We start from the raw sequence: 110762 nt of genomic DNA, 5'->3' as shown, positions 1-110762 counted from the left end.
CACCAGAAGTCCGGCGGCCCACAGTCCGATCTGCGCATATCCGGGCAGGAGGCCGATGGCGAACGTGCTCGCTGCCATCAGCATCAGCGTGGCGGCGAGGACCTTCTGGCGGCCCATCTTGTCGCCCAGCCAGCCGAAAATCACTCCGCCCAGGGGGCGGGCGATGAAGGTGGCCGCGAAGGTACCCAGGAGGAAGAGGGTCTGGGTGGTGGGGTCCGATTCCGGCAGGAAGACAGGACCCATGGTGGTGATGAGGTAGCCGAACACTCCCACGTCGTACCACTCCATGGTGTTGCCCACGATGGTTCCGCCGAGGGCCTTCTTCAGCATGGGCTGGTCAACCACGTTGACGTCCGACTCTTTGAGCCGGCGCCGGGCGAGGATTTTTGGTTTCCGCGGGTTCGTGGAAGCCACCGGCGACGGCGTTCCGGGCGGTGCAGTTGGGTTGGTTCCGGAGGCGGGATTAAGGCCTGCGGAAGAGTCGGTCATGCTTCGGTCTGTGGGCATTTGGGTAACTCCTGTGGAGGTCATTTGCTTGCGACTTGTAGCTGCCCCGCTCTGGGCAGGCCTTCAATTTTACGCGAATGCCGTGGCGGAGCGCCGCCTGATGCCGTAGGATCAACCCTTTTTGGGGCCTCATGGACAACTTCCGCGGCGTTTCCCTGCCCCCGCGGATCCCTTGCCAGCACTGGGAAGAACGGCCGGTGGCGCCGTTACTGCCGGACTATTTAAGTGGTATACGCCACACTGCCGCTATTTCCGCCGCCACGGAGCCCCAAAGTGACGCGTGCCACGGCCTTTCCCGCTGTTCCGCGGCACGGGCTGCGCGCCGCCGTCGGCCCTTTCCGGCCCCGGCAAGAAGGGGGGTTCACAGGCGCGCTGCGCCTCCCTAAGGTTGTGCCATGGGAACACTCTTTTTCACTTAGGCGGACGCCTGCGGCCCGCGCCGGGCCCGCCCTCCTTCAGTCGCAAAAGGCCCAAAGCGGCCGCCCCTGGCACCACTTCATTTCACCGCGGAAAGGAAGAACAAAATGGCTGACGAAAACATGGAAAAGCAGATCAACCCGGAGGTGGCGAGCCACCTTGCCGAGGCGATGAACACCCCCGACATGCCCGGCGCGGAAGCACCGCTTGCCCCGATGGCGGGAACCGGGCAGCGCACCTGGCCGGACGGATACGGAAAGCGGCGGCACCCGAAGGAGCGGGATGCGGGCCACGGCCGTATGGGGCAGGGAGCCGCAGTGACGGCCATCCACCGCACCAGCCGGCCGCAAATGCCCCACTCATCCTGAGGGCACGCAGCGGACGCGCTAAGACTCTGACGACTTACAAGTAACGTGGCGGCACCGGGCTAACGGTGTCGCCACGTTCCTGCTTCATCGCAACCGACTTTGCGCGTCGCATAGGGACTGGAACATCCCAGAAGAACTTGCGCGCCGCAAAGCGGCTCAGCCTTCGCGCACTACCTCCGACGGTTCCTTGTCCAGCCGCCAGCCCCGCCACGCGGGATGCCGGAGCCGCCCTGTCCCGGTCCACTCGCTGTACGTCACTTCGCCCACCAGCTCAGGGGTGATCCAGTGTGCATCTGCGGCGTCCTCCCGGGGGACGTCCTGGAACGGTGATGTTTTCCTGGCCAGGCGTTCAACGGTCTGGCGAAGCTCAGTCAGCTCCCTGTAACTGAACCCGCTGCCCACCCGCCCCGCGTACTGCAGTTTCCTTCCGTCCGGGATGCCCACCAGGAGCGAGCCCACTGTGTCCTGCCGGCCGCCCTTCCCCGGACGCCAGCCGCCCACCACCACCTCCTGCGTCTGCTCCACCTTCAGCTTGGTCCAGGTGCGGGTCCGCTGCCCGCTCACGTACCGGCTGTCCGTGCGTTTGGCCATCACCCCTTCCAGGCCCAGTTCCCGTGCGCTCTCCAGGATGTGTTCCACGCGCTCCTCCAATACCGGGGAGAGCCCGGCCGGGCAGTCTGGCGCGGTGAAGAATTCCTCCAGCCGCTGCCGGCGCTTGGCGAGCGGCAGCTTCCGGAGGTCCGTTCCGCCGTCGTTCAGCAGGTCGAAGAGCATCAGCTGGACCGGGATGGCAGTCCGGGCCCGTGCCACGTCCGCCGGGCGGGTGAGCTTCATCCGTCCCTGGAGCAGGCCGAAGTCGGGCCTGCCGGACGGCCCGACGGCGATGATCTCACCGTCCGCGACGAACGGCTGTTCCGGCCAGCTCTGCCTTTCGGCCAGCTCCGGGTAGGTCCGGGTGACGTCGTTCCCGTTGCGGCTGAAAATCCGAACCGCCTTTTCATCGGCCACCAGGATGGCGCGCACCCCGTCCCACTTGAGTTCGAACTGCCAATTGCTGCCCTGCAAGTCCGCCACGTCGCCGGAAGTGGCCATCATGGGCCTGTAATCCTCGGGTCCAGGCGCGGAGGTGCCGGCTGCCGCTTTGGCGGAGGTCCCGCCGTCGTCCTGTGCCTGCCCGGCGCCCGCAGGCCCGGCAGTCTTATCCGCGGCGCCTTCCTCCGGCGCCTCCGCCTGCTCCCCGGGCCCGGACGCGTGCCTTCGCCGGCCGCCGTGGCGCTCCGGGTCCATCAGGTGGATGAGCCACTGGCCCTCGGAATCCTTTCCCTGGCCGCGGCCGGTGTGGATGAGCGCGAACTTCCTGGTCCCGCCCAAGCCGCCTCCTTCCGCGCCGGTGAGGGTGACGATGACTTCCCTGCCGTTGATCCACTTGTGCAGCTCGTAGGTTCCGTGGTCCCAGATGGTGACCTCCCCCGCACCGTACTCGCCCTTGGGGATAGTCCCTTCGAAGTCGGCGTAATCCAGGGGGTGGTCCTCGGTCTGGACCGCCAGGTGGTTCTTGCCGCTTGACTCCGGGACACCCTTGGGCAGCGCCCAGGACACCAGCACGCCCTCATGCTCCAGCCGGAAGTCATAGTGCAGGCGGCTGGCGTGGTGTTCCTGGATCACAAAGGTGTCCCCGCTGCCGGGCGCACCCGTGAACGGCTCGGGGGTTTTGGCGGGATCGCGCATGGAGCGGTACTTGCCCAGGCGGGGGTCGCCGTCGGCGTGGACGACGGCGGCGAACGGGTCCGTGCCGTCCTGCACCCGCCGCATGACCTCCTTGTAGTCGAGGTGCTTGAGGCCCGGGGAACCAATCTCCTCCCAGGTCCGGGGTGCGGCCACCCTGGGTGTGGCGCGGCCGCGGAGGGAATAGGGCACGATGGTTGTTTTGGCCGCGTTGTTCTGGCTCCAGTCCACCAGGACCTTGCCCTTGCGCAGGGTCTTTTTCATGTCGCTGACGGCAAGGTCGGGGTGGTCCGCTTCGAGGGCCCGTGCGAGCTCACGGGCGAAGGCGGAGATCTGCTCCGAGGTCTGGGACCTGTCCAGGGCGGCGTACAGGTGGATGCCCTTGCTGCCGCTCGTGACGGGGACCGGGTCCATGCCCACGTCCTGCAGGATGGTGCGGGCCAGGAGGGCCACTTCCACGCAGGCCTCCAGGCCTGCGCCTTCCCCGGGATCCAGGTCCAGGACCAGCCTGTCAGGGTTCAGCTGGCTGCCGTGGGAATCCACCTGCCACTGCGGCACATGGATTTCCAGGGAGTTGATCTGGCCGAACCAGGTAAGCGTGGCGGGGTCGTTGACCATCGGATAGTGGATGGTGCGGTCCTTGTGGGTGATTGCGGCCCGGGGGAGCCATCCCGGGGCCGAGTCCTCCAGGTTTTTCTGGAAGAACACCTCGCCGGGCTTCTCTGCGGTCCCCACGCCGTTCACCCAACGCTTTCGGGTGGCCGGCCTGTTGTACGCCGCGGGGATCAGGACGTGGGCCACGGCGGCGTAGTAGGCCAGCACGTCCGCCTTGGTGGTGCCGGTCGACGGATAGATGACCTTGTCCAGGTTGGTGAGGGTCAGTTCCCGCCCGGCGACCCGGACACGTTCCTTAGCTGCGGGCATGGGGCTTCACCTGCGGCGTTGCGTGATGTTCACTTGATGAATGAGAGCCATTTGGAAGGGTGCCATCGCGTTCGGCCTGGTCAACGTGCCTGTGAAGGTCTACAGCGCCACTGAGGATCATGACATCAGTCTGCACCAGGTCCACAACGCCGACGGCGGCAGGATCCGCTACCAGCGCCGCTGCGAGGTCTGCAGCCAGGTCATCGACTACTCGGACATCGAGAAGGCCTTCGAGGAGGACGGCCGGACGGTGGTCCTGTCCAAAGACGAGCTCAAGGCGATTCCGGCCGAGAACAGCCACGAGATTGAAGTGGTGCAGTTCGTTCCGTCGGAGCAGCTGGAGCCCATGATGTTCGAGAAGAGCTACTACCTGGAGCCGGACTCCAAGTCGCCCAAGGCCTACGTGCTGCTGCGCAGGGCGCTGGAGGACACGGACAGGGTTGCCATCGTCCAGTTCGCGCTGCGGGAGAAAACGCGGCTCGGCGCTTTGCGGATCAAGGACGACGTCCTGGTGCTCCAGTCCCTGCTCTGGCCGGACGAGGTGCGCGAGGCGAACTTCCCGTCCTTGGAGGCGGACGTCCGGATCAGCGCGCAGGAACGCGACATGTCCGCCGCCCTGGTGGAGTCCATGGCGGCGGATTTCGATCCCGCCTCGTTCACTGACGAGTACCAGGTGCAGCTCCGCCAGCTCATCGAGGCCAAGCTGGAGCAGGGTGAATCCCTGGACACGGAGGAAACCTTCGGGGTGGAGGCCGGGGAGGGCGGCAAGGGCGAAGTCATCGACCTGATGGAGGCCCTGAAGCGCAGCCTCGACCGGAAACGCGGCGGCGGGGCCGGCGCCGCGGCAGGAGCCTCGGAAGAGGACGCCGGCGGGGACTCCGGCAGCGCTGCCGGGGATGGCGGGAATGAAGCGAAGCCGGCGCGCAAGCGGTCCGCGTCCGCAAAACCCGCGGCGGCCGAGTCCGATGGGAAGCCTGCTGCCCGCAGAACCAGTTCTGCCAAATCTGATGATGACAAGGCAGGCACCGCGAAGTCCTCCGGAGCAAAGGGCACGGCAGGCAAGTCCACGGGATCCAGGACCACAGCGACAAAGTCCACGGCCGCAAAATCCGGTACGGCCAGGTCCACCGCCAAGTCCGCCGAAAAACCTGCCGCGAAAACCGCCGCGGGCAAGGCAACAGGAACGCGGGCACGCAAACCGGCGTGATGGTCCGCGGACTCCGGAGCCTGCTCCCTTGCTCAATGCCATGCCTAAGAAACTACTAAGGCTGCTTGCGTTCCGGTAGCGGCGGCCTCTTTACTGCGGGTCCTTTACAGCGGCGTCCGGTGCGTCCACAATGAGTCGCATCACAGCCTCCGCTGTGGCCCACAGCGTGCTGTCACTCACTCTGACCTGCCACCTGAGAGGGGCGCGGAAATGAACGATCAGACGGACGCAGCCACGGCGGACCGGGAGCTCAAACAGAAGCACCGGGCCATGTGGGCCTCCGGCGACTACCCGGCCCTCGCAGACGAGATGCTCCTGGAACTGGGCGCCATCCTGGTGGAAGCCTGCGGCATCACCTCCCGCAACAACGTGCTGGATGTCGCCGCCGGATCAGGCAACGCGGCCATTCCCGCGGCGATGATGGGCGCAAAGGTGGTGGCCAGCGATCTCACCCCTGAGCTCTTCGAAGCCGGCCGTCGTGAGGCAGCCAACCGCGGAGTCAGCCTGGACTGGAAGGAGGCCGACGCGGAAGCCCTGCCCTTCGCTGACGCCGAGTTCGACGTCGTGATGTCCTGCCTCGGCGTCATGTTCGCTCCCCACCACCAGCAGGCGGCTGACGAACTCCTGAGGGTGTGCAAGCCGGGCGGCACCATCGGACTCCTCCACTGGACTCCGGACGGGTTCATCGGCAAGATGTTCGCCACCATGAAGCCGTTCGCACCGCCGCCTCCGCCCGGCGCCCAGCCGGCGCCGCTGTGGGGCACCGAGGACCACATCCGGGAACTGCTGGGGGACGGGATCACGGACACCGCGGCACGCAAGCAGACACTGGCGGTGCGGAGCTTCCACCAGCCCGGCGATTTTGTCCGCTATTTCAAATCCCACTACGGCCCCACTATCTCCGTCTACAAATACATTGGGGAGGACGCGGACAAGGTCAAAGCCCTGGACCAGGCACTGACTGAACTGGCTGACTCGTTCGGTGATGCCCACGGCGACTCTCCCTTCCAGATGGAGTGGGAGTACCTGTTGTTCACGGCGAAGAAGGCCAAGGGGCATGCCGGGTGACCATGTAGCCACGTCCTCCATCACCGTGGACGCCCCCTCGGGCAGGGTATGGGACGTCATCACGGACCCCGCCGCCGCCAGGGAATTCATGTTTGGTGCCGAGCTCGCCACGGACTGGAGCGTGGGTGGACCCATCAGCTGGCGGGGCACTTGGGAGGGCAAGGAATTCGAGGACAAGGGCGTGGTCCTGGACGTGGAGCCCGGCCGAAGGCTGGTGTACACGCACTTCAGCGCTCTCGGGGGCCAGGAGGACAAGCCGGAAAACTATCACACGCTGACGTGGACACTGGAGGACCGCGGCGGGCGGACCCTGCTGGTGTTATCGCAGGATAACAACCCGAGCGCGGAGGCGGCCGCGCACTCGAAGGGCATGTGGGACCGGTTGGTGGCGGACGTGAAAAAGATCGCTGAACGCGGCTGACCCACCAACCAGGTAGCAGTAAGTGTCGTTATGGACGTCCATAACGACACTTGCTGCTACCTACTTGGGCGAGGAGGGGCTTAAAAGCCAGCGGCCGCCGTCGGGCGTTTCCTCGGAAGGGAAGGCCCGACGGCGGCCGCTGAAGCGGGTGCGCTACTCGGCGTCGTGATCCGTTTCCAGGATCTGGACCAGGTGGTTCAGCGCATCGTCCGCGCCGTTGCCCTCTGCGCGGAGGACCACAACGTCGCCGTGCGAGGCGCCCAGGCTCATGAGGGAAAGGATGCTGGCAGCATCCATGGCCTCGTCGGCCGGCTCGCCTTCACGTGCGATGGTGATGTCCAGGTCGTACTCTCCTGCGGCCTCGGCAAAGATGGCGGCGGGGCGGGCGTGCAGGCCTACTCGGCTGGCGACGGTTGCGGTGCGTTCTGGCATTGTTGCTCCTTTTGTCTTGCGGCTTGCTGTAGGTCCAGTGCCGGATAGCTGGTGGTGGTTAGGGTCAGACCGTTGCGGGAACGGGTTCCACGGTATCAGCGGTCTTGGGGGCTGCCCAGCGCTTCAGTGCCACCACGGCCAGGGCTGTGACGATGGTACCGGCAATGATCGAGAGTACGAACATCAGCACGTTGCCGATGGCGAAGAACACGAAGATACCGCCGTGGGGTGCCTGCGATGTGACGCCGAAGGCCATGGTCAGCGCGCCGGTCAGGGCGCCGCCCAGCATGCTGGCAGGGATAACGCGCAGCGGATCGGCGGCAGCGAACGGGATGGCACCCTCGGAGATGAAGGATGCACCCAGCAGCCAGGCAGCCTTGCCGTTTTCGCGCTCAGCCAGGCTGAAGAGCTTCTTGTCCAGGACGGTGGCCAGGGCCATCGCCAGCGGCGGAACCATGCCCGCTGCCATGACGGTTGCCATGATCTGCCACGGTGCCTGGTTGTCGGCGGTGCCGGCGCTCAGGCCAGCGACGGCAAAGGCGTAGGCCACCTTGTTGACGGGACCGCCGAGGTCGAAGCACATCATGAGGCCCAGGATGATCCCCAGGACCACTGCGGAGGCGCCGGTCATGCCGGACAGCCAGCTGTTCAGTGCTGCGGTGAGGCCGGCGATGGGTCCACCGAGGACCAGGAACATCAGGCCGGAGGCGAAAATCGATGCGAGCAGCGGAATGATGACAACCGGCATCAGGCCGCGCAGCCATCGGGGGACGGACCAGGTTCCAATCAGGTGGGCCATGTAGCCGGCCAGCAGGCCGCCCACGATGCCGCCCAGGAAGCCGGCACCCATGAAGCCGGAGACTGCACCGGCTACGAAACCGGGGGCGATGCCCGGACGGTCGGCGATGGCGTACGCGATGTAGCCGGCCAGCGCCGGGACCAGGAAGCCCATGGACAGGGCGCCGATCTTGAACAGCACGGCACCGAGGTAGATGGCGAGGCCGCCCTCGGGCAGGTTGCCGAAGTTGTTCTCCACCACCACGGTGTCCGCTACGTCGGTGATGTCGTAGCCACCGAGCAGGAAGCCCAGGGCGATCAGGAGGCCGCCGCCGGCGACGAACGGGATCATGTAGCTCACGCCGGTGAGCAGGGCCCTCTTGAGCTTCTGGCCGATGTGCTCGCCCTTTTCCTCGGCGTCGTGCTCGGCCTGTTCCTCGGCACCGAAGTGCGGGACGCGCCGGGCGTTCGGGTTGTCCGCGGCGGCCAGCGCTTCCTGGACCATCTTGGCGGGTTCGTCGATGCCGCGCTTGACGGGTGCGTTGATGACGGGTTTGCCCGCAAAGCGCTCCTTGCCGCGCACGTCCACGTCCACCGCGAAGATGACGGCGTCGGCAGCCGCGATCACGGCGGGGTCCAGCGGCTTGGCGCCGGAGGAGCCCTGGGTTTCCACCTGGAGGTCCACGCCCATTTCCTGGGCAGCGGCGACGAGCGAGTCGGCGGCCATGTAGGTGTGGGCGATGCCGGTGGGGCAGGCAGTCACGGCCACGAGGCGCTTGGGTCCGGCTGCGGGGGCGGCCCCGGCGGCAGAAGAACCGGCGGCGGCAGGTGAAGCAGTTGCCGTCGCAGCATCTGCGGGCGCTGCGGCTGCGTGGGCGGCCGGCTTGTCAGCCAGTGCGCCGTCCACCAGTTCCACGATCTCTTCGCGGGAGGAGGCGTTGCGCAGGGCTGCGGTGAAGTCCTTCTTGATCAGGGACCGGGCGAGCTTGGACAGCAGCTTGAGGTGCTCCTGGTCCGCGCCGTCCGGGGCTGCGATGAAGAAGATCAGGTCCGCCGGGCCGTCCTTGGCGCCGAAGTCCACCTTGGGGTTCAGGCGGGCCATGGCCAGGGTGGGTTCGGTGACGGCGGCCGAGCGGCAGTGCGGGATGGCGATGCCGCCGGGGATGCCGGTGGCGGTCTTCTGCTCGCGGGCGAAGGCGTCGGCGAAGAGGCCTTCGACTTCTGATGCGCGTCCGGTGGCAGCAACCTTGCTTGCCAGGTGTCGGATCACCGCTTCGGGGGAGTTGCCCAGGTTCTGGTCGAGCTCGACCAGTTCCGTGGTGATGAGCTGGGTCACTGTCAATCCTTTCGAAGGGCCGTGATGGTTACGGCATCCGGGGTGGTTTGGTGTACTGCCGGAACAGTGGAACCGGGCAGGGAGGCGGCTGCGGCACCGTGGGCCACAGCCTGTCGAAGGCAGTCGGCCGGGGCGGCGCCCTGGCCGTGGGCGAGCAGGTAGCCGGCAAGCGCGGAGTCGCCCGCGCCTACCGTGCTGACCGCGGCGACCGGCGGATGCGTGGCCAGCCACGCGCCGTCGGCCGTTACCAGGACAGCTCCCTTGGAACCGAGAGTTGCCAGCACAGCACCCACACCGGAACGCACGACGGCGGCAGCGGCTGCCGCGGCAGCCACCGGATCCGCTTCCAGTTCGTCAGCGGTGGCCGTAGCAAAGCCGGCTGCAGCAGCCAGTTCCGCCAGTTCTTCGGCGTTGGGTTTGAGGAGGTCCGGTTTCCCGGACCCAGTGGCGGTCCCGTCAGCGCCGGCACCGTCTCCGGACATCGCCGCGGCGAGCGGCGCTCCGGAGGAGTCCACGGCGATGCGCGGGGCGCTGCCGTTTACGGCCGCGCGGATCCGCCGCGCCGCCGTGGCATAGAAGTCTGCCGGGAACCCCGGCGGAAGGGAACCGGCCAGGACCACCCAGCTGGCGCCGCGCGAGCTTTCCAGCAGCAGCTTGATGAGGGCTTCCTGCTGGTCCTCGTCCAGTTTGGGGCCGGGTTCGTTGATCTTGGTGGTCACGCCGCCGGGCTCGGTGAGGGCCACGTTGGTACGCAGCGGCTCATCGATGGGAAGCGATACGAAGGGCACCCCGATTTCCCGCAGGCCCGCGAGGACGGGGTCGCTGTCGGCGCCGGGAAGCACCGCCACGGATTCCAGGCCGGAGGCGACGAGCGCGCGCGAAACGTTGACGCCCTTGCCCCCCGATTCCTGGCTGACGGAGACGGCACGCTGCACTTCGCCCCGTTCCAGGGGACCGGGAAGTGCAACGGTGCGGTCCAGGCTTGGGTTGGCGGTGAACGTGACGATCATGCGATCACCACGTCAACGCCGGCTTCTTCCAGGGCGGCCGCGAGTTCCGGGCCTGGTTGGCTGTCTGTAATCAAGGTGTCCAGATCTTTCAGGGAGGCGAACTGGACCAGGGTTTCCGTGTCCAGCTTGGAGGAATCGGCCAGCACCACAATGCGGCGGGCCGAACGGACGAAGGCTGCCTTGACGGCGGCTTCTTCAGGATCGGGTGTGCTCAGGCCAAAACTTGCGTGGATCCCGTTGGTGCCGATGAAGGCAATGTCGGGACGGAGCCTGGCCGCCGCTTCCACGGTTGCCTGCCCTACGGCCACCTGGGTGATGCCGCGTACCCGGCCGCCCAGGACGTCAAGGGCAATCCCGGGAACGCTGGACAGTTTGCCGGCGATGGGAACGGCGTGGGTGATGGCAACCAGTTCCGCCCGCGGTTCCGTTGCGTCGGTAGGTTCGACGGCGGCGCGGCGGGAGAGCATGTCGGCCAGGACTTCGGTGGTGGTTCCGCCGTCGATCAGGACGCTCCCCGCGGAGTTCCGCGGAATGAGGGCCAGGGCAGCCTCGGCGATGCGGATCTTCTGGTCGGGCCGCTGGATGGCCCGCTCATTGACGCTTTCCTCGGTGGTGCTGAAACGGTCAGCGGCCACGGCACCGCCGTGGACGCGGCGCACGGTGCCTGCGCTTTCGAGGGTGGCAAGGTCACGGCGGACGGTTTCCGTGGTGATGCGGAAGCGCTCGGCCAGGAGGGTCACGCTGACCCGGCCGCTGCCGGCAACAAGCTCGGCAATCTTTTGCTGGCGCTCCTCGGCGAACACATACCCTCCGTTGCGTAAGTTCAGTTGGTGCGGTGGTCCTGCGGTGCCCACATGCTGCGGTGCCCAAGCCTGGAATCAGCGGCTGCGTGACTGGCATCACATGATGTTGAGTTACTTGACTTTATCTTTGCTTGTGTTGGTTTGTCAATGGAAACCCACACGAAACAAAGTAGTGCGAAGTGTTCCCCTCATCCGCTTTGAGTTTTTGGGCAGATAAGGGGACTTCCCGGCCCCGGAACCCTGCATATCTGCCCAAAAACTCAAAGTGGGAAGCGAAAAGCCGGGCCGGACCGTACTGGTCCGGCCCGGCTCGTCGGGTTCATTCCTTGTCCAGCCAGGCAGTCAGGCCGGGACTTTCCGGGTGACTACAGTCCGCCGTCGCGGCTTTCGTTCCGGGTGATGCGTTCGCCCGTGTTGGGGTCCACCACGGAGCGGGTCTCGCTGACGCGGCGGCTGCGGCCGGGGGAGGCGAGGATGAGGGAGGCGATGAGCCCGATGACGCCCACTGCGATGAGGATGTAGCCGATGAGGACCTGGTCCACGAAGGGGATAAGGCCCGGAGCGACTGCCCACGCGAGGATGGCGCCGAGGGCGATGAGGAAGATGGAGGATCCGATTCTCATGACGTGCTCCTTGTTTGGGGGACGGGCGTAGTCATCACCCGCTGACGGTTGCTAAGCATGCTGACCGATAAGCGTCACGCTACAGCGCGGGGTTGCCGTGTTCAATGCTTCCGGACGGTGCGTAACCCATTCGTTGCGCTGTGGCCACTGTGAATGGTGTGGCGTCCGCTCGGCCCCGCTGCCGCCGTCGGACAACCGCCCGCGGCCCGGCACGGCGTCAGGCTCCGCCCCAACCTGGCTCGATAGGCTGATCCGATGGAAACAGTTGTTTGGTCCAGGCCGGAAGACCAGCGGGCGGGTACGCCGCTGCTTGTCATGATGCATGGCTACGGTACGGACGAATCCCGCATGGTCCGCCTCTTCGAATACCTGCCGGCGGAATTCACGTGTGCGGCGCTCCGTGCACCGATGCCCATCGGTGACCACTATGGCTGGTTCCTGCTGGACTACTTCCTGGCCAACGACTTCGCGGACGTCATTAAAGCCTCAAATGCAGTCCAGGTCTGGATCAACAGCGTCAAGGGCCAGCACAGCAGCGTAAGCCTGCTCGGGTATTCCCAGGGCATGGCGATGGCCAGCACCCTGCTGCGCCTCCACCCCAAGGACTATGAAGCGGTGGTGGGGCTGTCCGGCTTTGTGCTGCAGAACGAACTGCTGTCCCTTACTGAATCCTTTGATACCCGGCCGCCCTTTTTCTGGGGGCGGGACAAAGCTGACCTGGTCATCAATGAGGACGCCATCGCGTACACGGAGGAATGGCTGCAGGAGAAGACCCTCCTCACCGCCAGGACGTACCCGGGGATGGGCCACGCCATGTCCAAGACGGAGATGGTGGACGTGAGTTCGTTCCTGCGGCACTACGTGCTGCGGCCGGAGGGGTCCACAAACAACCAGCGGTGATGCTGTAGGGCCTGGGAAGTGCGTAACGTCGGTTTGTAAAGAAAAAACAGTTGCAGGCTAAATTTGTAAGCGCTTACACTCATCTTCGGCCGCCATAGCGGCACTGGACTGGGTGAACAGGAGATCGGCGCGGTGCGGAGGATGTACTGCAGCGGGCTACGGCCCGATGACCCGTGCCGGACCTGCACCCTGCCGGCTTGTCTCCGGGCGCCGGCATGCCCATGATGGTAGAAGTGCATGGGCCGGCAGGGTCAGGGCCGCCACGTTCCCGCCGTGGGCGAAGACCTGCCGCACTTCCTGAGCATCCTGGCATCGTCGCCGCCACACTTCAGAGCATCCTTCCGTACAAGGCTGCCCGCCGTCCTGAAAGGACACCCACCACCCATGAGCGATAACACGGCAACAGGCCATCCAGCCGGCGGTCTCTCCGCCTGGGCCGGCGCGTCCGCAATCCTCTTTGACCTGGACGGCGTGCTGACCCCCACAGCCACAGTCCACGAGCGGGCCTGGCAGGAACTGTTCGAGGGCTTTCTGGCGTCGCAGCCACAGGTGGCCGGTTACAGCGAAAGCGACTACTTCGACCACATCGACGGCAAGCCACGCTTCGACGGCGTGCGGGACTTCCTGGCTTCACGCGGGATTGTCCTTCCTGAGGGTCCCACTGACGATGACCCCGCCAACAGCACCGTGCAGGGCCTGGGCAACCGGAAGAACCGGATCTTCAATGACATCGTGAGCACAGGCGTCGAGCCCTTTGAAGGTTCCGTACGCTTCCTCGAAGCCGTACTGCAGCGCGGACTGAAGGTCGCCGTCGTCTCGTCCTCCCGCAACGCACCCGCGGTCCTGGAAGCGGCCGGGCTCAGCGACCGCTTCCCCGTAGTGGTGGACGGCGTGGTGGCTGCAAGCGAAGGCCTGCCCGGCAAACCGAGCCCGGCCACCTACGAGTACGCAGCCCGCCTGCTGGACCTGCCGAGCGAGGAATGCGTGGTGGTGGAGGACGCAGTCTCCGGTGTCCAGGCCGGGGAGGCCGGATCCTTCCACTCCGTCATCGGCGTGGACCGTGGAGCGGGGCGTCAGACCCTTCTCGACGCCGGCGCAACCCTGGTGGTCAATGACCTCAAGGAACTGCTTCCCTAAAGAACGTCCGCCGTCCCCCCCGGGTGGCGCCCGCTGCTTTCCCCGCAGCTCCCGTCAGTACCCTTCCCCAAATATCCCCCGGGCCGGCAGCAAACCAGCTGCCCGGCCACACGTCAAAGGACCCAACACCATGGCCCTGATCTCCGCGGACCGCGAAAGATTCCCCAACACCCCCTGGCAGCTCGTGGAAACACGCCACGAACAGGGCAACGAGGGGACGCTGGAAACCCTCTTTTCCCTCGGAAACGGGCACCTGGGCATCCGCGGCGCCCACTGGGCCGCAGCCGATTCCGACCTTCCAGGCAGCTTCATCAACGGGCTGCACGAAATCTGGGACATCAAACATGCGGAAAACGCCTTTGGCTTCGCCCGCACCGGCCAGCGCATCCTCTACATCCCGGATGCCAACAACTTCACGGTCGTCCTTGACGGGGAGTCCCTGAGCCTGGCTGAGTCAGAGGTGCTGGATTACCGGCGCTCCGTCGACTTCTCCACGGGCATCTACGAATGCCGCATCACCTGGCAGTGCCGCTCCGGCGCCGTGGTCACCACCACCGAGCGGCGCGCCGTGGGTTTCGCGTCCCGGGGAAGCCTTGGCATCTCCCTTGAGGTGGCCACGGACCGCGAGGTGTCCGTGGACGTCACCTCCTCATTGATCAACCGGCAGGACCAGCCGGTGGAGGACCACTCCGTCCACGATCCCCGCCGTGCAGGCCGGCACGCAGGCCGCGTCCTGCTGCCCCTTCGCCTTGACGGCGGCGACGGGTCGCTCCGGCTGGCCTGGGAGGCCGCGGAATCCAAGCAGCGCGTGGGCGTCGCCGTGGACCACTGGACCTCCGCCGGCCATCAGCCGTTCGAGACCCTCGTGGACCAGGACGACAGCAGCGTCCGCTATGTCCTGGCGGTTGGCCCCGGCGAGCCGTTCCGCCTCGAAAAGAGCGTCAGCTACGCCGCCGGGCGGGCCATCCAGGACCCGTCAGTGGACCCGGCCGCTGCCGCCGAGGAAGGCCTGCGGCCGGTAGCGGACATCTTTGCCGAGAGCGAGGCGCACTACCGGAACTACTGGGCCACCTCGGACATCGTGGTGACCAGCCAGTCCGAGCTGCAGCAGGCCATCCGGTGGAACCTGTTCCAGCTTGCCCAGGCGACGGCGCGCGCGGACGTTGCCGGCATTCCCGCGAAGGGCGTGACAGGTTCCGGCTACGAGGGCCACTATTTCTGGGACCAGGAGGTCTACCTCCTGCCCTACCTGACCTACACCAACCCCGACGGCGCGCGGCGGGTCCTTGAGTTCCGCCACGGCATGCTTCCCGAGGCCAAGGTCCGGGCCAAGGAGCTGAGCGTGGACGGTGCACTGTTCCCGTGGCGCACCATCAACGGGCTCGAGGCGAGTGCGTACTACGCCGCCGGCACGGCACAGTTCCACATTGCGGCCGCCATCGCCTTTGCCACCAACCGGTACGTGTGGGCCACGAAGGACGCCGAGTTCCGGGACGGGATGGGCGCCGAACTGCTGATTGAAACGGCGCGCATGTGGATCTCGCTGGGCTTCTTCGGCAAGGATGGGCTTTTCCATATCCATGGCGTCACGGGCCCTGACGAGTACACCGCCGTGGTTAACGACAACCTCTACACCAACGTGATGGCCCGCTTTAACCTCCGGGCTGCCGCTGCCCTGGAGCATGCGGGCGTCACCGACGAGGAGCGGCAGCTGTGGGAGGCGGCTGCGAACCGCATGCAGCTGCCCTTTGATGAGCGGATGCAGGTGCATTCCCAGGACAACGACTTCATGCACCTCGAACCCTGGGACTGGAACACGCCCCGGTCCAAGTACCCCTTGCTGCTGCACTTCCACCCGCTGGTGATCTACCGCCACCAGGTCCTCAAGCAGGCGGACACAGTCCTGGCGATGTTCCTGCAGTGGCAGGATTTCACGGCGGAGGAGAAGCACCGGGCCTTCGACTTCTACGATCCCCTGACAACGGGCGATTCGACGCTGTCCGCCTGTGTCCAGGGCATTATGGCAGCCGAGGTGGGGTACTCCCGCGAGGCGCTGGAGCACTTCACCAACGCCGTGTTCATCGACCTTGACGACACCCACGGCAACACCATCGACGGCGTGCACATTGCCTCCACCGGCGGGGTCTGGAGCTCCCTGGTGTGCGGTTTCGCCGGGCTAAGGGACCAGGGCCCGGTTCCTTACTTCGACCCCCGCCTCCCCGCGGAGTGGGAAGGACTGGACTTCCATCTCAAGATCCAGGGCCGCCTGCTGCGGGTGGAACTCGGGAGCGGCTTCATCACGCTGACAATCTCCGAGGGGGAGCCCCTGGCGGTTGATGTCCGCGGCCGGGAGCTCACCATCGGCGCCGAACCCGTGAAGGTGGCACTGGATCCCGTGCCGCAGCCGGAGCCCACGGTGTTCCCCAGCGGACATCCGACGGCGAGCATCCCGGTGGTACGTGCCAACAGCTGAGTGCGGGGCGGCGGCGGGAGCCTAGTCTCCCGCCGTCGTCGTGCGTTGCAGCCTGGGTTCCTGGTCCAGGGGGTGGGCCAGTTCATCGGCGGGCATCCGCGCAGCAGCCAAGGCGATGACCGCCATCACCGGGCAGACGCCGCCGGCCACCAGGAAGATCAGCCAGATGGGCAGCACCTCCGCGGCAGGCCCGGCCAGGGCCATGGACACCGGCATCAGGGCCAGCGAGACGAAGAAATCCAGGCTGGAGACCCGGCCCAGGAGGTGCGGCGGAACCCGCCGCTGGAGCAGGGTGCCCCAGATGACCACACCCACGCTGCCGGTGGCGCCGAAGATGAACAGTGCCCCGGCGATTGCCCAGAAGCTGTCCATGACGCCGACGGCCGCCAGCGGCAGGCTGCCCGCACCCCAGGACACCATCATCACCGTAAGGTAGCGGCGCGGCAGCCGGAAGGACGCCGTCAACAGCGAGCCAAGCGCGGCGCCGACCCCCATCACGGCCAGCAGGAAGCCGAACATGCGGGAATCGCCGTCCAGCTGGTCCCGGACCACGAACGGCAGCAGCACCTCGATGGGACCGATCAGGAACAACACCGAGATGCACGCCCACAACAGGGTCCACAGCAGCCATGGGGTGCCAAGGGTGTAGATAACCCCTTCGCGAAGGTCGTGGAAGAAGGATCGCCTGGGCAACTCAACGCCGTCCGGGCCGCTGGCGGGGGCCGCCAGTGCGTGCTGGCCCAGGAAGTTCAGGACGATGAACGCCAGGAAGTGGCACACCGCCACCGCCGTGACCGCGTGCGACGGCGAGAGGGCAGCCACCACCATTCCAGCCACCGCCGGACCGGCCGCCTGCTGGAGGACGGGACGCATGGACCCTTCCATTCCGTTTGCTGCTAGCAGGTCCTGGGCGGGAAGGATGCGCGGCAGGATTGCGGAGTAGGCAGGAAAGAAGAACGCCGCGCCGACGCCAAGGACAAAGGACCCCGCGGCGATGTGCCACAACTGCAGCAGGCCCGTCATGGCCAGCCCGCTGACGGCCGCTATCACCGCGAGGTTGGCCCCTTCCACGGCGATAATCAGCCGGCGCTGGGGGATCCTGTCCGCAGCGATGCCGCCGGCCAGGACGAACGCCACCAGGCCCACGCTGCCGGCGGCGGCCACCAGGGACAGTTCCAGCGGACCGCCGCCCAAATGGATCACCTGGTAGACCATGGCCACGGCCCACATGCCGGAACCGAAAATTGAGATGGCAAGCGCTGCGATCAGGACCCTGTACTCGCGGTGGGCAAAGGGCCGCAGGGCCTTGGGGGTGGGCATAGGCTAAGTCTAGGCTTTGGGCGCACTCCGGAGGAGCCCGCGCACCCGCCCCGGATGGACGCGGCGGGTGCGCGGCTCCTTCCGCGGTGGCCTAATGTTAAGCAACCTTAGTATTAGGAATTCCGGTACAGGCGTACCGCCGAGACAAGCAGAGGTGACCATGGCCAGGCGCAGCAATCCCGCAGTACGGATAGCACAGGAAACCGCCCACAACGCGGTGTTCGACGCAGACGGGAAGCCCAAACCCGGGGTCCACAACATGCTCCTGAAGGCGGTGGAGATCCAGCGCCCGCTGGTGGTGGCCTACATCCGCCGGCTGCAGAGGAAACACCCCCGGGCCACGGCCGCCCAGCTGGCCGACATCCTGGAACGCGACTACCTCCGCGCGGTCACCGGCGGCGGTGCGCTGGTAGGTGCTACCGCCGTCGTGCCCGGCGTGGGCACCGTGGCATCCCTTGGGCTGTCTGCCGCCGCGACGGTCGGGTTCCTGGAAGCAACAGCCCTTTACTCCACCTCGCTGGCGGAGCTGCACGGGATCCGGCTCACCAACCCGGAGAAGGCCAGCACCATGGTCATGGCCATCATGCTGGGCGAGGAAGGGACAGCCCTCATCGGGACGCTCAGCGGCCAGGCTGCCGGCAGGGAAATGAACGCCAACAACGCCTGGGGCAACGTCCTGTCCAAGTCGATGGTGCCGGGCTTCGGCAGCATCCGGAGCAGGATCCAGAAAGCCTTCCTCAAGAACCTCCTCAAGCGGCAGGGATCCGCGCTGTTCGGCCGGGCACTGCCGTTCGGGATCGGGGCGGTGGTGGGCGGAGCCGGTAACCTCGTGATGGGCCGTGCGGTGGTGGCCAACGCCAAGGAGGCGTTTGGACCCATGCCGGATACCATCCCCGGAGAGCTCACGGCTGCCGCGGCGGCCCAGGATACCCCGAAGCTGGAAGGCAACACTCTTGGATCTCAACGCTGACCTTGGCGAATCATTCGGCTCCTGGCGCATGGGGGACGATCCCGCCATGTTCCAGCTGGTCACCAGCGCCAATGTGGCATGCGGCTTCCACGCCGGGGACCCCGTCACCATGCTGGACAGCTGCCGCGCCGCCTATGAGCTCGATGTGACCGTCGGCGCCCATGTGGGGTACCGGGACCTGGCCGGCTTCGGCCGCCGCTCGCTGGACATGAGCTTCGACGAGCTCTTCGGCGACGTGCTGTACCAGCTGGGAGCGCTCGACGGCGTTGCCCACGCCGTGGGTGCCTCCGTGGACTACGTGAAGCCGCACGGCGCCCTGTACAACCGGCTGGTCCACGATGCCGAACAGGCTGCGGCCGTGGTGGCCGCAGTGAACGCCTACGATCCCGGGCTGCCCATCCTGGGGCTGCCGGACTCCGAGCTCCTGAAGCAGGCCAGGGATGCCGGGCACCCGGTGTTCATCGAGGCCTTCGTGGACCGCGCCTACCGGGCGGACGGCACGCTGCTTCCGCGCTCGGAGGAGGGTGCCGTGCTGCACGACGTCGACGCGATTGTTGAGCGGGCCGTGCGGCTGGCTGCCAAGGGCGAAGTGGTTGCCGTGGACGGAACGGTGGTGCAGGTCAGGCCGGATTCCCTGTGCATCCACGGCGATACTCCGGGTGCGGTGGAGATGGCTGCAGCCGTCCGGGCAGGGCTGGAAGCCGCCGGCATTGAGCTGGAGTCCTTCGCGTAGCAGTTTCCTGCCGGCCGGGGGTCAGCCGAAAATCAGGTGCGCCACCGTAAAGATCGCAAGCCCGGCCAGCGCACCCACCACGGTGCCGTTGATCCGGATGAACTGCAGGTCCTTGCCTACCTGGAGCTCGATCTTCTGCGACGTTTCCTCGGCATCCCAGCGGGCCACGGTGTCCGTGATGACCCCGGCAATGTCCGACCGGTAGGTCCGTACCAGGTAGCCGGCTGCGTCGCCGATCCACGCGTTGACCTTGCCGGCCAGCTCGGGATCGCCGACCAGCCGGGAGCCGAAGTCCCGCACGGCCGCCTTGAACTTCACGGTCAGTTCGCTGTCGGGATCGTCCACGGCGCCCAGCAGCGCGTTCTTGACGGTGCCCCAGGTGCGGGAGGCCAGTTCACGCACCTCGGGGTCTCCGAGGACCTGGGCCTTGATGTCCTCGGCGCGGGCGATCATCACAGGATCATGCTGCAGGTCCTGGGCAAGGTCGTTCAAGTACTTGTCGATGGACTGCCGGACCTGGTGGTTGGGGTCTGCCTGCACCGCCCGGACGAACTTGAGGATCTCCACATAGACCTTGTCACCCACCAGTCCGTCCACGAACTGCGGCACCCACGTGGGGGAGCGGTCGGACACCAGGTGGGTGACCGTTTCGTGGTTGTCGTCCACCCAGTCGGCGGCACGGTCCACCAGCAGGTCCACCAGGTTGTGGTGGTGCCCGTCGCGGAAAATCCGCTCGGCCATCTTGCCCACCGGGGGTCCCCACGGCGGAGTCAGGAGGTGCTTACGCACCATTCCCTCGATGACCGCCTGGACGTCGTCGTCGTTCAGTACTTTGAACAGGCCGCGGATGACGGCGGCGCCTTCCTTGGCCACCCGCTCGGAACCGGCGGGCGTGGCAAGCCACTCGCCCGCCCGGCGGGCGATATTCACGCTGGCGAGCTTGTCCTGGACCACCTGCTCCGAGAGGAAGTTGGTCTCAACGAACTCGCCCAGCGAGGCGCCGATCTGGTCCTTCCGGCGCGGAATGATGGCGGTATGCGGGATCTTGATGCCCATGGGGTACTTGAACAGTGCCGTGACAGCGAACCAGTCAGCCAGCGCGCCCACCATGCCGCCCTCGGCAGCCGCGCGGACGTACTGGAGCCACGGGTATTCCTTCTGCAGCGCGAACGCGAAGACGAAGATCACCGCCATCACCAGCAGCAGCCCCAGCGCCACCATCTTCATTTTCCGCAGCGCTGCCGCCTTTTCGGCGTCGCCCGCGCTCAGTTGGTGGCCGACGGCGGCCCGCGCCTCCGCCTGGCCCCTTGCGGGCAGCGGTGCGGACGGGGTGGGCCCGCCGGGTGCTTCGCGGGTAGTTGGCTCAGAGTTCACCTGCATGTGCCAAGCCTAGTCCCGCAGCACGGGGCCGGTCGGCTACCGTGTCTGCATGACTACTGACGAGTCAGCGCCGCAACGGCCGTTGGTCTTTGCCCACCGCGGCTCCAGCGCCGCGTTCGCCGAACACACCCGGGCCGCCTACCTGCAGGCCCTGGCCGACGGCGCCGACGGCGTGGAGTGCGACGTCCACCTCACGCGGGACCAGCACGTTGTCCTCCTGCATGACGCCAACCTGGACCGGACCTCGGACGGAACAGGGCCCGTAGCCGAGCGCACGCTGCGGGAGCTGCGGCACCTGGACGTGTCATCGTGGAAGGGCGTCCGCATCCCGGAGGCATACGGTGCCCGGTCAGAGCAGCTGCTGACCCTGCCGGAACTCCTGGAGATCCTCCGCGGTGCCGGCCGGCCGGTGAAACTGGCCATCGAGCTCAAGCACCCCAGCCCGTACCAGCTCAAGCTGGAGGACCGGGTCCTTGAGGTGCTGCGGAGCGAGGGGTGGGACCCTAAAAGTTCTGCCGTGGACAACGTGGCGGTGACCTTCATGAGTTTCAGCCCGGACTCCGTCCGGCACCTGCTCGAATCAGTTCCGCCTGAATACATCTGCCAGTTGGTGGACGACGTGGACATCCGGGCGATCCGAGGCGGACTGGGGTTCGGGATGATCACCGGCGGCGCAATTGCCAACCTGATGAGGGCAACCCAGGCCGAAGCCGAGCGGATCCTGGACAACGGCCAGGTGGGCCTCGCCGGGCCAGGCATCGACTATGTGCGCCGGCATCCCGCTGCCGTCCAGCGCTGGCTCGCCGGTGGCCGGCGCTTCCGCGTGTGGACCGTGGATTCCGAGCAGGACGTTGCACTGTGTGCGGGATTGGGGATCCAGGAGATCACCACCAATGTCCCGGCCCGGGTCCTGGGCCAGCTGCAGGTCGCCTCGCCGCAGGGAAGGTAGGGGCGCATGGGCGGGATCCCGGACGGCGTGCCCGCGCTGTTCAGCTGCCTTGAGCCGCTTTTCCGCCGGCAGGACGCCTCCGGCGGGCTCCGGCCTGCGCCCTGGTCCGGCCCTCGCCGCTGGTGGACCGGGCCCCTGGACGTTGAAGGCCTCAGCCTGGGTGCGGTGGGTGCTGCCGCGGCGGCCCTGAACCTCCTGGCGGGTGCGCCGGACAGGTTCGCCACCACATCAGCCCTGACAGCCGCAGCCTTCGACTCTTCCGGGCATCTGCGCATCTCCGGGCATCCCATCCAGGGGTTCGCCCCGCTGTCCGGCTTCCGGCGCACCCTTGACGGGTGGATCCGGCTCCACGCCAATTATCCGCATCACGCAGAGCGGCTGATGGAGGCGCTGGGTGCCACCACCGCCGGCGGCGTGGCCGCCGCGCTCCGCAGCATGGAGTCCCTGGAGGCCGAAGCAGCCATCCAGTCCCGCGGCGGGGTGGCGGCGGCCGTCAGGACCCGGGAGGCATGGCTTGGCTCCGCGATGGGCCGCTCGGCGGGCAGGGGTCCGTGGATTGACCTGACGCTTCCCGGCGGCAAGGCCAAAGGAACACGGCAGCCCGTGCTCCAGCCCCTTGACGATCCGCGCAGGCCGCTCCTGGGCGTCCGCGTGCTGGACCTGACCCGTGTCATTGCGGGCCCGGTGTCCACCCGCCTGCTGGGCGTGCTGGGGGCGGACGTGCTGCGGATCGACCCGCCGCAGCTTCCGGAAATCACCGGCCAGTTCGTGGACACCGGGTTCTGCAAGAGGAGCGCCGTGGCGGACCTCGCCCTTCCGGGGAAGCTGCACCGCCTGCACCACCTGCTGCACACGGCCGACGTTGTGGTGGCAGGCTACCGCGCCGGCTCCCTCACCCGCTTCGGGCTGGAGCCGGAGGCCCTCCTGGACGCCAGGCCGGAACTTGTGGTGGCCACCCTTGACAGCTGGGGCAGGGAAGGGCCGTGGAGCGGCATGCGCGGGTTCGACAGCATTGTCCAGGTGGCCACCGGGATCGCGGACCGGTACGGGGTGGAGGATGGCGACGGCGGCTGGCGGCCGGGTGCGCTTCCCGTCCAGGCGCTGGACCACGCCACCGGGTACGGCCTGGCTGCCGGTGCCATCGCGCTGCTCGCGCACCGCCAGCAAACCGGCCTGGGCGGATGGGCCCGGATGTCCCTGGCCCGGACCGCCGAGGAGCTCCTGGGCCTGCCCGCCCCGCCCGGCCAAGCTGGCAGCCCGGCAAGCCAGCCTCCCACGCCTGACCTGCGGACACAGGCCAGCACGTACGGCGAGCTTCAGTACGCCAGGCCGCCGCTGCTGCTCGACGGACAACCCCTCGACTATGGCCGCCCTCCCGTACCCTATGGAAGCTCGGAGCTGGCGTGGGCCTGACGGTTACAGGAGCCCGCTGCGCCTGTGGTTGAGTGGAGCCATGCCTTTTCCCCGCTCCGGCCGGGCCGCCCAGACCCTCTCCGCTGCAGCCATGAGCGCCCTGCTCCTGGCCAGCGCCATGAAGCACTTCCGCGACCCCGCCTTCTACCGCCAGGTGGTCCCGGGCTACCTCTGCCGTGACGACGACGCCCCCCAAGGTGCCGCGCCTTCACGTCCGCTTGCCCTCCTCTCCCGGGAGGAATGGATAGCCCTGAGCGGGCTGGTGGAGCTGGCAGCCGCCGTCGGAATCCTTGTCCCGGCAACGCGGAAGGTGGCCGCCACCGGCACCGCCGTGATGTTCACCGCGTTCCTGGCCGGACACGTCGACGCGCTCCAGCGGGCGTACGGGCCCAAGGGGACCCGCGCCCAGCGGAAGGTGCATACCGTCCGCCTTCCGCTCCAGGCACCGCTGATTGCGTGGGCGTGGAGCCTGCGCCGGCCGGCCGGGGGAGCGCGTCCGTGAGCCTGCTGGCATCCCCGGCGATACGGATGGGAATCTCCATCAGCATCGCCACCGGTTTGTACGGTGTGTCCTTCGGGGCACTCTCAGTGACGTCCGGGCTCAACTTCTGGCAGACGATGGCACTGAGCCTGCTCCTGTTCAGCGGCGGCTCGCAGTTCGCGTTCATTGGCGTGGTGGGCGGCGGCGGGTCCGGCATCGCGGCCATGAGCGCCGCCACCCTGCTGGGCATGCGCAACGGGATCTACGGCATGCAGCTCAACGCGCTCCTGCACCCCACCGGCTGGCGCAGGTACGTCGCAGCCCAGCTCACCATTGACGAGTCCACAGCAACCAGCTCCGGCCAGACCGATCCCGCTGAACAGCGCCGGGGGTTCTGGGCGGCGGGCATCGGCATCTACGTGCTCTGGAACCTCTTCACCGCCATCGGAGCGCTCGCCGGAAGCGGCTTGGGCGATCCCAAGCAATGGGGGCTTGACGGTGCAGCCGTCGCTGCGTTCCTGGGGCTGCTCTGGCCGCGGCTCAAGGGGCGCGAGCCGGTTGCCATTGCTGCCGTGTGCGCTGTGGCCACCGTCATCGCCGTGCCGTTCGTCCCCGCCGGCGTGCCGATCCTGGTGGCGGCCGTGGTGGCCGCGGTCATCGGATGGTTCAGCCATGGCCGGAGTGACGAAGGCCTCGAGCCGGACGTGGACCCCTTCCGGGAGCGCCACCACCACGGCGGACATGCCAGCCAGAGGATCACCGAATGAGTCTCTGGATCTGGCTGCTGATTGCCTGCGCCCTGGCCTACGCCTGGAAGCTGGTTGGCTACTTCGTTCCGGCCCGGTTGCTGGAAGATCCGCGCATGTCACGGGTGGCGGGCACCATGACCATCGGACTGCTCGCCTCCCTGACGGTTGTGAACACCGTTGCCACAGGCCAGTCGCTCGCCGCTGATGCCAGGCTGGGGGCGCTGGTGGCTGCCGCGGCAGCCCTGGCCCTGCGCGCGCCGTTCCTGGTGGTGGTCCTCGCCGGCGCCGGGACGGCGGCGCTGCTGAGGGCCCTGGGCTGGAACTGACCGGCTGGAACTGACTGGCTGGAACTGACTGGCTGGAACTGACGGCGGCACCTGGAATGGGAACACGCACCCTCTTTTTGTGATGCCTGTCACATGAAGAGCCCTTTTCCGGTTGTACTATAAAAGCGGCTATGCAGTTGGCCTTGGAAATTCTCACGAATGGCACCCATGGAAAATCAGCTGCATCCAGCCGGGGAAAGACCCGGACGTCTGCACCACAAACACACCAGGCGCCGCGCGGGACTGCCGGCCAAGCGCTTCTTCACCCGGTTTGCCGGCATGGCTGACGTCCCGGCCGAGGACCTGGAGTTCCTCTCGCAAAGTCTGGACGCAGCGTTCGACGTGGACACGGCGTCCAGCATTCCGGCCCTGCGGGCCTTGGTGCGCCGTGAGCTTCGCAGCAGGGGAGAACCGGGCGGCCACTAGCAAACCGCATCCCGGAACGGATATGTGGTGGACTGGCACCAGGGCCGCAAACCCACTGCGGCGGCCACAAGGGAGGAACCGCGATGAACGATCGGTCACGTCCGGAGCAGCCGGGGAAGCCCCGGCAAGGGTACCTTGACCCCGGTGGTTCGGAATCCACCCGGGAACTGCGGGATACAGCCCGGCGCCGCCGCGATGCGGAGGAAAAGCTGCAGCAGCACCTCAACGAGGCCAAAGACCACGTCCCCAATGAGCGCCACGACCAATCGGAGCAGCATCAGCAGGAGCACCACGAGTCCGACGGCGACGCCGGACAGGGCTCGTCCCGCTGGTAGTGGTGGGCGGCGGGCGCTGGGGGAAAGGTGGGGCCGCGGGCGGGTGCAGGGGTCCGGCGATCCGGAACCTGGGGAGCCGAAACCTGGGGATTCAGGGTCTGCGGGCCAGAGTGTTGCAGCCTGCCGGCTAGGCCACGCCGTGCGCTGCGCCATCCGGCGAACTGGCCCGCCTGCAGCTCTCTTCAACAGCCATCTCGTACCACGCTTCCGCCCCGAACTCGGGTTCAGGCGTGTCCAGGTTCTGGTACAGGGCGTCCAGCAGGTTTGCGAGTTCTTCCGCCGTCAGGGAGGGAAGGACTTCCTCGGGCCCGCGGGGATCGTTAAGGTACTTGTTCAGCTTTGAACTGTTCATCGTGCCACTGCCAGGATGCGCCGGAACTGAGGGGATTGCTTCATGGGTCACTCCATCCCTAAGTTGGGAGGCTGGCTGCGTAACCCCTCCTGAAGTGTATTGCACGTGCAGGACGCCCACAATGGTGCCATCCGCGCGCCAAACACAAACGCCGGGGCCAGTGGTCCGAAGCCTCCGGCCGCGCTTCGTGCGCGCAGCTTTACGGCAGTCTCAGCCCAGGTGCGGGCCCGTTCCAGGTGTGGACGGGACCGGCACATGGGCAGGCAGGGGGCGGGTGGGCCGCACCGTGCGGATGGCGTCCTCAACGAGGGCCAGCGGACGGCGCCAGGCGTCAGAGCCGGGCTCCATGGTGTCCACCACGCCGATAAGCATCGCAAGCAGCCGGAACATGTCCGTCATGGAGATGTCTGCCCGCAGGCTTCCCTGGCCCTGCCCGCGCACCAGCAGCACGCTGATGGAGTCCATGAGTGAGCCGGTGATGCCCGTCAGGAGTTCCCGCCGCCCCGCCACGGCGCCCAGCAGGTTGGCGTCAGCGCTGGCCGCGTCCATGAGTGCCTCCAGGACACGCAACAACCCGGCGGCCGCGTCGATGTCCGCCAGGGCACCGTCCACCACCGGATCCACAGTGAGGCGCAACTGCCGGTTTAGGGCGGCCAGGACCAGTTCTTCCTTGTCCGCGAAATTGCGGAAGAGGGTGGCAGGGCCAACCCCTGCTGTTGCCGCGATGGTCTGCAGCGGCACTTCCGGTCCAAATTCGCGGAAGCATTGCCGGGCCGCCGTGATGATTTTGTCCACGTTCCGTGCTGCGTCGGCACGGAGGGGCTTACGGGCGACTGCGAGGCTCATGCGAAAAGGTTAGCAACGGAGCTTTCGGCGATCACCGTTACTGCAGGGTAGGCGGTTATGTGACGCCCAGGGGCACCTTCCCGCCCTGCCGGCGCGGGCCCGCCGTGGCACACTGGCTTCATGTTGCTAGCGTTTTCTGTCGCCCCCTCGGGCGCCCCCAGCGAAGGTTCAAGGCCCACAGACGCGTCAGTGCACGACGCCGTTGCCGCCGCCGTCAAAATCGTCCGCGAGTCCGGTCTGCCCAACACGACGGACTCGATGTTCACCACCATCGAAGGCGAATGGGACGAGGTCTTTGACGTGGTCAAGCGGGCCACGGAAGCGGTGGGACGGTACGGCAGCCGCGTCTCCCTGGTGATCAAGGCTGACATCCGGCCGGGGTACACAGGGGAACTGACCGCGAAAGTGGACCGCCTGGAAGAAGCGCTCGCAGACGGTTCCTGACCCGCGCAGCCCTGGCCCGCCGTCGGCCGTTACCGGACCCAACTCCGGGAACCGCAGCTCTATGGACCCCAAGGCTGCCCCGTGCCAAACTGTGGCAATGTTCGAGCACCAGCCCCGGCCGGAGTGGATTGCGGCTGAAGAGTTCCTGTCCCGCGTCGTGGTCCATCCCGATCCTGCGCTGCAGCAGGCCATAAATTCCGCCGCGGAGGCGGGGATGCCTGCCATCGAAGTGGCGCCGAATGCGGGCAAGCTCCTCAAGCTCCTGGTGCAGCTGACAGGAGCCCGGCGCGTGCTCGAAATTGGCACGCTCGCCGGCTTCAGCACCATCTGGATGGGCCGGGGCCTTCCCCCTGACGGCACCCTTGTCACCTGCGAATTCCTGCCCAAGCACGCGGAAGTTGCGTGGGCCAACATCGATGCCGCCGGCCTCGGGGAGAAAGTGGAGATCCGGCTGGGGCCCGCGCTGGAGACCCTGGCGGCACTTGAGGAGGAGGGCCGGGCGCCCTTCGACTTCATCTTCATTGACGCAGACAAGGAGAACAACAGCCGCTACCTGGACTGGGCCGTCCGGCTGGGGAGGCCCGGGGCTACGGTGGTGCTGGACAATGCCGTCTGGGAAGGAGCCATCGTTGACCCCGCGATGGACCCCGTCAACGCGCCGGGAATCATCGGTGCACTCGAGCTCCTGGGGAAGCATCCACGGCTGGACGCTACCGTCATCCAGACCGTCGGCTCAAAAGGCTGGGACGGTTTCGCGCTTGGACGTATCCGCTAGCGCCGGTGCCGGGAATCTTTCCTGCCCCACAAACTGCTAAGTATGCTTAGAACCAGAATCCGGCTGGCAGCCAGCCGGACCAACAGTTAGCAGTGGAGGAAAACGATGAAAGCCTCACCCACCCTTGCCGGCAACCTACAGACGGTGCTTACGGACCTCATCGAGCTGCACCTGCAGGGAAAACAGGCGCACTGGAACCTCGTGGGCACCAATTTCCGTGACCTGCACCTGCAGCTCGACGAGATCATTGCCGCCGCACGGCTCTTCGCTGACCAGGCCGCCGAGAGGATGCGCGCGCTGCATGCCCTTCCGGACGGCCGCAGCACCACCGTCTCAGCCGGCACCCGGCTGGACGGGTTTCCCGAAGGCCTAACCTCCACAAAACAGACAGTAAAACTCATAACGGCCCGGCTTGAGCGGACAGTCCAGACCATGCGGGATGTCCACGATGAAGTGGATGAGGAAGACCCCACCAGCGCGGACCTGCTCCACGCCGCCATCGAGCGCCTGGAACAGCTGGCCTGGATGGTCAATGCCGAAACCATGGCACCCACCGCCTCCGTCACCGAGCCGGCCGGCGCATAGGCGCCGCCGTCACGATGCCGGAACTTTCCGAGGAACACAGCCAAAAATCCGCCGGGAACGCGGTGTTCGGCCCCAGCGCAGCGGTCCGGCTGTCCGCCGGCAGGGAAGGCCCAGACAGCCTGGATCCCCTGTTCCAGGCCGTCTCCGCCAGCGCCGGTGATGTACCGGCTTTACTTGAGCTGGCCCAGGAGGCCGGAAAACAGTGGCCGAAGCCCGGTGAAGGCAGTACCGGGCTTCTCTGGGAGCTCCTGGCCACGGTGGCCGCCCTTGACGTTGCAGCTGCACGCGTCTTTGAGCCGCACCTGGACGCGTTGGCGATCCTGGCCCAGGCAGGGCATGATCCCGCCCGTGCCAGCGGGGCCTGGGGTGTTTTTGCGGCCGAAGGTCCAGGGATGCGGCTCTCGGCGGAACGGAACGGATCCGGGGTGGTTCTGACCGGCTCCAAGCCGTGGTGTTCCCTCGCCCCGCTGCTTGACCACGCGGTGGTCACGGCCCATACGGACGACGGCGGCCGCGCGGCTTTTGCAGTGGACCTGCGCCAGGCGGGCGTCACGTGTGAGGAGCCGGACTGGGTGGCCAGGGGGCTGCAGGAGATCCCAAGCGGGACTGTCCGGTTCAGCAGTGTCCCCGCCGAGCCGCTGCAGGGAACCAACTGGTACTTCAGCCGGCCTGGCTTTGCCTGGGGCGGCATGGGGGTGGCCGCCTGCTGGCTCGGGGGAGCCGTGGGCATCGCCCGCGACTACCGGGAATCCCTCAGTGCGGGACGTCTTTCCGGGCGGGAGCCGGACCAGGTTGCACTTGCGGCACTGGGCGAGCTGGACCGCACCCTGACCTCCGCGCTGGCCTGCCTCGCTGGAACAGCGGAAGGCATAGACCGGCCAGGACAGAGGCCGGCTGAACAGGTGTCCCCTCAACAGGGGACCGCCGGGCAGGTCTCGCCGTGGAGCAATGCGCTGCGGGTACGCGGAACCTGTGCCGCCGCCGTCGAACGCGTTTTGTCCGTAGTGGGCAGCAACCGGGGGCCGGGACCGCTGGCCTTCGACCGGAAGTACGCAAAGCGGATGGCTGACCTGGCGCTGTACGTCCGCCAGCACCACGGCATGCGTGACGACGCCCAGCTGGGCACCTTGACCTTGAAAGGTGACGCGCCGTGGTGACCTTCCTGCACACCGACGAGGGGACTGACGAGACCGCCTGGTCCGCCCGGGGCCTTCCGGTCATTCCCGAGCTCCCGCTCGCTCCGGAGGAGCTTGCCGCCATGCGGTTCCTGGTCCTCGCCGCCCACCCGGACGACGAAACACTCGGAGCGGGCGGCCTGCTGGCACGGCTGCACGGCCTCGGCGCAGAGGTGGAGGTGCTGCTGTGCACGGCAGGCGAGGCCTCGCACCCCGGATCGGAAACCGTCTCCCGGGAAGAACTGACGGCCCGGCGCCTCGCTGAATTCGCGGCTGCCCTTGAAACCATGGGGCTCACGGACCGCTGGCGGTACCTTGGCCTGCCGGACAGCGGCCTGGCGGAGCGCACGGCGGACATCGCCCGTGTGGTCAGGGAAGCCGCCGCAGGGCTGGCCGGCCCTGCAGGCCGGCTCGCCATTGTTGCGCCGTACCGCGCCGACGGGCACGCCGACCATGATGCCCTGGGATCAGTGGCCGCTGCTGTTGCCGCCGGGAACGGCTACGCCCTGCTGGAGTACCCCATCTGGTACTGGCACTGGGCCACGCCCGGCAACCCCGAGTGGCAGTCCTGGGTGAGGCTGCCGCTGGAGCCGGAGGAACAGTCCATCAAGGAACGGGCCATGCAGGAGCATGCCAGCCAGACCACGCCGCTTTCTCCGCATCCCGGTGATGAAGTCCTCCTGAGCGAGTCCTTCCTGCGGCACTTCTCCCGCCCCTTTGAAACCTTCGCCTGGACACCTCCGCAGGAGTTCATGCCCGGTAAAACAGATGGCCCCGGAACCGTGCCGCACACCAGCAAGGAAGCCCAGGAAATTTTTGACGGCATACACAACCTGGAACCCGATCCCTGGAAGTACGCCACCAGCTGGTACGAGCGCCGGAAACGGGCGCTGACGGTCGCAGCCTTGCCCTCCGAACAGTATTCCTCGGCGCTGGAGATCGGCTGCTCCATCGGCACGCTGACGGCCGAACTTGCCCCGCGGTGCGCGAACCTGCTGGCCGTGGACGCCAGCGGTGCGGCGCTGGCGCAGGCAGCAGAACGCCTTGCTCCTTTCCCGGGCGTATCAGCCAGGCAACTGACCATGCCCGCGGAGTGGCCTGGCGGGAGCTATGACCTGGTGGTGGTGTCCGAGGTTGGGTACTACCTCACCGCCAGTGAGCTCGAAGCCCTGATCGAAAGGATCAGGCATTCGATGCTCCCGGGCGGCACCCTGCTGCTGTGCCACTGGCGCCACCCCATTTCGGGCTGGGAACTGGACGGCGAAACAGTCCACACCCGGGTGCGGGACGGGCTGAAGTGGCCCACTGCCGGCCTCTACCGGGAGCGCGACTTCCTGCTCGAAACCCTCACAGTGCCCCTGGCGGCGGTGCCTGCGCCTTGACTGCCGTTGACCGGGTGGCCGTGGTGATTCCGGTGCACAACGAGGAGGACCACCTGGGCCGCGCCCTCGGCGGCGTGGCGGCCGCTGCATCCGCGCTCCGGGAGGTCCATCCCCACATTGACCTCCGGGTTCTGGTGGTCCTTGATTCCTGCACGGACGGGTCTGCGGCCATAGCCTCCACGTACGCCGCCCGGAACAGCTGCTTCTCTGTCCTGGCGGTTGCCTTTCGCAGCGTGGGCAGGAGCAGGCGGGCGGGAATCTGGCAGATGCTCGGTGCGGCCGCAGATACAAGCCCTGGCGCCGCGGCCAGGTTATGGCTGGCCAATACCGACGCCGACTCGGTGGTTCCTGAGAACTGGCTTGTGGGACAAATCAGGTTGGCCGCAGCGGGAGCCGACGCCGTGTTGGGGTCCGTGGACGTGGATCCTGCCGGGATGGCGCCGGAACTGCTCGGCCGCTGGCAGTCTATGCACTCCTTTGGTGAAGACCACCCGCACGTGTTCGGGGCGAACCTGGGCGTCCGCGGTTCGGCATATCTTGCGGCGGGCGGGTTCCCGCGGCACCTCTCGCATGAGGACCGGGTGCTCGCAGGGCGGCTGCGGGAGCACGGGTTTGATGTGAGGGCCACCGACACCATCCGGGTGCGGACGTCCGGCCGGACGCAGGCCCGTGCCCCAAAGGGCTTCGGCGCCTATCTGCGGACGCTGGGCAGGGACATTGCGCTGGCACCGGAGGCTTAATGCCAGCCCCGGACACCGAGGATAAGCGGGAGCGTGGCTTAACGGAAAAGGGGGTTGCTGCGGTACCGCAGCAACCCCCTTTCAGCAGGACTACTCCTTACGGAAGGCGTCCTTGACCTTCTCGCCGGCCTGCTTCAAGTCAGCCTTGGCCTGGTCCATTTGGCCTTCGGTCCGCAGGCTTTCGTCATCAGTTGCCTTGCCGGTTGCTTCCTTGGCCTTGCCGGCCATTTTCTCGGCGGCATTGTCGATCTTGTCGTCCAAACCCATGGCATTTCTCCCTTCGGCTTGTGGCCTGCGGCAATACGCGGGCCATGCTCCCATGCTAGCCAGCAAGGGGTTGCTTCAACAGATGGCTGGCTGCGGCAGGGAGCGTTTCCAGGAGGGGAAAGCCGGTGGGACAGCGTCAGACCAGGTCGGGGGCGCTTGCGACGATGTAGTCGGCTGCTGCCGGGCCGGTCATGGACAGGTTGTTGCTGTCCGGGTCGATGCCGTGTGTATCCAGCGCCGCCCACAGGGCTTCCGGCGCTTGCAGCGGGGCCTTATGGAGGAGGCACCAGCTGGTGTAAAGGCCATATAGCTCATCGCGTCCGAGGCCCAGCCCCGGCTCCCTGTCCGCGACGACTGCTTCGGCGAGAAAATCTTCAAAATGTGTAGCAGGCATGTTCGCTCATTCGGGCTCGACCTTGATGCCGCCGTATCTGCTTCAGCGGCCCTGCCGGCCCCGGAGGGCGCAACAGAGTAATCATGAAGGTATGGCAGGTCGGCTCGCTTTGTCCAGTTAGGCTGGCCAGCCTGGCCAGGTAATCCAGCCAGGCAGGGAAACCGGCCTGGGTGGGGACTTCGGCGGCGGGTGAATCGCGCCACGGGATCCAGCTGTTTTCAGCTGGACCGAGGGGGCCGACGGCGACTGGGGGGACTGGCCTCGGTCTCAGAAGAGGCCATCTCACCGCCGGCCCCGCCTGCTCCCGGGCACCTTGTTAAACCCGGGAAACCTCAACAGGACCTTCAAGACAATTTTCTCCCATCTTGAAGGTCCTGCCTAGTCCCCGTGGAAACGCTAGCGGAGGTCGTTTCCGCCGCGGGCGTCGTCTCCGCCTACGGCGCGGTCGCGTACCTTGTCACGGACCCGGTCCCGGTGCGGCTCCGTGTGCTGTTCGGAGTCACGTGCCCCGTCCTGGTTGTGGCCCCCGTCCGAGGAATCATCGCGGCCGTTCTCGGCGCTGTACTTCTCACGGAGCTCCCGCCCGTGCCGGATGTCCTCTTCCTCCTGCTTCTGCAGCTTTTCGCTCTTCTTGGTGTCCCTCGGGGGCAGCTGGATGGTTTCCTCTGCCTTGATTCCCGCCTGGAGCTGCCGGCCGCGTTCCATCTCGGCGTCGAACTCGGCACCGAAGAGCAGCGACATGTTGAGGATCCAGAGCCACAGCAGCATCACGATCACGCCACCCAGGGCCCCGTAGGTCTTGTTGTAGTTGCCGAAGTTGCCTACGTAGAAGCCGAAGCCCAGTGACGCAAGCAGGAAAACGAACAGCGCGATACCGGACCCCAGGCTCATCCACTTGAACTTGGGCTGCTTGACGTTGGGGGTGGCGTAGTAGAGGACGGCGATGATCACGATGATCAGTCCCACCATCACAGGCCATTTGGCGATGTCCCAGATGGTCAGGAATACGCCGCTGAGGCCGATCAGCCCGCCAACCGCTTCTGCCACCGGCCCGCTCAGGACCAGCATGCCGGCCAGGATGGCCACGATGACAACGGCAAGGAGGGTAACCACCAGCATGGTGCCCCGGAGCTTCACAAACGGCCGGCCCTCGTCCACCTCATAGATCCGGTTCATGGCACGGCCGAACGCCCCGACGTAACCGGACGCCGACCACAGGGCGGTGGCAAGGCCAAGAACCAGGGTGAATCCTGCCGCTGGGGCATTTGCCAGGTCCGCCACCACTCCGCCTACCGTGTCAACAGTCTCGGCCGGGACAAATCCGCTGACAATTTGCAGGAGCGCGTCTGTGGTTTTCTGTGGATCACCAAACAGCCCGACCAGGGACACGAGAGCCAGGATGGCCGGGAACAGGGACAACACCGCGTAGTAGGTCAGTGCGGCAGCCAGGTCCTGGCATTGGTCCTTGTTGAACTCCCGGAGGGTTTTGGTGGCGATGTACTTCCAGTTCGGCTTCACCAGGTCCTTGGGACTGTCCGGCTTCCTGGAATCATCGGGGGCCGGGGCCTGGCCTGCTTTGGCCGTGCTGCTCTCGGATGCATCATGAGTGGCCATGGGGTGTCCTCTCGGTAAGGGGCGAAAAACGGACAGGCCGGCTCCGCGGTTGGCGGGCCGGCCTGTCGGGTGGTGCTGGTGCCTTGCTTGTGCCGCGGTGTGCTGGATGCCGCTTAGGTGTTCTTGACGTGGCCTGCGGCGTCGGTGGCGTGGTCTTTGACGTCGGTGGCTGCGTGTTGGCCTTCGGTTTTGACATTTTGGGCGGCGTCGGTGGCGGTGGCCTTGACGTTTTCCATGGCTTCCTGGGCTGGTTCCTTGAGGTCCTGGACCATGTCCTTGGCGGCGTCGGTGACCTGGGTGGCCAGGGGCTGGGCTGCGGTTTTGAGCTGGTCCGCGGCTTCGCGTTCTTTTTGGCTGGCCGGGATCAGGGAGGAGATCAGCATGCCGGCGCCGAACGCGATCAGGCCTGCGGCCAGGGGGTTGCCCTGGGTTTTGGCTTTGACCTGGTCCGGTGCGTTGGAGATCGCTGTTCCGGCGTCACCGAGTTTCGCTGCGGCGGTGTCCTTGGCCCCGTGCAGGGTGTCACCGGTGGAGTGCAGGGCGTTGCCGGTGTGCCCGGCGCCGGTGTGCATGGTGTCCTGGACACGGGTGGTGGTGTGGTCTGCTGCGCCCATGATTTTCTCCTTGACCCCGCTGACCGCGTCTTTCACTTTGTCGGTCTGGCGGTGGACGATGTTTGAGGGGGTGACTTTGTCCGCCACGGCGTCGACGTTGGTGCCCAGGCGTGCGCGGGTGGCTTCTATGTCTGAACGGATTGCGTCCGGGTTATCGCTCATCGGTTTACCTCACCTGGTTTTAGGGTTGGGGGTATTTCGGACAGGGTTTCGCCGGTCTGGGGCAGGCCCTTGATCTGTTTGAGTTCCTTGCGGCCGATCGAGGCCAGGACCGCGGCGATGATGCCCCAGATCACGGCGACGATCAGCGCGGCCCAGCCCAGCGGCATCAGGGCGCCCAGGGCGAACATCAGGCCCAGGGACAGGAAGAGAAGGACGAAGTGTCCTGCCACGCCTGCCCCGGCGAGCATGCCCGAGCCCTTGCCGGCCTTCGTGGCCGACTGCTTCAGTTCGGCCTTGGCCAGCTCGACTTCCTGGCGCATGAGCGTGGACAGGTCACGGGTCACATCCCCGAGCAGCTCACCCAACGAGGCATTCTCAGCCTTCTCGTGCGCCACACTCGGAGCCGGTTCCGGAATCGAACTACTCATCACAGCCCGCCAGACTGGCCATCCCTGGAACGGTCCCGGGTGAGGGGATCGCCTGCCATGGGATCGTCGGCCAGGTCGCGGTCGCCCAGCGGATCACTGGCGATCCGGTTTCCGGACCACGGTTCTTCAACCAGCTGCGGGCTGTCCAGGGGACTGGCGGGACGCGTGGGGTCGGCGTAGCTGCTGCCTGGCGCGCCGCCGTCGTATCCTGCCGTTGTGGTGGCCGGCCCGGGAAGCTGCACCGGAGGCGGAGGAACCGTGCCGCCCGCCGGCACATAGGACTCTGTGTACCGGTCGCCGTATGGCGTTCCGGAGTATAGGCCCGCGGTGCTTGTGGTGCCGCTGGTGGATGAAGATTCCGGTGCCCCGGCGGTGAGGCCGCGGGTGAGCCTGCCTGCCAGGACGCCTGCACCCGCTGCAAGCAGGAGGAAGGTGCCGGGGTTGTTGCGGGCAAACCTCTGGACCTCGCCGAGAAGGTCGCCCGGCTGCCTGTTCTCAAGCCAGGACGCCATTGACGACGTGCGCTCGGCAACCTGCCGGACAAGGTCGCTGGCGACGCCCTGCTGGTCCGGGGCGGTGGCCATGCTGTGCAGCTGGCTGGAGATATTGCGCATGCCCTCTGCGGCCTTCTGCTGCTGCGTCCCGGCCTGGCTGGTCAGTCCCGACTTCGCCTGGTGCAGCAGTTCCTGGGCACTGTACTTCGCCTCGGACGCCACATGCGCGGCTTCTTCCTTGGCGGTCTGTGCAACGTTCTGGGCAGAGCCCTTCGCCGTGCGGGCAACGTCAGCTGCTTCTTCCTTTGCCGCATCCTTGCGTGACGTCCCGGAGCTGTCGCCGGGCTGGACCGCGCCGTATTGGGGAGTGGCGGCTGATGGGAATGTGGCGGCGGACCGCTCACCCGGAATTCCTGTAGAGGCCGGCGGAGCCGTCGTGGCGGGATCCTCGGGCCATTGGTTCTCTGTCATCTTCGCTCTCTCTTTCCAAGAAGGCCGGTTGTTGATCAAGAACCAGCAGTACTGGCCGTAAAATAATAAGCATGATTACTAATAAAAGGTAAGTACCCTTGCTAAGCGAGTTATAAACGGTTCCAGCAGAGTCAGCCGGAAGGGCGCAGGCCGGTCCGGTCACATCAAGTGGAAAGTAGTGGGTGTTATGGAAACAGCTCCATGGGTTTGGGTGGTAGTCGGCGTCATTGTGGTGGTGCTGGTTGTGCTGCTATTGCTGGCAGGCGGACGTCGCAGGAAGGCTGTCCAGCAGAAGCGCGATGACGAACAGCGCGCTAAGGCAGCGGAAATCCGCCGCGAGGCCGAGATGAAGGATCTTGACGCCCGGGAGCGCGAGGCGAAAGCTACGCGTGCCAGGGCTGATGCGGAGCAGGCCCAGGTGGATGCGGCCAGGTTGCGCCAGCAGGCAGACCAGCAGGCCATGGAGGCCAAGGCGCTCCGCGACGATGTGAATGAACGGGCGCGGAAGGCGGACGAGCTCGATCCTGACGTCGACGGCGACCGTCGCGGCGATGTCCATCCGGACCGCCGCGACCGCAGCAACCGCGAGCGAGCCAGCCACGAAGGTATGGGCGGCGGCCCCGCTGAGGCACGCCGCGGCACTGTTGGCCGTGATGATGCCCGTGACGATGGAGGTGTCGCCCAACCTGGAGACCGCGGCATTGCCGGCCACGACGGCGTCCGGGACGATGCTGCGCACGATGGCGTCCGGGACGATGCTGCGCACGATGGCGTCCGCGACGATGCGGCCCACGGCGGCGTCCGGGACGATGCTGCGCGGCGGGACCGCCCGGCACGTGGGGACCTCGCCGATGAGGGAATCAATCCTGCCGAGGGCAGCCGCCGTGACCGGAAGGATCCGCACTCGGGCATCTAGTCCACGGGCGGTGCCGGTTTCCTTGGCTTGAGCACGGGGGAGGGAGTTACTCCTTCCCCCGTTCCCATGCCCTGGAGCACGGCCCTGACGGCGTCAGTAGACGGTATCGCCGGCTCCCAGCAGAGGATTCGGCGGGCCCGGCCGGTGTCCATGATGGGAGCGCCGGCTGCCATGTCCACCCATCCGGAATCTGTGGGCTGCAGCCGCAGCCGCCACGTCAGCCCGACGATCCAATGAAGCAGCCCCATGGGAATGGGGAGGATCCTCCGGGCGCCCACAATGCGGGCGATTTCCTGCGGCGTCAGTACGGGCTCTGCCGCAATATTGAAGGCCCCCGAAGCCCGCTGGTCGATAACGCGCCAGTAGGCGTCCGCCACGTCATCGGCGTGAACCGCCTGGAAGACCAGGCCGTCCGGGGCGGGAAGCAGTGGAATACGGAGCTTCCCCGGCAGCAGGCGTGGAATGGCCCGCCCCAGGAAATACCGTCCAATCTCGCTTCCGGCGTCGGACTGGAAAATTAGGCCTGGCCGGAGCCGTGCCACCGAGATGCCCGGTTCCGCTGCCAGGAACGCATCCAGGGCTTCTTCCTGCTCCGCCTTGTGCCGGCTGTAGTGGGAGCCCGCCATGCCGTGGACCGGCCATGATTCGTCGCGTCTTTGGTCTTTGGGTGCCTTGCTGTAGGCGCCGACGGACGAGGCACAGACCACCTGTTTCACCCCTGCCCTGGCCGCTGCCGCCAGCACGTTCCTGGTGCCGGTCACGTTGGTGCGGTACAGCTGTTCCAGGTCCCGGTTGGGCTGGATCTGCCAGGCCAGGTGAACCACGGAATCCACGCCTTCCAAGGCGGCGTCAAGCAGGGGCCGGTCGCTCTCCAGGCCGACGTCCAGGGTGTGCCACTCAACGCCGGAGTAGGGTTCCCGGCCCGTGTCCGGGCGGCGCCTGCTGATCCCCGTCAGCTTGAAGCTTCCGGGCTTTTCGGACAGTTTGGCCTGCAGTTTGCGGAGGAGTGCTGTCCCAGCATTTCCGCTGGCACCCGTGATGGCGATGTGCATGGCAAGGACTCCTTGGATGGCTTCCCGGTACGGCTGACACACCGAGCCTATATCCGGGGAGCATTGTTTTATAAGCAACCTTATGATTTCCTACTTCTAAGTCTTGCCGCAGGCTTTCGGACCCCTACCCGAGGGAACCAACGACAATGCCCGAAAACTTTCCCGCGCTTGCCGTGGATACGATGCACGTTCACCAGACCCAGCCAGGACTCCTGGGAAACAGCCCTTCCGGTACCAAGGCCGGACGGCTGCGCCAGACCTTCGAAAACGATCTGGTCCTCGGCTACCTGGACCTGGCCGAGGCCCTTGCTGCCCGGTTTGAAGCCCGCGGACGCGAACGCGCCGACCTGAACCAGGTTGCCTACCTTGGACTCGTCAAGGCCGCCCGCGGCTTCGACCAGTCCAAGGGTGAGAGCTTTCCCGCCTATGCAGCCCCCACCATCACGGGGGAGCTGAAGCGGTACCTTCGTGACCGCACGTGGGTGGTCCGCCCCCCACGGCACATCCAGGACCTGCGCACCCGGATGTTCCGGGCGGAGCCGGAGCTCACCCAGTCGCTGGGCAGGAGTCCCAGCGTTGACGAGCTGGCCGGGGCCCTGGACGAAGATCCCGCCGCCGTGCAGGAGGCCATCTCGGCGTCGTCCAGCATGCACCCCGACTCGCTGGACGCCGTCAACCCGCACTCCGACGCGCCGTCCATTGGCGAGGTGCTGGCATGCCCCGAGACGCCGCTGGAACGCCTGGAGGAGCTCGCCTGCCTGCGTGATGCCATCCAGGACCTGGACCCTGCGGACCGGGAGCTCCTGTACCGACGCTACTTCTGCGAGGAAACCCAGGTGCAGCTGGGAAAGCGGCTGGGCATGTCCCAAATGCAGGTCTCGCGCCGTCTTGCCCGCGTGCTGGTGGCCCTCCAGCGCAGGCTGGAGGACAGTGCCATCCCCGAACCGGGGAACGAAAGGCAAGCGAACACTGCCCGGGGAAATGCAGGCCATGGGGCCCGCATGGCACCGCTGGCCGGCGCGTCCTTGCGGACCGCCGACGGACTGGACAGTCCTGCCCCTTCCGGCAGGAGTGCTGCCCGCAGGGGCACCACACGGGCGGGGACAAGGTAGCCGCCAGGCTCCCCGGGAATCGTGAGTCCGCCGCGCCTTAATCCATTGCGCGCGAGTCCGCCCGGCCGAACCCGTGGCGGGGGAATCCGCAGCTCCTGGGCCCGGCGTTCCGTAACCCGCCAAAAGACCGAAGAAAGACCGCCAACGGGCACGGCGGGCGCTATCTTGCCTGTTCAGCGGCGTGGAGCCACAGCCCACCGAAAGCCGGGAAAATCGTCCGGCCCCGTTTAGGAGCAGCAGCAGAGGGGAACAGGGAGGACATGGGAAGCACCGAAACATCCAGGCTCAGGGCTGTCCTGTTCGACCGGGACGGGACCCTGGTGGTCGATGTGCCGTACAACGGGGATCCGGACCTTGTCCGGCCGATGCCCGGCGCCAAAGCCGTCCTCGATGCCCTGCGCTCTGATGGAATCGCCACCGGCGTGGTCAGCAACCAGTCCGGCATCGCCCGGGGCATGATCACTGCCGACGACGTCGCCAGGGTAAATGCGAGGGTTGAGGAACTGCTTGGCCCCTTTGACGTGTGGGAAGTCTGTCCCCACGCGGAGCAGGACGGCTGCCCGTGCCGGAAGCCCGCACCGGGAATGGTCCACAGCGCCTGCCGGAAGCTCGGGGTCCCGGAGTCCGAGGCGGCACTGATCGGTGACATCGGCGCCGACGTCAGGGCTGCGGAAGCAGCCGGCGCCACCGGCGTCCTGGTTCCCACCCCTGTCACGCTTGCCGCGGAGGTGGCTGACGCCCCGCTGGTGGCGCAGGACCTGGCCGCCGCCGTGCGCCTGCTGCAGGAGCGGCGGTAATGGGCCGCGTCCTGGTGGCGCGTCTGGACAGCATGGGCGATGTCCTTCTGGCCGGGCCTGCTGTCCGGGCCGTGGCGAACGGCCGGATTTCGGACGGCAGCCGGCCCAACCACGTGGTGATGCTGTGCGGCAGGCAAGGTGAGGCTGCCGCTGGCCTGCTGCCCGGCGTGGCGGAGGTCTACAGCTGGGACAGCCCCTGGATCATGAATCCCGCACCGAAAATGACCGGGCCGCACGCCGACAGGCTCATCGAGTACGTCCGCAATTCCAGGATCACCGAAGCCGTCATCCTGACCTCCTTCCACCAGTCCCCGCTGCCGCTTGCGCTGCTGCTCCGGCTGGCCGGCGTCGAACGGATCACCGGGGCGTCCACCGACTACGCCGGGTCCCTGCTGGACGTCCGGCTCAAGCCGGGGGAGGACTTTCCGGAAGACCAGCCCGAGGCGGAACGGGCCCTGGGCATCGCGGAGGCGGCAGGGTTCCGGCTGCCGGCGGGCGACGACGGCAAGCTCCGGGTGGCCTCCGTCCCCGACGTCCGCGACCTGGTGGGGCACGAACCCTACGTGGTGGTGCACCCCGGTGCGGCCGTGCCCGCAAGGGCCTGGCCCCCGCTGCACCACGCGGCCGCCGTCGAACTCCTCCAGGGTGCGGGCCACCGCGTGGTGGTGACCGGCGGACCGAGCGAAACCTCCCTCACCGCAACCGTTGCCGGACCCTCGGCGCTGGACCTCGGCGGGCGCACTGACCTGCAGACGATGGCCGGTGTCATGGCAGGAGCGGGGGCAGTCATCACCGGCAACACTGGTCCCGCGCACCTCGCGGCCGCTGTAGGCACTCCCGTTGCCTGCCTGTTTTCCCCTGTGGTCCCCGCCATCCGCTGGGCACCCTACGGGGTTCCGCTGGAACTCCTGGGGGACCAGAACGCTCGCTGCCGGATGACCCGCGCCCGCGTCTGCCCGGTTCCGGGACACCCCTGCCTGGACTCCGTTTCGCCCGAGGAAGTGGTGGCGGCAGTGGAACGCCTGATGGGCGGAGTGAGCTCCTTCAGTACCCACGTCAGCACCCGTAGAAAGGCCCGCAACAGATGAGAATCCTGCTCTGGCATGTCCACGGTTCCTGGACGGACGCCTTCGTGCGCGGACGCCATGAATACCTGCTCCCTGTCCTGCCCGCCGGTGGGCCCTGGGGCCTTGGCCGTGCCGGCAGGGAGTGGCCCGCATCGGTGCGGGAGGTGGACCTGGCGGCGCTGGACGCGGACGCCGTCGACGCCGTCGTGCTGCAACGACCGGAAGAAATTGCTGAAGTGGAGCGCGTGCTGGGCCGCCGGCCCGGTATTGACCTGCCGGCGGTGTATGTGGAGCACAACACCCCCAAGGGCGATTTCCCCTTCACACGGCACCCGCTCGCGGACCAGTCCGCCATCCCCCTGGTTCACGTCACCCACTTCAACCGGCTCGCCTGGGACAACGGATCTGCGGTGTCGACGGTGATCGAGCACGGAATACCGGACCCCGGGCAGCTCTACACGGGCGAGCTGGCGCAGCTGGGCGTGGTGGTCAATGAACCCGTCCGCCGCGGCCGCGTGACGGGAACCGACCTGCTGCCGTCCTTCGCGTCCGTGGCGCCGCTGCAGGTCTTCGGCATGAAGACGGACGGCCTGGCTGCCGCCGCAGGCATTGACTCCTCCCGGGTGACGTCCCGCGGCGACCTCAAGACCCAGGAACTGCACCGCGAACTGGCACGGTGCCGCGTCTACGTGCACCCGATGCGCTGGACCTCACTGGGCCTGTCCCTCCTGGAAGCCATGCACCTGGGGATGCCGGTGGTTGCCCTGGCAAGCACCGAAGCACCGCGGGCCGTGCCGCCGGAAGCGGGTGCCGTGTCCGCTGACATCGACGAGCTGGTCCGCTGTGCGCGGCGGCTGGTGGACAATCCGGAGGAAGCACGACGACGGGGAGCCGCCGCGCGTGAAGCGGCACTGGAACGGTACGGGCTGGGGAAGTTCCAGGACCGCTGGGATGAGCTGCTGGGGGACTTGGCCGGCCGGCCCAGGCGCATACAGACCGCCGGCAACACCGGCCTGGACGAGCGGATCCTTGTTCCGGCGCGAGAGAGGAAGACCCCATGAGAATCTCGATGATTTCAGAACACGCCAGTCCTTTGGCGGCCTTGGGCGGGGTGGATGCCGGCGGGCAAAACGTGCACGTTGCGGCATTGTCGGAGGCCCTTGCCAAACGCGGCCACCACGTCACCGTCTACACCCGCAGGGACGCAACGGAGCTTCCGGCCAGGGTACGGGTGGGGCGGCGCCTGGACGTGGTCCATGTGGATGCAGGGCCGGCCCGCCACGTTCCGAAGGACGAGCTCCTGCCCTTCATGGGTGAGCTCGCCGACGGCGTGGCCAGGGATTGGAGCCAGCGGCCGCCGGACGTGGTCCACGGGCACTTCTGGATGTCAGGCCTGGCCGCCCTGGACGCGGCCCGGCGCCCCGAGTCCGGGTACCGGGTCCCTGTCATCCAGACCTTCCACGCGCTGGGGACCGTCAAACGCAGGCACCAGGGCGCCGAGGACACCAGCCCGGGGGAACGCCGCTGGCTCGAACCGGGTGTGGGCAGGTCCGCGGACAGGATTATCGCCACCTGCTCGGACGAGGTTTTCGAGCTCAAGGCCATGGGCATCGACACCGGCAAGATTTCCATTGCCCCCTGCGGCGTGGACCTGGATTTCTTCTCGGCTGACGGTCCCGTGGCGGCAAGGACGGCGAGGTACCGGATCCTCTCGGTGGGCCGCCTGGTGCCGCGCAAGGGAGTAGACCTGGTGATCCGGGCACTGCCTTACCTGCGCGAGGCAGGGTTCGACGGCGTCGAGCTGCTGATCGTGGGCGGCGGCGGGGATTCCGGGGTCCTTGACGCGGATCCGGAGGTGCGCCGCCTGCTGGGCCTTGCCGCCGAACTCGGGGTGGCGGATCAGGTGCGGCTGCAAGGACAGGTCTCCCGCAGCGAGATGCCCGGAATCTTCCGCAGCGCCGACGCCGTGGTGTGTGCCCCTTGGTACGAGCCCTTTGGCATTGTCCCGCTGGAAGCCATGGCCTGCGGCGTCCCAGTGGTGGCTGCCGCCGTCGGTGGTCTCCGCGACACAGTGGTGGACCACGGAACCGGGCTGCACGTGCCGCCCCGCGACCCGGAAGCCATCGCCTCCGCCCTGGCCATGCTGCTCGATAATCCTGCACTGCGGACGGAGCTTGGAAACGCGGGCAAGGTGCGCGCCCGCACCCGGTACTCCTGGGACCGGGTGGCCGCCGAAACCGAAAAGGCCTACCAGCTCGCTGTGGCAGGAGCTCCTGCCGGCGTTTCCCCGATGGAAGGAGCGGCGCTGTGACTCCGGAATGGTCCCTTCGTGACGCCGGGCTGCGTACCCTGGCCGCCCCTGCGGCCCTGCCGCCCGTCCTGCCCGGTTCCGGGTTTGTGGACCCGGCAACCGCAGATATCGTCCAGACCCACCTGGACAACGTAGTGCCGGCGCTGGATTCGCTGCGGCGCCAGTCCGGCCGCCTGGCCGCCTGGGGAGTGGAGCTTGCGCAGCGCCTGCTGCGCGGGCAGCGCCTCCTGGCCGCAGGGAACGGCGGTTCAGCTGCGGAGGCACAGCATCTCACCGCCGAGCTGGTGGGCAGGTTCGACGGCGAGCGCGTCCCGTTCTCTGCCATCTCGCTGCACGCCGAGTCCTCGGCCGTCACAGCTATCGCCAACGACTATGGGTACGACGACGTCTTTGCGCGCCAGGTGCGTGCGCACGGCCGCTCCGGTGACGTGCTGATGCTGCTTTCCACCAGCGGGAAGAGCCCCAACCTGCTGCGGGCAGCGGAGGTGGCCGCCCGGCTCAACATCACCACCTGGGCGCTCACCGGCGCCGGCCCCAACCCCTTGTCCGAGGCCTGTGACGAGGCGGTAATGATCGATGCCCTCAACGCGAATGCGCAGGAGGGGCACCTGATCGCCCTGCATGCCATGTGCCGCGCGTTTGACCTGGAGGTGGGACGCCGCGGCGTTCCCGACGCCGGCCTGCCGGGGCGGGGAGGCCGGGCATGAGGATCGTCGTGGTGGGCGACGTGATGCTGGACGTGGACCTGTCCGGGGAAGCCACCCGGCTCAGCCCCGACGCGCCTGTTCCGGTGGTGGACGTCTCCGGGGTCAAACGGCGCGCAGGCGGTGCCGGCTTGGTGGCGCGGATGCTGGCGGAGGACGGCTGGCCCGTCACCCTGGTGACTGTCCTGGGCGATGACGACGCCGGGCGGCAGCTTGAAGCGCACCTCGCCGGGGTACGGCTTGTGTCCGGCCCCAGCGGCCATCCCTCTCCGGTCAAGACCCGGGTCAGGGCGGGATCGCACCCGGTGGTGCGCTTTGACCAAGGCTGCGGCAAGGCGCCTGTTCCGGAAGCCAGCCCGGCCATGCTCCGTGCGGTTGAGCAGGCAGGCGTGATCATCGTGGCCGACTACGGCAGGGGCCTGGCGGAGAATCCGCAGCTCAGGGACCTCCTGGCCCGGCTCGCCGGCAGCGTACCCATCATCTGGGATCCGCATCCTTCGGGACCACAGCCGGTCCCGGGCGTGGCCGTGGTGACGCCCAACCTCGCCGAGGCCAGCAAGGCGGCAGGGGCCTACGCCAACCTCCAGGACACAGCGACGCAGGACCCGGCAGCCCGGGCCGGCCGGATCCTGATGGAGCATTGGCAGAGCCGCGCCGTCCTGGTCACGAAGGGCGAGCAGGGAGCAGTCCTGCTGCAACAGGGCAGCGACTCTGCGCAGGCTGTGCCGGCGCCACGGGTGGAAGCGGGCGATCCCTGCGGTGCAGGTGACAGGCTCGCGGCCAGCCTGGCAGTCCACCTCCTGGCAGGCCGCGAACTCGGGGAGGCAGCCAGGCTGGCAGTCCATGACGCCGCGGATTTCCTGGCCAGCGGGGGAGTGTCCGCGCTGCCGGACCCGGCCGGCCCCACTGCAGCCGCCCCGAAGCCGCCGAACCAGGCAGCCGGCAGGCTCCGCACCAGCGAACCGCTGCTGCTGGCCCGCGCGGTGCGGGACAACGGCGGGACAGTCGTGGCCACAGGTGGCTGCTTCGACCTGCTGCACGCCGGCCATGTCCGCTCCCTCGCCGCGGCCCGCGAACTGGGCGACTGCCTGATCGTCTGCCTCAACTCGGATGACTCTGTCCGCCGGCTCAAGGGGCCGGAGCGTCCCATCATCAGCCAGCAGGACAGGGCAGAACTGCTGCTGGCCATGGAGTGTGTGGACGCGGTGATGGTCTTCGATGAGGACACCCCGGAAGCCGCCCTGGAACGCCTTCGCCCGGACATCTGGGTCAAGGGCGGGGACTACAAGGGTGCCCGCCTGCCGGAGGCCGACCTCGTGGAGAAATGGGGAGGCCGCTGCCTTACCGTCCCCTACCATCCTGCCCGTTCCACCACCGGCCTGGCCGATGCCCTTGCCAAGGTGAGCTGACCGCGGCCCTGCCGCACGTCTTTGTATCCCCCCTGATTTTGTATTCCCACTGAAAGGAACACCATGACTGCAGAAGTGAATGTGCCTGGAACCAACAACCCCGGCCGCGTGCTCGTCACGGGAGGTGCCTCCGGACTGGGGGCCGCCGTCGTCGACGCCGTCCTTAAGGCAGGCGGCACCCCGGTGGTGCTGGACCGGGACATCAGCAATGTCTCCGCCGTGAAGGCCTTCGAAGTGGACGTGGCGGACCGCGCGGCGGTGGAAGCCGCCGTCAAGGAAGCCGCCGAATCACTGGGCGGCCTGGAGGCCGTGGTCACCGCCGCCGGCATTGACCGCTGCGGGAAACTGGCGGACGTTGAGGCCACTGAGTGGGAAAAGGTGATTGGGGTAAACCTCATGGGCACCGTCTCGGTGGTCCGGGCCGCCCTGCCCTACCTCAAGGCCAGCCACGGCCGGGTAGTGACTGTCGCTTCCACCCTGGGCAAGCGGGCCGTTGCCGATGCCACCGCCTACTGCGCCTCCAAGTTCGGCGTGGTGGGATTCAGCCACGCGCTCGCAGCAGAAACCGGGGGCGAAATCGGCGTGACCACAATGATCCCCGGCGGCATGAAAACCCGGTTCTTCGACGACCGTACGGAGCAGTACAAGCCGCAGGACGATTCCCGCCTGAACGATCCCGCCAACACGGCCCAGGCAATCCTCTTTGCCCTGTCACAGCCCACCGGATGCGAGGTCCGGGAAATGCTGATCTGCCACGAGGAAGAGGGCTCCTGGCCCTAAACGCAACAGGCCACCAGACCGGAAAACCGACGGGGAGGAACACCATGCCCACCACTGCCACTGAAATACCCACAGACGCCGAAGCAGCAGACCGCTCCGGGATCACCATCCGCAACCCTCGTTCCGGTGAGGTCCTCTGGACCGTGGCCGAGGCCCAGCCCGATGCAGTGACCCGCGCCGTCGAGGTTGCCCGGAGCGCCGCGGCGGACTGGGCTTCCACTGCCCCGGCAGAGCGTGGAGCCGCACTCCGCAACGCCGCGCGGGCGCTCGATGTGGCCGCCGGGGAACTGGCCGGATTGAACGCCAGCGAAACGGGACGGCCGGTGGAAGAGTCGCTGGCCGGGATCGCGGCCGGAGTCTCCACCCTGGAGCAGTACGCCGAGCTTGGCCCTGTCCATCGCGGCCTCAGCCTGCGCGGCAACCAGCTGGCCTCGGACTATACGGTGGCGGAACCGCGCGGAGTCGCTGCGCTCCTTACCCCATGGAACGATCCCGTGGCGGTGGCCTGCGGGCTGATCGGCGCGGCACTGGTTACCGGCAACACGGTGGTCCACAAGCCCAGCGAACGCTGCCCGCGCCTCGGTGAGGCGTTGGGGGAGGTGCTGTCCGCGGCCTTCCCGGCCGGCGTGTTCCAGACGGTCACCGGCGGGGCGGGCGTGGGTGCACTCCTTGCCCAATCCGGGGCGGACGTCATCGCCCACGTCGGATCCAGTGCGGCCGGCGCCAATATTGCGCGGGCCGGCGCCATGACCGGAGCGCATGTCATCCGGGAGAACGGTGGCAATGATCCCCTGCTGGTGGACCGCGACGTCGATCCCGTCTGGGCGGCAGAACAGGCCGCGATGGGCGCCTTCAGCAACAGCGGCCAGATCTGTGTGGCGGTTGAACGGATCTATGTCCATGAAGCCATCGCCGCGGAGTTTTGCGCTGCCCTGGAGGCGGAGGCAGCTCTCCGGAACGGCGACGGCACGGTGGCCCCGCTGGTGGACGAGCGCATGCGCGATGCCGTCCATGCCCACGTCACCGATGCGCTGGAAAAGGGTGCACATGCGCTCGAGGGCGGTTTACTCCCGGACGGGCCGGGCGCGTTCTACCCCGCAACGGTCCTGACCGGATGCACGGACAGCATGGAAGTGATGACGGAGGAGACTTTTGGGCCGGTGGCCCCGGTCCAGGTGGTGAAAACGTTCGACGACGGCCTGCGGCTGGCATGCAGCGGCAAGTACGGCCTCGCCGCCACGGTGCTGTCCGGCAACATCGCCCACATCCAGCAGGCGGTGGCCGCCCTCCCGGTGGGCACCGTGAAAATCAACGAGGTGTTCGGCGGTGCCCCCGGCGGTGCTGCCCAGCCGCGTGGCATCAGCGGCGCCGGCTTCGGGTACGGCCCCGAACTGCTGGATGAGTTCAGCCGGGTCAAAGTGGTGCACATTGCGGCGCCGCCCGAAGCGGCCCCACAGAAGGACCGGCCATGAGCCCGACCCCAGAGGCCGTGGACCTTTCGCAGCAGCGCGCCCTCGCGGACTGGCTGCCGGGGCGTCTCGCCGCCGAACAGCCGGCCATCCTGGTGCTGGGCGACGTCATGCTGGACGGCTGGTGGAGCGGGAGCATCGAGCGGCTGTGCCGGGAGGCCCCCGCACCGGTGGTGGACGTGCAGAACCGCGAGTCTGTGCCGGGCGGGGCCGCGAACACCGCCATGAACCTGGCCGCCCTGGGGGCCCGGGTCTCCGTTGCGGGCATCATTGGAACCGACGACGCCGGCATGGACCTCCGCAACCAGCTGGTGGCGGCCGGGATCGATGTCACCTACCTCCTCGACCACCCGGACATGGTCACCACCACCAAGATCCGCATCAGCAGCGGCGGCCAGGTGATGCTCCGCATCGATGACTCAGCCAGGTCCGTGCCCGCCGAAGCGCTGGCCGAGCTTGCGGCGTCGGTGCGCTCCGCCGTCGAACACCAGCACGCGGTGATGGTATGCGACTACGGCACCGGTGTTCTGGCTGACCCTGTCCGCCGGGGCCTGGTGGACGCCCTCGCGGGCAGGGACCGCGCGGAGCCCGGCGTCCGGCCCCTGCTGGTGGTCGACTCCCACGACCCCCGCCCGTGGGCGCCGCTCCGCCCGGACCTGGTAACCCCCAACGCCCAGGAAACGGCGCGGATGCTGGACCTCCGGCTCCCGGAAGGACAGGAGAGGGTGGCGGAGGTAAGCCGGCACGCGGATGCGCTGCTGGAGGCAACGGGTGCGGGGGCCGTGGTGGTCACCCTGGACCGTGACGGTACCGTGCTGCTGAGGCCCGACGGCGTGACGCACCGGACGTGGGCGCGCCCGGCTGCCGAAAAACAGGCATCGGGAGCCGGTGACACCTTCGTGGCCGCACTGACCCTGGCCAGATCGGCAGGCCTGCCCCTCACGGCAAGCCTGGACCTGGCGCAGGCAGCCGCCGACGTCGTGGTGCACCAGCCGGGCACATCGGTCTGCAGCACGGCTCAGCTCAGCCGCTACCTGAAGGCGTTCGCGGACACCGCGCTGGAGGCCGGCGAGCTCGAACGGCAGCTGGAGCTCCACCGCGCGCAGGACCAGCGCATCGTCCTGACCAACGGCTGCTTCGACGTCCTTCACAGCGGCCACACCCGCTACCTGAACCAGGCCAAGCAGCTGGGGGACATCCTGGTGGTGGCGCTCAACAGTGACGAGTCCGTGCGGCGGCTGAAGGGCGCGGGCCGCCCCATCAATGCGGTGGCGGACCGGGCCGCCGTGGTGGCGGCGCTGAGCTGCGTGGACTACGTGACGGTCTTTGATACGCCCACCGCGGCGCCGTTGATCCGGCAGCTGCGTCCCGAGGTCTACGCCAAGGGCGGGGACTACACCCCGGAGATGCTGGCCGAGACGCCGGCCGTGGAGGAATACGGCGGCCGCGTTGCCATCCTGGACTACGTGGCGGACCGTTCCACCACCGCTGTGGTGAACAAGATCCGCGACGGCGAGGGGGCCGTGCAGACCAACTAGGGTTGAGAACTGGACTTGGTTGGTTTGAGTGAAGCGGGGCACGGGTAATGGCGAAACGCGGGAAGCCGGGGGGCCGCGGCAGCCGTCCCACGGCGGGAGTGGTGGAGGTTCCCAGGGGAACCCGGCCGGACGGCCCGGTTGAGGGCGTCTACTACATCGACACCGGAGACTGCGAGCTGATCGCCGACCAGGACAACTCCACCGGCTGGCTCCTGAAAATCAACGGCGTCATGAGCTCCCACATCGACCTCGCCGACCCGTTGTTCCTGGACTTTGAATACATGCGGTGGATGGCAGCGCTCATCGAGTCGCGCTGGCCGCCGTCGGAGGCGTCATCCGGACCCAAGCTTCGCGGCCTGCACCTTGGCGGTGGAGCATGCTCGCTGGCGCGGTACTTCCACGCCGCCTACCCGGACGCGCGGCAGGTGGTGGTGGAGCTGGACGGCAAGCTGGCCGAGTACGTCCGCGGCTGGTTCGACCTGCCCAAGGCGCCCCTGCTGCGGCTCCGCGTGGGGGAGGCCCGCGACGTGACCGAGACCCTGACGGCGGACACCCGGGACTTCATCATCCGGGACGTGTTTGCCGGGGCTGTCACCCCGCGTCCCCTGACCACCGCGGAATTTACCCGGCACGTCAAGCGCGTCCTGGCGCCTGGCGGAGTCTACGTGGTGAACTCGGGTGACGCGCCGGACCTCAAGAACGCCAGGGAGGATGCCGCCACCATTGCGGCGTCCTTCAAACACACCGTGATCATCGCGGACCCCGCCATGCTGAAGGGCCGCCGCTACGGAAACATGGTGATGGCAGGCAGCGATACCCCGTTCGGCGACGACCCCAAGCTCCACCGGCGGCTCCTGGGTGGTGCAGTCCCTGCACACCTGTGGGACGACGCCCAGGTCCGGGCATTCGCGGCAGGGGCACCTGTGCGGCACGACCCGCCCGCAACCCCATCGATTGCTCCGTAACTGCCGTTTCCACCCCCGAAAACGACAGTTACGGAGCAGCCGGCGAGGTTTTTCCACGGCCCAGCAGCCATTCCCGGTGTTCGGCCATCTGTTCCCGCAGTGCCTGCACCACAGCCGCCACGGCCGGGCGCCGCAGCGAATCCGGCCGGAGCACCATCCAGTAGGGCAGCAGTTCGGCGATCTCGGCCGGCAGCAGGCGGACCAGGTCAGGGTGGAGGTCGCCCATGAAGCAGGGCAGGAAACCGATCCCCGCGCCGGCGCGCGTTGCCTCCACGTGGACAAAGACATTGGTGGAGGTGAGGCCGTCCCGCATGGCCGGCACCAGCCGGCGGGGCGCGTCCAGGTCATCCACCTGCAGCATCGAGTCCACGAAATAGACCAGCGGGTGGTCATTGAGCTCCGCCACCGTGGCCGGCGTGCCGTGCTCGGCCAGGTAGGCGCGCGAGGCGTACATTCCCAGCATGTACTCACCCAGCCGCATGGCCTCGGCCCGGTGCACCTGGGGTTCGCCCACCACCACCTCGATGTCCAGGCCGGACCTCTGCTGCAGCGCACGCCGCGTCATGGTCACCACCTCAACGCTCAGCCCGGGATGGTCCCGCCGCAGTCGCGCCACCGCCGGTGCGGCGATATAGGCGCTGAAGCCATCGGTTGCGGTCATGCGTACGACGCCGGTAATCGGGTCGGGTGCCCGTCCGGCGGGTCCCAGGGCGCCCACCACCGCTTCGACCTGCTCAGCGGCCTGGACCGCCTGAGCTCCCAGGACGGTCAGCTCCCATCCTCCGGGGGCACGGGCCAGGACCCTTCCGCCGAGTGCCTTCTCCAGGGAGGCGATCCGGCGGGAAACTGTGGTGTGGTTCAGGCCCAGTGCCTGCGCGGCGGCCGTGAACCTGGCGGTGCGGGACACCGCAAGGAGCACCAGCAGGTCATCCGGATTGACGTTCATATCTGCAATTCTGCACACAGCACGTGCTGCATTGGCTATTGAAGGCGCATGTCCGTGCAGTAAGACTCAGTGAAGCCATTAGTGCTGGAGGTCACAGCACGTGTCGCCGTGGACACGGAGGAGAAACCCATGAGCGCTGAACAGCTCCCGGCAGATAGCACTGCCGGACCTGCCCCGTTAGACGGTGCGCTGCGTGACCGGCCGGAAATTCTGTTAGAAAGCCCGAGGGGACTGCCATGGAAAACACTTTGAACGGCCGCAAGGCACTGATTACCGGGGGAGCGGGCGGGATCGGCGCTGCCAGCGCGCGGGCCCTCGCCGCCCGGGGTGCCAAGGTGGTGATCGCGGACGTCGACGCCGCCGCGGCGGAAGCACTTGCGGATGAAGTGGGAGGCACCACCTGGGCCGTTGACCTGCTGGACGTGGACTCGCTCGCAACCCTGAGCCTTGACTGCGACATCCTGGTGAACAATGCCGGGATCCAGCGCATCAGCTCCATCGAGGACTTCGAGCCGGCCGATTTCCGTCGCCTGGTTACCCTGATGCTGGAGGCGCCGTTCCTGTTGATCCGGGCGGCGCTGCCGCACATGTATGCGAACAATTTCGGCCGGATCATCAATCTCTCCTCGGTGCACGGGATCCGGGCTTCTCCCTTCAAGAGCGCCTACGTCTCCGCCAAGCACGGCCTGGAGGGGCTGAGCAAGGTGACGGCGCTTGAGGGCGGGGAGCACGGGGTTACCTCCAACTGCATCAACCCCGGATATGTGCGCACCCCGCTGGTGGAGTCGCAGATCGCGGACCAGGCCAAGGTGCACGGGATCCCTGAGTCGGAGGTCCTGGCCAAAGTCATGCTGACCGAGTCTGCCGTCAAAAGGTTGGTGGAGCCGGAAGAAGTGGCCTCACTGGTTGCCTGGCTTGCGTCGGACCACGCGGGTATGGTGACAGGCGCCAGCTACACGATGGATGGCGGCTGGTCGGCACGCTAGCCGCCTGGCACAGGAGTTTTCGTCCAGATATGCAGGCTTCCGCGGGCGTCCACCCCTGCATATCTGGACAAAAACTCAATCCAGCTGCTTGATTTGCCGGTGGTCGTAGAAGAACACGCCGTGGGCGGTATCCACACCCACGGATGTTCCCTGCTGGAAAACCACCACTCCCTCGCGGCGGCCCTTGAACGGGTCATCCGCCACCACGGCGTCACCGATGTTGTAGGGTGACCGCGGGGCGAAGGGCTTCAGCATGCGGTTCCATGTTTGGGCTGCAACGCTGGTCAAGCTGATGGGCCGGCCCATGCTCGACGGGTCCCGGACAACGGCTTTGGCCATATGTACCAACTCCTCGGAAGCGGCGCAGGCCGCCCACTTATGGTGCAGGTTAACCGGAACGTTCCCAGCAGAGGGCGGCCCTCCCATTCCGGCTGGCACCTTACGTCAAAGCTAGGCGCTATTCACACCAGTCACACCAGTAACAGGTACTCGCTTTTGGCAAGGCCGGTACTTGCCTGTGACAGTGAAACTCAACGCTGGCCGTTGACGATGTCCTCCGCGTTCTCGAAGGCCCACGCAACCAGCGGAACCAGGAGGGCGCTCAGCCCGTACCCGCGCTCGGTGAGGCTGTAATCCACCCGGGGCGGAATCACCGGCTGCGCGTCCCGGCGCACCAGGCCGTCCCGCTCCAGGGTCTTGAGGGTCTGTGCCAGCATCTTTTCGCTGATGCCCTCGGCCCGGCGCCGCAGGTCGCTCCACCGCTGCTCGCCCTCGGAAAGCGCAAGCAGGATCAGCACTCCCCATTTACTGGTGACGTGGTCCAGCACGGTCCGGCTGGGGCACCCGGCCGGGAAGACGCCGTCGGCAAGGTCGACCGGAAGTGGTGCTGCCTGGGGAGGGCGGTCAGAGGCACTAACTTTCATGTAAGTACCTTACCTGAAAGTGCGTACTCTCTTTGGGGAAGTAATGAAAACTCCTGGTGGTTGTGCTTCACGACAGACACCCTACGGAAGGAATTTTCATGAGCATCGTCATCACCGGAGCAACCGGTCAGCTGGGCCGCCACGTCGTCGAGGCCCTGCTGGAGCGCAGCGTCCCAGCCGGGGAGATTGTGGCCGCGGGGCGTTCAGTGGAAAAGCTGGCCGGCTTTGCCGCGCGCGGCGTTCAGGTCAAGGCAATGGACTATGCGGATGCGTCCTCCGTGGCCTCGGCACTGAAAGGCGCCCGGAAAGTGCTGCTCATCTCCGGCAGCGAGGTTGGCCAGCGCGTGGAGCAGCACCGCACCGTGATCGAGGCCGCGAAGGCCGAAGGCGTGGAGCTGTTGGCCTACACCAGCATCGCCAACGCCGACAGCACGGGGATGAAGCTGGCGGCCGAGCACCAGGCCACCGAGGCCATCCTGCGGGACTCAGGGGTTCCCTTCGTTCTGCTGCGGAACGGCTGGTACCTGGAGAACTACACCGACCAGCTGCCGGGAACCCTGGCGCAGGGTGCCCTGGCCGGGAGCGCCGGCGACGGCAAGGTCAGCGGCGCCGCGCGTGCGGACTACGCCCACGCCGCCGCTGCCGTGCTCGTGGCTGGGGGCCAGGCGGGCAAGGTGTATGAACTGGGCGGTGACGAACCCTTCAGCATGGCGGACCTCGCAGCCCAAATCAGCGCGGCCACCGGAAAAACCATCACCTACAACGACCTGCCTGCAGATGACTACGCAAACCTGCTGGCCGGGGTGGGGGTCCCGGAGGCCTTCGCGGAGATCCTGGCCGACTCGGACCTGGGCATCGCCCGCGGGGACCTGCTGGTAAGCAGCGGAGACCTGCGCAGGCTGCTTGGACGGCCTGCCACCTCGCTGGCTGAGGCTGTGCAGGCGGCCGCTGCCGCCGTATAGCGGCGGAGCTTCTGCGTTTGGCACTGGGCGGAGGCCTCCGGCCGGCAGCCGGCAACTGCTGCCGGCCGGAGGCGCAGGGGAACCGCAGAATCCGCCGTGGGTTCTGATAACCATGGGCGGCGGTGGGGCCGGCGCACAAGAGGTGGTCCCGCCGTCGGCCGCCCCCTTGACGCGGTGCTGGCTTTTCCCTAGGTTGGGGGCCTGCTGCCAGCGCGCCGGACGGTGCGGGACAGGCTGCCGGGGAATGCGTTCCGGTACCTGCGGCGGCCCAACGGAGATCAAGCATGAAAGCTATCGTGCAGGACGTCTATGGGACCGCGGACGTACTTGAGCTGCGGGATATTGCCCGGCCTGCAGCGGGCAAGGGGGAGGTCCTGGTCAGCGTGCGGGCCGCCGGGGTGGAGCAGGGCGTGTGGCACCTGATGACCGGGCTGCCCTACTTGATCCGGCTTTTTGGCTTTGGCCTGAAGAAGCCCAAAGTGCCCGTGCGGGGCCGGGAAGTGGCCGGCGTTGTGGAGGCGGTTGGAGCCGGCGTGACCCGCCTCAAGGCTGGGGACGAGGTCTTTGGCACGTCGGAGGGGTCCTTTGCCGAGTACGTGTGTGCCAGGGAGGGCAGGCTTGCCGCGAAACCCCGGAACCTCTCATTCGAAGAAGCGGCAGTGGCGCCCATCTCCGGCGTCACGGCCCTGCAGGCGGTAAGGGACGCCGGGCATGTTACGGTCGGCCAGAAGGTGCTGGTCATTGGGGCCGGCGGGGGAGTGGGGTCCTTCGCGGTGCAAATAGCCAAGGCCTTTGGTGCGGACGTGACGGGGGTGTGCAGCACGGGCAAAGTTGAACTGGTCCGGTCCCTCGGCGCTGACGCAGTGGTGGATTACACGCGGGAGGACTTTGCTGCTGGCGGGGTGCGGTACGACGTCATCCTGGACACCGCCGGCAACCGTCCGCTCTCCGTCCTCAAACGTGCGCTCGGCCCGCGGGGCACGCTGGTGCTCGTCGGAGGCGAGCGCGGTGGAAAGCTGACCGGTGGCTTCGAAAGGTCACTCGCGGCACCCTTGTTCTCGCTTTTCTCCCGGCAGAAATTCAAGGGCCTGGTGTCGAAGGAGACGCACCTTGACCTTGAAGCCCTGGCATCCCTCGTTGAAGCCGGGAGCGTTAAGCCAGTTGTGGACAAGGTCTTCACGCTTGCGGAAGCACCGGCCGCCATCACCTATCTCCGGGAGGGCCGCAGCCTCGGGAAAGTAGTGGTCAGGATCTGATCCTGGCTTTTGCCCTGCAGCAGCAGGGTTTGTTGTTTATCCATGGCGGGGACTCCACCTAAGCGTTCACAGTCGCCGCCCCTGCGGTGTCTGGCATCCCAGACACCAGGCATGGTCTGATGGCCCACAGGGGCCCTTTCAGCGCGCAAGGTTAAGTACGGGATACCGGACAGGGCTGCGAGGCCGCGCAAGAAGCGATGGAGGAAACATGCTGTTGGACACTGAGGCCGGCCCTGGAACCAGCGGCGCACCACAGGCGGCATCGAAGGCGACGTCCAAAGTCCCCGCTGCCGAGAACACCCTGCGCATCCTCAAACTGCTGGCGTCGCGGCGTGGCCCGATGGCGGCGTCGCAAATCGCCTCCACCCTGGGCCTGCCGCGTTCCAGCGTCTACCACCTGCTGGGCGTCATGGAAGCAAACGGGTTTGTCCTCCACCTCCATGAGGAGCAGCGGTACGGGCTGGGCATCAGCGCGTTCGAGCTCAGCTCCGCCTACTCCCGGCAGGAACCGCTGTCCCGCCTGGGCCGGCCGTTGCTTGCCTCCCTCGTGGATGCGCTGGGCGAGAGCGCGCACCTTGCCGTGCTGCATGGGCGGGACGTCCTCTACATCGTGGAAGAGCGGGCCAAGAACCGGCCGTCCCTGGTGACCGACGTCGGCGTCCGGCTACCCAGCCACCTCACCGCGAGCGGCCGCGCCATCCTCGCAGCCCTTCCCAAGTCCCAGGTCCGCGCGCTCTATCCGAACGCTGCTGCCTTCACCGCCCGGCACGAGGTGGAAGGGGCAATCATGAAGTACTCGGCGCTGTCCTCCCACCTGGACCAGGTGAGGCAGCGCGGCTATGCCACGGAACATGGCGAGGTCACGCCGGGCTTTGGCTCGATCGCCGCCGCCGTGACGGACCACCTGGGATGGCCGACGGCGGCCGTCGCCGTCACGTTCCTCGAGGACAAGGTGCCGGCAGGGCAGTGGCCGGCGCTTGCTGCGCGCGTCCAGAAGGCCGCCGATGAGCTCTCGGTCCGGCTCCACGGCCGGCCCGCCAAGTAGTCCCGTCCCCACCCGGATTGCGCCATCACCGGGAGCTCGCAAACCTTCGCCTCTGGGACGGTCGGGGACGGGGCAAGGGAGGAAAGGCGAGCGTCCGGTATCCCGGACAGCACCCGCGTGCACGCCCTGTTTCTGCCGCTGCGGACAGGCTTTAGTAGATACAGAAGTTCCAGTACACCCCTACCTGAAGGAGCCCCCATGGCACCCGCCGATTTCACCACCGGTGCCCGCCCGGTCAAAGCAGCCCGCGGCACCGAGCTCACCGCCAAGTCCTGGCAGACCGAGGCGCCGCTGCGCATGCTGATGAACAACCTGGACCCCGAGGTCGCGGAGCGCCCGGATGACCTGGTGGTCTATGGCGGCACGGGCCGCGCCGTTCGCTCCTGGGCTGCTTTTGACGCGATCACCCGGACGCTGGAAACCATGGAAAAGGACGAGACCCTCCTGGTGCAGTCCGGCAAGCCGGTGGGCGTGTTCCGCACCAACGAGTGGGCGCCGCGGGTGCTGCTGGCCAACTCCAACCTGGTGGGCGACTGGGCCACCTGGCCCGAGTTCCGCCGGCTCGAGGCCGAGGGCCTGATGATGTACGGCCAGATGACCGCCGGGTCCTGGATCTACATCGGCACCCAGGGCATCCTGCAGGGCACCTTCGAAACCTTCGCCGCGATCGCCCGCAAGCTCACCGGGGACGAGAACGGCACCCTCGCCGGCACTCTGACCCTCACCGGCGGCTGCGGCGGCATGGGCGGCGCCCAGCCGCTGGCCGTCACCCTGAACGACGGCGCGTGCCTGATTGTCGACGTCGACGAGACCCGCCTGCGCCGCCGCGCCGGCAAGCGCTACCTGGACGAGGTGGAAACGGACCTAGACGCCGCCCTCGCCAAGGTCCTCAAAGCCAAGGAGGAGCGGCGCGGCTGGTCCGTGGGCTACGTGGGCAACGCAGCCGAGGTGTTCCCCGAGATCCTCCGCCGCCACCGGGCCGGCGAACTGACCGTGGATATCGTCACGGACCAGACCTCCGCGCACGATCCGCTGTCCTACCTGCCCGAAGGCATCTCGGTGGAGGAATGGCACCGCGAAGCCGAAGCGGACCCGGAAGGCTTCACCAAGAAGGCCCAGGCGTCCATGGCCCGGCACGTTCAGGCCATGGTGGAATTCCAGGACGCCGGGGCAGAGGTTTTCGACTACGGCAACTCCATCCGCGACGAAGCCCGCAAGGGCGGCTACACCCGGGCCTTCGAGTTCCCCGGCTTCGTCCCGGCCTACATCCGCCCCCTGTTCTGCGAGGGACTGGGCCCGTTCCGCTGGGTGGCCCTCTCCGGAGACCCCGAGGACATCCGCGTCACCGATGCGGCCATCAAGGAACTGTTCCCGGAGAACAAGCACCTGCACCGCTGGATTGACGCCGCCCAGGAGCGGGTGGAGTTCGAAGGCCTGCCCGCCCGCATCTGCTGGCTGGGCTACGGCGAACGCGCCAAGGCCGGGCTGCTGTTCAACCAGCTCGTCAAGGAAGGCAAGGTCAAGGCGCCCATCGTGATCGGCCGCGACCACCTGGACTCCGGCTCCGTCGCCTCCCCGTACCGCGAAACCGAGGCCATGGCCGACGGCTCCGACGCAATCGCCGACTGGCCCATGCTGAACGCCCTGCTGAACACCGCCTCCGGTGCCACCTGGGTGTCGCTGCACCACGGCGGAGGCGTGGGCATCGGCCGCTCCATCCACGCCGGCCAGGTCTCCGTCGCCGACGGCACCGACCTCGCCGCCGAGAAACTCGAGCGCCTCCTGACCAACGACCCCGGCATGGGCGTCATCCGGCACGCCGACGCCGGCTACGACCGCGCCCTCGAGGTCGCCAAAGAGCGCGGCGTCCGCATTCCCATGAACGAGTCTTCAGAGACCAACTAGTCCATCGGTTGCTCCGTACCTGTCGTTTAGAGCCTCGAAAACGACAGTTACGGAGCAGTCGATCCCCACACACCACAAAAGTAGGAATCATGACATTGACAACCCACGAACCGCTGACCGTCACCCTCGGCACCAGCGGGGTCACGCCCGAGGATGTTGTCGCCGTCGCGCGCCACAACGCGAAGGTGGCCATCTCCGCTGAAGCCCTGCAAACCGTTGCCAAGGTCCGGGCCCATATTGACGATCTCGCCGCCAGCGACGTCCCGGCATACGGAATCTCCACCGGCTTCGGCGCCCTTGCTAACCGCCACATTCCCAACGAGCTGCGTACCCAGCTGCAAAAGAGCCTGATCCGCAGCCACGCCGCCGGCATGGGGCCGGCCGTGGAACGCGAAGTGGTGCGCGGCATCATGTTCCTCCGCGCCAAGACCCTGGCCTCCGGCCGCACCGGCGTCCGCCCCGTGGTCCTGCAGACCATGGTGGACGTCCTCAACGCCGGCATCACGCCGGTGGTCCGCGAGTTCGGGTCGCTGGGCTGCTCCGGGGACCTTGCGCCCCTGTCGCACTGCGCCCTGGTGCTGATGGGTGAAGGCGAGGCGGAAGGGCCCGACGGCGCCAGGTACGGCGGGCGGGGAGAACGGCCTGTTGCTGAACTGCTTGCAGCGCACGGCATCGAGCCGGTCACCCTTGCGGAGAAGGAAGGCCTGGCCCTGGTCAACGGCACAGAGGGCATGCTGGGCATGCTGCTCATGGCCATCGCAGACCTTCGGCAGCTGCTGACGACGGCGGACATCACCGCGGCGATGAGCGTCGAGGCGCTGCTCGGCACAGACCAGGTGTTCCTGCCGGAGCTGCACGCCGCACTGCGCCCCCATCCGGGGCAGGCCGCCAGCGCTGACAACATGCTGCGGGTACTCTCCGGTTCGCCGATCGTGGCCTCCCACAAAGTGGGCGATTCCCGGGTGCAGGACGCCTACTCGCTCCGCTGCGCCCCGCAGGTCACCGGTGCGGTCAGGGACACGCTGGACCACGCGGACCTGGTGGCGTCCCGCGAACTGGCAGCGGCTATCGACAACCCGGTGGTGCTGCCCGACGGCCGGGTCAGCTCGAACGGCAACTTCCACGGCGCCCCTGTGGCGTACGTCCTGGACTTCCTGGCCATCGCCGTCGCGGACCTCAGCTCCATTGCTGAGCGGCGGACGGACAGGATGCTGGACCCGGCGCGGTCCCACGGACTTCCCGCATTCCTCGCAGCGGACCCCGGCGTCGATTCCGGGCTCATGATCGCCCAGTACACCCAGGCCGGGCTGGTCTCGGACAACAAGCGGCTCGCGGTCCCCGCATCGGTGGACTCCATCCCGAGTTCGGCCATGCAGGAAGACCACGTCTCCATGGGCTGGCACGCTGCCCGCAAGCTCCGCAAGGCCGTGGAGAACCTGCGGCGCGTCCTGGCGATCGAGCTGGTGACGTCTGCGCGGGCCCTGGACATCCGCAGCCAGCTCTCCGGCGGTGTGCTGACTCCGGGGCCGGCGGGCGCCGCCGTCGTCCGTGCACTGCGGACCGTGGTGGACGGGCCGGGGACGGACCGCTTCCTGTCCCCGGAGCTTGAAGCCGCGGACAGGCTGGTGGCAGCAGGGGAGGTCCGCCGTGCAGTCGAATCAGCGGTGGGCCCCTTGGCCTGACTGGCGAAGAATCTTCAGCGCATCAGCACAAAGCGTCCGCCTGATGAAATTTCCAACGACACAGACATCAGGCGGACCCGGAGTGTAGTAGAACTGAAGGTGTAGTGAAAGTCACATCAAAGAGGCTGTGGCGCGGAACATATACAAAGGGGTAGAAGTTCAAATGAAAGCACGTGGGGCAGTCCTGTCGAGGCGCAATGCCCATTCCGCCGTTATTTCCGACTGGAGGGGACTCCAGGCCGGGGAACGCGTCGAGATCATCAAGCAGGCGCATGTGGTGGCCACCGGGGAGGTGGAAGAAGTGTCGCAGAGCGGAAACGTTCTGTGGCTTGTGCCGGCTGGTCCGTCCGAAAAGCAGCTCTTTTTGAAGTCCGACGGCGTGCAGGTCCGCCGCGGCTGACAGCCCCGGTAACCGCAGGTACAAAAGTCCCCGCCGCTGCAGATGCAGCGGCGGGGACTTTTGTCTATGCGAGGAGAGGCGTCCTACGCAAACTGTCAGGCGGCGATGGCCTCGTAGGTCTCGCCGAAGGGGACCGATTCATCCAGCGCCACGGTGTAGCGGCCGGGGTGCAGCCTGGTCACCAGGATGCCGCAGGACGCGTCCTGGGCGGCAACCTCAATAAGTTCCGCAACTGCCTCTTCCAGGCCCGTGTGGACGTCGCCCGCCGTGGAGAACTCCAGGTCGATCGACCGGAGTGCCGGAGCGTCGGCGGGGGAGGAATCGGCGCTAACGCGTTCCATGGTTGCTGTAGTCATGTCCAAACTTTCTGTGTTCCATGCCTGAGGGCATCCCAATCATACCCGCTACCCCGTGTAAATGTCAGATGTCTGCCCTTTGGAGTGTCGACGAGCTCTTCCCAGGCGGCAGGAGAAGCGGGCCTTCCAGTCACAATGGGGCGCGTTGGCGGCAGGCCGGCGCATCAGCAACCATGGGTTTGAACGTGCAACGTCAGCTCGAAGGAGGACCGGATGAAAATCATGCGCCTGGGTGAAATCGGCAGGGAACAGCCGGCCGTTATGGTGCCGTCCGCAGGCGGGCCCGGCCGGTACTACAGCCTGCTGCCGCTGACCCAGGACGTGGACGGAGCGTTTCTGGCCTCCGGAGGAACGGGCAAGGTCCGCCACGCGCTGGAAGCCGGGCTGCTGCCGGAACTGCAAGGAGCCGAGACGCTCCGGATCGGGCCTCCGCTTGCCAGGCCCGGCTCGGTAGTGGGTATCGGGATGAACTACGCCGCGCATGCTGCCGAGTCAGGTTCCCCGCCCCCGGAAGTTCCGGTGGTGTTCCTCAAGCCGAGCAATACTGTTGCGGGGCCGTTCGATCCTGCACCCGTTCCGCCCAACTCCAGCAGGTACGACTGGGAGGTGGAGCTGGGAATCGTCATCGGCAGGGAAGCCGGCTACCTGGAATCCGTAAGGGAGGCGGAGGACTGCATCGCCGGTTATGTCACCGCCAACGACCTCTCCGAGCGTGAGTACCAGCTCCCCGGGGCGGCCGGCCAGTGGACCAAGGGCAAGTCCCTCCCCGGCTCCACGCCGCTGGGCCCGTGGCTGGTTCCGGCAGACGAGATCGACGGCGGGAACCTGCGGTTGCGGAGCTGGGTCAACGGGGAGCCGCGCCAGGACTCCAAAACCTCAGAGCTCATCTTCGATGCCGCCACGCTTGTCCACCACTGCAGCCAGTACATGCGCCTGGAGCCAGGGGACGTTGTCCTGACCGGAACGCCGGAAGGCGTGGCGCTCAGCGGCCGCTTCCCCTACCTCCAGCCGGGTGACGTGGTGGAGGTAGAGGTCGTGGGGCTGGGGCGCCAACGCCTTGAGCTGTTCCGCGCTGGAGAGTCCGGCAGTTAGCCAGCCTTCACGGCGAGGACCGGGCAGTCGGCTTCCAGCAGGATCCGCTGGGATACGCTGCCCATGATGAGCTTGCCCACCGGAGTCCGGCGGCGCAGGCCGATCACAATCAGTTCCGCGTTGTTTTCCTCCGCGGCATCCAGCACCTCCGCTGCGGCATCGTGTCCACGGACCGGCTGCTTGATCACGTGGTCGATGCCCTGGGTGGCCAGCCGGTCCTCGATGCTCTGGATCTCCGGCTCCTGGGCGTAGCGGTTGTCCACCAGGGCGTCACCCTTTGAGGAGTTGATCACCAGGAGTCTGGTGTTGCTCTTCCGGGCTTCGTGGATGGCCTGGGTCAGAGCTGCTTCGCCCTCGGGGGTAGGGACGTATCCCACAACGATCGTCATGACTGTTCCTTAGTTAGTGGTGTCTGGTGGTCGAAGGGCGGGCGCCGTGGCTTAGTCGCTGCCGCCGCCGCCGTCGCCCCCGTCGCCGCCGCTGTGGCTCCCGCCGTCGGCCCGGTGGCTGCCGTGGCTCACGGTTCCGCCGGCTTCGCGCGGCGCGGAGGTGGCCTCGGGGGCCGAGCGCAGGGATCCGTCCGAGCTTGCAGGCGCGTCGGCAGGTGCAGCTTGGACGGGCCGGTTGCGCCGGACCAGCTTGAAAATGAACGGCCAAGCAAGGATCAGCGCCACGATGATGTAAACAACGACGGCGATCGGCTCGCTCCAGAGCCCTGCCGGGTCACCGGCGCTGAGCTGCAGGCTCTTGCGCAGCTGTCCTTCGATCCGGGGCCCCAGGATGACGCCAAGGATCAGGGGCAGCACGGGCAGCCCGAACCGGCGCATCATGAATCCCAGTGCGCCCAGCGCCAGCAGGAGAACAAGGTCGAAGGCCTGCAGGTTAACCGAGTAGGCGCCCAGGGTGGCGAAGAACAGGATGCCGGCGTACAGGTACGGCCGGGGCAGCTGCAGGAGCTTGGCCCACAGGGGAGCCAGCGGCAGGTTGATCAGCAGGAGCAGCAGGTTGCCGATGAACAGGCTTGCGATCAGCGCCCAGACCAGGGGTCCCTGGCTGGAAAACAGCTGCGGGCCCGGCTGGATGCCGTAGGAGGTGAAGGCTGCCAGCATGACGGCGGCAGTGGCGTTGGTGGGAAGGCCCAGCGCCAGCATGGGGGTCAGGGTTCCGGCGGCGGCTGCGTTGTTGGCAGCTTCCGGACCGGCGACGCCCTCGATAGCGCCCTTGCCGAACTCCTCGGGGTGCTTACTGAGCCGCTTCTCTGTCACATAGGACAGGAAGGTGGGGATTTCCGCGCCGCCGGCGGGAAGGGCGCCGAAAGGGAACCCGAAGGCGGTGCCGCGAAGCCAGGGCTTCCAGGAACGGCTCCAGTCCTTTTTGCCCATCCAGGGCCTGCCGACGGGGATGACGTGCAGGGGGGTGCGGCGCAGGTGCGCGGCAACCCACAGGGCTTCGCCCACTGCGAAGATGGCCACTGCCACCACAACGATGTCCAGGCCGTCCGCGAGCAGCGGCTGGCCGAAGGTCAGGCGGCGCTGGCCGGTGACGGAGTCGATGCCCACCAGGCCGATGGCCAGGCCGAGGGCCAGTGAGGAGAAGCCGCGGAGCCGGGATGAACCCAGTACGGCTGTGACGGCCAGCAGGGCCAGGACCATGATGGCGAAGTAGCTGGGAGCGCCCAGGCTGACGGCGAATTCCACCACGATGGGGGCGCAGACGGCCAGGAGCGCGGTGCCGATGGTGCCGGCGATGAACGAGCCGATGGCCGCCGTCGCAAGCGCCTGTGCGGCCCGCCCCGCTTTGGCCATTTTGTTGCCTTCGATCGCCGTCACCACCGAGGACGATTCACCGGGTGTGTTGAGCAGGATCGAGGTGGTGGAGCCGCCGTACATGCCGCCGTAGTAGATGCCGGCGAACATGATGAAGGCGCTGGTGGGTTCCAGGGCGTAGGTGACCGGCAGGAGCAGGGCCACGGTCATGGCCGGGCCGAGGCCGGGCAGGACGCCGACGGCGGTGCCCAGGATGACGCCGATGACGGCGTAGAGGAAGTTCATGGGGGTGAGGGCGGTGGCGAAACCGTCCATCAGTGAGGACCAGACGTCCATCAGAGGATTCCTTCCAGGAGTCCGGCGGGCAGTGCGATGCCCAGCCCGAGGTAGAAGCCGTAGAAGGTCAGCAGGGACAGGGCCACGGAGATGAGCCCGTCACGGATGTAGCGGCGGCTGCCCAGTGCCAGGACGCTGCCCCAGAACAGGACGGTGCCGGAGATGACCCAGCCGGCCCAGTCGATGAGCAGGATGTTCAGGATAAAAGCGCCCGCGAGGGGCAGGATGGTCTTCCAGTCGGCAGGGTGGGTGAGGTCGATGTCCTCGCCGCCCTCCGCTTCGCCCTGGCCGCCCCGGATCACGTTGATGGCCAGCAGCACTGCGCAGGCAACCAGCAAACCGGCCACGATGAACGGGACCGTTTTGGGACCAACCGGGTCCGACTGGGAGTACGGGGTTACCAGGCCGTTGGCGTCCAGGAAGACAAGGACGCCAACCGCGCCGAGCAGGAGGGCAACCCCCAGCTCGGCGCGGCCTTTAAGGCCTGTGGTCAGGGAGCTCACGCCAACCCAAGCTTGGTCAGGACGTCCGCCACCCGCTTGTCCTGCTCGGTGAGGAACGTCTCGAACTCGTCGCCGGTGATGAAGGCGTCGGTCCAGCTGTGGGTCTTCAGCGCTTCCTTCCAGCCTTCGGTTGCGTGCATCTCCTCAAGGGCGGCGATCAGGGAAGCCTTGTCCTCGTCGCTGATGCCCGGAGGGGCCACGATGCCGCGCCAGTTGGTGAACACCAGGTCGATGTTGGATTCCTTCAGCGTGGGGGCGTCCACACCCTCCAGGCGCTCCGCGCCGCTGGTTGCCAGCACGCGCACTTCGCCGGATTCGATCTGCTGCAGGTACTCGCCGGCACCGGAAGCGGCAAAGCCAAGCTTGTTGCCGAGGATCGCGGGCAGGAGGTCTCCGCCGCCGTCGTAGGAAACGAAGTTCACCTTGGTGGCGTCAATGCCCACAGCGCCGGCCAGCTGCATGGGCAGGAGGTGGTCCGGGCCGCCCGGCGAGGAGCCGCCGCCTACGGAGATGGAAGCCGGGTCGGCCTTCCAGGCCGATACCAGGTCGTCGATGGTCTTGTAGGGGGAATCCTTGCTGACCATGATCGCGCCCGGCTCTTCGATCAGACGGGCCAGCGGGGTGGTCTCGGTCAGCTTGGACTCGGACTTGTTGGTGTAGCTGGCTCCAACGACGCCCAGCCCCATCAGCATGGTGAGGTCGCCGTTGCCCTTTTCGTTGACCACGCGGGCCAGGCCCACGGTTCCGCCAGCACCGGCGAGGTTGAAGACCTCCGTGTTGGTGGAGATCTTCTCGTCGTCGAGGACCTTCGCTGCGGCGCGTGCGGTGGTGTCGTAGCCGCCGCCCGGGGTGTTGGGGACCATGATCTGCAGTCCGGTGATGGGTCCGGCGGCGGCGCCGGAGCTTTCCGAACCGGTGGAGCTCTTCCCGGTGGCACCGCAGCCGGTGGCCATCAGGGCGATGCCGGCGGCGACGGCGGCAACTCGCAATGCGCGGATCTGGCGCATGGTGTTCCTCTTCTCAGTAATGCAATTCTCTACAGGATGATCAGCGGACCTGATCTGTCCTTCGATGCTAGGCCCGGCCGTGACGGCGATCACTCTTGTGTACGCAGAGAAAGTTAAGTTCATTGCGTTCACGTTTCCGGCTCCCCACCACGCCCCGGTTCACATCGCCTTTCGCCCCGGTGTGCATCGCGCTTTAGGCTGGAAGCCGGCTACGGAATGTGGGGATTGACATGGCGGAGCGAGGCGGGCGTTACGGAACCGCGCCGGCAGCATGGATGGGCATGGCGGTGGTCCTGCTGGCGCTGGTGCCGGCAGCCATGCGGGTTGCAGAGGGACGGGCCGGCTGGCTGGAGGCGCTGTTCATCCTGGCCGGCGCCGGTTTCATCACATTCCATGCAACCCGGCTGGTGCTGCTGCACCGCGCGGGCGGGAATCCGGGAGCAGGCTCGAGCGCAGCCCGCGGGAGTGGCGGGAAAGAGGACGACGGCGGTCTCCGCTGACTGTCCCGCAGGCTGCGGTATAGTTCCGGTACGCCGGGAGGGGGCGGGCAGCGCACTTCCCTGTGCCTGCGCCCAGGCACCCGAACCACCACTAAAGGAATCCACGCAGTGACGCGACGAAGAGGAATGTCCCTCGCCGGGCAGTACCTTGTGCTCCAGTTGCTGATCGTCCTGGCAGTGCTCGTGGCCGTGGTTGCCATCTCCCTGGCCCAGTCCGCTGCCGCCTTTGAGCGCACCGAGGGCAGGAGGGCGCTCTCCGCCGCCGAGGCGCTCGGCAACAACCCGACCGTACGGGCTTTGCTGCCCGAGGCGCAGCCTCGGGTGGGGTCCGCCTTGCCGGCGGTGGCCGAGTCCGTCCGAACCGTCTCGGGATCGTCGCACGTCACCCTGGCGAAGCTGGACGGGACGGTGGTTGCCGCTTCCGATCCGGGACTGCTGGGCCAGCCCCTGGAACTCGGAGCCAGCAGGGTGATGGAGGGCAGGGCGTGGACCGGCGTGCTGGACAAGAGCGGAACTGCCGTCCTGTCCGCCCATGTTCCCGTCCTTGACGATTCGGGAAAGATGATCGGCATCGCATCGATCAGCCGCAACTACCCGTCCACCCTTGAACGGCTGGGCGACGCCGTCCCCAACCTCCTGACCTACCTCGGCGTGGCCAGCGTCCTGGGCGTGGCGGGCTCCCTGCTGTTGTCCCGGCGGGTCAAACGCCAGACCCTGGGGATGGAACCGAGCGAGATCACCGGGCTGGTGGAAAACCGCGAGGCCATGCTGCACGGACTGAAGGAAGGCGTGGTGGCGCTGGATCCGCACGAGCGCGTCACGGTTGCGAACGACAGTGCCCGGGAACTGCTGGGCCTGCCGCCGGACTGCGTGGGCAGGAAACTTGCTTCCCTTCCGGTGGACCCGGCGCTCAAGGTGGTCCTTACCCGCGACCAGCCGGATCCGGACCAGCTGGTGCTGGTGGGGGAGCGGCTGGTGGTGCTCAACCGTGTTCCCATCCGCTCCCGCGGCCGCAACATCGGCTCGGTGACAACCCTGAGGGACCGGACAGAGTTGTCCTCCCTGGAGCGTGAGCTGGGTGCCACCCGGACTGCCACGGACACGCTGCGCGCGCAGGCCCACGAGTTCGCCAACCAGCTGCACGTGATTTCCGGCCTGATCCAGATCGGCGAGTACGATTCCGTGGTGCAGTTCGTCAACGGCGCTACGGTGGACCGGACCAGGCTAAACGATGAAGTGACCAGCCGGATCCAGGACCCCGCGCTCGCCGCCCTGTTGATTGCCAAGTCCAGCCTTGCCACCGAGCGCGGCGTGGCACTGCAGCTTGACCCGCAGTCTGCACTGGGACCGGTCAGCGATGAGTTGTCCCGGGACCTCGCCACCGTTGTGGGGAACCTGGTGGACAACGCGTTCGACGCCGTCACGGGGCTTCCGGAGGCAGCCGTCAGGGTCCTGGTGGAGGATGGCAGGGACCATGTCACCGTCACGGTCCGGGACTCCGGTCCCGGCGTTCCGGACGAGGCCGTCGAGGACATCTTCCGCCAGGGGTTCTCCACGAAGGAAGCCGGCCCGTCGGAGAGCCGCGGCTTCGGGCTGGCGCTCTCCCGGGTGGTCTGCCGGCGCTCCGGCGGGGACCTCACCGTGGCCAACAGCAACGGAGCAGTCTTCACCGCACGATTCAAAAGAGGTGCAACGCAGCCATGATCAAGGTGCTGATCGTCGACGACGACTTCATGGTGGCCAAGGTCCACGCCGGGTTCATCCAGCGGACACCCGGCTTCGCCGTGGTGGGCGTGGCCCACACCGGTGCCCAGGCGGTGATCGAGACGGAACGGCTGAAGCCGGACCTGGTGCTGCTGGACATCCACCTTCCGGACATCAACGGGCTGGACCTGATGCACCGGCTGCGGGACGTTGCCCCGGAGCTGGACGTGCTGGTGATCAGTGCGGCCCGCGAGGTGGAGACCGTGCGCAAGGCCCTCCGCGGCGGAATTGTGCACTACCTGATCAAGCCGTTTTCCCAGTCGGACCTGCAGGAGCGCCTGGAGCATTACCGCAGTGCGTACCAGGGGCTGGATTCAGCCAAGGATGTGGCTGAGCAGTCGGACGTCAACCGGGTGTTCGGCCTGGACCGGACCGAGCGGCCGCTTCCCAAGGGCTGCAGCATCGAGACCCTGAAGCTCGTGGAGGCCACCCTGAACGCCGCGGCGGGGGATCTCTCTGCGGCCGAGGTGGCCGAACAGCTGGGAACGTCCCGGGTCAGCGCCCGGCGCTACCTGGAGTACCTGCACGATGAAGGGACCCTGGACGTGAGGCTCAAGTACGGGGTGGGGCGTCCCGAGCGGCGCTACGTCCTCAAGGGCCTTTAGCCGGCCTTCAGTGCTCGCCGCCGGAGGTGGGGCCCGGGAGGAACTCCGAGGGCAGTTCCGCCACCGGAATGATCACCATGTCCTGCACCTTCCAGTCCATGGCCACGCAGTCCTTGCGTGCTGCCTCCAGCTGTTCCAGCGACGGCACGGCACCCCCGGCCGGAACCACGAAGGACTCAATGTGGAAAACATGTCCTTCATCGCGGATCCGCGACCTCGCCTCGGCTGCCCAGTCCAGGCTGCGGAGGTAGGCGTCCACCTGCCGGCCCAGCGGATGCGGTTCGCCGTCGTCGTAGGTCATGGCCCGCTTGTCCATGAGTGCGGAGACGGCGGCGCGGGTGTTCTTGAATCCGTCGTGGAGGATGCTGGCAGAAATCAGCAGTGCCGCGGCATAGTCCGCCCACCACAGCCCAAGGCCGATTCCGCCGACGCCAGCCACCGCCGCAACGGCGGTCATCCAGTCCGCCTTGTTCATGTCCGCGTCCGCGTACAGCACTTTGTCGTGCAGTTTCTCGGCGAGTTTCATCTTGGCCCTGCCCAGGAACACCGGCGGGGCAGCGGTGAGTAACATAACGGCCATCATGAGCCAGCCCAGCCAGATGGTGCTGCCGAAAAGTTCGATGCCCCCAATGGTGGGATGCTCGGCCTTCAGCAGGCCGAGCCCGGACTCCACCAGGAGGTAGCCGCCCATGACCGTCAGGGCAACAGCCGCCACCAGGTGCGCCACCCCCGTTGACCGGTGGTAGCCGTAGGGGTGGTCCTCCGACGGCGGCTTCCGGATGATGCGGGCTGCAATGAGGAAGGAGATGGGCGGCAAAAAGGAGAGGAGGTCCTCGATCCAGGCCGCCTTCATGGCCTGCGAGTTGCCCAGCACCAGGAACACCAGGGTGGTGGTCACAGCCAGGAAACCCATGGTGGCCCACTCGAGCCTGGCGGCCTTGCGCAGCGCATCCCGCTGCTCCGCCGGAAGTTCGGTGTGCCCGAACCGTACGGTGCCGCCGCTTCGAAGGTCTGTCATTGCTCTGCCTTCACTTCCATCAGGTACTTGTCCAGTTCAAGCAGGAAGGCGTTCTCGCCGAGCGGTACCAGCATGACGTGCTTGTGGAGGCTTCCACGCCCGTCCCGGGATTCCGCGTAGGGCCGGGTCGTTCCGGCGTGGGTCACCCAGGGTGTTTTGTCGTCCAGGCCGCCGATCACCAGATCCAGCCCGCCGTGCTTGAGTTCATCGGCCAGGACCTGTTCTGTTCCTGCCACCCACTCGATCTCCGCCCCAAGCCGGGCTGCGAAGTCCTTCACCAGTTCCGCTTCCGTGCCCTGGACGTCGTTGCTGCTGAGCCCGCCGCTGCCCGAAGCGTTAATCCGCACCCAGTCGCCATTCATGCTGGCGCCCACGCGGAGGGTTCCGCCCCGCACATTCTCCAGGGTCCCCTCAGGGTCGGCCGGGAAGCTGGATCCGCAGCCGGACAGGACCATCAAGACGGCGAGCAGCAGGCCTGCCATCATTCCTCGGCGCCGCATTGGGCCCGCTCCTTTCCGTCGGTAATGGTCCAATAATAGACAGCATACTTACTTTTTTGGGAGCCGTGCCGTGCGTTGGATCAGCGCAGCAGGGTGTCCAGCAGCCGCGCCGCCACCCGGGCGGTCCGGCCGTCGACGTCGAGGGCGGGGTTCAGCTCTGCAATGTCCAGGTGCAGCAGCTTCCCGCTCCAGGCCACCTGCCGGCACACCGCGGCGATAACCGGAAGGGGAACGCCGTACGCCGCCGGCGCACTGACGCCCGGGGCCACGCCGGCCGGCAGCACGTCAAGGTCGATGGTCAGGTAGAGCACATCAATCCCGTCAAGGAACCCGGCCACGAAGGCGCGGACACGGTCGGCCTCGCAGTCCTCGTCCAGCAGGTAGCGCACGCCGAGCGCCCGCGCCGTGTCAAAAAGTGCCCGCGTGTTGTTGGGTTCGGAAATTCCGACGACGGCGTAGCGGAAGTCGCGCCCGGCGGCCGCTTCCGCAAGGGCCATCTGCAGGAACGGCGTGCCGGACGTGGCCAACGGTTCCTTCCGCAGGTCGAAGTGGGCGTCAAGGTTCAGGATGCCCAGCCGCTTCCCGCCCCGGACCGCCTCGGAGGCGGCCACCCCCAGGTAGCTCGCGAAGGCGGTTTCGTGGCCGCCGCCCAGCACCGCGGTCAGGTGTCCGGCGTCGAGCAGTGCCACCACGGCCCGGCCGGCGCGTTCCTGGCCGGACTCAAGGTCACCGCCTGACACCACCACATCCCCGGCGTCGTGCACGGCCCGGTCCAGATGGAACGCAAGGGGGCCCAGCGCCTTGCGGATCGCCGCGGGTGCGGCCGCCGCGCCAGTGCGGCCCTTGTTCCGGCGCACCCCCTCATCGCTGGCGAAGCCCAGCAGGGCCGCGGGCTTGGAATCCCCACCCGCACCCCCCATCAGGCCCTCCGCGCCGGTACCTGCTGTCCCGCCGTCGTACGCAGCAACTGCCTGCCACCAGCGGCGGTGTGCGGCGTCGTCGCCGTCGTACCTCCCCTTCCAGGGCTGGGGCGGGAGGTCAACGGCAGGGATCGGAAGGGCCATGCTCCAAGCTCACTGCATGCGGGCGGCGAAAACCAGCAGCACCGCCGCCGCCCTGTCTGGAATTCAAGATCGTCATCGACTGCGGGCGGCAGGGGCTATTGTGGAGCAATCCCTTCCCCCCGGGGGACCCCATCACCTTTTGCGCCGGACGGCGCATCAGATTTAGGCCGGAGAACAGTCCCGTGTTTGAAGCCCCCAGCATCCTCTTTGCTGCCGCCGGCGCGGCCGTGTTTACCGCAGCTGTCCTCCCGAAGCTCCTGCGCAACATGCCGTTCTCCATGCCCATGGTTTTCCTTGGCGCCGGCATGGCGGCGTTCGCCCTGATTCCAACGCTTCCGGACCCGGACCCCATGGCGCACAGCGACTTTGTGGTGCACCTGACGGAGATCTGCGTCATCATCTCGCTGATGGGCGCCGGGCTTGCCCTGGACCGTCCCGTGGGCCGCAAGCGCTGGGCCACCACCTGGCGGCTCCTGGGAATCGCCATGCCGCTGTGCATCGTCGCCCTGACCCTGCTGGGCCTGTGGTTCCTGGGCCTGGGCCTCGGCGCTGCCCTGCTGGTGGCCTCCAGCCTGGCACCCACGGACCCGGTCCTGGCCTCCGAAGTGCAGGTGGGCGAGCCAGCGGACGAGGAAGAGGGCGCGGACAAGGAAGATGAGGTCCGCTTTGGCCTCACGTCCGAAGCCGGCCTCAACGACGGGCTGGCGTTCCCCTTTGTCTACCTGGCCATCGCCATCAGCATCGTGGGTTCATCCCCGGGGGCCTGGTTCCCGGAATGGTTTGGGGTGGACGTCCTGTGGCGGCTGGCCATCGGGCTGCTGCTGGGGTTCCTCACCGGCAAGCTCCTGGCGCGGCTGTTTTTCTCTGCCCGCGTTGACAGCCTCCGGCTGTCCAACCATTCGGAGGGCTTCGTGGCGCTCGCCGCAACCTTCTTGGCCTACGGCGCCACCGAGATGATCGAGGGCTACGGTTTCATCGCGGTGTTTGTCTGCGCCGTGACCATCCGTGCCGCTGAGCACACCCACGGCTACCACCGGGTGCTGCACTCCTATGTGGAGCAGCTGGAACGGCTCATGACAGTGGTGATCCTGGTCCTGCTGGGCGGCGCGATTGCCCGGGGGCTGCTTGCCGGGATCGGCTGGGCCGAGGTGCTGGTGGCACTGGCCTTCCTGGTGCTGGTGAGGCCGTTGGCAGGCTGGGTGGGGCTGCTGGGCGGCAAGACCGGTCCCCGCGAACGGATCGCCCTCTCGTTCTTCGGGATCCGGGGGATCGGCTCGCTGTACTACCTCTCCTATGCGCTGGGCAAAGGCGAGTTCGCCGGCCAGGCGGAGGAGCTGTGGGCTTTTGTGGGGCTGGTGGTGGCGCTGTCCATCGTGATCCATGGCGCCACCACCTCGCCGCTCATGAACCGCCTGGACAAGCTCCGGGAAAAGAAAGCCCGCGCGTTGACCGGTGATGAAGGCCTGGCGCCGAACACTCCCGTGTAAGGCGCCAGGCCTGGGTTTTTCTGCAGCCGGGGCCGCGGGCTACATTCCGAGTGCCGCCTCGATGGGACCTACGGCGAAGAACAGCAGGAACGCACCCGCAACGGCCCACATGAGCGGGTGGATCTCCTTGACCCTGCCCTGGACGGTGCGGATCAGGACAAAGGCGATGAAGCCGGCGCCCAGGCCGTTGGCGATGGAGTACGTGAACGGCATGAGGGTGAAGGTCAGGAAGGCCGGGATGGCAATGCCCCAGTCCTGCCAGTCGATCCTGCCCACCTGGGACACCATCATGAAGCCCACCACCACCAGGGCCGGGGCCACCGCTTCGAAGGGCACCAGGTTGATGAGCGGGGTGAAGAACATGGCCACCAGGAACAGCAGCCCGGTGACGATCGAGGCCACGCCCGTGCGGGCACCTTCGCCGATTCCGGCGCCGGCTTCCACGTAGATCTGGTTGGAGGAAACCGAAGCGCCGCCGCCCACGATCGCGCCGAGGGCATCCACCTGCAGCACGCGGTCGACGTCCGGGATGTTGCCGTGTTCGTCGACTGTTCCGGCCTCGTTGGCCAGGCCCACCATGGTCCCCATGGCATCGAAGAAGATGCTCAGGAGGATGACGAAGGCGAGCAGGGTGGCGGCAACGAAGCCCAGGTGCTCGAAGGCGCCGAACGGGTTTGCCTTGCCAATCAGGGAAAGGTCCGGGGCGGCCCAGCCGGTGAAGGTCGGCGCCACCAGGGACCAGCCTTGGGGGTTGGAGGTCTTGCCGTCGAAGCTCGGTCCGATGTGCAGGGTCATCTCCAGGAGCACCGAGATGATGGTGGAGGTGATGATGCCGATCAGGATGGCGCCCTTGACCTTGCGCACCACCAGGGCGATGGTCAGGATCAGGCCGAAGATGAACACGGCCGTGGGCCAGCCCAGGAGCTTGCCGTCGTAGCCGAGTCCAACGGGCACGGTGGTGCCGGCGACATCCGGGATGCGGCGGACGAAGCCGGCGTTGACCAGGCCGATCAGCGCGATGAACAGGCCGATGCCCACCACGATGGCGGTCTTGAGCCCGTCCGGAACGGCCTTGAACACCGCGGTGCGGAATCCGGTGAGGACCAGGATCAGCATGGTGACGCCGGAGAGCACCACCAGGCCCATCATGTCCGGCCAGGTCAGTCCCGGGTTGGTGGCCACGGTGACGGCCACGAACGCGTTGACGCCCAGGCCGGTGGCAAGCGCGAAGGGGTGCTTTGCCCAGGCTCCCATCAGGATGGTCAGGATGCCTGCCACGAAGGCGGTCACGGCGGCAACGGCGGTGAACCCCAGGGTGGTGCCGCTGGAGTCCGGACCGGAGAGGATCAGGGGGTTCAGCACCACGATGTAGCTCATGGCGAAGAACGTGGCGAAGCCGCCGCGGATCTCACGGGAAAGGTTGGAACCGCGCTCGGTGATCTTGAAGTACCGGTCCAGGGCAGAGCCTTGCTTAAGCATTAGTCCTCCGGGGAAGTCTGTGGGGATACCTGCATCCTATGGGGGCGGCGGCTGGGCGGCAGGCATTTTCGCCTAGTCTGTAAGGAAGCCAACACAAGGAGCAGCCACAGCATGCGTCCCATCCGCCAGATCCTGACCCTGGGGCCCGGGCTCCTCGTTTTCGCCGCCGCGGTGCTGGGCCTCGCCGGTCCCGCCGCCGCGCATGATGCCGCGGAATCCAGCAGCCCCGCCGCCGGCGCGTCGGTGCCCGCCCCGCCCGAACAGGTTTCTGTGACCTTCAACAACAACCCGCTGGGCATCGGCGCCGCGTTCTCCGTCAAGGACACCGCCGGCACCGAGTGGGCGGAGGGACCCGTGGACATCGTGGACAACGTGGCATCCCAGAAGCTGAAGGCCGGAGGCCCGGCGGGGGAGTACACGGTGGCCTGGCGCGTGGTCAGCGCCGACTCGCACCCCATTGAGGGGACGTTCGCCTTTACGGCCGCCTCGGCCGGGCAGGGTGCCGTGCAGGCTACAAGTCCAGCGCCGGCTACAAGTCCAGCGGCCGCAGGGAGTCCGACGGCGGCCGGTACAGCCCCCGCCGCCGGCGCCGGCACAGGCACCGCTCCCGCCATGGGGACGGCCCAGCCGGGCACCACGGGCGAGCCTGAACAGGTGGGATCCGGGGAGCCGTTCCAGTGGAGCATCGTTATTTTTGCCATCGTGGCGGTGGGGCTGCTGGCCACCCTTGCCATCCTGGCCCGGCGCCGGCTCGCGGCGGGCTCGGACGACGAACGGTGACAGGTGCCGGCGGGACCGCCGGCAGGGACGCTGGGCGGCGCTAGCAGGACAGGGCCGCAAAGCTCCCGGTGGCGGGATAAGCCACGCTCTCCGGGTGCACCCTGGCGGAGATCGCCTGGCCGACTGTCTTGGCCTGCCGCAGGACTTCCTTGGGTGAGGGCGTGATGAGCTCGCCCACGCCCACCAGGTAGATTCCGATGGCCCGCATGGCTGCGGTGAGGTTCCGGCCCACAGCCATGCCGAAGTCATTGACCATGCGCCGGAGCTGGCTGTGGGCGCAACGGGTCAGGACAATGTGGTCCGCCACCAGGATTCCGGTGGGCGTGTGCACTTCCCACTGCGGGGCCGAAGCAAGCGGGGAGCCGCCGTTCACCATGGTCAGCTGGATGGCGCGGGTGGTGTTGCGGACGTCGACGTCGTGGCTGGCGGCATAGTTCCGCAGGTGCCGCAGGATTTCGTTGCGTTCGCGAAGGTTGACGGAGTCCGCCGCATCGCACCGCTGAAGGGAAGCTGTGTTGGCCGGTTGTGCAGCGCCCAGGAGGTCCAGTCCGTCCACCACTATCGAATCCACGCCACGGCGGCACAGCTCGGCAGCCACGGCGAGGCCGGACAGGCCCGTGCCAATAATGACTGTGGTGGTCTGTTCGGTCCCGGCATTCCCAGGCATGCTTGACACTACAGTTTCCCTCCTTCGAAGTTTCGGCAGGTGCGGGCGTCCTCGCCCGCGCGCGTCCCGTTACCCCCAAAGTCCGGCCGCAGTGCGTGGCCGGGCAGCTCTGACGGAAAGAGGCAGTAGGCGTCCCGGACCAACAATGTCCTGAAGACTACAGAAGATTCGCGGCCAGGGATAGCCCAATCCCGAAACAATTTCAGCCGGGTGAAGGCGCTTTCCCGGAGACTGCCCACCGCCTGTGGACAAGCGCCGTTTCCCCGGACCGAAGAGGCTTGCTAAGGCAGTGCCTACGGAGAATAGTGAGAACCGGAAGCAAGCCTTTCTTCCCAGCTCAGGCAGGGGTTCGGGTGCACGGGGAACGGCCCGCTTCTGGCAGAATAGCCGCAACATCAGGCAGTATCGCGAGGAGGCGGCCCCATGGGCGCACAAGAGTTGCATCCGGACCCGCAGGACGGCGGCAGTCCTGCCGCTCCCGAGGGAATCGTTGTCGGCGTGGACGGTTCGGACCACGGCCAGTGCGCACTGGTGTGGGCGGCGCGCGAGGCCCAGCGCCGGCGTCGTCCGCTGCATATCGTCACCGCCTATTCCGTCCCGATCTTTGCGGCTTCGGGCCTGGACGGCGGCTACGCCACTGTGGACGACTCCGTCATTCGCGAAGGCGCGGAGGCGATTGCCAAGCAGGCCCTGGAGAAGGTGGCCACCTACGACATCGACGCCACCGCGTCTGTGGAGAACGGCGACGCCTCCGGCGTGCTGCTGGAGATGTCCCATACTGCCGAGCTCCTGGTGTTCGGTACCCGCGGCCGCGGCGGCTTTGTGGGCCGGCTCCTCGGTTCGGTGAGCAGCGCACTGCCGGCCCACGCCAAATGCCCTACCGTGACGGTGCCGCTGGTCTGCTCCGACCGGCTTGGCGAGACAACCGAGGACCGGCACATCAAGGCGGAGCAGGCCAAGGCGGGCCACCAGCGTGTGGATAACGTTGTGGTGGTGGGCGTGGACGGTTCGGAGCAGGCAAGGGTGGCCGTTCTGGAGGCCGCAGCCCAGGCCGAGCGGCTGGGTGCCACCCTGCGCGTGGTCTGCGCGGTGCCCCAATACAGCGGTTCCCTGGCGTGGGTTCCTGCCCCCATGGACCGCAAGGCGCTGTTCGCCGACATCCAGGTGACCCTTGACGCGGGAATGGCATGGCTTCGCAGCCACTACCCGAACCTCCCCACCGAGTCCGAGTTGAGGGACGGCTCGCCTGTGGACGTCCTGGTGGACGCCAGCCGCCACGTGGAGCTTGTGGTGGTGGGTACCCGCGGCCGCGGCGGCTTCACCGGGATGCTCCTGGGATCAACGTCGGACGGGGTCCTCCACCACGCCAAGGGCCCGGTCATGGTGGTACCTGACCGGGAGGACCCGCGACTGGCGGACCGGGCCCGGTTTGGGCCCGTACTCGGGGCAGCCTGACCGCACCCAGCCGCAGGGAGCGTCACCATGGCCGCCGACCGCCCGGAAAGCACAGCAAACGGCACGCATGACTCCCGCCCATCGGACGGGAACTCCGCCCCCGCGCTGATTCTGCGCCTCAGCCAGATCGAGGGCAGTATGTTGCCCCTCGTGGGAGGCAAGGCGGCCAACCTCGGTGAGCTGGTGGCTGCGGGACTGCCGGTACCCGATGGGTTCTGCCTGACCACGGTGGCCTACCGGGAGGCTGCCGGGACCGTCCGGGACGGTGTGCTTGCGGAACTCGGCCGTCTCCAGGCCGGAATGCAGCCTTCCGATCCGGGCGGGACCGCCCAGCTCGCCGTCGTGGCAGGAAGGGCACGCGAGGCCATCCGCGCCCTTCCGGTTCCGCCGCGGACCGCAGCCGCCGTGGAGCAGGCGTACGCAACCCTGGGCGAGGGCGCGGCGGTGGCGGTGAGGTCCTCCGCCACCGCCGAAGACCTTCCGTTCGCGAGTTTCGCGGGCCAGCAGGACACCTACCTGAACGTGGTGGGCAGCGGCGCCGTCCTGGACGCCGTCCGCAACTGTTGGGCCTCCCTGTGGACGGACCGCGCAGTCGCTTACCGCGCGGCGCTGGGGATCGCGCCCCACGAAGTAGCCCTCGCCGTCGTGGTCCAGCGGATGGTTGACGCCGAAGCGGCGGGGGTGATGTTCACGGCCAACCCGCTGACCGGCAGGCGTCGGGAAGCGGTTATCGATGCGGCCCCGGGGCTCGGTGAGGCCGTAGTGTCCGGAGCCGTCAATCCGGACCACTTTGTGGTGGACACGGAAAAAAGACGGGTCCTGGAGCGAAAGCTGGGAGACAAACGCATCGTGGTGCGCCCGCGTCCGGGCGGCGGAACGGAAAGGCTGGATGTGCCCGGCCAGGTGGAGGGTTCCAGCCTTACGGATGAGCAGGCCGTTCGGCTTGCAGCCCTGGGGATGCAGGCCGAACGGCATTTCGGCTCGCCACAGGATACCGAGTGGGCCATCGACGCCGGGGGTGCCCTCTGGCTGACGCAGTCCAGGCCTATCACCACGCTGTATCCGGTTCCGCAGCGCCGGTCTGCAGGTCCGGGGCCCCGGCTGTACATGTGCTTCAGCCTGGCCCAGGGCCTCACCCGCCCGCTGACCCCCATGGGGCTGGCGTCGCTGCGGCTCATTGCTTCCTCGGTGGCGAAAGCCGCCGGGTTCCCTGTTCCGGAGCCCCGGCAGGGCCCGCCGCCGTATGCGGAGGCCGCCCAGCGCATCTACGTTGACCTCACCACGCCGGTCCGGAGCAGTGTGGGCCGACGCATCCTCCCCCGGGTGTTCGATTTTATGGAGGCCAGGTCCGCCGCGGTGGTTCGCCAGGTTTTTGACGACCCTGAATTTTCGGTGACGCGCAGGACGCCGTTCGGGTTCCTGCGGCATGTCCTGCCGGCAGCTGCGGGGGCCCGGGTGCCGGGGACCGCGCTCCGGGCACTGTTCCGGCCCCGGGCGGCGCTCCACCGTCTGGACTCCTTCACCCGGCACTATGCCGAAGACCTGGAGCTCGGGGGAGGAGCGGATCACCTTGCAAGGCTCGACCACGCCGAGCGGCTCCTGGGAGTCAGGCTCTTTGCGATTGTGCCCGCCGTCCTGCCCCTGCCCGCGGTGGGATTCGCGATGCTGTGGCTGGCGGGAAGGCTGCTCGGAGGACAGGACCGCCGGAAGGACCTGGAGAAGGTGCTCCGCGGCCTGCCGGGCAACGTGACCACCGAGATGGACCTCGAGCTGTGGCGCCTTGCCTCGGCAGCAAAGGACGACAGGGACTCGCGAACCGCACTGGAGGCTCGGGAACCGTCCGCGCTCGCGGTGGAGTTCAGGAACGGCACCCTGCCCCCTGCCCTGCACGCAGGGCTGGTGCGGTTCCTCGAACGCTACGGGCAGCGGGCCGTGGCCGAAATCGATGTGGGCATGCCCCGGTGGTCCGATGATCCCACGCACATCCTGGGCGTCCTGGCCAACTACCTGCGCCTCACGGATCCCGCCATGGCGCCGGACGTCCAGTTCAGCCGCGCCCAGGCTGAGGCCGAGGCCGCGGTGCAGCAACTGGTTGCGGAAGCACGCCGCCGGGGCCGGGTCCGCGGGCTGCTGGTGGGTGCAGCCCTCCGCCGGACCAGGCTGTACGCCGGACTGCGGGAACTGCCCAAATACCAGCTGGTCCTGGGACTGGCGGAAGTCCGGAAGCAGGTGGCCCTGGTGGGAGCCGGGCTTGCAGCCGACGGCAGGCTGGACAGCCCCGGGGACATCTTCTTCCTCGACTTCGGGGAGGCCCGGCAGGCGCTCCGGAGCCCGGATCCACAAGGGTCCGGGCTCCGGGAACTGCGTGAACTCGTCGTCGAACGGCGCAGCGCTTACGCCAGCGAGCTGGGCCGGCGCCACATCCCCAGGGCCCTGCTCTCGGACGGCACCGAACCCGAAATGCTGTACGCCGCCGCAGGCGGTGCGGCGGGCAGTGCCACACTGTCCGGCAGCCCGGCGTCAGCGGGATCAGCCACCGCCCGGGCCCGCGTCATCCTGGACCCTGTCGGTGCCCACCTCGAACCGGGGGAGATCCTGGTGGCCCCGTCCACCGATCCGGGCTGGACTCCCTTGTTCCTGACAGCCGGCGGCCTGGTGATGGAGATGGGCGGGCCCAACTCGCACGGCGCCGTGGTTGCCCGGGAGTACGGCATCCCGGCCGTGGTGGGGGTCCCGGAGGCAACGGTCCGGATTGCCACGGGACAAAGAATAACGGTCGACGGCGGCGCTGGAACCGTAGTGCCCGGGTAGGCCTCCGCTGCCCCGGACTGCGCCGCAGGCAGGTGTGGGGAGCCGCACCGAGGCGTACCCTTGAGCTATGGACTCCCATCAAGGAGACGGCCGGACAATGAACGATCCGAATACGGGCGGGCCCCACAGAACGGGGGCCGCGACTCAGCGCCGGAACCGCGCGTGGCTGCGGTGGGTTCCTGCGCTTGCCGCCCCGGCAGTGATCGCCGCCGGCGTGCTGGTGGGATCCATCCCTGCACGCGCCGGAGACGCCCTGGCGGACAAGACCCCGGCCGATGTTCTTGCCCTGCTGGCCGGCCACAAGACACACACGTTCTCGGGCACTGTTGAGCAGGCCTCCGACCTGGGGTTGCCGGAACTGCCGGCAACGGGTCCTGGTTCCGGTTCCGCATCGGATGACCCCGCCGCATCCGCCATGGAGATGCTCACCGGTGAGCACACGGCGAGGATTTTCATGAACGGCAAGTCCAAGGTCCGCATCCAGGTGGTGGACAGGTTCGCCGAGCGGGACGTCATCCGGCGGGACAACGATGTGTGGTTCTACTCGTCCAAGGACAACTCAACAGCGCACCTGACGCTGCCGGCCCACGCCCGCGACCTTCCGCTGAGCGATCCGGCACTGCCTGGCACCAGCCCTGAAAGCACCAGCCCCGACAGCAACGTCGTCCCGCCGACGCCCCAGGACCTCGCGGTGAAGTTCCTCGCCGCGGCAGACAGCTCAACTGCTGTGTCTGTTGGCCCGGACGTCCAGGTTGCCGGGCGCGCCGCCTATAACCTGGTCCTCGAGCCGCGCACCAGCAACACGTTGGTGGGCATGATCTCCATCGCCGTCGATGGTGAAACCGGCATGCCCCTCTCCGTGGAGGTGACGGCACGCGGGGCAGGAGAGCCTGCGTTCAGGACGGGCTTCACCAGCCTGTCGCTTGATGCACCGGATGCCGCGCTCTTCAACTTCGTGCCGCCACCGGGCAGCACGGTTGAAGAACTGCAGCTCCAGCATCCAACGCACCAGGCCCCCGGCCAAGGATCCCCCGGCTACCCGGGAGCGCACACCGATCCGGAACAGCTTGCGGCCGGTATCAAGGACAAGGCCGGGTCCTACCTGGCCGGGACCGGCTGGGAAACCGTTGTGGAACTGCCGGCGGAAACCGGAGCCGGTGAAAAGCTGAGCACGGCGCTGGCGCAGAACCCGCTGCTGGGCCAGGCCGCCGTCGTCGTTCCTGGCGGACGGCTGCTCTCCAGCGCACTCTTCAACGTCCTGCTGACCGACGACGGCCGCGTCTATGCGGGCATGGTCCCCGCGGACAGGCTGCAAGCCGCATCCTCCGCCCCGTGACGGAACCCGCGGAGGTTCCGGGACAACGGACGTACGGCCTGACCATCGAGACGCAGGGCCTCACCAAGCGCTTCGGGCAGCAGGTGGCCGTGGACAGCCTGGACCTCGCGGTGCCGTCAGGGGCAGTCTTCGGGTTCCTGGGCCCCAATGGCTCGGGGAAGACCACCACCATCCGGATGCTGCTGGGCCTCGCGGCCGCTTCAGCCGGGACCGTCAGGCTGCTGGGAAGGGAAATGCCCGGCAGCTTCCAGGATGTCCTGCCACGGGTGGGGGCGCTCGTGGAGGGGCCAGCCTTTTATCCATTCCTTTCGGGGACTGCCAACCTCCACCGGCTCGACTCCGCCGGCCGGCACGCGGATCCCGCCACGCGCCGGGAACGGGTGGGCCTGGCACTGGAACGGGTAGGGCTTGGCCACGCCGCCGGCAAGCGCGTCCACGCGTATTCGCTCGGCATGAAGCAACGGCTGGGCATCGCCAACGCCCTCCTGTCCCCCCGCGAACTGCTGGTGCTGGACGAACCCACAAACGGCCTGGACCCGCAGGGCACCCGTGAAGTGCGGAACCTGGTCCGGTCCCTGGCGGCAGACGGAACCACCGTTTTTGTTTCCAGCCACTTGCTCGCCGAAGTTGAACAGATCTGCACCCACGCGGCCGTCATGAGCGCCGGCCGGCTGGTGGCGCAAGGCCCGCTCGCCGAACTGCGGCGGTCCGGGAGCTCGCGCCTGCGCCTGCTCACCCCGGACCCCGGCCCGGCGTCGGCGGTCCTGGCAACGCTGGGGCTGTCGCCGGAAGCAGGAGCACACCAACCGGACGGGGAAGTGGTGGTGGCGGCACTGGCGAAGCCGGGATTGCCACCGGAGGCCGCTGCCCCGCATCCCGCCCCGGAAGACATCGTGGCGGAGCTCGTCAAGGCAGGGGTCCGCGTCCGCGGTTTCGCGGTGGAACGGGAGAGCCTCGAAGACCGGTTTGTTGAACTGACGGGGGAGGGGTTCGACGTTGCCCAGTAGCGTGAAGCCGAAGGCGGAGGGCATGGCGGCCGTGGCAGGGCCGCGGGGAGCCCGGATGTCACTCCTGCTGTCCGAAATCGCGGTCCTTTTCCGCCGTCGCCGGACCTGGGCGCTGCTGCTCGCGCTGGCCGCCATTCCGGTGCTGATCGCGGTGGCTGTGAGGGTCTCCTCGGCGGTTCCCCCCGGGCGCGGCCCGGCCTTCCTGGACCGGATCACGCAGAACGGACTGTTCGTCGCGTTCACCGCAATGCTGGTCTCCGTCCCGCTGTTCCTGCCGCTGACGGTGGGTGTGGTGGCGGGTGACACCATCGCGGGCGAGGCCAACCTGGGAACGCTGCGGTACCTGCTGGTTGCGCCGGCGGGACGGGTCCGTCTGCTCCTGGTGAAATACGCCGGCGCCCTGGCGTTCTGCCTGGCCGCACCCCTCAGTGTTGCGATCGCCGGTGCCGCCATCGGTGCAGCCCTTTTCCCCGTGGGCCCGGTGACCTTGCTGTCAGGGGATGTCATCCAGCCGCCGGAGGCTGTGCTCCGGCTCCTCCTGATCTCGGCGTACCTGGCCGTCTCCCTGGCCGGGCTGTCCGCCATAGGGCTCTTCCTCTCCACCTTGACCGTGGTGCCGGTGGGCGCCATGGCTGCCACGGTGGTGCTCTCGGTGGTTTCCCAGGTCCTGGACCAGCTGCCGCAGCTCGAATGGCTTCACCCGTGGCTGTTCAGCCACTACTGGCTGGGGTTCGGGGACCTGCTCCGGCAGCCGGTGCTGTGGGACTCCTTCGCCAGCAATGCGCTGCTGCAGGCGGGATACGTTGCCGTGTTCGGTGCCCTCGCCTACGGGCGTTTCGTCACCAAGGACGTTTTGAGCTAGGCAGGGTCAGGAATCCCAGCCGGCACGTGTCCTCAGGCGTGCTGGTGAGCCTCATGCTCAGAATGGCTGGCTGGCTCCAGCTGGAACGTGCAGTGGTCCGTATCGAAGTGCGAACCCAGGCAGGTGATCAGCTTGTCCAGCAACTGGTCGGCGCCGCGGGCGTTGAGCACCCCGTCCTCCACCACCACATGCGCGGAGAAGACGGGGACACCCGAGGTGATGGTCCAGATGTGGATGTCATGCACGTCCGTGACTCCCTCCACGGAGAGGATGTGCTCCCGGATCATCTGCACTTCCACGCCTTTGGGGCTGGCTTCCAGCAGCACATCCACCACGTCGCGGAGCAGGCTCCAGGCGCGGGGCAGGATCATCAGGGCGATCAGGACGGAGGCGATGGTGTCCGCCGCCTGGAAGCCGGTCACCATGATCACCACGGCCGCGGCAATGACGGCGAAGGAACCCAGGAGGTCACCCAGGACCTCCAGGTAGGCGCCCCGCACGTTGAGGCTTTCCTGGTGTGCTCCGCGCAGGATCATCAGGGACGCCACGTTTGCGGCCGCGCCGAGGACGGCGGCGAACAGCATGATGTCCGTCTGGACTTCAGGCGCGGCACCGATCCGGCGGATTGCCTCGCTGAAGATGACCACGGAGATCACGATCAGGATCAGGGCATTTGCCAGCGCAGCCAGTACCTCGGCCCGCTGGTACCCGTAGGTTCGTTGGTCGCTGGCGGGCCGACCCGCAATCCACGCCGCCAGCAGGGCGATCGTCACGCCCGCTGCGTCGGAGAGCATGTGGCCGGCGTCGGCGAGCAGGGACAGCGAGCCGGAGAGGACCGCGCCGGCAACCTGGACCAGGACCACGGCCAGCGTGATGGCAAGGACGGCAATAAGCCGCTTCCGGTGCCGGCCTGTTGCTGTGATGCCGTGGGTGTGGCTGTGGTCGTGTCCCATGCCTACAAGGCTAGCCCCAGCCGAGCTCGTGCAGCCGGTCGTCATCAATGCCGAAGTGGTGGGCTATCTCATGCACCACCGTCACGGCCACTTCGTGGATGACGTCCTCCCGGGATGCGCAGATGTCCAGGATGGGCTCCCGGAAGATCGTGATCCTGTCCGGCAGGGACCCGGCGTCCCACCAGGAGTCCCGCTCGGTCAGGGGCACGCCCTCATAGAGTCCCAGCAGGACGGTGTCCGGATCCTCCCCGGGCTTCGGTACATAGTCGTCGTCGATGAATACCGCCACGTTGTCCATGGCGCGGGCCAGCTTGTCCGGGATGCTGTCCAGGGCGTCCTGGACGGCAGTCTCGAATTCGTCCTCGGACATGGTGAAGCGAAGGGGTTCACTGGGGCCTTCGGGGGCGGTGGGCAGGCCCGGCGGCAGGCTGGCTGGCATACTCCGACTCTAGCGGGAACCGGCCACCCCGGCTCCCCGCGGATTCCGGCTCCTGCGCCGGGTCAACGCCACGCCCACCAGGCAGACCAGGCCGCCGATCAGGCCCAGGAATGCGGGGACCTCACCCAGCAGCAGCCAGGAGATCAGGATGGTGGTTCCCGGCACCAGGTAGGTGGTGGCGGCCAGCTTCCCGGCGTCCACCAGCGAAAGCGCGTACGCCCAGGTGGTGAAGGCAATGGCAGTGGGGAAGATCCCCAGATAGATGAGCCCCCATGTGGCCTGTGGCGGGGCGGCCTGCACTTCGCTAACCAGCTGGCCTGCAAAGGGCAGGCAGCAGAGCGCACCCACCAGGATCCCGAACCAGGTGGCCTGCGCGGCCGGAAATTTGCGCAGCACAGGCTTCTGGACGATGACGCTCACGGCGGCGAGCACGGCGGCAAGGAGGCACAGCAGCACGCCCGCCACGTCCGTCGTCGGCCGTTCCCCCGGCCCGGAGGACTGGGCTGATCCGAAGGCGATCAGCGCCACGCCGGCAAAGGCAACCAGGCTGCCGATGATGAGCCAGCGCGGGAAGCCCTCCCTGAGAAAGATGCCAGCCATGATGGCCACCAGGATGGGGTTGACGTTGATCAGCAGGGCGCTGGTGCCCGCGTCAAGGACGTGTTCGGCGGCGTTCAGGGCCACGTTGTACCCGCCGAACCACATCACCCCGTAGGCCAGGATCGGCCACCATTCCCGGCCCCTCGGCAGGAGGCGGGTCTTCAGCAGCTGCGGCAGGACCAGCAGGGAGAGCACGACGGCGGCGATCGCCAGCCTGCCCAGCGTCAGGGAGCCGGGGGAGAAGTGGGGGCCGATCGCCCGGATCCCCACGAAGGCCGATGCCCAGAGGACCACGGTAACCACCATCGCTGCCACGCCGAGGGCCCTGACCGGGGTTGCGGCGGGGTGGGGAGGTGCGGGGGCCGTCGGGTTGGCGGGGCTGGTTGGAGGCATGCAGCAAATCTATCCGGGGGCACGGCCGGCTGACTGGCGGAAATCAGCCACGTCTGCACAACTTCCTGCCAAAAAGTTCCAGCGGACGTTCCCGGGTGCCTTCCCGGGCCGGGCCGCGACGTGGCGACCGCCCGTGCCCCGGCAGGTTCAGCGCGGCGCCGCCCATTCCAGCAGGCGTTCCAGGGGCCAGGTGGTGATGATCCGGTCGGCGGGAACGCCGTTCTTCTCCGCGCGCTCGGCGCCGTACTGCAGGAAGTCGAGCTGGCCGGGTGCATGGGCATCGCTGTCGATCGAGAACAGGCAGCCGGCGTCGAGGGCGAGCTGGATCAGCGCATCGGGCGGGTCCTGGCGTTCCGGCCGGGAATTGATCTCTACCGCCACGCTGTGTTCGGCGCAGGCGGCGAACACCTCCTTGGCATCGAAGTCCGACGGCGGCCTCGTCCCGCGGGACCCCTCCACCAGGCGCCCGGTGCAGTGGCCCAGGACGTTGGTGTGCGGGTCCTGGATGCCGCCGAGCATGCGGCGGGTCATGGTCCTGCTGTCAGCGCGCAGCTTCGAATGGACGCTGGCCACCACAATGTCCAGGCGGTCCAACAGTTCCGGCTCCTGGTCCAGTTCCCCCGATTCCAGGATGTCCACTTCGATGCCTGCCAGCAGCCGGACCGGCGTGCCCGGCGTGCCGTCCCCGTCCGGTGGGGGCCCGGCGTTGATCGCATCCACCACGTCCAGCTGCTGGAGCAGGCGTTCGGCGGAAAGTCCGTTCGCAATGGTGAGGTTGGGGGAGTGGTCTGTCAGTGCGAGGTATTCCCTGCCCAGCACGCCGGCGGCTGCCACCATCAGCTCAATGGGGGAGCCGCCGTCGGACCATTCACTGTGGCTGTGCAGGTCTCCCCGCAACATCTCCCGCAGCCCTGCGCCCCCGGAGACCAGCGGCCGGGCACCCTTCTCCCGGAGATCCGCCAGGTAATCCGGAACCAGGCCCTCCACGGCCTGGCGGATCACCTGGTAGGTCCGGTCGCCGATGCCCTTCATGGACTTCAGCCGGCCGTTCACGGCGCGCGCGGCCACTTCCTCCGGCGGCAGCGGGCTGATGGCCGCCGCCGCCTTGCGGAATGCCTGGACCTTGAAGGTGGCAGCGCGTCCGCGCTCCAGCCAGAAGGCGATCTCGTTGAGTGCTGCTACGGCATCCATCCGTCCATCTTCACCCGTTCCGCCCGCTCCGTGGCGGTGTTTTTGGCCGATTTTGGATAATTCCTGCCTAGGCCCTATAGTTTTAGAGTCCAGTTCGGAGAAACGCAAAGGACAAAGACGGAAAGCCCCGCTTGACGCCTTTTATTTTGTTCCGAACGGGTTCTGGCCCCCATCGTCTAGCGGCCTAGGACACCGCCCTTTCACGGCGGCGGCACGGGTTCGAATCCCGTTGGGGGTACGCGAGGAACTGGTCAAACAGACTGAAAATGTCTGGTAGGCTGGAAGCCTTGAAAAAAGCGGTAGAGATACTGCTGAAGCAAGAAACGCAAGGCCCTGTAGCGCAGTTGGTTAGCGCGCCGCCCTGTCACGGCGGAGGTCGCGGGTTCAAGTCCCGTCAGGGTCGCTCTGATTGTTGGAAGAGATTCCGGCTGTCATGGTGACTAGTCACCTAGGCTCTGTAGCTCAGTTGGTAGAGCGTTCGACTGAAAATCGAAAGGTCACCGGATCGACGCCGGTCGGAGCCACCACTGGGAAGCATCAGTTCTTCGGAACTGGTGCTTTTCTTATTTTCCGGGCCTACAGTTAATGGCCCGCAGGGAGCACGTCTCGATCCGGCATCAATACTCCCGGGGCCTGCCAATTTCCCGCCCCGCGGCTTTTCGGGTTCCGTAAACTTGCTGGCTGCACGGCCGTGGACACGCGGCAGCGGCATAAGAGAACACATACGAACAGACGAACGTACACGAGACGAACCTGCACAACGCAGTCTGAGCGCACACAGCGCATAAGGAGAAACTGGGAATGTCCGCCACACCTGGCACCAGGACCATCAGCCAACCACCCGGGGAAACACCTCCCGCCCATAAGAAAGCGGCGGATCGGCCGCCCGGAACCGGCGGTCAGCAACTCGCCAGATGGGTCTTCTGGCCCGCCGCCGGAACCATCATTGTTTTTGTCCTCTTCGCCACGATTTTCCCTGCGGCTGCCACAGAGATCTTCACCACCATCCAAGGCAACGTCATCAACTGGTTCGGCTGGTACTACGTGGCAGCCGTTGCACTCTTCGTGGCGTTTTCCCTCTGGATCGGCCTCAGCCGTTATGGCGACATCAAGCTCGGCCAGGACGATGACGAGCCCGAGTTCTCTGTAGTGTCCTGGTTCGCCCTGCTCTTCGCGGCGGGCATGGGCATCGGTCTGGTCTTCTTCGGTGTGGCCGAGCCGCTGAACCACTTTGCCGCGCCCCGGCCCGGTGTGGAGGGATCCCCGCTGGAGCTCGCCCAGCAGGCGATGACGCAGACCTACCTCCACTGGGGCCTCCATGCCTGGGCCATCTACGTTGTGGTGGGCGTATCCATTGCCTACGCAGTCCACCGCAGGAACCGCCCCATCTCTATCCGCTGGACGCTCGAGCCGCTCCTGGGCCGCAAGCGCGTTTCCGGCGGATGGGGCAACCTGATCGACGTCGTGGCCCTGGTAGGCACGCTGTTCGGTGTTGCCACCTCCCTGGGCCTTGGCGTCCTGCAGATCTCCGCCGGACTTGAACAGGCCAACATTCTCCAGGCCACCACCATGACGCAAATCGGTTTGATCCTCTGCATCATCACGCTGACCATCATTTCGGTGGTGTCCGGTGTGGGCAAGGGCATGAAGTGGCTCTCCAACACCAACCTGGTCCTGGCCGCACTCCTGATGCTGGTGGTGCTGTTTACCGGCCCCACGCTGTTCCTGCTGCGCGAGTTCGTGCAGTCGATCGGGCACTACCTCCAGAACGTTGTAGGCCTTACGTTCAACACCCTCGCCTTTTCCGGTGCAGAGGGCGAGGCATGGCAGGCCGCCTGGACCACCTTCTACTGGGGCTGGTGGATCTCCTGGGCGCCGTTCGTCGGCATCTTCATCGCCCGTATTTCCAAGGGTCGCACCGTCCGGCAGTTCGTCGCCGGCGTACTCCTGGTACCCACCGCCATGGGCTTCCTGTGGTTCTCCGTCCTGGGCGGCGCCGCCATCCACCGCGAGCTGTTCGGCAGCGGCGGGCTCATCGCCGACGACGGCACCGTGGATACCGAGGGCGCCCTGTTCAACCTGCTGGGCAGCCTGCCCGGCGGGGTTGTCCTCACCGTGGGCGCAATTCTCCTGATCGCCATCTTCTTCATCACCTCGGCGGACTCCGGTGCCCTGGTCATGGGCATGATCTCCACCGGCGGAGACGTGGAACCCCGGAACTGGCTGCGCATCTTCTGGGCGCTGGCCGCCGCCGCTGTTGCCATCGCCCTGCTCCTGGCCAATGGACTGCAGGCCATCCAGACCGCGGCCATCCTCACCGCCGTGCCCTTCAGCGTGGTCATTATCCTGATGTGTATCTCCACGGCCAAGGCCTTCCACCGGGAACATGAGACCCTGATGCGCGCACAGCGCAAGCTGGCCCGCGACCAGATGGCCGCCCATGTCACGGAGCAGGTCCAGGACTCCATGCATGACTCGGTCCAGGAGCACTACCAGGAGCACGTCGCGGAACAGATCCAGGACTCCGTCCAGGAGCACTACCAGGAGCACCTGGCGGACCAGGTCCAGGACCAGGTCAGTGAAGCCGTGGAGGCCCATCTGACCGAACGCCTGGCTGCAGGCGAGGCCGCGGGCACAGCGCCCGCCGGAACGCCCAAAGCGTAGAGCCGCCGCCGTCACCCAAGTCCCGGTTCCGGGCAAAAGGGAGGCACCTGTCCAGCCGGGCAGGTGCCTCCCTTTTCCGTGGCCGGACCACAAAAGGGTCCCGGCCAAGGGGTGGCATTTCTCACCTTTGCGCGGCCGAAAGGCAACATTTGATCTTGGCTGAAGGTTGTGGCACGCGCGCGTTAGGGGTTAGGTGTAAGCGCTTGCGCAAAAGTGGCCAATGCCCCGAATCGGGCCATGAAACCTGGTTTGATCTCTGCCTTGGAGCCTGTCTACGGTGGAATCACGGCCAGGAAAGCACCACAGTCCGGGCCTCTTCTACGGGGACTACCCAACCCCGTTCCCCCCTTGATACAACGGCGTCCCCGATGACGCCTGCCGTGTCCACCGGGCCGCCGGAGTTCGAAGGGCATGGGCATCCGCCCGTCTTCCACGAACAGTTATAACTCCGCGAGAAGAGCAACAATGCACAAGCACCCCCAATCACCCCGGATGCTGCGGTGGCGCCCCGCCGCCGCAGCACTGGCCACAGCCGTGGCTGCCTCGGCCTTCCTGGCCGTTCCCTCGGCACAGGCCAACGAGCCGGCAGATCCGCCGGCCGCCGAGCAGATGCCGGCCCCCACCCCCGGATTCCCCCTCCCCACGGAACACACGCAGGAAGCCTTCGACCCGGCGTCGGACTTCACCTCCAAGTGGACCCGCGCCGACGCCAAGCAGATCATGGCGCAGAGCGACCCCACGGTGGCCCCCGGTGAGAACTCCATGAGCCCCGACGTCACCATGCCGGAAATCCCCGAGGATTTCCCCGCCATGAACGACGACGTATGGGTCTGGGACACCTGGTCCCTCACCGACGAAAACGCCAACCAGATCAGCTACAAGGGCTGGGACGTCGTCTTCTCCCTGGTGGCCGACCGCCACGCCGGCTACGGCTTCGACCAGCGCCACTGGAACGCACGCATCGGCTACTTCTTCCGCAAGACCAACGCGGATCCCGCCAAGGACAAGTGGAACTACGGCGGCCACGTCTTCGCCGACGGCGCCTCCATCGGCAACACCGAATGGTCCGGCTCCACCCGCCTGATGCAGGGCAACCAGGTGAACGTGTTCTACACCGCCACCACGTTCTACGACGTTGCCGAGCGCAACGCGGGCGGCGGCGGAATCGCCCCGGACGCGGCCATTGCCAAGGCGCTGGGAAAGATCCATGCCGACGAGAACGGCGTGACGTTCGACGGGTTCAAGCACACCAAGCTGCTGGAGCCGGACGGCGAGATGTACCAGACCAAGGAACAGAACCCGGGTTTCGCCTTCCGCGACCCCTACACCTTTGCCGACCCGGCCCACCCGGGCAAGACCTTCATGGTCTTCGAAGGCAACACCGGCGGCACCCGCGGCGAATACGAATGCAAGCCCGAGGACCTCGGCTACCGCCCCGGCGATGCCAATGCCGAGTCCGTTGACGAGGTCAACAGCAGCGGAGCCTACTACCAGACAGCGAACGTGGGCCTGGCAGTGGCGGACAACAAGGACCTGACCAAGTGGTCCTTCCTGCCGCCGATCCTGTCCGCCAACTGCGTGAACGACCAGACCGAGCGTCCGCAGATCTTCATCCAGAATGAGGGCGGCAAGAACAAGTACTACCTGTTCACCATCAGCCACCAGTTCACCTACGCAGCCGGCATGCGCGGCCCGGACGGCGTCTACGGCTTCGTCGGCGACGGCGTCCGCTCGGACTACCAGCCCATGAACAACAGCGGCCTGGCCCTGGGCTCGCCCACGGACCTGAACCTGCCGTCCGAGTCCCCGGAGGCACCCACTCCGAACCAGAACGGCCGCCAGTTCCAGGCGTACTCGCACTACGTGCAGCCGGGCGGACTGGTCCAGTCGTTCATCGACAACGTGAACGGCGTACGCGGCGGTTCATTGTCGCCCACCGTGAAGATCAACTTCCGGGACGGCATCTCGCAGGTGGACCGGACCTTCGGCCAGGACGGCCTTGGCCCGTTCGGCTACCTGCCCACCAACGTCCGCGTTGGCGGCGAAGGCCACTACAAGTAGAACCCACTGCCCAACAGGTGCAGGGTACAGGCAGGGACGTCCGGATCACGGGCGCCCCTGCCTGCTGCCGTTAAGTCACCGCCGGGGATAGGGTGGGGATCAAACAGAAGGGGGAGTGCCTGATGGAATACCAGAACCCACAACCCAACCAGGGGATGCAGCACCGCGCCGTGCCGGCTCCTGTACCCGGCCCCGGCCGCACGGTAATTTCCGAGACAGCCGTCGCCAAGGTGGCGGGCATAGCTGCCCGCTCCGTCCCCGGTGTCTACTCCCTGGGCTCGGTTCCGTCACGCGCGCTCGGCGCCATCCGTGACGCCGTCGGCAGTTCCGACCACGCCGCCGGGGTGCGCGCCGAAGTCGGGGAAACGCAGGTGGCCGTGGATATCAGCCTGGTGGCGAGTTACGGGACACCGCTCCACTCGCTGGCCAACGCCGTGCGCGCCGCCGTCTACCGGGCGGTCGAGGAGCTCGTTGGACTGCAGGTGATCGAGGTCAATGTGGAGGTCACCGACGTCTACATTCCGCCACCGGTCAAACCCGCAGCTTCCGGTCCTGCTGACATGCCCGGCACAACTGAAAGGGAGGCGCTGCTGTGAACCTCACCGTGGCCGGCGCAGCGATGGGCGCCTTCGTCGCCTTCATGTCCCTGCAGTTCGGGTTGTGGGGCTTCCTTGTCGCCCTCCTCTTCATGGCCATCGGGGCACTCCTGGGCCGGGCCGCGGAAGGGAAACTGGACCTTCGCGGCGTCCTGGACGCCATCATCGGCCGGCGCTCGTCCTCATGAGTTCCACAGCCCCGGCCGTCCGGGGCCAACAGCTGAGCGGCCACAACCGCATCAGTACCCAGGCCCTGACAAGCCTCGCCAAAGCCGCAGCAGCCCACTTCCTCGGGGTGGAACCGGAAGATGTCCGTGCTGACTGGACGGACGACGACGGCCTCCTGGCGCTGTCCCTCGTCGCACCTATCAGCATGCCGCCGTTGAGTGCGGTGGTCCAGGATCCCTCGCGCGTTGAGGGGACCGGTGGTTCCATTTGGGACCGGACCGTGAGGGCAAAAGCCGGCATCCTGGCAGCGGTGGCGGAGCTCAGCGGTTCCGGGCTGAGCCGGGTGGACATCAGGATCACCGGAGCAAAGATCAGTGAAGGGGGGCGGGTGCGATGAACCGCCATGGTGAAGGCCAAAGCCCGGATATGGACCGGATCCTGCGCCGTGAAACCCGGTCAACGCGTGCTGCGGTGGCCACCGCAGCAGCCGTCCTGGTCATTGTGCTGGCAGCCTATGGGCTCCTTGAAGCAGGCGTCCACGCAGTAGGGCAACCGGCCTGGCTGATTGAACCGCAGGTGGCCGCGGAACGCCTGGTTGCCCTGCCGGCGGGAATTCCCCCACTGTTGCTGGGCGCCATCGGTGCTGTGCTGGCAATGGTCGGCCTGGTCTTCCTCCTCAACGGGGTTCTGCCCGGTCGCCGCGCCCGCCACCGCATGGGTGGCGGCCCGGGCGCCGGCGCCCCGGCCGTTGTGGTGGACGATGAAGTCATTGCCTCCTCGTTGGCGAGGCGGGCCCGGCTTGCCGCGAACGTCACGCCGGAACAGGTCATGGTTGTGGTCGCCCGGCGGCAGGTAATGGTGAATGTCCGTCCCACCTCGGGTGTGCCTGTAAACCAGGATTCGGTCCTCGCGGCAGTCCGGAGCGAAGTGGACGCCATGGCACTGGAGCCCCCTCCCGAGGTTCGCGTGAATGTGGCGACATCCGGAGTGATCGGCGCATGAACAGTACCCCCACCCTCCTCAACCGCATCCTGGTCGCGGCCCTGGGCCTGCTGCTGCTTGGAGTCGGCTGCCTGCTGATGTTGCTGGCCGCCGTACCGGCCGTAGCGTCCTGGTGGCGGGCCTGGTCAGCGGACGCATGGAGCGGAATCAACGCGGCGTTTAACGCCACACGGTTTCCCGGGCGGTCCGAGAGTTGGCTGTGGATCCTGGTGGCACTGGCCCTGCTCGTGCTGATCGGCCTCATGGTGGCCTGGGTTGCCCAGCAGGGCAAAGGGCGGGCCGATGTCCTGGCCGTCGAGTACGATCCCGGTGAGGTCCCGGGCGATGTGCGGATCGGCGGGGGAGTGGCGGAGCAGGCGCTGAAGCATGCGCTCGCGCACCGTCCCGACCTCGCCGGCGCCACGGTCACCACCTATGACGTCAAAGGCATGCCCGCGCTGAAGGTCCGGCTCCTTCCACGGCAGGGTGTGGCCCCGCACCTGCTCGCAGATGAAGTGTCGGTCCTGGTGTCAGCCCTGGAACGGGCGGTGGGAAAGGACATCCCCGTATTGATCCATATCGGGGCCGGAGCGCGGACGCGCTTCCGCAGGGCAGAGCGCGTCCGCTGACCGTCTCCTAGCTCCGGGTCAAGTACACGGCGCAGTCCACGGGAACCTCATGCATCAGCTCCCACTCCGCGGCAGGCTCCGGTCCGCTGGAGAGCGTCACGGACCAGCCTTCGGGGATGGGCGCAGACGCGAAGCCCATGTTGGCGATCACCAGGACATCCCGGTTGTGGAACGCCAGCAGGCCGCTTTCCGGTGCGTGGACCTCGGCCCAGGCCAGGGAGCCGGTGCCGAGGCGCCGCCCAGACCGGAAGGTGAGTGCTGCGCGGTACAGCTCCAGGATGGACCCTTCCTCGCCATCCTGCTGATCGGCGGCAAGCGCCCCAAATTCCGCAGGCTGGGGAAGCCAGGGGGACGCCGGTTCGCCCTGGAATGAATCCGCGAAACCGTAACCGGGCTTGTCCGCGGCCCAGGGAAGCGGCACCCGGCAGCCGTCCCGTCCGGTTTCAGCGCCTTGGGTGCGGAAGAAGGTGGGGTCCTGCCGTGCCTCGGCCGGAAGCGTGGTGTGCTCGGGCAGTCCGAGTTCTTCGCCCTGGTACAGGTAGGCCGAGCCCGGCAGCGCCAGCTCAACCACTGTTGCGGCCCGGGCGCGGGCCAGCCCCAGGGCAGTGTCCGGCTGTTCGTCACCTGCGGCGATGCCCTTGGGGAACGTAGTGGGATCCGTCAGGCCGAAGCGGGTGCAATGGCGGACGGTGTCGTGGTTGCTCAGCACCCAGGTGCACGGGGCACCCACCGCTGCGGCCGCCTTCAGCGACGCATCGATTGCCTCGGCCATGCGCTCGGCGTCCCAACCGGCCATCAGGAAATCGAAGTTGAAGGCCTGCTGCATCTCATCCTGCCGGACGTAGAGCGCCAGGCGTTCCGCCGGTTCCACCCAGGCCTCGGCCACCATCATCCGGTCGCTGCCGTACTCGGACAGGACGCGGTGCCAGTCCCGGTAGATCTCGTGCACGCCGTCCTGGTCAAAGAAAGGCGAGGGCGGATACACCGGGGATACCGCGCGGTGCGGCTCCTCCGCGTTGGTGTGGGCGCCGGGTGCATCACCGGGAGGGGACGGTTCCCGTGGAACCTCAGAGGTGCCCTCCACCATGGCGGCCACCCCGTCCCAGTCGGGAAGGCCCTGCTCCTTGACCATCCCGTGGGCTACGTCCACACGGAAACCATCAACACCGCGGTCCAGCCAGAAGCGGAGGACAGAGCGCATTTCCTCCCGTACCTCCTGGTTTTCCCAGTTCAGGTCAGGCTGCTTGGTGTCGAAGAGATGCAGGTACCACTCTCCTGCGGAACCGTCCGCTTCGGTGACCCGGGTCCAAGCGGCTCCGCCGAAAATCGACTTCCAGTTATTGGGTGCCCGGTTGCCGTCACCGGAGCCCGGCACCTCGTCCTTGCCCGGGCGGAACATGTAACGGTCCCGTTCCGGGGACCCGGGCCGGGCGCTGAGCGCAGCCCGGAACCAGTCGTGCTCGTCCGAGGTGTGGTTGGGGACAAGGTCCACGATGACCTTCAGCCCGCGGCGGTGAGCTTCCCGCAACATGGCGTCGAAGTCCTCGAGGGAACCAAAAAGGGGATCCACCTGCCGGTAATCTGCCACGTCGTAGCCGCCGTCGGCCTGGGGCGACTTGTAGAACGGGGAAAGCCAGATGGCATCCACGCCCAGCCGCTCCAGGTAGGGCAAGCGGTCCAAAACCCCGCGCAGGTCACCCATGCCGTCGCCATTGCCGTCGGCGAAGGAGCGGGGGTAGATCTGGTAGACGACGGCGTCGGCCCACCATTCCCCAGTTTGGTCAGAGGCAGGAACGCTCGGCTTGGACATTAGGTTCCTCTCAGATAACTTTTTGATGTAAACGCTTGCATTGCCGACAGCAACCTTACTAGTGTGATGGTCACCACAACAACCTCACCAAAACAACCGCACTGTCGACTTACTTGTCACTCAGCGAGGAGCTTCAAGCTAATGAAAACCCCTAGATTCCTACTCCCGGCTGCCACCGCCGGCGTCCTGGCCCTGACCCTCACCGCTTGCGGCGGGGGAGGTGGAGGCGGGACCACGGGAGGCGGCAGCGACGCCGAAGCCAACCTCGAGGGCCGCGGGCCCATCACATATGTACAGGGCAAGGACAATAACAACGTGGTCCGTCCCCTCATTGAAAAGTGGAACGCCGAGCACCCGGATGAGCAGGTCACCTTCAAGGAACAGACAGACCAAGCCGACCAGCAGCACGACGACCTGGTGCAGAACTTCCAGGCTAAAACCGATGACTACGACGTGGTGAGTGTCGACGTCGTCTGGACTGCCGAATTCGCAGCTAAGGGGTGGCTGCAGCCCCTCAAGGACAAGATGGCTATTGACACGAACGGCATGCTTGAAGCTCCCGTTGAGTCGGCCTCCTATAAGGGCACGTTGTACGCCGCTCCGAAGGACTCCGACGGCGGCATCCTCTACTACCGCAAGGACCTGGTTCCGGAAGCACCCAAGACTTGGGACGAAATGATGGGGATGTGTTCCATCGCCAAGGAAAACAACATCGGCTGCTATGCGGGCCAGTACAAGCAGTACGAGGGCCTGACGGTTAACGCTTCCGAAGCCATCAACTCGGCCGGCGGTTCTGTTCTCAACGACGACGGCAAGCCCAACCTGACCACCCCTGAAGCCGAGGAAGGCCTGAACAACCTGGTTGAGGCTTTCAAGGACGGCAACATTCCAGCTGAGGCCATTACTTACCAGGAAGAGGAAAGCCGCCGCGCATTCCAGGAGGGCAAGCTGCTGTTCCACCGCAACTGGCCCTATATTTACAGCCTCATCACCACTGAGGGATCTTCTGCCGTGAAGGATAAGTTCGGCATGGCACCCCTGCCCGGCAAGGACGGTCCCGGTGCTTCCTCCCTTGGCGGTCACAGCGCGGCTATCAGCGTCTACTCCAAGAACAAGGCCACGGCACTGGACTTCATCAAGTTCCTCACCAATGAAGAACAGCAGAAGTTCTTCGCGAACCAGGCTTCTCTCGCCCCGGTGCTGAGTTCCCTGTACGAGGACCAGGAACTTGTTTCCAAGCTGCCGTACCTGACAGTCCTTCAGGAGTCGATCGCCAACGCAGTGCCGCGTCCGGTCACCCCGTTCTACCCGGCTGTCACCCAGGCCATCCAGGAGAACTCCTACGCTGCGCTCAAGGGCGAGAAGTCTGCTGAGCAGGCGCTGGCCGACATGCAAAAGTCGATCGAATCCGCCAGCGCAGGATCGTAGTAGGCAATGGCAACCGAATTGGGCCCGACGCCGGCAACTAAGCCGGCGTCGGGCGGGACCCCGGTCCACCACGGACCCAAGGGCGTAGGGGAAGACAACAAGATCCTCAGCCAGGGCAAGTGGGCCTCATGGCTTCTTGCCCCAACCATCATTGCGCTGGGCATTGTGATCGTTTACCCGATCATCAGCGCGATCATCATGTCCTTCCAGAAGGACGCCGGACTCGATCCAGTCACAGGCCTCTTTACTGAAGGTGGCCCGGCGGGCATCCAGAACTACGTGAACTGGCTGGGCCAGCAGTGCGCTGCTCCAGGCGGCGGAACCGTCGCGTGCCCTCCCGGCACGCTGGGAGGCCAGTTCTGGTCTGCCACGGGAACAACCTTCCTTTTCACGGTCATTACCGTCGCCTTTGAAACCATCCTTGGTTTCTGGATGGCCATGATCATGGCGCGGACCTTCAAGGGTCGCGGACTCGTCCGTGCGGCTGTGCTCGTTCCGTGGGCCATCCCCACCGCCGTTACCGCCCAGCTGTGGCTCTTCATGTTCGATTTCAATGGCATCATCAACAAGCTGTTTAATGTCTCCATCCTGTGGACCGGCAGCGAGTGGCCGGCAAAGTGGGCCGTGATCATCGCTGATACGTGGAAAACCACTCCGTTCATGGCATTGCTCATCCTTGCGGGCCTGCAGATGATCCCGGCGGAGGTCTACGAGGCTGCCAAGGTGGATGGCGCTACTGCCTGGCAGCGCTTCCGGCTCATCACGCTTCCGCTGGTGAAGCCGGCGCTGATGGTGGCCATCCTGTTCCGTACCCTGGACGCCCTGCGCATGTTCGACCTTCCGTACATCCTCACCGGCGGTGCCAACAACACCACCACGCTGTCCATCCTGGTGATCAACCAGATCAGGCAAGGGTTCAACTCAGCGGCCGCCTTGTCCACCATTACGTTCATCATCATCTTCCTGGTCGCATTCATCTTCGTCCGGTTCCTTGGTGCCAACGTCGTGGAGCAAAGCGGAGCCACCGGTAAGGGGAAGAAATGACAACCACAACTGCTTCCACGGAGCTGCGGGCACGGCAGGACAAGGGCCGCAAGGCCGCCCAGAACCGTGAAAAGTGGGCGAGTGCCCGCACGTATATCAGTGCCGTCGTCATCCTGATCTGGTGCCTTGCGCCGGCCTACTGGATGGTGGTAACGGCGTTCCGCGAGGTGGGCTTCACCTACGATACGACGCCCTGGCCCACACACGTGACGATGGACAATTTCATCACGGCCTTCGATACGTCGTTCGGCAACAGGTTCGGCCAGGCCCTGTTGAACAGCATTTTCATCGGGGTCACTGTCACGGTCATCTCCCTGGTGATCGGCGTCTTTGCGGCTTATGCCCTGGCCCGCCTGAATTTCAGGTTCAAGTACTTGGTATTGGGCTTCATTCTGGGCGCCTCCATGTTCCCCGGCGTTGCCCTCATCACCCCGCTGTTCCAGCTGTTCACCAACATCGGCTGGATGGGAACGTACCAAGCGCTGATCATCCCGAACATCTCCTTCGTCCTGCCGCTGACCGTCTACACGCTGACGTCCTTCTTCCGGGAAATGCCGTGGGAGCTGGAGGAATCAGCCCGTGTTGATGGCTGCACGCAGGGGCAGGCATTCCGGAAAGTGATCATGCCCCTGGCAGCTCCGGCAATCTTCACCACGGCGATCCTGGCGTTCATCTCCTCCTGGAACGAGTTCCTGATCGCCAGCCAGCTGTCGAATGAGGCCACAAAACCGGTCACTGTTGCCATCGCCAGCTTTGCCGGTGCCCAGCCGAACCAGATCCCCTACACGGCCATCATGGCCGCGGGCACCATTGTCACCATTCCGCTGGTGATCCTGGTGCTCGTCTTCCAGCGCAAGATCGTGGCCGGCCTTACGGCAGGTGCGGTCAAGTGACGGGCGACGCTTCCCGCTCCCGGCCCACGGGGGCGGGAAGCGACCGCCGCCGGGCCAGGTCCGGCGAGGATTTTGACATCATCATCGGGTTCCTCGGCTTCTGGGCACTGGTCCTGTTCGTGGTCACACTGTGGATGGAGCTGACGGCCCAGCCAGCCCTTGGCTGGGCGTTGGGCCTGCTGGTCACGCTCCTGGCGCTGTATGGAATGGTGCGGCTGCGGCGCCGCCTGCCGGACCGGAGGTAGCACCCGCGGCAGTACGGCCGCGAGTGCTACCTCCGGTCGGGAAGGTAACACTGCGATGCAAGCCGGCGCCCGAAATACCATGGCAGAGGGCATCGCATAGAAGCAGGGCGCATGCCTGCAGGGAGTATATGAGGGGACACCGTGGGACGCACAAGTGAAAGGTCTCAACGGGGCGGCCACAGCGGGGTCAGCATTGAAGACGTGGCGGCAGCCGCGGGAGTGTCCACCGCCACCGTCTCCCGGGCGGTCCGGGGACTGCCCCGGGTGTCACCGGCAACGCGGCAAAAGATCCTCGAAGTGGCTGGAGACCTGGGCTATGTGGCCTCCAGCTCGGCCTCGGGCCTCGCCACCGGCCGGACCAAGACCATCGGGGTGCTGGCGCCTTTTGTGAGCCGGTGGTTCTTTTCCAAAGCCATCGAGGGTGCGGACCGGGAACTGCACGCCCGCAACTACAACCTTTCCCTGTTCAACCTGGGCGGGCACGGCAGCAACCGGGAACGGCTCTTCAGCAAGACCATGGTCTATAAACAGATCGATGCGCTGCTGGTCCTGTGTATGGCCCTGACCCATGAGGAACTCGAGCACCTGCAGAAAATCGACATACCCCTGGTGGTGGTGGGCGGCCATGTCGAGGAATGCGCCTACATCGGGATAGACGACTATGCGGCAGCCTCCACGGCTGTACGCCACCTGATCGACCTGGGCCACCGGGACATCGCGCTGCTGCACGGCGACGACGAGACAGACCTGAACTTCGACGTCCCCCGCGTCCGCATCCTGGCGTTCAAGGACGTGATGACGGCGGCCGGGCTTCCCACCCGGCCCGAATGGGACGAATGGGGCGACTTCACGGTCCGCAGCGGCCAGGCCGCCTTCCGCCGGCTCTGGTCCAAGCCCGGGGCGAAGCCAACCGCCATCTTCTGTGCCTCGGACGAGATGGCCATGGGCGTGATCTTCGAAGCTTCCCGCCTCGGCGTCCGGGTGCCGGAGGACCTGTCTGTGGTGGGCATCGACAACCACGATTTCGCCGAGGCCGTGGGCCTGACCACGGTGGGCCAGCGGCCCGACGAACAGGCCGAGCTGGCCACCAAGATGCTCCTTGACGAACTTGACGGGGAAACCGGTGCCGTCCGGTCCGCCGTCGCGCCCCATGAACTGATTGTCAGAAGGACCACGGCGCCGCCCCAGCCCTAGCAGCCCCGGGCCTGGGCAGTCTAGGAGGCGCGCGCCAGCTGCCGGATGGGAATCCAGCGGGACGCCAGCCGGCGGTAGGCGGCAGCAGCACCGGTCATGTCGCCCTCCGCGAGGCACTCGATGCCCAGCCTGATGTCCATGGGGGATTCGTCCGGGTACACCTTGTCCGCAACAGCACCGTAATCAAGCTCCACCATGGAGTCCACGTGGAACAGTTCAAGCCACTCGGTGAGCTGGGCAAGATCGTCCAGCATATCCAGGTCCGGCGCCGCCAGTGCCAGGTTGGCCACCGCGTAGCGCGCTCGCTCCAGGGCCTCGGTGATGGGCGCCCACACCCGCACCGTGACGATCCGCCCCCCGGACTCCACAACGTCCTTATGGTCCGATTCCATGAACAGTGAGAACCAGCTGAACGGGATTCCCCACGTGGAGGCCCGGGTGTGCACGCGGGTTGAGCCGTCGCGGGCCTTCACCTGGTCGATCCGTTCCTGGTGCTTGTCCCGCTGTTCCTCGGGAATCAGTAGTTCCGCCAGCGGGCCGTGGATGCCCTCCATCAGGGCATTGGCCGCCAGGCCGGCACGCAGCACCAGCTGGCTGGGGCAGTACAGCAGCACAGGCTCCGCGGCATCGCCGTCGGCGGGAGGTTCACCGGCACTGCCGCCGGAGGGTGCCGGGAGGCTCGTGACGCGCACCAGGTCAGTGCGTCCGGTGGGGAAGGGGTCGCCTCCGGAGCGCGTGATGCGCCCCAGCGAGGCGAGCAGTTCGGCGTTCTCGACGGCGGCGCGGGAGGCAGTGCGCGCCCCTGCCTCCTGGATCGCCTGGCGCTGCTCTTCGGGGAAGGCGTCCAGCGGTTCGTAGACGCGCAGGGTTGACGAGAACGGCAGGCCGGCCTGGCCCCGGTAAAGGCTTCCGGTCATGACGGCCTCCTTGCGTGGGTCCAGGACACGGTCATCAGTCCGCCAGTTCCACCAGAACGGGGGCGTGGTCCGACGCGCCTTTGCCTTTGCGCTCCTCGCGGTCAATGGAAGCGCCGGTGACCCGTGCTGCCAACGCCGGGGAGGCCAGCACGAAGTCGATCCGCATGCCTTCCTTCTTGGGGAAGCGCAGCTGGGTGTAGTCCCAGTAGGTGTACACGCCCGGTCCCGGCGTGAAGGGGCGCACCACATCGGTGAAGCCTGCCGACTCGAAGGCATGGAACGCGGCGCGTTCCGGCGGGCTGACGTGGGTGTAGCGGTTGTTGACGAACAGGTCGATGTCCCACACGTCCTCGTCGAAGGGCGCGATGTTCCAGTCGCCCATCAGGGCCACCTGGGCGCCCGGATCCTGCGTTACGAGCTCCTGGGCGTGGGTCTTCAGGCTCTCCAGCCACTTGAGCTTGTACGGCATGTGTTCGTCATCCAGTGAGCGGCCGTTGGGGACATAGAGGCTCCAGATACGGACGCCGGCGCAGGTTGCCGCCATGGCGCGGGCCTCCTGGACCGGGTCCTTCCCCGCCTTGCCGAAAGAGGGCTGGTCAAGGAACGTCCGCTCAACGTCCTCCAGGCCCACGCGGGAGGCGATGGCAACACCGTTCCACTGGTTCACACCGAAGTGCGCAACCTCGTAGCCCATGCGTTCAAAGAGTTCCCACGGGAAGTTATCGTCCTTGCATTTGGTCTCCTGGATGGCCAGGACGTCGCAGTCGCTGCGCTGAAGCCAGGCTTCAACGCGGTCGGCGCGGGCACGGAGCGAGTTCACATTCCAGGTAGCTATTTTCACAGTTCCTAACCTACCTTGAGCGCCGGAAATGCGGACGGGGGCAGGGCGCCAAAACGGGGCGCAATGGCGCGGACACGCCCGCGCATACAGGTCCATTCGGCAGGACCCGGCGCCAATGTGCCCCGGGACGGCGGCGCGTGGCGCGTGCCGGGGCCGGATGAGCAGGGACGGGATGAGGCCCGGTGGAAGTTAGTAGGAAGTCCGAGTATATTCGCAACCAGAATGACCTGGATCACATGCGAAGGAGCGTGCAGTCATGGTCCGCGAGCTGTCCCATTACATCGGCGGGCGCCGCGCAGCAGGCCTGTCGGGCCGGTTTGGCGATGTCTTTGACCCCTGCAGCGGCCAGGTCCAGGCCCGGGTGCCGCTTGCCGGCCGGGAAGAGGTTCACAGCGCTGTTGGCGTTGCGGAAAAGGCGCAGGCGGAGTGGGCGGCCATGAATCCCCAGCGGCGGGGGAGGATCCTGCTGCGGTTCGTGGACCTGGTCAACCGGGACCTGGACTCGCTCGCCCGGCTCCTGTCCTCCGAGCACGGGAAGACCCTCGCCGACTCGAAAGGCGACATCCAGCGCGGCCTGGAGGTGGTGGAGTTCGCCGCCGGGGCGCCCCACCTGCTCAAGGGTGAGTTCTCCAGCGACGCCGGTCCGGGGATAGACATCCACTCGCTCCGCCAGCCCCTGGGCGTGGTAGCCGGCATCACGCCGTTCAACTTTCCCGCCATGATCCCGCTGTGGAAGTCCGGCCCTGCCCTGGCTGCCGGTAACGCGTTCATCCTGAAGCCCTCCGAGCGGGACCCCTCGGTGCCGCTCCGGCTAGCCGAGCTGTATACGGAAGCGGGCATCCCGGACGGGGTGTTCAACGTGGTCAATGGCGCCAAGGAAGCAGTGGACGCGCTGCTGGAGGATCCGCGGGTCAAAGCGGTGGGCTTTGTGGGTTCCACCCCGATTGCCCAGTACATCTACGCCACGGCCGCCGCCCACGGAAAGCGGGCCCAGTGCTTCGGCGGGGCCAAGAACCATATGGTGGTCATGCCCGACGCCGACCTGGACCAGGCAGCCGATGCCCTGATCGGCTCCGGGTACGGCTCCGCCGGGGAACGCTGCATGGCCATCTCCGTGGCGGTGCCCGTAGGGGAGGAAACAGCGGAGCGGCTGGTGGCCAAACTCAAGGACCGCGTGGCAGCCCTCAAGGTGGGCCACAGCTTTGACCAGGAATCCGACTTCGGCCCGGTGGTGTCTGCCGACGCCAGGGAACGCATCGAGGGCTACATCCAGGCGGGGGTTGACGCCGGCGCCACGCTCCTGGCGGACGGCCGGGGGCTCAGCGTGCCGGGCCACGAGGGCGGCTTCTGGGTGGGTCCCACCCTTTTCGACCACGTCACACAGGACATGCCGATCTACCGCAACGAGATCTTCGGCCCTGTCCTGTGCGTGGTCCGGGCGGCGGACTACGACGAAGCGCTCGAGCTGTGCACCAGGAACGAGTTCGGCAACGGCGTGGCCATCTTCACCCGCGACGGCGATGCCGCCCGCGACTTCGCCACCCGGGTCGATGTGGGCATGGTGGGCATCAACGTCCCCATCCCCGTGCCGATCGCCTTTTACACGTTCGGCGGCTGGAAGGCCTCGGGCTTCGGCGACCTGAACCAGCACGGCGCGGACGCCTTCCGCTTCTATACCAAGACCAAAACGGTCACCACACGGTGGCCCTCGGGAATACGGCACGGAGCCAGCTTCGTGATGCCGGAAGGAAGTTGATGACGGACAATGCGGCACAGGGCACGGCTGATGAAGGGGCTTCAGGGGACAGCGGGGAGGTGCTGTTTGAGCGCCGCGGCCGGCTGGGCGTCATTACCCTGAACAGGCCTAAGGCGGTCAATGCGCTCACGGCCGGCATGGTGGGGCAGCTCCTGGAGCAGCTCACCGCGTGGGCGGACGACGACGGCGTTGCCACGGTCCTGGTGCAGGGCGCCGGAGACCGGGGCCTCTGCGCCGGCGGCGACATCGTGGCGATCTACCGGGACATGCTGGCGGGCGGGGAGCAGACCGCCCAATTCTGGGCCACCGAGTACCGGGTCAATTCACTGATTGCCCGCTATCCCAAGCCGTATGTGGCCCTGATGGATGGGCTGGTGCTGGGCGGAGGGGTAGGAATTTCCGCGCACGGGTCACTCCGGGTGGTCACGGAACGCACGCGGACAGGGATGCCGGAAACCACCATCGGCTTCGCTCCTGACGTGGGCGGGACGTTCCTGCTGTCCCGCGCCCCCGGCGAAACGGGCACCCACGCAGCCCTGACCGGGGCCCACCTGAGCGGAGCGGACGCCCTGTTCCTTGGCCTGGCCAGCCACTTCGTCCCGTCCGACAAACTGCCCGGCCTCGTGGCGGCGCTGGAAAACGAAACGGCGGAAGCCGCCGTCGTGCGTTACAGCACGGAGGCCCCGCCCTCGGCACTGCAGGGACAGCAGGACTGGATCGACGCCTGCTACTCCGCAGATGACGCAGAGGAAATCGTCCGGCGCCTGCGGGGACGCGAAGGAGAGGGAAGCGCCGACGCCTTACAGGCGGCGGACGCCATCGAGGCGAAGTCGCCAACGTCCGTCAAGGTGACGCTGGACGCCCTCCGCCGCGTGAAAGGCTGCACCCTGGACGAAGCCCTGGCGCAGGAATACCGGGTGGGCCTGCGGTTCCTGGAGGCACCGGATTTCCGGGAGGGCATCCGTGCGCAGGTGGTGGACAAGGACCGGAAGCCGCGCTGGAAGCCGCCCACCCTGGCTGAGGTGGCGGCGGACCAGGTGGAGCACTTTTTTGCGCCGCTGGGCAGCCGGGAACTGGACCTTCAGGGCGTGGAACCGCAGCAAAAAGGAGCCTGGCCATGACCGAAAAGTACACTGTCGCCTTCCTGGGCCTCGGCCACATGGGCGGTCCGATGGCCGTAAACCTGGTCAAGGCCGGCTATGCAGTGGCCGGCTTCGATGTGGTCCCTGCAGCCCTTGAAGCCGCCAGGGCCAGCGGCGTGCCGGTTGCCGGGAATGCCGCTGAAGCCGTCTCCGGGGCGGACGTGGTCCTTACCATGTTCCCCAGCGGCCGGCATGTCCTGGACGCCTACCGTGGCCAGGAGGGGCAGCCCGGACTGCTCGCGGCGGCGAAGCCCGGGACCATGTTCCTGGACTGCTCAACCATCAACGTGGACGAGGCCAGGGAAGCGGCATCCCTCGCCGTTGACGCCGGCCACCGCTCCGTGGATGCCCCGGTCTCCGGCGGAGTGGTGGGGGCGGAAGCAGGCACCCTCACCTTTATGGTGGGCGCGGATGTCGCGGACTTTGAGGCGGTGCGGCCGCTGCTGGACGTAATGGGCAAACGCGTTGTCCACTGCGGCGCCCACGGCGCAGGCCAGGCCGCCAAAATCTGCAACAACCTGATCCTGGGCGTCTCCATGATCGCCGTCAGCGAGGCATTTGTCCTGGGGGAGAAGCTGGGCCTGAGCCACCAGGCGCTGTTCGATGTGGCCTCCGCGGCCTCCGGACAGTGCTGGGCCCTGACCACCAACTGCCCGGTGCCCGGCCCCGTTCCTACCAGCCCCGCCAACCGCGGCTACCAGCCAGGTTTCGCCGGCGCCCTGATGGCCAAGGACCTCTCGTTGGCCGTCAACGCCCTCAACAGCACCGGGGTGGCTGCCCGGATGGGCCCGCTGGCCGCGGAGATCTACGGTACGTTTGCGGCAGGGGAGGGCGCGGGAAGGGACTTTTCCGGCATCATCACCGACATCCGCGATATGTCCGGCCACAGGGCGGACGGCGGACCATACAACCCAGCTGGCAGTGCACCGCACGGCGCAGCGCAGGACGACGGGAGCCCGGAGTGACCGAATACGCCAACATCCTCGTGGAGCAGCGGGGGCGGGTGGGCCTGGTGACATTGAACCGCCCGCAGGCCCTGAATGCCCTGAACAAAGCCACCATGGAGGAACTGGTGGCCGCGGTGAAGGCCATGGACGCCGATCCCGGAGTGGGGGCGGTTGTCATTACCGGCTCCGGCAAGGCCTTCGCAGCGGGAGCCGACATCAAGGAGATGGCGGCGCAGGGCTACATGGACATGTACGCCGCCGACTGGTTCCGCGGCTGGGAAGACTTCACCCGGCTGCGCATACCCACCATCGCTGCCGTCTCGGGCTTCGCCCTGGGCGGGGGCTGCGAACTGGCCATGATGTGCGACCTGATCATCGCCGGAGACAACGCGAAGTTCGGCCAGCCGGAAATCAACCTTGGTGTCCTGCCCGGAATGGGCGGCTCACAGCGGTTGACCCGCGCCGTGGGCAAGGCCAAGGCCATGGACCTGATCCTTACGGGCCGGTTCATCGGGGCAGAGGAGGCCGACCGCTGCGGCCTGGTGTCCCGGGTGGTCCCCGCCGAGGACGTGGTGGACGAGGCCCTGAAGGCCGCGGAGGTGGTTGCCTCCAAGTCCCGGCCCGTGGCCATGGTGGCCAAGGAAGCCGTGAACGCCGCCTTCGAAACCGGGCTGGCCCAGGGCGTCCTGTTCGAGCGCCGGCTGTTCCACTCCCTCTTCGCCACCGAGGACCAGAAGGAAGGCATGGCGGCGTTCACGGAGAAGCGCCAGCCGGAATTCAGGCACCGGTAGGCGCCAGTGCCCTCCTGTAGGCGTCAACATCCGCTGCCAGCTCCTCAGCCATCAGGTGGTTGTTGATTACGACGGCGGTCCAGGCGGCAGTCGCCGCGGAGGCCAGCACCTGGGCCTTCAGGTCCGTGACATTGCCCGCGGCCCACACGCCCGGGACCTGCGTGCCGCCGTCGGCATCCGTTTCAAGGTAGGTTCCCGCTCCTGACGGATGTCCGGACGGAGCCAGGCAGAGGCCGGCGAAGGCGTCCAGCCGGGCATGGACCCGGGGCCCCACCACCAGCGCCTCCACGGCAACCTCGGGGCCTCCAGCCAAGGCGACGCCCCGAAGCCGGTCCTGTTCAACCCGGACGGCCTCCACCTCCCCGCCCACCACCCTGATTCCGCGCGCCGCCAGCTGTTCGGATTCGGCCTCGGACGGGGCAACCCTGTTGTTCAGGAACAGTGTGATGGTGCTGCTCCATTGCCGGAAGAGCAGGGCCTGGTGCACTGACCACGGGCCGTTCCCCAGGATGCCGATGGCCTGGTCCCGCACTTCCCAGCCGTGGCAGAACGGGCAATGCAGCACGTCCCTGCCCCAGCGCTGACGCAGCCCAGCGACGGCGGGCAGTTCATCGGTGAGCCCGGTGGCAATCAGCAGGCGCCGGCCGCGAAGCTGCGTGCCGTCGTCGAGCGTTACGTCGAAGCCCTGCGCCAGGCCGCCGCCGGCAGCCACAACCCGGCCCTGGAGCACCGCTGCCCCGTAGCCCTCAGCCTCCGTCCGGGCGACGGCAAGGAGCCCGCCGGGGCTGATCCCGTCCCGTGACAGGAAGCCGTGGACCCCTGCGGCAGGGGCATTGCGTGGTTCCCCGCTGTCCACCAGGGCCACGGAACGGCGGCTGCGGCCCAGCATCTGGGCGGCGCTCAGCCCGGCGGCGCCGCCGCCAACGATCAGGACGTCATGGAGTGTTTCTATGTTTTCAGTCATGCCTCCAATGCTGTTGGGTTGGCTTCCTAGCTGGCAAACTTATTTGCTGGAATGGCAAACTGTATCCATGGATATCGGAGCCGAAGGCGCCATGGATACGGGAACAGACGCGGTGCTCGCATCAGTTGGGCCGCGCCTCCGGGCACTCCGGCTGGCGCGGGACATCACCCTGTCCGCGCTGGCCGACGCCACGGGCATCTCAGTGAGCACCCTTTCCAGGCTGGAGTCCGGCCAGCGCCGGCCAAACCTTGAGCTGCTGCTGCCCCTGGCGAAGGCCTATCACGTCCAGCTTGATGAGCTGGTGGGCGCTCCGGAAACCGGAGATCCCCGCGTGCACCTGCGGCCCATCACAGCGCGGGGGATGACTATCATCCCGCTCACCCGGAAGCCGGGCGGCATCCAGGCCTACAAGCACATCCTGCCTGCAGGGCCGCTGCAACAGCCCAACCCGCAGGTGCACGAAGGCTACGAGTGGCTGTATGTCCTGAACGGAAAGCTCCGGATGGTGCTGGGCGGCCAGGACCTGGTCCTCGGGGCGGGGGAAGCCGCAGAGTTCGATACTCGCGTGCCGCACTGGTTTGGCCGGGCGGATGGAAGGCCCGTTGAATTCCTCAGCCTTTTTGGGACCCAGGGCGAGCGCGTGCACATCCGTTCCAAGCCATCCTGAGCCGCAGGTCCAGCTTTTTCCCAGCTGCGTAAGGTAGACAGGGCTGGACAGCCGGAAGCGGATGGGGGAGCACTATGTTGGGAATGGCGTCAGACGCTGGCGGCTCGACAGATAATTTGACCGGCCTGGTGGGCGTGGCCGCACGGACCATCGAGCACATGGGCGAGTGGGGCGTGGGTGCTTTTACCCTCGCCGAAACGGTGGTGCCGCCCATCCCCAGTGAAGTGATTTTGCCGTTGGCCGGCTACCTTGCCAAGCAGGGGTCCCTGCAGCTGATCCTCGTTTTTATCACCAGCACCCTCGGCGCGTATCTCGGTGCGCTGTTCCTCTACTGGCTGGGCGCAAAACTGGGCCTTCAGCGTTCCATCCGCGGGCTGTCCAGGCTCCCCCTGGTGGACCAGGAGGACTTTGAGAAGGCGGCGGGATGGTTCCGCCGCCACGGCAGGTCCTCCATCTTCTTTGGCCGGCTGCTTCCCGGTGTCCGCAGCCTGATCTCCCTCCCGGCCGGGGCATCCGGAATGCCCCTGGCCACCTTCAGCGTGTACACCCTGGCGGGCAGCGGACTGTGGAACGGGGCCCTGATCGGCCTGGGATACCTGCTGGGCACCCAATACCAGTTGATCGAGCAGTACTCCAGGTTCCTGAACTACGCGGTCTATGCTGCGCTGGGCGTGACGGTCCTCCTGCTCGTGGTGCGGCGGCTCAAGCGGGAGAAAGTCCGGCGCTGACCGGCCACAATCCAAAAAAAGCCCCACGCCTCCGTCATCCCTCAAAGTCGCCGGCGTTCCGGCGGAAGGCGCCAAGGATGCGGATCAGTTGGTCCACGTCGCCGGGATCAAACCCCGGGGCGCTGAACACCTCGGCGTTGAGCGCCGCCGTCGAACGCTTTGCGAGCGTGCGCCCCGCGGTGGTGAGCTCAATCAGCGTGGTCCTGCCGTCAGTGGGGTGCGGGGACCGGTCCACCAGGCCCGCACGCTCAAGCCGGTCCACGGCATTGGTGATGGACGTGGGATGGACCTGGAGCAGTGCGCTCGCCTTGTTCATGGGCAGGGAGCCCTTTCTGGCGAAACTCAGCAGGGCCAGGAGTTCGTAGCGGGCAAACGTCAGTCCGAACGGCCTGAGCGTGGATTCGATCCTGGCCAGCAGGATCTGCTGCGTCCGCATAATGGCTGTGATGGCAGCCATGGGAGCGGCGACGTCCGCCCAGCCCTGTTCCTCCCAGTTCCGCCGTGCTTCAGCAATGGGATCGCGGGGCAAGGGGGTACCCATCGAACACCTTTCTTCCACGTGACGCGCATCACTCATGTACCAGCTGTGTGAATATACTAGGACATCCAATGGTTGGGCGACGCGGAGGTGGATGCCGGTGGGTCCCGAAGGACGCGATGAAGCGCTCCCCTTTCCCGACGCCGACCTCATGTACGTCGCGGACCTCCTGGCGGGGCCCGAACGCCAGCGCTACCTCCGCATCCGTGAGTTCCTGCAGGACCACGTGCGCGGGCCCTCCATTCCCTACTGGAACCGCGAAGAGTTTCCTTTTGGCCTCCTGGCCGAAATGGGCGGCTACGGCCTGGGCGCCCTCCAGGTGGACGGCAGTTCCACCCTGCTCAAGGGCCTGGTCTACGTGGAGCTGGCCAGGGCGGACGTGTCCCTTTCTGCCCTCGCCGGCATCCACAATGAGCTGATCGTCGGCACCATCAACGAGCTGGGATCCCAGGAACAAAAGCACCGCTGGCTGCCGGGCCTGAAAGCCTTTGCCAGCCTGGGGGCGTTCGCGATGACGGAACCGGACCATGGCTCCGATATCTCCGGAGGGCTGGAGACCTCAGCGAGGCTGGTCGGTGGCGAGTGGGTCCTGAACGGGGCCAAACGCTGGATCGGGGCCGGCACCATCGCCGACTTCGCCCTGGTCTGGGCACGCGACGTGGCGGACGGGCAGGTCAAGGCCTTCATTGTGGAGACGGACCGGCCAGGCTACGCGGCTGCCAAAATCTGCAACAAGATCGGCCTGCGGATCATGCAGAACGCGGACATCATGCTGCAGGACGTGCGGATTCCGGCGGCCAACCTGCTTCCCGGTGCTACGTCCTTCAGCAAGGCCAACGATTTATTGCGGGACTCCCGGGCCTGGGTGGGCTGGCAGGCTGCCGGAATCCAGCTCGCCGCGTTCGATATAGCCCGCGCCTACTCGCTGGCACGCCGGCAGTTCGGCAAGGAACTGGCGCAGTTCCAGCTGGTCCAGCAGCAGCTTGCGGACATTTTGGGAAACGCCACGGCCTCCCTGGCGCTGATGGTGCAGCTGGCGCGGATCCAGGAGGAGGGGAAGCTGGACATGGCGCAGGCAGCCGTGGCCAAAGCCACCACCACCAGGCTGGCCCGTGCGTCGGTGGCGATGGGGCGGTCCCTGCTGGGCGGCAACGGCATCAGCGCTGACTTCGAAATGGGCAAGCTGTTTGGCGACGCTGAAATCCTGTACACCTACGAAGGCAGCTACGAGATCAACTCCCTGATCGTGGGGCGGGCCGTGACGGGAAAGTCCGCGTTCGCCTAGAGGTGCTCTTCCGCGTAGGCCAGCAGCGCGTCCCGCACAAAGCGTGCACCTGGCCCGCCGCCGTAATTGGCCGCGAACCGGGCATCGGCGACGTACATCTCCGCCAGGCCCACAACGTACCCCTTGATGCCGCCGCCGTCCTCCGCAGCCGGGGTGCCGGGGATGGACTCCAGCCACTCAACGTGGCGCCGCGCCAGGTCCTGCGCATCGGGAGACACGGGGGAAACCCCTGAACCTGCCGCGGCAATCCAGTCACTGCCCAGTTTCGCGGCGCCGGACTTCCACTCCTGCTGCCCCGCCGCACCCAACCCACGCCACCACGCA

The 110762-nt window shown here is 67.0% G+C and carries 112 protein-coding genes and 3 tRNA genes (2 of these 115 only partly in view); 74 read left to right on the top strand and 41 right to left on the bottom strand.

The window, feature by feature from the left end; all coding sequences use genetic code 11:
* Window positions 1-507, bottom strand: partial view of an MFS transporter gene (locus WHH00_RS16625; RefSeq protein WP_400515906.1) — the 5' portion only. The gene continues 1110 nt to the left of window position 1, outside the view; only the first 507 of its 1617 coding nucleotides appear in the window; its start codon is at window positions 505-507; its stop codon lies beyond the left edge, outside the window.
* Between the two features lie 524 nt (window positions 508-1031).
* Here WHH00_RS16625 and WHH00_RS16620 point away from each other — a divergent pair.
* Complete coding sequence (locus WHH00_RS16620; protein ID WP_406634483.1) at window positions 1032-1292, top strand: hypothetical protein; 261 nt, start codon at window positions 1032-1034, stop codon at window positions 1290-1292.
* A gap of 156 nt (window positions 1293-1448) precedes the next feature.
* Here the strand turns inward: WHH00_RS16620 and WHH00_RS16615 are convergent, their stop codons facing one another.
* A complete protein-coding gene (locus WHH00_RS16615; RefSeq protein ID WP_406634481.1) occupies window positions 1449-3941 on the bottom strand; it encodes an ATP-dependent DNA ligase in 2493 nt (830 codons plus the stop codon).
* Between the two features lie 40 nt (window positions 3942-3981).
* On the opposite strand from WHH00_RS16615, the gene WHH00_RS16610 reads away from it, so the two are divergent.
* From WHH00_RS16610 to WHH00_RS16600, 3 genes are all read left to right on the top strand, one after another.
* Entirely contained in the window at window positions 3982-5148 is a 1167-nt protein-coding gene (locus WHH00_RS16610; protein WP_406634479.1) for a Ku protein, read from the top strand.
* A 210-nt stretch (window positions 5149-5358) separates the two neighbouring features.
* Entirely contained in the window at window positions 5359-6216 is an 858-nt protein-coding gene (locus WHH00_RS16605) for a class I SAM-dependent methyltransferase (RefSeq protein ID WP_406634477.1), read from the top strand.
* Window positions 6206-6637, top strand: coding sequence for an SRPBCC domain-containing protein (locus WHH00_RS16600; protein WP_406634475.1), 432 nt, complete (start codon window positions 6206-6208; stop codon window positions 6635-6637). Before WHH00_RS16605 ends, WHH00_RS16600 begins: the two co-directional genes overlap by 11 nt.
* A 153-nt stretch (window positions 6638-6790) precedes the next feature.
* On the opposite strand, the gene WHH00_RS16595 is transcribed toward WHH00_RS16600, so the two are convergent.
* From WHH00_RS16595 to WHH00_RS16575, 5 genes are all read right to left on the bottom strand, one after another.
* Entirely contained in the window at window positions 6791-7069 is a 279-nt protein-coding gene (locus WHH00_RS16595; RefSeq protein WP_102978216.1) for an HPr family phosphocarrier protein, read from the bottom strand.
* A gap of 64 nt (window positions 7070-7133) precedes the next feature.
* A complete protein-coding gene (locus tag WHH00_RS16590) occupies window positions 7134-9182 on the bottom strand; it encodes a fructose-specific PTS transporter subunit EIIC (protein WP_406634472.1) in 2049 nt (682 codons plus the stop codon).
* 2 nt (window positions 9183-9184) lie between these two features.
* On the bottom strand, window positions 9185-10192 hold the full coding sequence (locus WHH00_RS16585; protein ID WP_406634470.1) for a 1-phosphofructokinase family hexose kinase: 1008 nt from the start codon (window positions 10190-10192) through the stop codon (window positions 9185-9187).
* Window positions 10189-10995 carry a DeoR/GlpR family DNA-binding transcription regulator gene (locus WHH00_RS16580; protein WP_406634468.1) on the bottom strand — a complete coding sequence of 269 codons (807 nt, stop codon included), beginning with the start codon at window positions 10993-10995 and terminating at the stop codon, window positions 10189-10191. Before WHH00_RS16580 ends, WHH00_RS16585 begins: the two co-directional genes overlap by 4 nt.
* Window positions 10996-11360: 365 nt before the next feature.
* Complete coding sequence (locus WHH00_RS16575) at window positions 11361-11618, bottom strand: DUF6458 family protein (protein ID WP_066273382.1); 258 nt, start codon at window positions 11616-11618, stop codon at window positions 11361-11363.
* Between the two features lie 255 nt (window positions 11619-11873).
* On the opposite strand from WHH00_RS16575, the gene WHH00_RS16570 reads away from it, so the two are divergent.
* The 3 genes from WHH00_RS16570 to WHH00_RS16560 all read left to right on the top strand — a co-directional run bounded on the left by WHH00_RS16570 (window position 11874) and on the right by WHH00_RS16560 (window position 16128).
* Window positions 11874-12518 (top strand): alpha/beta hydrolase, encoded by a 645-nt coding sequence (locus tag WHH00_RS16570; RefSeq protein WP_406634465.1) that lies wholly within the window; start codon window positions 11874-11876, stop codon window positions 12516-12518.
* A 384-nt stretch (window positions 12519-12902) separates the two neighbouring features.
* Window positions 12903-13655, top strand: coding sequence for an HAD family hydrolase (locus WHH00_RS16565; protein WP_406634463.1), 753 nt, complete (start codon window positions 12903-12905; stop codon window positions 13653-13655).
* A 130-nt stretch (window positions 13656-13785) separates the two neighbouring features.
* Entirely contained in the window at window positions 13786-16128 is a 2343-nt protein-coding gene (locus WHH00_RS16560) for a glycoside hydrolase family 65 protein (protein ID WP_406634461.1), read from the top strand.
* 21 nt (window positions 16129-16149) lie between these two features.
* Here WHH00_RS16560 and WHH00_RS16555 read toward each other — a convergent pair whose 3' ends face one another.
* On the bottom strand, window positions 16150-17448 hold the full coding sequence (locus WHH00_RS16555) for an MFS transporter (RefSeq protein ID WP_406634459.1): 1299 nt from the start codon (window positions 17446-17448) through the stop codon (window positions 16150-16152).
* 160 nt (window positions 17449-17608) lie between these two features.
* On the opposite strand from WHH00_RS16555, the gene WHH00_RS16550 reads away from it, so the two are divergent.
* Window positions 17609-18418, top strand: coding sequence for a hypothetical protein (locus WHH00_RS16550; protein WP_406634457.1), 810 nt, complete (start codon window positions 17609-17611; stop codon window positions 18416-18418).
* Window positions 18402-19151 carry a LamB/YcsF family protein gene (locus WHH00_RS16545; protein WP_406634455.1) on the top strand — a complete coding sequence of 250 codons (750 nt, stop codon included), beginning with the start codon at window positions 18402-18404 and terminating at the stop codon, window positions 19149-19151. Before WHH00_RS16550 ends, WHH00_RS16545 begins: the two co-directional genes overlap by 17 nt.
* A gap of 21 nt (window positions 19152-19172) precedes the next feature.
* Here the strand turns inward: WHH00_RS16545 and WHH00_RS16540 are convergent, their stop codons facing one another.
* Window positions 19173-20531 (bottom strand): DUF445 domain-containing protein, encoded by a 1359-nt coding sequence (locus WHH00_RS16540; protein ID WP_406634453.1) that lies wholly within the window; start codon window positions 20529-20531, stop codon window positions 19173-19175.
* A gap of 49 nt (window positions 20532-20580) precedes the next feature.
* Here WHH00_RS16540 and WHH00_RS16535 point away from each other — a divergent pair, with 49 nt between their 5' ends.
* The 7 genes from WHH00_RS16535 to WHH00_RS16505 all read left to right on the top strand — a co-directional run bounded on the left by WHH00_RS16535 (window position 20581) and on the right by WHH00_RS16505 (window position 25210).
* A complete protein-coding gene (locus WHH00_RS16535; protein ID WP_406634451.1) occupies window positions 20581-21480 on the top strand; it encodes a glycerophosphodiester phosphodiesterase family protein in 900 nt (299 codons plus the stop codon).
* 6 nt (window positions 21481-21486) lie between these two features.
* On the top strand, window positions 21487-22893 hold the full coding sequence (locus WHH00_RS16530) for a CoA transferase (protein WP_406634449.1): 1407 nt from the start codon (window positions 21487-21489) through the stop codon (window positions 22891-22893).
* A 40-nt stretch (window positions 22894-22933) separates the two neighbouring features.
* A complete protein-coding gene (locus tag WHH00_RS16525; protein WP_350001035.1) occupies window positions 22934-23395 on the top strand; it encodes a hypothetical protein in 462 nt (153 codons plus the stop codon).
* A complete protein-coding gene (locus tag WHH00_RS16520; RefSeq protein WP_350001033.1) occupies window positions 23392-24141 on the top strand; it encodes an AzlC family ABC transporter permease in 750 nt (249 codons plus the stop codon). The genes WHH00_RS16525 and WHH00_RS16520 overlap by 4 nt, the downstream gene beginning before the upstream one ends.
* Entirely contained in the window at window positions 24138-24449 is a 312-nt protein-coding gene (locus WHH00_RS16515) for an AzlD domain-containing protein (protein ID WP_350001032.1), read from the top strand. The genes WHH00_RS16520 and WHH00_RS16515 overlap by 4 nt, the downstream gene beginning before the upstream one ends.
* A gap of 168 nt (window positions 24450-24617) precedes the next feature.
* Window positions 24618-24875, top strand: a complete 258-nt coding sequence (locus WHH00_RS16510) for a hypothetical protein (RefSeq protein ID WP_406634446.1) — start codon at window positions 24618-24620, stop codon at window positions 24873-24875.
* Between the two features lie 83 nt (window positions 24876-24958).
* Window positions 24959-25210 (top strand): hypothetical protein, encoded by a 252-nt coding sequence (locus WHH00_RS16505; RefSeq protein ID WP_406634444.1) that lies wholly within the window; start codon window positions 24959-24961, stop codon window positions 25208-25210.
* Window positions 25211-25337: 127 nt separating this feature from the next.
* On the opposite strand, the gene WHH00_RS16500 is transcribed toward WHH00_RS16505, so the two are convergent.
* A complete protein-coding gene (locus WHH00_RS16500) occupies window positions 25338-25562 on the bottom strand; it encodes a hypothetical protein (RefSeq protein WP_350001027.1) in 225 nt (74 codons plus the stop codon).
* A gap of 210 nt (window positions 25563-25772) precedes the next feature.
* The gene (locus WHH00_RS16495) at window positions 25773-26408 is read right to left on the bottom strand and encodes a TetR/AcrR family transcriptional regulator (protein WP_406634442.1); all 636 of its coding nucleotides are present in this window, start codon (window positions 26406-26408) and stop codon (window positions 25773-25775) included.
* Window positions 26409-26528: 120 nt separating this feature from the next.
* On the opposite strand from WHH00_RS16495, the gene WHH00_RS16490 reads away from it, so the two are divergent.
* From WHH00_RS16490 to WHH00_RS16465, 6 genes are all read left to right on the top strand, one after another.
* Window positions 26529-26852, top strand: a complete 324-nt coding sequence (locus WHH00_RS16490; protein ID WP_174182222.1) for a thiamine-binding protein — start codon at window positions 26529-26531, stop codon at window positions 26850-26852.
* A 97-nt stretch (window positions 26853-26949) separates the two neighbouring features.
* Window positions 26950-27627 (top strand): O-methyltransferase, encoded by a 678-nt coding sequence (locus WHH00_RS16485; RefSeq protein ID WP_406634440.1) that lies wholly within the window; start codon window positions 26950-26952, stop codon window positions 27625-27627.
* Window positions 27628-27732: 105 nt separating this feature from the next.
* Entirely contained in the window at window positions 27733-28212 is a 480-nt protein-coding gene (locus WHH00_RS16480) for a Dps family protein (RefSeq protein ID WP_406634438.1), read from the top strand.
* Between the two features lie 14 nt (window positions 28213-28226).
* On the top strand, window positions 28227-29369 hold the full coding sequence (locus WHH00_RS16475) for an acyl-CoA dehydrogenase family protein (protein ID WP_406634436.1): 1143 nt from the start codon (window positions 28227-28229) through the stop codon (window positions 29367-29369).
* Window positions 29363-30769 carry a bifunctional PIG-L family deacetylase/class I SAM-dependent methyltransferase gene (locus tag WHH00_RS16470; RefSeq protein WP_406634434.1) on the top strand — a complete coding sequence of 469 codons (1407 nt, stop codon included), beginning with the start codon at window positions 29363-29365 and terminating at the stop codon, window positions 30767-30769. The genes WHH00_RS16475 and WHH00_RS16470 overlap by 7 nt, the downstream gene beginning before the upstream one ends.
* On the top strand, window positions 30766-31509 hold the full coding sequence (locus WHH00_RS16465; RefSeq protein WP_406634432.1) for a glycosyltransferase: 744 nt from the start codon (window positions 30766-30768) through the stop codon (window positions 31507-31509). The genes WHH00_RS16470 and WHH00_RS16465 overlap by 4 nt, the downstream gene beginning before the upstream one ends.
* Window positions 31510-31599: 90 nt before the next feature.
* On the opposite strand, the gene WHH00_RS16460 is transcribed toward WHH00_RS16465, so the two are convergent.
* From WHH00_RS16460 to WHH00_RS16435, 6 genes are all read right to left on the bottom strand, one after another.
* Entirely contained in the window at window positions 31600-31776 is a 177-nt protein-coding gene (locus WHH00_RS16460; protein ID WP_231457440.1) for a CsbD family protein, read from the bottom strand.
* Window positions 31777-31912: 136 nt separating this feature from the next.
* Window positions 31913-32170 (bottom strand): hypothetical protein, encoded by a 258-nt coding sequence (locus WHH00_RS16455; RefSeq protein WP_406634430.1) that lies wholly within the window; start codon window positions 32168-32170, stop codon window positions 31913-31915.
* Window positions 32171-32566: 396 nt separating this feature from the next.
* Window positions 32567-33784 (bottom strand): YhjD/YihY/BrkB family envelope integrity protein, encoded by a 1218-nt coding sequence (locus WHH00_RS16450; protein WP_406634428.1) that lies wholly within the window; start codon window positions 33782-33784, stop codon window positions 32567-32569.
* A 113-nt stretch (window positions 33785-33897) separates the two neighbouring features.
* Complete coding sequence (locus tag WHH00_RS16445) at window positions 33898-34560, bottom strand: DUF3618 domain-containing protein (protein ID WP_406634426.1); 663 nt, start codon at window positions 34558-34560, stop codon at window positions 33898-33900.
* Window positions 34557-34988, bottom strand: coding sequence for a phage holin family protein (locus WHH00_RS16440; protein WP_406634424.1), 432 nt, complete (start codon window positions 34986-34988; stop codon window positions 34557-34559). The genes WHH00_RS16445 and WHH00_RS16440 overlap by 4 nt, the downstream gene beginning before the upstream one ends.
* Window positions 34988-35953, bottom strand: coding sequence for a hypothetical protein (locus WHH00_RS16435; RefSeq protein WP_406634422.1), 966 nt, complete (start codon window positions 35951-35953; stop codon window positions 34988-34990). Before WHH00_RS16435 ends, WHH00_RS16440 begins: the two co-directional genes overlap by 1 nt.
* A 187-nt stretch (window positions 35954-36140) precedes the next feature.
* Between WHH00_RS16435 and WHH00_RS16430 the strand changes: the two genes are divergently transcribed.
* Window positions 36141-36869, top strand: a complete 729-nt coding sequence (locus WHH00_RS16430; protein ID WP_406634420.1) for a hypothetical protein — start codon at window positions 36141-36143, stop codon at window positions 36867-36869.
* Here the strand turns inward: WHH00_RS16430 and WHH00_RS16425 are convergent.
* Complete coding sequence (locus tag WHH00_RS16425) at window positions 36866-37921, bottom strand: NAD-dependent epimerase/dehydratase family protein (protein ID WP_406634418.1); 1056 nt, start codon at window positions 37919-37921, stop codon at window positions 36866-36868. The genes WHH00_RS16430 and WHH00_RS16425 overlap by 4 nt on opposite strands.
* Window positions 37922-38067: 146 nt before the next feature.
* Here WHH00_RS16425 and WHH00_RS16420 point away from each other — a divergent pair, with 146 nt between their 5' ends.
* The 11 genes from WHH00_RS16420 (at window position 38068) to WHH00_RS16370 (ending at window position 50073) form a co-directional block, all read left to right on the top strand.
* Complete coding sequence (locus WHH00_RS16420) at window positions 38068-39033, top strand: sigma-70 family RNA polymerase sigma factor (RefSeq protein ID WP_406634416.1); 966 nt, start codon at window positions 38068-38070, stop codon at window positions 39031-39033.
* A gap of 260 nt (window positions 39034-39293) precedes the next feature.
* Window positions 39294-39830 carry a D-glycero-alpha-D-manno-heptose-1,7-bisphosphate 7-phosphatase gene (locus tag WHH00_RS16415; RefSeq protein WP_406634414.1) on the top strand — a complete coding sequence of 179 codons (537 nt, stop codon included), beginning with the start codon at window positions 39294-39296 and terminating at the stop codon, window positions 39828-39830.
* Window positions 39830-40918, top strand: a complete 1089-nt coding sequence (locus WHH00_RS16410; protein ID WP_406634412.1) for a glycosyltransferase family 9 protein — start codon at window positions 39830-39832, stop codon at window positions 40916-40918. The genes WHH00_RS16415 and WHH00_RS16410 overlap by 1 nt, the downstream gene beginning before the upstream one ends.
* Window positions 40915-41958, top strand: coding sequence for a glycosyltransferase (locus tag WHH00_RS16405; RefSeq protein ID WP_406634410.1), 1044 nt, complete (start codon window positions 40915-40917; stop codon window positions 41956-41958). Before WHH00_RS16410 ends, WHH00_RS16405 begins: the two co-directional genes overlap by 4 nt.
* Window positions 41955-43208, top strand: a complete 1254-nt coding sequence (locus WHH00_RS16400; RefSeq protein WP_406634408.1) for a glycosyltransferase — start codon at window positions 41955-41957, stop codon at window positions 43206-43208. Before WHH00_RS16405 ends, WHH00_RS16400 begins: the two co-directional genes overlap by 4 nt.
* Complete coding sequence (locus tag WHH00_RS16395) at window positions 43205-43915, top strand: SIS domain-containing protein (protein WP_400517794.1); 711 nt, start codon at window positions 43205-43207, stop codon at window positions 43913-43915. The genes WHH00_RS16400 and WHH00_RS16395 overlap by 4 nt, the downstream gene beginning before the upstream one ends.
* Window positions 43912-45321 (top strand): PfkB family carbohydrate kinase, encoded by a 1410-nt coding sequence (locus WHH00_RS16390; protein WP_406634406.1) that lies wholly within the window; start codon window positions 43912-43914, stop codon window positions 45319-45321. The genes WHH00_RS16395 and WHH00_RS16390 overlap by 4 nt, the downstream gene beginning before the upstream one ends.
* Before the next feature lie 63 nt (window positions 45322-45384).
* Complete coding sequence (locus WHH00_RS16385; protein WP_406634404.1) at window positions 45385-46101, top strand: SDR family oxidoreductase; 717 nt, start codon at window positions 45385-45387, stop codon at window positions 46099-46101.
* A gap of 44 nt (window positions 46102-46145) precedes the next feature.
* Window positions 46146-47573 carry an aldehyde dehydrogenase family protein gene (locus WHH00_RS16380; RefSeq protein ID WP_406634402.1) on the top strand — a complete coding sequence of 476 codons (1428 nt, stop codon included), beginning with the start codon at window positions 46146-46148 and terminating at the stop codon, window positions 47571-47573.
* Complete coding sequence (rfaE2, locus tag WHH00_RS16375) at window positions 47570-49108, top strand: D-glycero-beta-D-manno-heptose 1-phosphate adenylyltransferase (RefSeq protein WP_406634400.1); 1539 nt, start codon at window positions 47570-47572, stop codon at window positions 49106-49108. Before WHH00_RS16380 ends, rfaE2 begins: the two co-directional genes overlap by 4 nt.
* A 47-nt stretch (window positions 49109-49155) precedes the next feature.
* A complete protein-coding gene (locus WHH00_RS16370) occupies window positions 49156-50073 on the top strand; it encodes a spermidine synthase (protein WP_406634398.1) in 918 nt (305 codons plus the stop codon).
* Between the two features lie 28 nt (window positions 50074-50101).
* On the opposite strand, the gene WHH00_RS16365 is transcribed toward WHH00_RS16370, so the two are convergent.
* Window positions 50102-51019 carry a LysR family transcriptional regulator gene (locus tag WHH00_RS16365; RefSeq protein ID WP_350000985.1) on the bottom strand — a complete coding sequence of 306 codons (918 nt, stop codon included), beginning with the start codon at window positions 51017-51019 and terminating at the stop codon, window positions 50102-50104.
* Window positions 51020-51255: 236 nt separating this feature from the next.
* Between WHH00_RS16365 and WHH00_RS16360 the strand changes: the two genes are divergently transcribed.
* Complete coding sequence (locus WHH00_RS16360) at window positions 51256-52005, top strand: 3-hydroxybutyrate dehydrogenase (protein ID WP_406634395.1); 750 nt, start codon at window positions 51256-51258, stop codon at window positions 52003-52005.
* 75 nt (window positions 52006-52080) lie between these two features.
* Here WHH00_RS16360 and WHH00_RS16355 read toward each other — a convergent pair whose 3' ends face one another.
* Both WHH00_RS16355 and WHH00_RS16350 read right to left on the bottom strand, forming a co-directional pair.
* A complete protein-coding gene (locus WHH00_RS16355; protein ID WP_350000981.1) occupies window positions 52081-52344 on the bottom strand; it encodes a hypothetical protein in 264 nt (87 codons plus the stop codon).
* 191 nt (window positions 52345-52535) lie between these two features.
* Window positions 52536-52928 (bottom strand): winged helix-turn-helix transcriptional regulator, encoded by a 393-nt coding sequence (locus tag WHH00_RS16350; RefSeq protein ID WP_406634393.1) that lies wholly within the window; start codon window positions 52926-52928, stop codon window positions 52536-52538.
* A gap of 98 nt (window positions 52929-53026) precedes the next feature.
* Between WHH00_RS16350 and WHH00_RS16345 the strand changes: the two genes are divergently transcribed.
* The 6 genes from WHH00_RS16345 (at window position 53027) to WHH00_RS16320 (ending at window position 60178) form a co-directional block, all read left to right on the top strand.
* A complete protein-coding gene (locus tag WHH00_RS16345; protein ID WP_350000978.1) occupies window positions 53027-53890 on the top strand; it encodes an SDR family oxidoreductase in 864 nt (287 codons plus the stop codon).
* Between the two features lie 284 nt (window positions 53891-54174).
* A complete protein-coding gene (locus WHH00_RS16340) occupies window positions 54175-55146 on the top strand; it encodes an NAD(P)-dependent alcohol dehydrogenase (RefSeq protein WP_406634390.1) in 972 nt (323 codons plus the stop codon).
* Window positions 55147-55354: 208 nt separating this feature from the next.
* Entirely contained in the window at window positions 55355-56191 is an 837-nt protein-coding gene (locus WHH00_RS16335; protein WP_400517100.1) for an IclR family transcriptional regulator, read from the top strand.
* A 198-nt stretch (window positions 56192-56389) separates the two neighbouring features.
* Window positions 56390-58096, top strand: a complete 1707-nt coding sequence (locus tag WHH00_RS16330; protein WP_406634388.1) for a urocanate hydratase — start codon at window positions 56390-56392, stop codon at window positions 58094-58096.
* Between the two features lie 89 nt (window positions 58097-58185).
* Window positions 58186-59778 carry a histidine ammonia-lyase gene (gene hutH / locus WHH00_RS16325; protein ID WP_406634386.1) on the top strand — a complete coding sequence of 531 codons (1593 nt, stop codon included), beginning with the start codon at window positions 58186-58188 and terminating at the stop codon, window positions 59776-59778.
* Between the two features lie 163 nt (window positions 59779-59941).
* Window positions 59942-60178, top strand: coding sequence for a hypothetical protein (locus tag WHH00_RS16320; protein WP_231456195.1), 237 nt, complete (start codon window positions 59942-59944; stop codon window positions 60176-60178).
* A 95-nt stretch (window positions 60179-60273) separates the two neighbouring features.
* On the opposite strand, the gene WHH00_RS16315 is transcribed toward WHH00_RS16320, so the two are convergent.
* The gene (locus WHH00_RS16315; protein ID WP_350000967.1) at window positions 60274-60534 is read right to left on the bottom strand and encodes a hypothetical protein; all 261 of its coding nucleotides are present in this window, start codon (window positions 60532-60534) and stop codon (window positions 60274-60276) included.
* 213 nt (window positions 60535-60747) lie between these two features.
* On the opposite strand from WHH00_RS16315, the gene WHH00_RS16310 reads away from it, so the two are divergent.
* A complete protein-coding gene (locus tag WHH00_RS16310; protein ID WP_406634383.1) occupies window positions 60748-61626 on the top strand; it encodes a fumarylacetoacetate hydrolase family protein in 879 nt (292 codons plus the stop codon).
* Here WHH00_RS16310 and WHH00_RS16305 read toward each other — a convergent pair.
* From WHH00_RS16305 to WHH00_RS16290, 4 genes are read right to left on the bottom strand one after another with little or no spacing between them, the layout of a single operon-like run.
* The gene (locus WHH00_RS16305; protein WP_231456192.1) at window positions 61623-62015 is read right to left on the bottom strand and encodes a universal stress protein; all 393 of its coding nucleotides are present in this window, start codon (window positions 62013-62015) and stop codon (window positions 61623-61625) included. The genes WHH00_RS16310 and WHH00_RS16305 overlap by 4 nt on opposite strands.
* Before the next feature lie 51 nt (window positions 62016-62066).
* Window positions 62067-63728: a tripartite tricarboxylate transporter permease gene (locus WHH00_RS16300; RefSeq protein WP_406634381.1), complete on the bottom strand. Its 1662-nt coding sequence runs from the start codon at window positions 63726-63728 to the stop codon at window positions 62067-62069.
* Window positions 63728-64231 (bottom strand): tripartite tricarboxylate transporter TctB family protein, encoded by a 504-nt coding sequence (locus WHH00_RS16295; protein ID WP_400517092.1) that lies wholly within the window; start codon window positions 64229-64231, stop codon window positions 63728-63730. The genes WHH00_RS16300 and WHH00_RS16295 overlap by 1 nt, the downstream gene beginning before the upstream one ends.
* Window positions 64228-65238, bottom strand: a complete 1011-nt coding sequence (locus WHH00_RS16290; RefSeq protein ID WP_406634378.1) for a Bug family tripartite tricarboxylate transporter substrate binding protein — start codon at window positions 65236-65238, stop codon at window positions 64228-64230. Before WHH00_RS16290 ends, WHH00_RS16295 begins: the two co-directional genes overlap by 4 nt.
* A 230-nt stretch (window positions 65239-65468) precedes the next feature.
* On the opposite strand from WHH00_RS16290, the gene WHH00_RS16285 reads away from it, so the two are divergent.
* The 3 genes from WHH00_RS16285 to WHH00_RS16275 all read left to right on the top strand — a co-directional run bounded on the left by WHH00_RS16285 (window position 65469) and on the right by WHH00_RS16275 (window position 68107).
* On the top strand, window positions 65469-65738 hold the full coding sequence (locus tag WHH00_RS16285) for a hypothetical protein (protein WP_350000959.1): 270 nt from the start codon (window positions 65469-65471) through the stop codon (window positions 65736-65738).
* A gap of 126 nt (window positions 65739-65864) precedes the next feature.
* On the top strand, window positions 65865-67442 hold the full coding sequence (locus tag WHH00_RS16280) for a sensor histidine kinase (RefSeq protein ID WP_350001578.1): 1578 nt from the start codon (window positions 65865-65867) through the stop codon (window positions 67440-67442).
* Entirely contained in the window at window positions 67439-68107 is a 669-nt protein-coding gene (locus WHH00_RS16275; RefSeq protein WP_231456187.1) for a response regulator, read from the top strand. Before WHH00_RS16280 ends, WHH00_RS16275 begins: the two co-directional genes overlap by 4 nt.
* A gap of 7 nt (window positions 68108-68114) precedes the next feature.
* Here WHH00_RS16275 and WHH00_RS16270 read toward each other — a convergent pair whose 3' ends face one another.
* The 3 genes from WHH00_RS16270 to hutG form a co-directional block, all read right to left on the bottom strand.
* Window positions 68115-69125, bottom strand: coding sequence for a cation diffusion facilitator family transporter (locus WHH00_RS16270; protein WP_231456186.1), 1011 nt, complete (start codon window positions 69123-69125; stop codon window positions 68115-68117).
* The gene (locus tag WHH00_RS16265) at window positions 69122-69625 is read right to left on the bottom strand and encodes a transporter substrate-binding domain-containing protein (RefSeq protein WP_406634375.1); all 504 of its coding nucleotides are present in this window, start codon (window positions 69623-69625) and stop codon (window positions 69122-69124) included. The genes WHH00_RS16270 and WHH00_RS16265 overlap by 4 nt, the downstream gene beginning before the upstream one ends.
* Before the next feature lie 80 nt (window positions 69626-69705).
* Complete coding sequence (gene hutG, locus WHH00_RS16260; protein ID WP_406634373.1) at window positions 69706-70689, bottom strand: formimidoylglutamase; 984 nt, start codon at window positions 70687-70689, stop codon at window positions 69706-69708.
* Between the two features lie 182 nt (window positions 70690-70871).
* On the opposite strand from hutG, the gene WHH00_RS16255 reads away from it, so the two are divergent.
* Complete coding sequence (locus WHH00_RS16255) at window positions 70872-72176, top strand: cation:proton antiporter (RefSeq protein WP_406634371.1); 1305 nt, start codon at window positions 70872-70874, stop codon at window positions 72174-72176.
* 39 nt (window positions 72177-72215) lie between these two features.
* Here the strand turns inward: WHH00_RS16255 and WHH00_RS16250 are convergent, their stop codons facing one another.
* Window positions 72216-73655, bottom strand: coding sequence for an NCS2 family permease (locus WHH00_RS16250; RefSeq protein WP_066273499.1), 1440 nt, complete (start codon window positions 73653-73655; stop codon window positions 72216-72218).
* Between the two features lie 111 nt (window positions 73656-73766).
* Here WHH00_RS16250 and WHH00_RS16245 point away from each other — a divergent pair, with 111 nt between their 5' ends.
* Window positions 73767-74435 carry a copper resistance protein CopC gene (locus WHH00_RS16245; RefSeq protein ID WP_406634369.1) on the top strand — a complete coding sequence of 223 codons (669 nt, stop codon included), beginning with the start codon at window positions 73767-73769 and terminating at the stop codon, window positions 74433-74435.
* Between the two features lie 40 nt (window positions 74436-74475).
* On the opposite strand, the gene WHH00_RS16240 is transcribed toward WHH00_RS16245, so the two are convergent.
* Complete coding sequence (locus tag WHH00_RS16240) at window positions 74476-75102, bottom strand: FAD-dependent monooxygenase (RefSeq protein ID WP_350001576.1); 627 nt, start codon at window positions 75100-75102, stop codon at window positions 74476-74478.
* A 423-nt stretch (window positions 75103-75525) separates the two neighbouring features.
* Between WHH00_RS16240 and WHH00_RS16235 the strand changes: the two genes are divergently transcribed.
* From WHH00_RS16235 to WHH00_RS16215, 5 genes are all read left to right on the top strand, one after another.
* Window positions 75526-76557 (top strand): universal stress protein, encoded by a 1032-nt coding sequence (locus WHH00_RS16235; protein WP_406634367.1) that lies wholly within the window; start codon window positions 75526-75528, stop codon window positions 76555-76557.
* A gap of 27 nt (window positions 76558-76584) precedes the next feature.
* Window positions 76585-79368, top strand: a complete 2784-nt coding sequence (locus tag WHH00_RS16230) for a PEP/pyruvate-binding domain-containing protein (RefSeq protein WP_406634365.1) — start codon at window positions 76585-76587, stop codon at window positions 79366-79368.
* A gap of 97 nt (window positions 79369-79465) precedes the next feature.
* Window positions 79466-80704: a LolA family protein gene (locus tag WHH00_RS16225; protein ID WP_406634363.1), complete on the top strand. Its 1239-nt coding sequence runs from the start codon at window positions 79466-79468 to the stop codon at window positions 80702-80704.
* On the top strand, window positions 80701-81711 hold the full coding sequence (locus WHH00_RS16220; RefSeq protein ID WP_406634361.1) for an ABC transporter ATP-binding protein: 1011 nt from the start codon (window positions 80701-80703) through the stop codon (window positions 81709-81711). Before WHH00_RS16225 ends, WHH00_RS16220 begins: the two co-directional genes overlap by 4 nt.
* Window positions 81712-81733: 22 nt before the next feature.
* The gene (locus WHH00_RS16215; protein ID WP_406634359.1) at window positions 81734-82573 is read left to right on the top strand and encodes an ABC transporter permease; all 840 of its coding nucleotides are present in this window, start codon (window positions 81734-81736) and stop codon (window positions 82571-82573) included.
* 32 nt (window positions 82574-82605) lie between these two features.
* On the opposite strand, the gene WHH00_RS16210 is transcribed toward WHH00_RS16215, so the two are convergent.
* From WHH00_RS16210 to WHH00_RS16195, 4 genes are all read right to left on the bottom strand, one after another.
* A complete protein-coding gene (locus WHH00_RS16210) occupies window positions 82606-83526 on the bottom strand; it encodes a cation diffusion facilitator family transporter (RefSeq protein ID WP_406634357.1) in 921 nt (306 codons plus the stop codon).
* 10 nt (window positions 83527-83536) lie between these two features.
* Window positions 83537-83965 (bottom strand): metallopeptidase family protein, encoded by a 429-nt coding sequence (locus WHH00_RS16205; protein ID WP_406634355.1) that lies wholly within the window; start codon window positions 83963-83965, stop codon window positions 83537-83539.
* Window positions 83966-83974: 9 nt separating this feature from the next.
* On the bottom strand, window positions 83975-84958 hold the full coding sequence (locus tag WHH00_RS16200; protein ID WP_406634353.1) for a DMT family transporter: 984 nt from the start codon (window positions 84956-84958) through the stop codon (window positions 83975-83977).
* 147 nt (window positions 84959-85105) lie between these two features.
* The gene (locus WHH00_RS16195; RefSeq protein ID WP_406634351.1) at window positions 85106-86149 is read right to left on the bottom strand and encodes a PHP domain-containing protein; all 1044 of its coding nucleotides are present in this window, start codon (window positions 86147-86149) and stop codon (window positions 85106-85108) included.
* 165 nt (window positions 86150-86314) lie between these two features.
* Here WHH00_RS16195 and WHH00_RS16190 point away from each other — a divergent pair.
* The 10 genes from WHH00_RS16190 to WHH00_RS16145 all read left to right on the top strand — a co-directional run bounded on the left by WHH00_RS16190 (window position 86315) and on the right by WHH00_RS16145 (window position 93248).
* A tRNA-Glu gene (locus WHH00_RS16190) sits at window positions 86315-86387 on the top strand.
* Between the two features lie 91 nt (window positions 86388-86478).
* A tRNA-Asp gene (locus tag WHH00_RS16185) sits at window positions 86479-86552 on the top strand.
* Window positions 86553-86600: 48 nt separating this feature from the next.
* Window positions 86601-86676 (top strand) — tRNA-Phe (locus WHH00_RS16180).
* Window positions 86677-86950: 274 nt separating this feature from the next.
* Window positions 86951-88813 carry a BCCT family transporter gene (locus tag WHH00_RS16175; protein WP_406634349.1) on the top strand — a complete coding sequence of 621 codons (1863 nt, stop codon included), beginning with the start codon at window positions 86951-86953 and terminating at the stop codon, window positions 88811-88813.
* Window positions 88814-89278: 465 nt separating this feature from the next.
* Window positions 89279-90874, top strand: coding sequence for a glycoside hydrolase family 68 protein (locus WHH00_RS16170; RefSeq protein ID WP_406634347.1), 1596 nt, complete (start codon window positions 89279-89281; stop codon window positions 90872-90874).
* 122 nt (window positions 90875-90996) lie between these two features.
* Window positions 90997-91470: an Asp23/Gls24 family envelope stress response protein gene (locus tag WHH00_RS16165; protein ID WP_231456967.1), complete on the top strand. Its 474-nt coding sequence runs from the start codon at window positions 90997-90999 to the stop codon at window positions 91468-91470.
* Window positions 91467-91658: a DUF2273 domain-containing protein gene (locus WHH00_RS16160; protein WP_231456966.1), complete on the top strand. Its 192-nt coding sequence runs from the start codon at window positions 91467-91469 to the stop codon at window positions 91656-91658. Before WHH00_RS16165 ends, WHH00_RS16160 begins: the two co-directional genes overlap by 4 nt.
* Entirely contained in the window at window positions 91655-92035 is a 381-nt protein-coding gene (locus tag WHH00_RS16155) for a hypothetical protein (protein ID WP_406634344.1), read from the top strand. Before WHH00_RS16160 ends, WHH00_RS16155 begins: the two co-directional genes overlap by 4 nt.
* Entirely contained in the window at window positions 92032-92640 is a 609-nt protein-coding gene (locus tag WHH00_RS16150; protein WP_406634342.1) for a DUF6286 domain-containing protein, read from the top strand. Before WHH00_RS16155 ends, WHH00_RS16150 begins: the two co-directional genes overlap by 4 nt.
* Entirely contained in the window at window positions 92637-93248 is a 612-nt protein-coding gene (locus WHH00_RS16145) for a hypothetical protein (protein WP_406634340.1), read from the top strand. The genes WHH00_RS16150 and WHH00_RS16145 overlap by 4 nt, the downstream gene beginning before the upstream one ends.
* A gap of 7 nt (window positions 93249-93255) precedes the next feature.
* Here WHH00_RS16145 and WHH00_RS16140 read toward each other — a convergent pair whose 3' ends face one another.
* Complete coding sequence (locus WHH00_RS16140; protein ID WP_406634338.1) at window positions 93256-95058, bottom strand: glycoside hydrolase family 13 protein; 1803 nt, start codon at window positions 95056-95058, stop codon at window positions 93256-93258.
* A 141-nt stretch (window positions 95059-95199) separates the two neighbouring features.
* Here WHH00_RS16140 and WHH00_RS16135 point away from each other — a divergent pair, with 141 nt between their 5' ends.
* The 5 genes from WHH00_RS16135 to WHH00_RS16115 all read left to right on the top strand — a co-directional run bounded on the left by WHH00_RS16135 (window position 95200) and on the right by WHH00_RS16115 (window position 99862).
* Window positions 95200-96486, top strand: coding sequence for an ABC transporter substrate-binding protein (locus WHH00_RS16135; RefSeq protein WP_406634334.1), 1287 nt, complete (start codon window positions 95200-95202; stop codon window positions 96484-96486).
* A gap of 6 nt (window positions 96487-96492) precedes the next feature.
* The gene (locus WHH00_RS16130; RefSeq protein WP_406634332.1) at window positions 96493-97530 is read left to right on the top strand and encodes a carbohydrate ABC transporter permease; all 1038 of its coding nucleotides are present in this window, start codon (window positions 96493-96495) and stop codon (window positions 97528-97530) included.
* On the top strand, window positions 97527-98423 hold the full coding sequence (locus WHH00_RS16125; protein WP_406634330.1) for a carbohydrate ABC transporter permease: 897 nt from the start codon (window positions 97527-97529) through the stop codon (window positions 98421-98423). The genes WHH00_RS16130 and WHH00_RS16125 overlap by 4 nt, the downstream gene beginning before the upstream one ends.
* Window positions 98420-98668, top strand: coding sequence for a hypothetical protein (locus WHH00_RS16120; protein WP_406634328.1), 249 nt, complete (start codon window positions 98420-98422; stop codon window positions 98666-98668). The genes WHH00_RS16125 and WHH00_RS16120 overlap by 4 nt, the downstream gene beginning before the upstream one ends.
* 141 nt (window positions 98669-98809) lie before the next feature.
* Window positions 98810-99862, top strand: a complete 1053-nt coding sequence (locus WHH00_RS16115; protein ID WP_406634326.1) for a LacI family DNA-binding transcriptional regulator — start codon at window positions 98810-98812, stop codon at window positions 99860-99862.
* 20 nt (window positions 99863-99882) lie between these two features.
* Here WHH00_RS16115 and WHH00_RS16110 read toward each other — a convergent pair whose 3' ends face one another.
* Both WHH00_RS16110 and WHH00_RS16105 read right to left on the bottom strand, forming a co-directional pair.
* A complete protein-coding gene (locus WHH00_RS16110; protein ID WP_406634323.1) occupies window positions 99883-100779 on the bottom strand; it encodes a hypothetical protein in 897 nt (298 codons plus the stop codon).
* Window positions 100780-100813: 34 nt separating this feature from the next.
* Complete coding sequence (locus WHH00_RS16105) at window positions 100814-101620, bottom strand: exodeoxyribonuclease III (protein ID WP_231456955.1); 807 nt, start codon at window positions 101618-101620, stop codon at window positions 100814-100816.
* A gap of 256 nt (window positions 101621-101876) precedes the next feature.
* Here WHH00_RS16105 and WHH00_RS16100 point away from each other — a divergent pair, with 256 nt between their 5' ends.
* Genes WHH00_RS16100 through WHH00_RS16085 form a run of 4 tightly spaced genes read left to right on the top strand, consistent with a single transcriptional unit; the run spans window position 101877 to window position 106256 of the window.
* A complete protein-coding gene (locus tag WHH00_RS16100; RefSeq protein ID WP_406634321.1) occupies window positions 101877-103376 on the top strand; it encodes a CoA-acylating methylmalonate-semialdehyde dehydrogenase in 1500 nt (499 codons plus the stop codon).
* On the top strand, window positions 103376-104497 hold the full coding sequence (locus WHH00_RS16095) for an enoyl-CoA hydratase/isomerase family protein (RefSeq protein ID WP_406634319.1): 1122 nt from the start codon (window positions 103376-103378) through the stop codon (window positions 104495-104497). The genes WHH00_RS16100 and WHH00_RS16095 overlap by 1 nt, the downstream gene beginning before the upstream one ends.
* Window positions 104494-105483 carry a 3-hydroxyisobutyrate dehydrogenase gene (gene mmsB, locus WHH00_RS16090; RefSeq protein WP_406634317.1) on the top strand — a complete coding sequence of 330 codons (990 nt, stop codon included), beginning with the start codon at window positions 104494-104496 and terminating at the stop codon, window positions 105481-105483. The genes WHH00_RS16095 and mmsB overlap by 4 nt, the downstream gene beginning before the upstream one ends.
* Entirely contained in the window at window positions 105480-106256 is a 777-nt protein-coding gene (locus WHH00_RS16085) for an enoyl-CoA hydratase (protein WP_350000886.1), read from the top strand. Before mmsB ends, WHH00_RS16085 begins: the two co-directional genes overlap by 4 nt.
* Here WHH00_RS16085 and WHH00_RS16080 read toward each other — a convergent pair.
* The gene (locus WHH00_RS16080) at window positions 106243-107220 is read right to left on the bottom strand and encodes an NAD(P)/FAD-dependent oxidoreductase (RefSeq protein ID WP_406634315.1); all 978 of its coding nucleotides are present in this window, start codon (window positions 107218-107220) and stop codon (window positions 106243-106245) included. The two genes, WHH00_RS16085 and WHH00_RS16080, sit on opposite strands and share 14 nt — an antisense overlap.
* A 91-nt stretch (window positions 107221-107311) precedes the next feature.
* Between WHH00_RS16080 and WHH00_RS16075 the strand changes: the two genes are divergently transcribed.
* Both WHH00_RS16075 and WHH00_RS16070 read left to right on the top strand, forming a co-directional pair.
* On the top strand, window positions 107312-107887 hold the full coding sequence (locus WHH00_RS16075) for a helix-turn-helix domain-containing protein (protein WP_406638644.1): 576 nt from the start codon (window positions 107312-107314) through the stop codon (window positions 107885-107887).
* A gap of 74 nt (window positions 107888-107961) precedes the next feature.
* Window positions 107962-108615 (top strand): DedA family protein, encoded by a 654-nt coding sequence (locus tag WHH00_RS16070; RefSeq protein ID WP_400517064.1) that lies wholly within the window; start codon window positions 107962-107964, stop codon window positions 108613-108615.
* A gap of 34 nt (window positions 108616-108649) precedes the next feature.
* On the opposite strand, the gene WHH00_RS16065 is transcribed toward WHH00_RS16070, so the two are convergent.
* Window positions 108650-109156, bottom strand: a complete 507-nt coding sequence (locus WHH00_RS16065) for a MarR family winged helix-turn-helix transcriptional regulator (protein WP_406634313.1) — start codon at window positions 109154-109156, stop codon at window positions 108650-108652.
* Window positions 109157-109247: 91 nt separating this feature from the next.
* Here WHH00_RS16065 and WHH00_RS16060 point away from each other — a divergent pair, with 91 nt between their 5' ends.
* Window positions 109248-110438: an acyl-CoA dehydrogenase family protein gene (locus tag WHH00_RS16060; protein WP_406634311.1), complete on the top strand. Its 1191-nt coding sequence runs from the start codon at window positions 109248-109250 to the stop codon at window positions 110436-110438.
* On the opposite strand, the gene WHH00_RS16055 is transcribed toward WHH00_RS16060, so the two are convergent.
* Window positions 110435-110762 carry the end of a MerR family transcriptional regulator gene (locus WHH00_RS16055; RefSeq protein WP_406634309.1) on the bottom strand. It continues 458 nt past the right edge of the window, so the window shows 328 of its 786 coding nt (coding positions 459-786); its start codon lies beyond the right edge, outside the window; its stop codon occupies window positions 110435-110437. The genes WHH00_RS16060 and WHH00_RS16055 overlap by 4 nt on opposite strands.

Source organism: Pseudarthrobacter quantipunctorum (assembly GCF_045291495.1).
GTDB classification, from domain to species: Bacteria; Actinomycetota; Actinomycetes; order Actinomycetales; family Micrococcaceae; genus Arthrobacter; species Arthrobacter quantipunctorum.
Note: the sequence above shows the minus strand (reverse complement) of the source record. Positions and strands in the feature narration are given on the sequence as shown.

Bases quoted from the DNA above. Each gene is read 5' to 3' on its own strand.
- WHH00_RS16620 (WP_406634483.1), top strand. From the start codon at position 1,032: ATGGCTGACGAAAACATGGAAAAGCAGATCAACCCGGAGGTGGCGAGC.
- WHH00_RS16615 (WP_406634481.1), bottom strand. From the start codon at position 3,941: ATGCCCGCAGCTAAGGAACGTGTCCGGGTCGCCGGGCGGGAACTGACC.
- WHH00_RS16610 (WP_406634479.1), top strand. From the start codon at position 3,982: ATGAGAGCCATTTGGAAGGGTGCCATCGCGTTCGGCCTGGTCAACGTG.
- WHH00_RS16605 (WP_406634477.1), top strand. From the start codon at position 5,359: ATGAACGATCAGACGGACGCAGCCACGGCGGACCGGGAGCTCAAACAG.
- WHH00_RS16600 (WP_406634475.1), top strand. From the start codon at position 6,206: ATGCCGGGTGACCATGTAGCCACGTCCTCCATCACCGTGGACGCCCCC.
- WHH00_RS16595 (WP_102978216.1), bottom strand. From the start codon at position 7,069: ATGCCAGAACGCACCGCAACCGTCGCCAGCCGAGTAGGCCTGCACGCC.
- WHH00_RS16585 (WP_406634470.1), bottom strand. From the start codon at position 10,192: ATGATCGTCACGTTCACCGCCAACCCAAGCCTGGACCGCACCGTTGCA.
- WHH00_RS16575 (WP_066273382.1), bottom strand. From the start codon at position 11,618: ATGAGAATCGGATCCTCCATCTTCCTCATCGCCCTCGGCGCCATCCTC.
- WHH00_RS16570 (WP_406634465.1), top strand. From the start codon at position 11,874: ATGGAAACAGTTGTTTGGTCCAGGCCGGAAGACCAGCGGGCGGGTACG.
- WHH00_RS16565 (WP_406634463.1), top strand. From the start codon at position 12,903: ATGAGCGATAACACGGCAACAGGCCATCCAGCCGGCGGTCTCTCCGCC.
- WHH00_RS16560 (WP_406634461.1), top strand. From the start codon at position 13,786: ATGGCCCTGATCTCCGCGGACCGCGAAAGATTCCCCAACACCCCCTGG.
- WHH00_RS16555 (WP_406634459.1), bottom strand. From the start codon at position 17,448: ATGCCCACCCCCAAGGCCCTGCGGCCCTTTGCCCACCGCGAGTACAGG.
- WHH00_RS16550 (WP_406634457.1), top strand. From the start codon at position 17,609: ATGGCCAGGCGCAGCAATCCCGCAGTACGGATAGCACAGGAAACCGCC.
- WHH00_RS16540 (WP_406634453.1), bottom strand. From the start codon at position 20,531: ATGCAGGTGAACTCTGAGCCAACTACCCGCGAAGCACCCGGCGGGCCC.
- WHH00_RS16535 (WP_406634451.1), top strand. From the start codon at position 20,581: ATGACTACTGACGAGTCAGCGCCGCAACGGCCGTTGGTCTTTGCCCAC.
- WHH00_RS16530 (WP_406634449.1), top strand. From the start codon at position 21,487: ATGGGCGGGATCCCGGACGGCGTGCCCGCGCTGTTCAGCTGCCTTGAG.
- WHH00_RS16525 (WP_350001035.1), top strand. From the start codon at position 22,934: ATGCCTTTTCCCCGCTCCGGCCGGGCCGCCCAGACCCTCTCCGCTGCA.
- WHH00_RS16515 (WP_350001032.1), top strand. From the start codon at position 24,138: ATGAGTCTCTGGATCTGGCTGCTGATTGCCTGCGCCCTGGCCTACGCC.
- WHH00_RS16510 (WP_406634446.1), top strand. From the start codon at position 24,618: ATGGAAAATCAGCTGCATCCAGCCGGGGAAAGACCCGGACGTCTGCAC.
- WHH00_RS16505 (WP_406634444.1), top strand. From the start codon at position 24,959: ATGAACGATCGGTCACGTCCGGAGCAGCCGGGGAAGCCCCGGCAAGGG.
- WHH00_RS16500 (WP_350001027.1), bottom strand. From the start codon at position 25,562: ATGAACAGTTCAAAGCTGAACAAGTACCTTAACGATCCCCGCGGGCCC.
- WHH00_RS16495 (WP_406634442.1), bottom strand. From the start codon at position 26,408: ATGAGCCTCGCAGTCGCCCGTAAGCCCCTCCGTGCCGACGCAGCACGG.
- WHH00_RS16490 (WP_174182222.1), top strand. From the start codon at position 26,529: ATGTTGCTAGCGTTTTCTGTCGCCCCCTCGGGCGCCCCCAGCGAAGGT.
- WHH00_RS16485 (WP_406634440.1), top strand. From the start codon at position 26,950: ATGTTCGAGCACCAGCCCCGGCCGGAGTGGATTGCGGCTGAAGAGTTC.
- WHH00_RS16480 (WP_406634438.1), top strand. From the start codon at position 27,733: ATGAAAGCCTCACCCACCCTTGCCGGCAACCTACAGACGGTGCTTACG.
- WHH00_RS16475 (WP_406634436.1), top strand. From the start codon at position 28,227: ATGCCGGAACTTTCCGAGGAACACAGCCAAAAATCCGCCGGGAACGCG.
- WHH00_RS16460 (WP_231457440.1), bottom strand. From the start codon at position 31,776: ATGGGTTTGGACGACAAGATCGACAATGCCGCCGAGAAAATGGCCGGC.
- WHH00_RS16455 (WP_406634430.1), bottom strand. From the start codon at position 32,170: ATGCCTGCTACACATTTTGAAGATTTTCTCGCCGAAGCAGTCGTCGCG.
- WHH00_RS16450 (WP_406634428.1), bottom strand. From the start codon at position 33,784: ATGGCCACTCATGATGCATCCGAGAGCAGCACGGCCAAAGCAGGCCAG.
- WHH00_RS16445 (WP_406634426.1), bottom strand. From the start codon at position 34,560: ATGAGCGATAACCCGGACGCAATCCGTTCAGACATAGAAGCCACCCGC.
- WHH00_RS16440 (WP_406634424.1), bottom strand. From the start codon at position 34,988: ATGAGTAGTTCGATTCCGGAACCGGCTCCGAGTGTGGCGCACGAGAAG.
- WHH00_RS16435 (WP_406634422.1), bottom strand. From the start codon at position 35,953: ATGACAGAGAACCAATGGCCCGAGGATCCCGCCACGACGGCTCCGCCG.
- WHH00_RS16430 (WP_406634420.1), top strand. From the start codon at position 36,141: ATGGAAACAGCTCCATGGGTTTGGGTGGTAGTCGGCGTCATTGTGGTG.
- WHH00_RS16425 (WP_406634418.1), bottom strand. From the start codon at position 37,921: ATGCACATCGCCATCACGGGTGCCAGCGGAAATGCTGGGACAGCACTC.
- WHH00_RS16420 (WP_406634416.1), top strand. From the start codon at position 38,068: ATGCCCGAAAACTTTCCCGCGCTTGCCGTGGATACGATGCACGTTCAC.
- WHH00_RS16415 (WP_406634414.1), top strand. From the start codon at position 39,294: ATGGGAAGCACCGAAACATCCAGGCTCAGGGCTGTCCTGTTCGACCGG.
- WHH00_RS16410 (WP_406634412.1), top strand. From the start codon at position 39,830: ATGGGCCGCGTCCTGGTGGCGCGTCTGGACAGCATGGGCGATGTCCTT.
- WHH00_RS16405 (WP_406634410.1), top strand. From the start codon at position 40,915: ATGAGAATCCTGCTCTGGCATGTCCACGGTTCCTGGACGGACGCCTTC.
- WHH00_RS16400 (WP_406634408.1), top strand. From the start codon at position 41,955: ATGAGAATCTCGATGATTTCAGAACACGCCAGTCCTTTGGCGGCCTTG.
- WHH00_RS16390 (WP_406634406.1), top strand. From the start codon at position 43,912: ATGAGGATCGTCGTGGTGGGCGACGTGATGCTGGACGTGGACCTGTCC.
- WHH00_RS16385 (WP_406634404.1), top strand. From the start codon at position 45,385: ATGACTGCAGAAGTGAATGTGCCTGGAACCAACAACCCCGGCCGCGTG.
- WHH00_RS16380 (WP_406634402.1), top strand. From the start codon at position 46,146: ATGCCCACCACTGCCACTGAAATACCCACAGACGCCGAAGCAGCAGAC.
- rfaE2 (WP_406634400.1), top strand. From the start codon at position 47,570: ATGAGCCCGACCCCAGAGGCCGTGGACCTTTCGCAGCAGCGCGCCCTC.
- WHH00_RS16370 (WP_406634398.1), top strand. From the start codon at position 49,156: ATGGCGAAACGCGGGAAGCCGGGGGGCCGCGGCAGCCGTCCCACGGCG.
- WHH00_RS16365 (WP_350000985.1), bottom strand. From the start codon at position 51,019: ATGAACGTCAATCCGGATGACCTGCTGGTGCTCCTTGCGGTGTCCCGC.
- WHH00_RS16360 (WP_406634395.1), top strand. From the start codon at position 51,256: ATGGAAAACACTTTGAACGGCCGCAAGGCACTGATTACCGGGGGAGCG.
- WHH00_RS16355 (WP_350000981.1), bottom strand. From the start codon at position 52,344: ATGGCCAAAGCCGTTGTCCGGGACCCGTCGAGCATGGGCCGGCCCATC.
- WHH00_RS16350 (WP_406634393.1), bottom strand. From the start codon at position 52,928: ATGAAAGTTAGTGCCTCTGACCGCCCTCCCCAGGCAGCACCACTTCCG.
- WHH00_RS16345 (WP_350000978.1), top strand. From the start codon at position 53,027: ATGAGCATCGTCATCACCGGAGCAACCGGTCAGCTGGGCCGCCACGTC.
- WHH00_RS16340 (WP_406634390.1), top strand. From the start codon at position 54,175: ATGAAAGCTATCGTGCAGGACGTCTATGGGACCGCGGACGTACTTGAG.
- WHH00_RS16335 (WP_400517100.1), top strand. From the start codon at position 55,355: ATGCTGTTGGACACTGAGGCCGGCCCTGGAACCAGCGGCGCACCACAG.
- WHH00_RS16330 (WP_406634388.1), top strand. From the start codon at position 56,390: ATGGCACCCGCCGATTTCACCACCGGTGCCCGCCCGGTCAAAGCAGCC.
- hutH (WP_406634386.1), top strand. From the start codon at position 58,186: ATGACATTGACAACCCACGAACCGCTGACCGTCACCCTCGGCACCAGC.
- WHH00_RS16320 (WP_231456195.1), top strand. From the start codon at position 59,942: ATGAAAGCACGTGGGGCAGTCCTGTCGAGGCGCAATGCCCATTCCGCC.
- WHH00_RS16315 (WP_350000967.1), bottom strand. From the start codon at position 60,534: ATGACTACAGCAACCATGGAACGCGTTAGCGCCGATTCCTCCCCCGCC.
- WHH00_RS16310 (WP_406634383.1), top strand. From the start codon at position 60,748: ATGAAAATCATGCGCCTGGGTGAAATCGGCAGGGAACAGCCGGCCGTT.
- WHH00_RS16305 (WP_231456192.1), bottom strand. From the start codon at position 62,015: ATGACGATCGTTGTGGGATACGTCCCTACCCCCGAGGGCGAAGCAGCT.
- WHH00_RS16300 (WP_406634381.1), bottom strand. From the start codon at position 63,728: ATGGACGTCTGGTCCTCACTGATGGACGGTTTCGCCACCGCCCTCACC.
- WHH00_RS16290 (WP_406634378.1), bottom strand. From the start codon at position 65,238: ATGCGCCAGATCCGCGCATTGCGAGTTGCCGCCGTCGCCGCCGGCATC.
- WHH00_RS16285 (WP_350000959.1), top strand. From the start codon at position 65,469: ATGGCGGAGCGAGGCGGGCGTTACGGAACCGCGCCGGCAGCATGGATG.
- WHH00_RS16280 (WP_350001578.1), top strand. From the start codon at position 65,865: ATGTCCCTCGCCGGGCAGTACCTTGTGCTCCAGTTGCTGATCGTCCTG.
- WHH00_RS16275 (WP_231456187.1), top strand. From the start codon at position 67,439: ATGATCAAGGTGCTGATCGTCGACGACGACTTCATGGTGGCCAAGGTC.
- WHH00_RS16270 (WP_231456186.1), bottom strand. From the start codon at position 69,125: ATGACAGACCTTCGAAGCGGCGGCACCGTACGGTTCGGGCACACCGAA.
- WHH00_RS16265 (WP_406634375.1), bottom strand. From the start codon at position 69,625: ATGCGGCGCCGAGGAATGATGGCAGGCCTGCTGCTCGCCGTCTTGATG.
- hutG (WP_406634373.1), bottom strand. From the start codon at position 70,689: ATGGCCCTTCCGATCCCTGCCGTTGACCTCCCGCCCCAGCCCTGGAAG.
- WHH00_RS16250 (WP_066273499.1), bottom strand. From the start codon at position 73,655: ATGCTTAAGCAAGGCTCTGCCCTGGACCGGTACTTCAAGATCACCGAG.
- WHH00_RS16245 (WP_406634369.1), top strand. From the start codon at position 73,767: ATGCGTCCCATCCGCCAGATCCTGACCCTGGGGCCCGGGCTCCTCGTT.
- WHH00_RS16240 (WP_350001576.1), bottom strand. From the start codon at position 75,102: ATGCCTGGGAATGCCGGGACCGAACAGACCACCACAGTCATTATTGGC.
- WHH00_RS16235 (WP_406634367.1), top strand. From the start codon at position 75,526: ATGGGCGCACAAGAGTTGCATCCGGACCCGCAGGACGGCGGCAGTCCT.
- WHH00_RS16230 (WP_406634365.1), top strand. From the start codon at position 76,585: ATGGCCGCCGACCGCCCGGAAAGCACAGCAAACGGCACGCATGACTCC.
- WHH00_RS16225 (WP_406634363.1), top strand. From the start codon at position 79,466: ATGAACGATCCGAATACGGGCGGGCCCCACAGAACGGGGGCCGCGACT.
- WHH00_RS16215 (WP_406634359.1), top strand. From the start codon at position 81,734: ATGGCGGCCGTGGCAGGGCCGCGGGGAGCCCGGATGTCACTCCTGCTG.
- WHH00_RS16210 (WP_406634357.1), bottom strand. From the start codon at position 83,526: ATGGGACACGACCACAGCCACACCCACGGCATCACAGCAACAGGCCGG.
- WHH00_RS16205 (WP_406634355.1), bottom strand. From the start codon at position 83,965: ATGCCAGCCAGCCTGCCGCCGGGCCTGCCCACCGCCCCCGAAGGCCCC.
- WHH00_RS16200 (WP_406634353.1), bottom strand. From the start codon at position 84,958: ATGCCTCCAACCAGCCCCGCCAACCCGACGGCCCCCGCACCTCCCCAC.
- WHH00_RS16195 (WP_406634351.1), bottom strand. From the start codon at position 86,149: ATGGATGCCGTAGCAGCACTCAACGAGATCGCCTTCTGGCTGGAGCGC.
- WHH00_RS16175 (WP_406634349.1), top strand. From the start codon at position 86,951: ATGTCCGCCACACCTGGCACCAGGACCATCAGCCAACCACCCGGGGAA.
- WHH00_RS16170 (WP_406634347.1), top strand. From the start codon at position 89,279: ATGCACAAGCACCCCCAATCACCCCGGATGCTGCGGTGGCGCCCCGCC.
- WHH00_RS16165 (WP_231456967.1), top strand. From the start codon at position 90,997: ATGGAATACCAGAACCCACAACCCAACCAGGGGATGCAGCACCGCGCC.
- WHH00_RS16155 (WP_406634344.1), top strand. From the start codon at position 91,655: ATGAGTTCCACAGCCCCGGCCGTCCGGGGCCAACAGCTGAGCGGCCAC.
- WHH00_RS16150 (WP_406634342.1), top strand. From the start codon at position 92,032: ATGAACCGCCATGGTGAAGGCCAAAGCCCGGATATGGACCGGATCCTG.
- WHH00_RS16145 (WP_406634340.1), top strand. From the start codon at position 92,637: ATGAACAGTACCCCCACCCTCCTCAACCGCATCCTGGTCGCGGCCCTG.
- WHH00_RS16140 (WP_406634338.1), bottom strand. From the start codon at position 95,058: ATGTCCAAGCCGAGCGTTCCTGCCTCTGACCAAACTGGGGAATGGTGG.
- WHH00_RS16135 (WP_406634334.1), top strand. From the start codon at position 95,200: ATGAAAACCCCTAGATTCCTACTCCCGGCTGCCACCGCCGGCGTCCTG.
- WHH00_RS16130 (WP_406634332.1), top strand. From the start codon at position 96,493: ATGGCAACCGAATTGGGCCCGACGCCGGCAACTAAGCCGGCGTCGGGC.
- WHH00_RS16125 (WP_406634330.1), top strand. From the start codon at position 97,527: ATGACAACCACAACTGCTTCCACGGAGCTGCGGGCACGGCAGGACAAG.
- WHH00_RS16110 (WP_406634323.1), bottom strand. From the start codon at position 100,779: ATGACCGGAAGCCTTTACCGGGGCCAGGCCGGCCTGCCGTTCTCGTCA.
- WHH00_RS16100 (WP_406634321.1), top strand. From the start codon at position 101,877: ATGGTCCGCGAGCTGTCCCATTACATCGGCGGGCGCCGCGCAGCAGGC.
- WHH00_RS16095 (WP_406634319.1), top strand. From the start codon at position 103,376: ATGACGGACAATGCGGCACAGGGCACGGCTGATGAAGGGGCTTCAGGG.
- mmsB (WP_406634317.1), top strand. From the start codon at position 104,494: ATGACCGAAAAGTACACTGTCGCCTTCCTGGGCCTCGGCCACATGGGC.
- WHH00_RS16080 (WP_406634315.1), bottom strand. From the start codon at position 107,220: ATGACTGAAAACATAGAAACACTCCATGACGTCCTGATCGTTGGCGGC.
- WHH00_RS16075 (WP_406638644.1), top strand. From the start codon at position 107,312: ATGGATACGGGAACAGACGCGGTGCTCGCATCAGTTGGGCCGCGCCTC.
- WHH00_RS16070 (WP_400517064.1), top strand. From the start codon at position 107,962: ATGTTGGGAATGGCGTCAGACGCTGGCGGCTCGACAGATAATTTGACC.
- WHH00_RS16065 (WP_406634313.1), bottom strand. From the start codon at position 109,156: ATGGGTACCCCCTTGCCCCGCGATCCCATTGCTGAAGCACGGCGGAAC.
- WHH00_RS16060 (WP_406634311.1), top strand. From the start codon at position 109,248: ATGCCGGTGGGTCCCGAAGGACGCGATGAAGCGCTCCCCTTTCCCGAC.